This window comes from Gluconobacter sp. P5H9_a (assembly GCF_018812085.1).
Taxonomy (GTDB): Bacteria; Pseudomonadota; Alphaproteobacteria; order Acetobacterales; family Acetobacteraceae; genus Gluconobacter.
In genome coordinates, this window is record NZ_JACRVW010000010.1 from 1 (window position 1) to 94,567 (window position 94,567).

The 94,567-nt window shown below is 56.0% G+C and carries 93 protein-coding genes, 1 tRNA gene and 1 rRNA gene; 33 read left to right on the forward strand and 62 right to left on the reverse strand.

Features of this window, described 5'->3' with window-relative positions; translation table 11 throughout:
• Nucleotides 1-147: 147 nt before the first annotated feature.
• The 5 genes from KP708_RS10445 to hrcA form a co-directional block, all read right to left on the reverse strand.
• Nucleotides 148-813: an energy transducer TonB gene (locus tag KP708_RS10445; protein ID WP_046900242.1), complete on the reverse strand. Its 666-nt coding sequence runs from the start codon at nt 811-813 to the stop codon at nt 148-150.
• A 397-nt stretch (nt 814-1,210) separates the two neighbouring features.
• Nucleotides 1,211-2,342 (reverse strand): peptide chain release factor 2 gene (gene prfB / locus KP708_RS10450; protein ID WP_099213300.1). Its coding sequence is split into 2 segments (ribosomal slippage): nt 1,211-2,272 and nt 2,274-2,342, totalling 1,131 coding nucleotides; the frame shifts between segments, so codons are not numbered across the junction.
• Nucleotides 2,343-2,382: 40 nt separating this feature from the next.
• Complete coding sequence (locus tag KP708_RS10455; RefSeq protein ID WP_215751053.1) at nt 2,383-5,001, reverse strand: penicillin-binding protein 1A; 2,619 nt, start codon at nt 4,999-5,001, stop codon at nt 2,383-2,385.
• A gap of 85 nt (nt 5,002-5,086) precedes the next feature.
• A complete protein-coding gene (locus KP708_RS10460; RefSeq protein ID WP_215751054.1) occupies nt 5,087-5,977 on the reverse strand; it encodes an aldo/keto reductase in 891 nt (296 codons plus the stop codon).
• A 62-nt stretch (nt 5,978-6,039) separates the two neighbouring features.
• Complete coding sequence (gene hrcA / locus KP708_RS10465; protein WP_046900246.1) at nt 6,040-7,110, reverse strand: heat-inducible transcriptional repressor HrcA; 1,071 nt, start codon at nt 7,108-7,110, stop codon at nt 6,040-6,042.
• An 83-nt stretch (nt 7,111-7,193) separates the two neighbouring features.
• Between hrcA and rph the strand changes: the two genes are divergently transcribed.
• Nucleotides 7,194-7,904, forward strand: coding sequence for a ribonuclease PH (gene rph / locus KP708_RS10470; protein WP_086633158.1), 711 nt, complete (start codon nt 7,194-7,196; stop codon nt 7,902-7,904).
• Nucleotides 7,904-8,503 carry an RdgB/HAM1 family non-canonical purine NTP pyrophosphatase gene (rdgB, locus tag KP708_RS10475; protein WP_215751055.1) on the forward strand — a complete coding sequence of 200 codons (600 nt, stop codon included), beginning with the start codon at nt 7,904-7,906 and terminating at the stop codon, nt 8,501-8,503. The genes rph and rdgB overlap by 1 nt, the downstream gene beginning before the upstream one ends.
• Here rdgB and KP708_RS10480 read toward each other — a convergent pair.
• From KP708_RS10480 to KP708_RS10490, 3 genes are all read right to left on the reverse strand, one after another.
• A complete protein-coding gene (locus tag KP708_RS10480) occupies nt 8,481-8,942 on the reverse strand; it encodes a hypothetical protein (RefSeq protein WP_215751056.1) in 462 nt (153 codons plus the stop codon). The genes rdgB and KP708_RS10480 overlap by 23 nt on opposite strands.
• Nucleotides 8,943-9,179: 237 nt before the next feature.
• Nucleotides 9,180-10,565, reverse strand: a complete 1,386-nt coding sequence (locus KP708_RS10485; protein ID WP_215751057.1) for an amidohydrolase family protein — start codon at nt 10,563-10,565, stop codon at nt 9,180-9,182.
• Between the two features lie 100 nt (nt 10,566-10,665).
• Nucleotides 10,666-12,504, reverse strand: coding sequence for an ABC transporter ATP-binding protein (locus tag KP708_RS10490; RefSeq protein WP_215751058.1), 1,839 nt, complete (start codon nt 12,502-12,504; stop codon nt 10,666-10,668).
• A gap of 121 nt (nt 12,505-12,625) precedes the next feature.
• Here KP708_RS10490 and nth point away from each other — a divergent pair, with 121 nt between their 5' ends.
• On the forward strand, nt 12,626-13,306 hold the full coding sequence (nth, locus tag KP708_RS10495; protein ID WP_197463201.1) for an endonuclease III: 681 nt from the start codon (nt 12,626-12,628) through the stop codon (nt 13,304-13,306).
• 7 nt (nt 13,307-13,313) lie between these two features.
• Here nth and KP708_RS10500 read toward each other — a convergent pair whose 3' ends face one another.
• From KP708_RS10500 to KP708_RS10510, 3 genes are all read right to left on the reverse strand, one after another.
• Nucleotides 13,314-15,398 (reverse strand): ComEC/Rec2 family competence protein, encoded by a 2,085-nt coding sequence (locus KP708_RS10500; RefSeq protein ID WP_215751112.1) that lies wholly within the window; start codon nt 15,396-15,398, stop codon nt 13,314-13,316.
• Between the two features lie 163 nt (nt 15,399-15,561).
• Nucleotides 15,562-16,287, reverse strand: coding sequence for an NADPH-dependent F420 reductase (locus KP708_RS10505; RefSeq protein WP_080951422.1), 726 nt, complete (start codon nt 16,285-16,287; stop codon nt 15,562-15,564).
• The gene (locus KP708_RS10510) at nt 16,284-16,871 is read right to left on the reverse strand and encodes a cupin (RefSeq protein ID WP_215751059.1); all 588 of its coding nucleotides are present in this window, start codon (nt 16,869-16,871) and stop codon (nt 16,284-16,286) included. Before KP708_RS10510 ends, KP708_RS10505 begins: the two co-directional genes overlap by 4 nt.
• Before the next feature lie 200 nt (nt 16,872-17,071).
• On the opposite strand from KP708_RS10510, the gene gltX reads away from it, so the two are divergent.
• The 9 genes from gltX to KP708_RS10555 all read left to right on the forward strand — a co-directional run bounded on the left by gltX (nt 17,072) and on the right by KP708_RS10555 (nt 28,778).
• Complete coding sequence (gene gltX, locus KP708_RS10515) at nt 17,072-18,475, forward strand: glutamate--tRNA ligase (RefSeq protein WP_215751060.1); 1,404 nt, start codon at nt 17,072-17,074, stop codon at nt 18,473-18,475.
• Nucleotides 18,468-19,409 (forward strand): aspartate carbamoyltransferase catalytic subunit, encoded by a 942-nt coding sequence (locus KP708_RS10520; protein ID WP_215751061.1) that lies wholly within the window; start codon nt 18,468-18,470, stop codon nt 19,407-19,409. The genes gltX and KP708_RS10520 overlap by 8 nt, the downstream gene beginning before the upstream one ends.
• A complete protein-coding gene (locus tag KP708_RS10525; protein ID WP_215751062.1) occupies nt 19,406-20,680 on the forward strand; it encodes a dihydroorotase family protein in 1,275 nt (424 codons plus the stop codon). The genes KP708_RS10520 and KP708_RS10525 overlap by 4 nt, the downstream gene beginning before the upstream one ends.
• Nucleotides 20,677-21,306, forward strand: a complete 630-nt coding sequence (plsY, locus tag KP708_RS10530) for a glycerol-3-phosphate 1-O-acyltransferase PlsY (RefSeq protein WP_215751063.1) — start codon at nt 20,677-20,679, stop codon at nt 21,304-21,306. The genes KP708_RS10525 and plsY overlap by 4 nt, the downstream gene beginning before the upstream one ends.
• Nucleotides 21,307-21,347: 41 nt before the next feature.
• Nucleotides 21,348-22,535 (forward strand): DNA-processing protein DprA, encoded by a 1,188-nt coding sequence (dprA, locus tag KP708_RS10535; protein WP_215751064.1) that lies wholly within the window; start codon nt 21,348-21,350, stop codon nt 22,533-22,535.
• 20 nt (nt 22,536-22,555) lie between these two features.
• Nucleotides 22,556-25,261 carry a type I DNA topoisomerase gene (topA, locus tag KP708_RS10540; protein WP_215751065.1) on the forward strand — a complete coding sequence of 902 codons (2,706 nt, stop codon included), beginning with the start codon at nt 22,556-22,558 and terminating at the stop codon, nt 25,259-25,261.
• A gap of 169 nt (nt 25,262-25,430) precedes the next feature.
• Nucleotides 25,431-27,119, forward strand: a complete 1,689-nt coding sequence (locus KP708_RS10545) for a S41 family peptidase (RefSeq protein ID WP_371822781.1) — start codon at nt 25,431-25,433, stop codon at nt 27,117-27,119.
• Nucleotides 27,120-27,145: 26 nt separating this feature from the next.
• Nucleotides 27,146-27,487 carry a DUF1491 family protein gene (locus KP708_RS10550; protein ID WP_046900928.1) on the forward strand — a complete coding sequence of 114 codons (342 nt, stop codon included), beginning with the start codon at nt 27,146-27,148 and terminating at the stop codon, nt 27,485-27,487.
• A gap of 142 nt (nt 27,488-27,629) precedes the next feature.
• Nucleotides 27,630-28,778: an OmpA family protein gene (locus KP708_RS10555; RefSeq protein ID WP_099213312.1), complete on the forward strand. Its 1,149-nt coding sequence runs from the start codon at nt 27,630-27,632 to the stop codon at nt 28,776-28,778.
• A 140-nt stretch (nt 28,779-28,918) separates the two neighbouring features.
• On the opposite strand, the gene KP708_RS10560 is transcribed toward KP708_RS10555, so the two are convergent.
• Nucleotides 28,919-29,470 (reverse strand): hypothetical protein, encoded by a 552-nt coding sequence (locus tag KP708_RS10560; RefSeq protein WP_046900929.1) that lies wholly within the window; start codon nt 29,468-29,470, stop codon nt 28,919-28,921.
• A gap of 316 nt (nt 29,471-29,786) precedes the next feature.
• Here KP708_RS10560 and KP708_RS10565 point away from each other — a divergent pair, with 316 nt between their 5' ends.
• The 3 genes from KP708_RS10565 (at nt 29,787) to KP708_RS10575 (ending at nt 33,343) form a co-directional block, all read left to right on the forward strand.
• Nucleotides 29,787-30,347 carry a hypothetical protein gene (locus KP708_RS10565; RefSeq protein ID WP_249203008.1) on the forward strand — a complete coding sequence of 187 codons (561 nt, stop codon included), beginning with the start codon at nt 29,787-29,789 and terminating at the stop codon, nt 30,345-30,347.
• A gap of 81 nt (nt 30,348-30,428) precedes the next feature.
• Nucleotides 30,429-32,444, forward strand: a complete 2,016-nt coding sequence (gene parE, locus KP708_RS10570) for a DNA topoisomerase IV subunit B (RefSeq protein WP_215751067.1) — start codon at nt 30,429-30,431, stop codon at nt 32,442-32,444.
• Between the two features lie 2 nt (nt 32,445-32,446).
• Complete coding sequence (locus KP708_RS10575; protein ID WP_046900260.1) at nt 32,447-33,343, forward strand: DMT family transporter; 897 nt, start codon at nt 32,447-32,449, stop codon at nt 33,341-33,343.
• A gap of 19 nt (nt 33,344-33,362) precedes the next feature.
• Here the strand turns inward: KP708_RS10575 and dld are convergent, their stop codons facing one another.
• Nucleotides 33,363-35,078, reverse strand: coding sequence for a D-lactate dehydrogenase (dld, locus tag KP708_RS10580; protein WP_215751068.1), 1,716 nt, complete (start codon nt 35,076-35,078; stop codon nt 33,363-33,365).
• Here dld and KP708_RS10585 point away from each other — a divergent pair.
• Nucleotides 35,077-35,250, forward strand: a complete 174-nt coding sequence (locus tag KP708_RS10585) for a hypothetical protein (protein ID WP_215751069.1) — start codon at nt 35,077-35,079, stop codon at nt 35,248-35,250. The two genes, dld and KP708_RS10585, sit on opposite strands and share 2 nt — an antisense overlap.
• On the opposite strand, the gene mutL is transcribed toward KP708_RS10585, so the two are convergent.
• Genes mutL through ileS form a run of 4 tightly spaced genes read right to left on the reverse strand, consistent with a single transcriptional unit; the run spans nt 35,243 to nt 41,129 of the window.
• The gene (mutL, locus tag KP708_RS10590; RefSeq protein WP_215757180.1) at nt 35,243-37,105 is read right to left on the reverse strand and encodes a DNA mismatch repair endonuclease MutL; all 1,863 of its coding nucleotides are present in this window, start codon (nt 37,103-37,105) and stop codon (nt 35,243-35,245) included. The genes KP708_RS10585 and mutL overlap by 8 nt on opposite strands.
• A 39-nt stretch (nt 37,106-37,144) precedes the next feature.
• Complete coding sequence (locus KP708_RS10595; protein WP_202208075.1) at nt 37,145-37,720, reverse strand: DUF3035 domain-containing protein; 576 nt, start codon at nt 37,718-37,720, stop codon at nt 37,145-37,147.
• 50 nt (nt 37,721-37,770) lie between these two features.
• Nucleotides 37,771-38,283: a signal peptidase II gene (gene lspA, locus KP708_RS10600; protein WP_080951423.1), complete on the reverse strand. Its 513-nt coding sequence runs from the start codon at nt 38,281-38,283 to the stop codon at nt 37,771-37,773.
• On the reverse strand, nt 38,283-41,129 hold the full coding sequence (gene ileS, locus KP708_RS10605) for an isoleucine--tRNA ligase (protein WP_215751070.1): 2,847 nt from the start codon (nt 41,127-41,129) through the stop codon (nt 38,283-38,285). Before ileS ends, lspA begins: the two co-directional genes overlap by 1 nt.
• 219 nt (nt 41,130-41,348) lie before the next feature.
• On the opposite strand from ileS, the gene KP708_RS10610 reads away from it, so the two are divergent.
• Nucleotides 41,349-42,314 (forward strand): TraB/GumN family protein, encoded by a 966-nt coding sequence (locus KP708_RS10610; protein ID WP_215751071.1) that lies wholly within the window; start codon nt 41,349-41,351, stop codon nt 42,312-42,314.
• A gap of 90 nt (nt 42,315-42,404) precedes the next feature.
• On the forward strand, nt 42,405-43,163 hold the full coding sequence (locus tag KP708_RS10615; RefSeq protein WP_215751114.1) for a tetratricopeptide repeat protein: 759 nt from the start codon (nt 42,405-42,407) through the stop codon (nt 43,161-43,163).
• A gap of 74 nt (nt 43,164-43,237) precedes the next feature.
• Here the strand turns inward: KP708_RS10615 and KP708_RS10620 are convergent, their stop codons facing one another.
• From KP708_RS10620 to KP708_RS10650, 7 genes are all read right to left on the reverse strand, one after another.
• Nucleotides 43,238-44,161, reverse strand: coding sequence for a bifunctional riboflavin kinase/FAD synthetase (locus KP708_RS10620; protein ID WP_215751072.1), 924 nt, complete (start codon nt 44,159-44,161; stop codon nt 43,238-43,240).
• Complete coding sequence (mtnC, locus tag KP708_RS10625) at nt 44,158-44,838, reverse strand: acireductone synthase (protein ID WP_215751073.1); 681 nt, start codon at nt 44,836-44,838, stop codon at nt 44,158-44,160. The genes KP708_RS10620 and mtnC overlap by 4 nt, the downstream gene beginning before the upstream one ends.
• 9 nt (nt 44,839-44,847) lie before the next feature.
• A complete protein-coding gene (locus tag KP708_RS10630) occupies nt 44,848-45,402 on the reverse strand; it encodes an acireductone dioxygenase (protein ID WP_215751074.1) in 555 nt (184 codons plus the stop codon).
• A gap of 3 nt (nt 45,403-45,405) precedes the next feature.
• Nucleotides 45,406-46,032 (reverse strand): methylthioribulose 1-phosphate dehydratase, encoded by a 627-nt coding sequence (locus KP708_RS10635; protein ID WP_215751075.1) that lies wholly within the window; start codon nt 46,030-46,032, stop codon nt 45,406-45,408.
• On the reverse strand, nt 46,032-46,289 hold the full coding sequence (locus KP708_RS10640; protein WP_046900273.1) for a twin-arginine translocase TatA/TatE family subunit: 258 nt from the start codon (nt 46,287-46,289) through the stop codon (nt 46,032-46,034). Before KP708_RS10640 ends, KP708_RS10635 begins: the two co-directional genes overlap by 1 nt.
• Nucleotides 46,290-46,360: 71 nt before the next feature.
• On the reverse strand, nt 46,361-46,831 hold the full coding sequence (locus KP708_RS10645) for a CHAP domain-containing protein (protein WP_215751076.1): 471 nt from the start codon (nt 46,829-46,831) through the stop codon (nt 46,361-46,363).
• Nucleotides 46,828-47,436 (reverse strand): regulatory protein RecX, encoded by a 609-nt coding sequence (locus tag KP708_RS10650; protein ID WP_215751115.1) that lies wholly within the window; start codon nt 47,434-47,436, stop codon nt 46,828-46,830. Before KP708_RS10650 ends, KP708_RS10645 begins: the two co-directional genes overlap by 4 nt.
• A gap of 64 nt (nt 47,437-47,500) precedes the next feature.
• Between KP708_RS10650 and KP708_RS10655 the strand changes: the two genes are divergently transcribed.
• The 9 genes from KP708_RS10655 (at nt 47,501) to KP708_RS10695 (ending at nt 58,163) form a co-directional block, all read left to right on the forward strand.
• Nucleotides 47,501-49,066 carry a D-aminopeptidase gene (locus tag KP708_RS10655; RefSeq protein WP_215751077.1) on the forward strand — a complete coding sequence of 522 codons (1,566 nt, stop codon included), beginning with the start codon at nt 47,501-47,503 and terminating at the stop codon, nt 49,064-49,066.
• Nucleotides 49,067-49,217: 151 nt separating this feature from the next.
• The gene (locus tag KP708_RS10660; RefSeq protein ID WP_215751078.1) at nt 49,218-50,420 is read left to right on the forward strand and encodes an aspartate aminotransferase family protein; all 1,203 of its coding nucleotides are present in this window, start codon (nt 49,218-49,220) and stop codon (nt 50,418-50,420) included.
• A gap of 41 nt (nt 50,421-50,461) precedes the next feature.
• Entirely contained in the window at nt 50,462-51,391 is a 930-nt protein-coding gene (argF, locus tag KP708_RS10665; RefSeq protein ID WP_215751116.1) for an ornithine carbamoyltransferase, read from the forward strand.
• A gap of 47 nt (nt 51,392-51,438) precedes the next feature.
• The gene (locus tag KP708_RS10670; protein WP_099213358.1) at nt 51,439-52,320 is read left to right on the forward strand and encodes an Hsp33 family molecular chaperone HslO; all 882 of its coding nucleotides are present in this window, start codon (nt 51,439-51,441) and stop codon (nt 52,318-52,320) included.
• Nucleotides 52,317-53,366 carry a hypothetical protein gene (locus KP708_RS10675; RefSeq protein ID WP_215751079.1) on the forward strand — a complete coding sequence of 350 codons (1,050 nt, stop codon included), beginning with the start codon at nt 52,317-52,319 and terminating at the stop codon, nt 53,364-53,366. The genes KP708_RS10670 and KP708_RS10675 overlap by 4 nt, the downstream gene beginning before the upstream one ends.
• Before the next feature lie 19 nt (nt 53,367-53,385).
• Entirely contained in the window at nt 53,386-54,213 is an 828-nt protein-coding gene (locus tag KP708_RS10680; protein ID WP_215751080.1) for a hypothetical protein, read from the forward strand.
• A gap of 120 nt (nt 54,214-54,333) precedes the next feature.
• Nucleotides 54,334-55,059 carry a gluconate 2-dehydrogenase subunit 3 family protein gene (locus tag KP708_RS10685; protein WP_215757179.1) on the forward strand — a complete coding sequence of 242 codons (726 nt, stop codon included), beginning with the start codon at nt 54,334-54,336 and terminating at the stop codon, nt 55,057-55,059.
• A gap of 12 nt (nt 55,060-55,071) precedes the next feature.
• The gene (locus KP708_RS10690) at nt 55,072-56,850 is read left to right on the forward strand and encodes a GMC family oxidoreductase (RefSeq protein ID WP_215751082.1); all 1,779 of its coding nucleotides are present in this window, start codon (nt 55,072-55,074) and stop codon (nt 56,848-56,850) included.
• Nucleotides 56,847-58,163 carry a cytochrome c gene (locus KP708_RS10695; RefSeq protein WP_215751083.1) on the forward strand — a complete coding sequence of 439 codons (1,317 nt, stop codon included), beginning with the start codon at nt 56,847-56,849 and terminating at the stop codon, nt 58,161-58,163. The genes KP708_RS10690 and KP708_RS10695 overlap by 4 nt, the downstream gene beginning before the upstream one ends.
• Before the next feature lie 46 nt (nt 58,164-58,209).
• Here the strand turns inward: KP708_RS10695 and KP708_RS10700 are convergent, their stop codons facing one another.
• The 25 genes from KP708_RS10700 to KP708_RS10815 all read right to left on the reverse strand — a co-directional run bounded on the left by KP708_RS10700 (nt 58,210) and on the right by KP708_RS10815 (nt 77,818).
• On the reverse strand, nt 58,210-59,430 hold the full coding sequence (locus KP708_RS10700) for a hypothetical protein (RefSeq protein ID WP_252347535.1): 1,221 nt from the start codon (nt 59,428-59,430) through the stop codon (nt 58,210-58,212).
• 35 nt (nt 59,431-59,465) lie between these two features.
• The gene (locus KP708_RS10705; RefSeq protein WP_202208058.1) at nt 59,466-60,152 is read right to left on the reverse strand and encodes a hypothetical protein; all 687 of its coding nucleotides are present in this window, start codon (nt 60,150-60,152) and stop codon (nt 59,466-59,468) included.
• Nucleotides 60,153-60,155: 3 nt separating this feature from the next.
• A complete protein-coding gene (locus tag KP708_RS10710) occupies nt 60,156-61,394 on the reverse strand; it encodes a hypothetical protein (RefSeq protein ID WP_215751085.1) in 1,239 nt (412 codons plus the stop codon).
• A 44-nt stretch (nt 61,395-61,438) separates the two neighbouring features.
• A complete protein-coding gene (locus KP708_RS10715) occupies nt 61,439-62,578 on the reverse strand; it encodes a baseplate J/gp47 family protein (protein ID WP_215751086.1) in 1,140 nt (379 codons plus the stop codon).
• A 42-nt stretch (nt 62,579-62,620) separates the two neighbouring features.
• Nucleotides 62,621-62,947 (reverse strand): phage tail protein, encoded by a 327-nt coding sequence (locus KP708_RS15805; protein WP_371822782.1) that lies wholly within the window; start codon nt 62,945-62,947, stop codon nt 62,621-62,623.
• Entirely contained in the window at nt 62,934-62,984 is a 51-nt protein-coding gene (locus KP708_RS16040) for a VanZ family protein (RefSeq protein WP_371822783.1), read from the reverse strand. Before KP708_RS16040 ends, KP708_RS15805 begins: the two co-directional genes overlap by 14 nt.
• Nucleotides 62,977-63,600: a phage baseplate assembly protein V gene (locus KP708_RS10725; RefSeq protein WP_215751087.1), complete on the reverse strand. Its 624-nt coding sequence runs from the start codon at nt 63,598-63,600 to the stop codon at nt 62,977-62,979. The genes KP708_RS16040 and KP708_RS10725 overlap by 8 nt, the downstream gene beginning before the upstream one ends.
• Nucleotides 63,597-64,415, reverse strand: coding sequence for a hypothetical protein (locus KP708_RS10730; RefSeq protein WP_252347536.1), 819 nt, complete (start codon nt 64,413-64,415; stop codon nt 63,597-63,599). The genes KP708_RS10725 and KP708_RS10730 overlap by 4 nt, the downstream gene beginning before the upstream one ends.
• 242 nt (nt 64,416-64,657) lie before the next feature.
• Nucleotides 64,658-64,867: a hypothetical protein gene (locus KP708_RS10735; RefSeq protein ID WP_215751089.1), complete on the reverse strand. Its 210-nt coding sequence runs from the start codon at nt 64,865-64,867 to the stop codon at nt 64,658-64,660.
• Between the two features lie 6 nt (nt 64,868-64,873).
• On the reverse strand, nt 64,874-65,791 hold the full coding sequence (locus KP708_RS10740; protein ID WP_215751090.1) for a hypothetical protein: 918 nt from the start codon (nt 65,789-65,791) through the stop codon (nt 64,874-64,876).
• 18 nt (nt 65,792-65,809) lie between these two features.
• Nucleotides 65,810-66,688: a hypothetical protein gene (locus tag KP708_RS10745; RefSeq protein WP_215751091.1), complete on the reverse strand. Its 879-nt coding sequence runs from the start codon at nt 66,686-66,688 to the stop codon at nt 65,810-65,812.
• 166 nt (nt 66,689-66,854) lie between these two features.
• Nucleotides 66,855-67,175, reverse strand: coding sequence for a hypothetical protein (locus KP708_RS10750; RefSeq protein ID WP_215751092.1), 321 nt, complete (start codon nt 67,173-67,175; stop codon nt 66,855-66,857).
• Nucleotides 67,172-67,597 (reverse strand): hypothetical protein, encoded by a 426-nt coding sequence (locus KP708_RS10755; protein WP_046900291.1) that lies wholly within the window; start codon nt 67,595-67,597, stop codon nt 67,172-67,174. Before KP708_RS10755 ends, KP708_RS10750 begins: the two co-directional genes overlap by 4 nt.
• Nucleotides 67,598-67,599: 2 nt before the next feature.
• The gene (locus KP708_RS10760) at nt 67,600-69,084 is read right to left on the reverse strand and encodes a phage tail protein (protein WP_215751093.1); all 1,485 of its coding nucleotides are present in this window, start codon (nt 69,082-69,084) and stop codon (nt 67,600-67,602) included.
• 80 nt (nt 69,085-69,164) lie between these two features.
• On the reverse strand, nt 69,165-70,142 hold the full coding sequence (locus tag KP708_RS10765; protein WP_215751094.1) for a hypothetical protein: 978 nt from the start codon (nt 70,140-70,142) through the stop codon (nt 69,165-69,167).
• Between the two features lie 10 nt (nt 70,143-70,152).
• Nucleotides 70,153-70,557, reverse strand: coding sequence for a hypothetical protein (locus KP708_RS10770; protein ID WP_237390023.1), 405 nt, complete (start codon nt 70,555-70,557; stop codon nt 70,153-70,155).
• Between the two features lie 205 nt (nt 70,558-70,762).
• Nucleotides 70,763-71,164, reverse strand: coding sequence for a hypothetical protein (locus KP708_RS10775; RefSeq protein ID WP_215751095.1), 402 nt, complete (start codon nt 71,162-71,164; stop codon nt 70,763-70,765).
• A 55-nt stretch (nt 71,165-71,219) separates the two neighbouring features.
• Nucleotides 71,220-72,599, reverse strand: a complete 1,380-nt coding sequence (locus KP708_RS10780) for a DUF4043 domain-containing protein (RefSeq protein ID WP_215751096.1) — start codon at nt 72,597-72,599, stop codon at nt 71,220-71,222.
• 76 nt (nt 72,600-72,675) lie between these two features.
• The gene (locus KP708_RS10785; protein WP_233125942.1) at nt 72,676-73,164 is read right to left on the reverse strand and encodes a phage scaffolding protein; all 489 of its coding nucleotides are present in this window, start codon (nt 73,162-73,164) and stop codon (nt 72,676-72,678) included.
• Between the two features lie 23 nt (nt 73,165-73,187).
• Nucleotides 73,188-74,606 carry a phage portal protein gene (locus KP708_RS10790; protein WP_215751097.1) on the reverse strand — a complete coding sequence of 473 codons (1,419 nt, stop codon included), beginning with the start codon at nt 74,604-74,606 and terminating at the stop codon, nt 73,188-73,190.
• Between the two features lie 43 nt (nt 74,607-74,649).
• Nucleotides 74,650-75,966: a phage terminase large subunit gene (locus KP708_RS10795; RefSeq protein WP_215751098.1), complete on the reverse strand. Its 1,317-nt coding sequence runs from the start codon at nt 75,964-75,966 to the stop codon at nt 74,650-74,652.
• Entirely contained in the window at nt 75,947-76,396 is a 450-nt protein-coding gene (locus tag KP708_RS10800; protein WP_215751099.1) for a hypothetical protein, read from the reverse strand. The genes KP708_RS10795 and KP708_RS10800 overlap by 20 nt, the downstream gene beginning before the upstream one ends.
• Before the next feature lie 28 nt (nt 76,397-76,424).
• A complete protein-coding gene (locus tag KP708_RS10805) occupies nt 76,425-76,802 on the reverse strand; it encodes a hypothetical protein (RefSeq protein WP_215751100.1) in 378 nt (125 codons plus the stop codon).
• Nucleotides 76,803-76,997: 195 nt separating this feature from the next.
• Nucleotides 76,998-77,510, reverse strand: coding sequence for a hypothetical protein (locus KP708_RS10810; RefSeq protein WP_215751117.1), 513 nt, complete (start codon nt 77,508-77,510; stop codon nt 76,998-77,000).
• The gene (locus KP708_RS10815; protein WP_202208041.1) at nt 77,510-77,818 is read right to left on the reverse strand and encodes a transcriptional regulator; all 309 of its coding nucleotides are present in this window, start codon (nt 77,816-77,818) and stop codon (nt 77,510-77,512) included. Before KP708_RS10815 ends, KP708_RS10810 begins: the two co-directional genes overlap by 1 nt.
• 106 nt (nt 77,819-77,924) lie before the next feature.
• Here KP708_RS10815 and KP708_RS10820 point away from each other — a divergent pair, with 106 nt between their 5' ends.
• Nucleotides 77,925-78,317, forward strand: a complete 393-nt coding sequence (locus KP708_RS10820) for a helix-turn-helix domain-containing protein (RefSeq protein WP_202208040.1) — start codon at nt 77,925-77,927, stop codon at nt 78,315-78,317.
• Nucleotides 78,318-78,851: 534 nt separating this feature from the next.
• Here the strand turns inward: KP708_RS10820 and KP708_RS10825 are convergent.
• Nucleotides 78,852-80,366: a replicative DNA helicase gene (locus tag KP708_RS10825; RefSeq protein WP_215751101.1), complete on the reverse strand. Its 1,515-nt coding sequence runs from the start codon at nt 80,364-80,366 to the stop codon at nt 78,852-78,854.
• Nucleotides 80,367-80,487: 121 nt separating this feature from the next.
• On the opposite strand from KP708_RS10825, the gene KP708_RS10830 reads away from it, so the two are divergent.
• The gene (locus KP708_RS10830; protein WP_215751102.1) at nt 80,488-80,802 is read left to right on the forward strand and encodes a hypothetical protein; all 315 of its coding nucleotides are present in this window, start codon (nt 80,488-80,490) and stop codon (nt 80,800-80,802) included.
• On the opposite strand, the gene KP708_RS10835 is transcribed toward KP708_RS10830, so the two are convergent.
• Nucleotides 80,778-82,100, reverse strand: coding sequence for a folylpolyglutamate synthase/dihydrofolate synthase family protein (locus tag KP708_RS10835; RefSeq protein WP_215751103.1), 1,323 nt, complete (start codon nt 82,098-82,100; stop codon nt 80,778-80,780). The two genes, KP708_RS10830 and KP708_RS10835, sit on opposite strands and share 25 nt — an antisense overlap.
• A complete protein-coding gene (gene accD / locus KP708_RS10840; RefSeq protein ID WP_046900304.1) occupies nt 82,100-82,969 on the reverse strand; it encodes an acetyl-CoA carboxylase, carboxyltransferase subunit beta in 870 nt (289 codons plus the stop codon). Before accD ends, KP708_RS10835 begins: the two co-directional genes overlap by 1 nt.
• A 272-nt stretch (nt 82,970-83,241) precedes the next feature.
• Between accD and KP708_RS10845 the strand changes: the two genes are divergently transcribed.
• The gene (locus KP708_RS10845) at nt 83,242-83,805 is read left to right on the forward strand and encodes an HdeD family acid-resistance protein (protein WP_215751104.1); all 564 of its coding nucleotides are present in this window, start codon (nt 83,242-83,244) and stop codon (nt 83,803-83,805) included.
• 72 nt (nt 83,806-83,877) lie between these two features.
• On the opposite strand, the gene trpA is transcribed toward KP708_RS10845, so the two are convergent.
• Both trpA and trpB read right to left on the reverse strand, forming a co-directional pair.
• A complete protein-coding gene (trpA, locus tag KP708_RS10850; RefSeq protein ID WP_215751105.1) occupies nt 83,878-84,690 on the reverse strand; it encodes a tryptophan synthase subunit alpha in 813 nt (270 codons plus the stop codon).
• The gene (gene trpB, locus KP708_RS10855) at nt 84,687-85,913 is read right to left on the reverse strand and encodes a tryptophan synthase subunit beta (RefSeq protein WP_086633068.1); all 1,227 of its coding nucleotides are present in this window, start codon (nt 85,911-85,913) and stop codon (nt 84,687-84,689) included. Before trpB ends, trpA begins: the two co-directional genes overlap by 4 nt.
• A gap of 178 nt (nt 85,914-86,091) precedes the next feature.
• Here trpB and KP708_RS10860 point away from each other — a divergent pair, with 178 nt between their 5' ends.
• On the forward strand, nt 86,092-87,141 hold the full coding sequence (locus KP708_RS10860) for a CorA family divalent cation transporter (protein WP_215751106.1): 1,050 nt from the start codon (nt 86,092-86,094) through the stop codon (nt 87,139-87,141).
• On the opposite strand, the gene KP708_RS10865 is transcribed toward KP708_RS10860, so the two are convergent.
• The 5 genes from KP708_RS10865 to alr form a co-directional block, all read right to left on the reverse strand.
• A complete protein-coding gene (locus KP708_RS10865; protein WP_202208034.1) occupies nt 87,138-87,578 on the reverse strand; it encodes a DUF934 domain-containing protein in 441 nt (146 codons plus the stop codon). The genes KP708_RS10860 and KP708_RS10865 overlap by 4 nt on opposite strands.
• On the reverse strand, nt 87,565-89,238 hold the full coding sequence (locus KP708_RS10870; protein ID WP_215751107.1) for a nitrite/sulfite reductase: 1,674 nt from the start codon (nt 89,236-89,238) through the stop codon (nt 87,565-87,567). The genes KP708_RS10865 and KP708_RS10870 overlap by 14 nt, the downstream gene beginning before the upstream one ends.
• The gene (locus tag KP708_RS10875) at nt 89,235-89,552 is read right to left on the reverse strand and encodes a DUF2849 domain-containing protein (protein ID WP_215751108.1); all 318 of its coding nucleotides are present in this window, start codon (nt 89,550-89,552) and stop codon (nt 89,235-89,237) included. Before KP708_RS10875 ends, KP708_RS10870 begins: the two co-directional genes overlap by 4 nt.
• Nucleotides 89,553-89,789: 237 nt before the next feature.
• Complete coding sequence (locus KP708_RS10880; RefSeq protein ID WP_202208031.1) at nt 89,790-90,236, reverse strand: Rrf2 family transcriptional regulator; 447 nt, start codon at nt 90,234-90,236, stop codon at nt 89,790-89,792.
• 126 nt (nt 90,237-90,362) lie between these two features.
• Complete coding sequence (alr, locus tag KP708_RS10885; protein WP_215751109.1) at nt 90,363-91,487, reverse strand: alanine racemase; 1,125 nt, start codon at nt 91,485-91,487, stop codon at nt 90,363-90,365.
• Between the two features lie 111 nt (nt 91,488-91,598).
• On the opposite strand from alr, the gene KP708_RS10890 reads away from it, so the two are divergent.
• A complete protein-coding gene (locus KP708_RS10890; RefSeq protein ID WP_202208029.1) occupies nt 91,599-92,072 on the forward strand; it encodes an Lrp/AsnC family transcriptional regulator in 474 nt (157 codons plus the stop codon).
• An 88-nt stretch (nt 92,073-92,160) separates the two neighbouring features.
• The gene (locus KP708_RS10895) at nt 92,161-92,391 is read left to right on the forward strand and encodes a bacterioferritin-associated ferredoxin (protein WP_215751118.1); all 231 of its coding nucleotides are present in this window, start codon (nt 92,161-92,163) and stop codon (nt 92,389-92,391) included.
• 48 nt (nt 92,392-92,439) lie between these two features.
• On the opposite strand, the gene bfr is transcribed toward KP708_RS10895, so the two are convergent.
• The 3 genes from bfr to rrf form a co-directional block, all read right to left on the reverse strand.
• A complete protein-coding gene (bfr, locus tag KP708_RS10900; protein WP_202208028.1) occupies nt 92,440-92,928 on the reverse strand; it encodes a bacterioferritin in 489 nt (162 codons plus the stop codon).
• A gap of 1,268 nt (nt 92,929-94,196) precedes the next feature.
• Nucleotides 94,197-94,273 (reverse strand) — tRNA-Met (locus KP708_RS10905).
• Between the two features lie 50 nt (nt 94,274-94,323).
• Nucleotides 94,324-94,438: ribosomal RNA gene (gene rrf, locus KP708_RS10910) — 5S ribosomal RNA — on the reverse strand.
• Between the last annotated feature and the right edge of the window lie 129 nt (nt 94,439-94,567).

Below are 94,567 nucleotides of genomic sequence, written 5' to 3' on the forward strand. Positions count from 1 at the left end.
GGTCATGAACTCCATATCCTCGTTAGAGATGCCCGTTTTAGGAGCTGTCTGGGGTGCCGGCCATATGGGGACCGGCCCTTTTCCTGAACCTCTCCGAACCACCTGATCCGAAGAGGCAATCTTATTGGACTACTGGCTGACGGACACTTAGTCGCCCATCGTGAAGTCAACGTGCAGAATGTGGTGATGCTCAGTAACCGGAGCGCCGTTAACGACGGCGGGCTGGTACCGGGCTCGACGAAGGAAGTCGAGCGCACTTTCCACAAACTCGTGACCACCGGTGGAGCTGACAATCGCGCAGTTTGCCGTGTGACCGTTCGGAAGAATGTCGCAGGAAGCCGTAACTTTACCTTCACGGTTCTCTTCCTGGGCTTCCTCCGGATACTCCGGCTTGGCGCCGTTGATCGGAGACGCGCCAGCCGTGTGATCAGGCACTGCCGGAGCTGGCGGACCCTGCGGAGGAGCCGGAACAGGCTCAGGTGCAGGCGTCGGGCTCGGCGGAACCGGATGCGGCGGCTTGGCGTGTGTGACCCGCTGGATCGCCTTGGGTGGCGGCGGAACACTGATCTTCGGCGGCGGAATATACGGCGGCGGCGGCTGTTCCATCTGCGGCGGCGGCGGAGGTGGTGGTGGCGGAGGCGGCTTAGGCTGCTCCTTGATCACTTCCGTCTTGATGGGCGGCTTTTCGTGGACGAGTTTGCCCACAGCACCGCTCATGAGCGCATAGATTACCGCGCCCATAGCCAGCACGGCCACGACGATCGCGACAATATAGTCCGTCGGCTTGCGCTGCTGTGCGGCGTAGCTCTTCATGTCGAAACCTTCTTACCCCTCACTGACACCGACAATGGATCCACACCTGTACGGTGCGAGATCTCGACCTTGTGTTTGCATCGAGTTCCCTCACCTCACGGACGTGTGATTCGTCTCATGTCGTGAGAACATACCCGATATGCTGATTGGGCAGCCTTAGGGCCATGGTGTCAAGCTGATTATTGCCTGTCCCGAAACGAAAAATTCTCATCTTTCGATCGTCTGGCGCCAATATTCGCAGGAGAGCGGGCGAAAAAGTACACTTTTCCGCTTTTTTTCTGCCTTCAGAAAATCAAATTTCCAAAAACTGTAACAGAATTATAACAAGAAGGCCGGGACAGCGTATTAATTACGCCGCCCCGGCCTTCCAGTTTCGTTTTAATGCGCCAGAGTACTCTTACTGAGCAGAGGCGCTGGCTTCCGATCGTGTTGCCCCAACGCGCTGCGCCAGAGAAGCCGACATGAAGTCGTCCAGGGCGCCGTCCAGAACAGCGTCCGGATTTCCCTTTTCCACGCCCGTCCGCAGATCCTTGACCAACTGATAGGGTGCCAGAACGTAGGAGCGGATCTGATGACCCCATCCGATATCCGTCTTGGCAGCTTCAGTCTGGGCAGCAGCAGCTTCGCGCTTTTGCAGTTCCGCCTCGTACATCCGGGCCTTCAGCATTTCCATCGCCTTGGCACGGTTGCGGTGCTGTGAGCGATCCGTCTGACAGGCAACAACGATGCCTGTCGGGATATGAGTAATACGAATGGCCGAATCGGTCTTGTTAACGTGCTGACCGCCTGCGCCTGAAGCACGGAAGGTATCCACACGCAGATCCGAATCGTTGATCTCCACTTCAATGGAATCATCGACCACCGGATACACCCAGACAGACGCGAAGGACGTTTGACGACGGGCAGCGGCATCGAAGGGCGAGATGCGGACGAGACGATGCACGCCAGCTTCCGTTTTCATCCAGCCATAAGCGTTGAGACCACTGATCTGAATGGTGGCAGACTTGATGCCCGCCTGCTCACCTTCACTGCTTTCAATGAAGGTCACCTTGTAGCCGTGCTGTTCTGCCCAGCGGGTGTACATGCGCAGGATCATCTCGGCCCAGTCCTGGGCTTCCGTTCCACCTGCACCGGCATTCACTTCAACGTAGCAGTCATTACTGTCTGCTTCACCGGACAACAGGCTTTCGATTTCGCGCTTGTGCACGTCGGCTGCCAGCCCACGCAACGTCGCGATGGCTTCCTGCACCAGATCCGTGTCGTTCTCCATTTCTGCGAGCTCGACAAGTTCCAGCGTGCCTTCAACGTCCTGTTCGATCTGTTCAACGCCCTCGATCTGATTGGCAAGCATGGTTCGCTCGCGCATCAGCTTCTGGGCAGCGTCAGAATCATTCCAAAGGTCTGGGTCTTCCGCGCGGTGGTTCAGTTCCGCGAGGCGTGTTGTGGCGACATCCCAGTTAAAGATGCCTCCTCAGCAGTGCCACCGACTGCTTGATCTGTTCGGAGAGGGCTTCGGTCTCAGCCGACATTATAAATACTCCACTTATATATAAGGTGGTTTGGCTGCCCTCAGTACAGGCCGCCTACACCAATGTCACCATCCGATGCCGCAGGTTTCTGGGCCTGAGGCTTGGCATTCGAGGAAGACCCAACACTCGGCGCGCTGGTGTCCGTCATATCGCTCTCAGAATCCGAAATAACGGCATCCGCCCCGGTATCTGCCGCTGTCAGGGCTTCCGTACCAGCACCAAAGCCATGCAGAGCCACCGACGCACCCGGAACCTGATCAGCCTTGAAGCCGTCAGTCGCAGTGATACGGCCGGTGTTGTAGGACGCCAGCGTAATATCGGCCGGAACACGGAAATCCAGCTTCGGCCGGTTGGCGAGCGCCACCTTCATGATCTTGTTCCAGATCGGGCCAGCAATGCGGGCACCATCAGCGTTCCGTCCGAGCGTTTGTGGCGTATCGAATCCCACCCAGACGATCGTGACGATATCCGGAGAGAAGCCTGCAAACCAGGCATCATGGAAATCCTGACTGGTTCCAGTCTTGCCCGCGATGGGGCGGTCAATCCCTACCCCTGCCATGCGGCCCGTTCCATGAGCGATGACATCCTTCAGCATGGCCACGATCTGATAGGAACTGGCCTCGCTGGCGAGAACAGGACGACTATCTGCAATGGAAGGAACAGAGATACTTCCGGGAACCGGCGCCGATGGCTGCACTGGCGCCCCAGCAGCTTCGGTCGATGCCGGTGTAATTGTTGGAGATGACGGATCAGCAGTTGGAGGCGCAGGTGGCGCCTGCAAGGTGGTCCCTAATGCCAAGCCAGGTGCACGCCAGACGATATTGCCGAGGCGATCCTGAATGTCATCCATGAGGGTGGGAGAAACAACATGGCCGCCGTTCGCAATCGTTGCATAGGCCGCGGCTTCCTTGAGAACGGTCGTTTCAACGGCACCAAGTGCTGCGGGCAGCACGTGCGGCATATCATCTACAAGACCGGCCTTGATGGCTGTATCTGCGACCGCCTTCATACCCAGATGCGCGGCCACCCGGATCGTCACGAGGTTCCGGCTTTCACGCAGGGCATCATGCAGGGTGGTTGGCCCCCAGTTGTCGTGCTCGTAGTTCTTGGGGTGCCAGTCGCCATATGAGACGGGGGAGTCATCAAACTTCTCGGACGGAGAAATGCCCTGTTCCATGGCCGCCAGATAGACAAACGGCTTGAAGGAAGAGCCCGGCTGACGCAGAGCCTGCGTTGCACGGTTGAACTGACTTTCGTGGAACGACCATCCACCAACCATCGCCAGAACACGGCCTGTATGGACGTCCATCGTCACGACGGCGCCTTCGACCTGCGGAATCTGACGCAGGGCAACAGAGCCGCTTTCCTGCGGCTCAATCATGATGACATCCCCAGCACGAAGCGGGTGCATCCGACGTGCCCACGCGATGTCTGTTGCCAGAAGAGGACCAGTCTTCGCTTGGCCTTCCTCATTCCAGCCTACGTGAGTTCCACCGGGAAGAATGACGCCCAGACGCCACTCTTTTAGCATTCCGGCTGGACCGGAGACCTTATCGAGACTTTCTTCCCAGCCTTCTGCGTCAATGCCATCAAGATGGATGACCGGGCCACGCCAACCTCCGCGGCTCCGATCGTAATCCATCAGACCTTCATGCAGCAGTTTTGTCGCTGATACCTGAAGGGGCTGATCCAGACTGGTATGAACTTCAAGTCCGCCTTGAAGAGCGCGATCCTGACCATACAAACTGATGAGCTGACGCCGGACCTCGGCCCCGAACCATTCTGAATCCGGCAAAGGTCCAAACCGCTGCTTCTTCTGCGGGACCAGTGGCTCCTTCTTGTCTTCCTGAGCCTGCTCGCGGGAAATGACGCCGTTATCGGCCATCAGATCCAGAACAAGATTCCGGCGCATCAAGGCGGCGTCAGGATGAAGGAACGGATTGTAATGTGTCGGGGACTTCGGAAGGGCAGCAAGTGACGCGGCTTCTGCGTCATTCAGCTGGTCGAGAGGCTTGTTGAAATAGGTCTGGGCTGCGGCGGCAACACCGAAAGAGCCGTTCCCCAGATCCGCCCAGTTCAGATAGATTTCAAGAATCTTGTCCTTGGACAGCACCTGCTCCATTTTGACGGCAAGCAGGGCTTCCTTGATTTTACGATCAAGGGTGCGGGCATTGCTGTTAAGCAACATTCCACGCGCAACCTGCTGCGTAATGGTGGACGCACCGACAGCACGGCGCCCATGGCGGGCAAAAACGTCCGTTACGCCTGCACGGGCAATGGCCATCACATCCACACCACCATGGGTGTAGAAATTGTGATCTTCCGTTGCGAGGAAGGCGCGCTTTACCCGATCCGGAATGGCTTCAAGCGGAACGAAAATACGTCGCTCGTTGGCAAGCTGAGCCATCAGGCGATCATCAGACGCATAGATGCGACTGACGGTCGGGGGCTGATAGGCCCTCAGGCTGTCCACACTTGGTAGATCAGCCACGAGTTTGGCGTAGGTGGTCCAACCCAAGATACCCGCACCCGCAACACCGACCAGCCCGACACCGGCGACGATGGCAAGAGACTGACGGAAACGGCGGAAACGGGGCCCGCGGGGCACACTGGCCCTGGGGTCCTGCGGATTACGGGAGCGAATGGAACGGCGCGTCATACAAACTGCATAGCACTGAAACGAGCCGTTCGTCGCCCCCACTGAAAAGGGTCATTTTGTGACAGTTTACGGCGGCTCGTGATCGTTATGATCCGGCGGCGGATTTCTTCCACGCCTCTTCACCCTGCCGATTCAGCGTAACAAACTCTTCATCGTTGAGATTCAGGGATGCTGCCCGAACATTAGAGGCCAGATGGGCTCTGCTTCCGGTTCCCGGAATGGGCAACATGACCGGTGATCTTTTCAGGAGCCACGCCAGAGCAATCTGCCCTGCATCTGCATGATGCCGATGCGCGATCCTGTCCATGTCCGTACCAGGCTTGGCCAGTTCTCCGGCAGCCAGAGGCGCCCAGGGAATGAAACCGATGTTTTCCTTGGTACAGAAATCCAAAACATCTTCGGACTTACGGTCCACAAGATTGAAGCGGTTCTGAACCGTCGAGACCGGGAAGTATTTCTGCGCGAGCTTGATGTCCTTCACGCTCACTTCCGACAGACCCACGTGCCGGATCAGGCCTTCTTCGCGGAACTTCGCAATTGCCTCGAACTGCTTCTCTGCCGGGCAATCTGGTCCAATCCGATGCAGCTGCCACAGATCTATGCGCTCAACGCCCAACCGTCGCATGGACATCAGCACGCACTGCCTCAGATAGTCCGGGTTTCCGACTGGCTTCCAGATGTCTGGACCATGCCGTGTCAGGCCGCCCTTCGTCGCAATGACCATCTTCTTGTAGGGATAAAGCACTTCACGGATCAGATTTTCCGAGACGAACGGACCGTAGGAATCCGCCGTATCAATAAAATCCACTCCGAACTTCGGGAGGCTTTCAAGGGTCTGGACCACTTCTTCGTGGTCTGGAGGTTCATCCCATATGCCCTTGCCGGTAATGCGCATCGCTCCAAACCCAAGGCGGTGGACCTTGAGATCACCACCAATGAGGAACGTACCGGATTTCTTTGCGTCAATCGTAGCCATGGACTCTTTCCTTTCCGATGGACGCAGGATTCAACAGCGCAACGGCGGAAGGGTTGCAGTCACTATCCCAGCAGGCGCCCGACCATCCGGGCCGTGTAATCCACGACGGGTACAATTCGCCCGTAATTCAAGCGCGTTGGCCCGATAACGCCAATGGCGCCCACGATTTTCTGGGCTTCATTACGGGCTGGGGCCACGATCATGGACACGCCGGACATGCCGAACATGCCGCTCTCGCTGCCGATATAGATTCGCACACCTTCCGAAGCGTCTGCCAGTTGCAGGAGCTGAAGCATGGTCTCCTGCGTTTCGAGATGATCGAACAGCATACGGATCGTGGTGAGTCGTTCGATCTCGGTGATATCCGCCAGCAGCTTGCCCTGCCCCCGAACAAACAGCGTTCCGCCATCAGCGTCCCATGTGGCCAGACCACTTTCGATGACGCTGGCCGTCAGAGCATCAAGTTCATGGCGGTTGACGTCCATTTCCTTGCTGACACGCTCTTTCAGAGTGCCAAGCGTCAGATCCCCCAAATGGGCGTTAAGATAGTTCCCAGCCTCGACAAGCGCGGAATGCGGCAATCCTGCCGGGGTTTCGATGATGCGATTTTCCACCTGTCCGTCTGAACTGACGAGGACCACGAGAACACGTCCCGGACCGAGGGCAACAAACTCAATATGTTTGAGCGTCGCGTCAGATTTAGGGGCCAGCACCAGACCTGCTGCAGATGACAGACCCGAGAGCATGGACGATGCTTCCGCCAGCGTCTCCTGATAGGACCGGCCATGAATTTCCAGCCGGCTGTCGATACTGGCTCGATCTTCGTCAGTCAGGGCACCGAATTGAAGAAGACCTTCCACGAAGAGTTTAACGCCCTTCTCGGTCGGCAGACGCCCTGCGGACACATGAGGGCTGAACAACAGCCCGGCCCGGCCAAGATCTGCCATGACGTTGCGGATCGTCGCGGGAGACAGAGACAAATTCAAGCGCTGCGCCAGAGTGCGACTGCCGATTGGCTCCCCTGTTTCAACGTATTCCTCAACGATTTCCCGCAGGATCGCAGCTTCCCGCTCTCCCAATCCGGAAGCAAAGGAGTTCGGCATGCGGAAGAAGGAAGGGTCAGGTCTGATCATGGTAAAACTGTATGTCGGGGCTGGAAGGCTTCTCGTCAAACGCGGTAGAGGCAGGGCTCGGTTCTGAGAGAGGATTTTTTCGCATGACAAAGCGCCCATCCGGACGCGCCTGTGACGAAGGTCGCGCCATTTCCATTGAAACAGGCTTTGCCCGACATGCGGAAGGTTCAGCACTTATCCGGGTGGGTGGAACGGAAGTTCTGTGCACGGCGTCTCTCGAAAATCGTGTCCCGCCATTTTTGCGCAACAAGGGTCAGGGCTGGATTACGGCCGAGTATGGCATGCTTCCGCGCGCAACCCATCAACGTGGCAACCGTGAAGCATCCAAGGGCAAGCAGTCTGGCCGGACGCAGGAAATCCAGCGCCTGATTGCAAGATCTCTGCGGGCCTGTGTGAATCTGAAGAAGCTGGGAGAACGGACTATCACGCTGGACTGTGATGTCCTGAACGCTGATGGCGGGACCCGCTGCGCTTCCATTACCGGCGCCTGGGTTGCTCTCTCCATGGCTCTGAAAAAAGCCAATCTGTCCTCAGTCATGACAGCCCAAATTGCAGCGGTCTCCTGCGGCCTGACCTCTGCTGGCGCCGTGCTGGACCTGGATTACGTTGAGGACAGTGCAGCGCAGGCCGACACGAACTTTGTTCTTACCGCAGAGGGTGGCATCGTCGAAATTCAGGGGACGGCAGAAACGTCCCCCTTTCAGGAAACCGAGTTTTTTGAACTGCTGCGTCTGGCCAAGCTGGGCACAGCCTCCCTCTTTAAAGCTCAGACTTCCGCACTGGAGACTTTGTAATGCGCCGCCTGTCCCGTGGGTCAAAAATTGTTCTGGCGAGTCATAATGCCGGGAAACTGCGTGAATTCTCCAGCCTACTTGCAGAAAGCGGCATCACTGTTGTGTCTGCAGGGGAGCTGAATCTGCCAGAACCGGACGAAACGGCAGACACATTCATTGGCAACGCTGAAATCAAGGCGCTGGCGGCGGCCCGTGCATCGGGCTTACCCGCACTGGCGGATGATTCCGGCTTTTGCGTCTCGGCACTCGGCGGCCAGCCCGGCGTTTATTCAGCGCGATGGGGCGGCCCTTCAAAAGACATGACCGTTGCGATGGAGCGCGTGCATCGCGAAATGGGTGAAACGCCAGACCGCGCAGCATCATTTGTGGCGGCTCTCTGCCTGGCATGGCCCGACGGCGAAACACATTCCGTAGTTGGGGAATGTCATGGACAGATAGTCTGGCCGCCGCGTGGGGAGCATGGTCACGGCTATGACCCAATGTTTGCACCAGAGGGTCATAGCCGAAGCTTCGCAGAAATGAGCGAGCACGAGAAGAACGCGATCAGTCACCGCGGCCGCGCGCTCGCACTTTTCCTTACTGAATGTGTGGAAGGCTGAGCTCGGCTTCAGACATCCGGGAGAGCTGTGAACTCTCGCGTTCCAAATGATAGGGGCCTGTTGAACAGACCTCTATGGACAGCATACCAGTCCCCTTCCGGAGAGCATCTTCAAGTTCCAGATGCGCACGGCCCTCTGTCCAGCGCGCATCATCGCCTTCGCTGGAAGCCCAACCTGTAATTTCGGGAAATGTCAGATGGGACGTGAGGCGATAAGCGCCTCTTACCGCGTAAAAAGTGATATCCCCGATGAGGACGCCACGTTCCTCACAAGGCGAAGACTGGCTATGTCTTCGTGAGAGAAGCCAGAACGACTTTGTGGGGCTGGAGAGTATGAAAAGGGCATGACTTCCCTGCCAGCGGGCTGGATGAATGAGAGATCCATCATCGCAGGCAAGGTGGAGGCCAGGATCATTTGTAAGGTAATTAAAAGAGGACATGCGTTTTTCCTGCCATATGCAGTGATTTTATTGTCCATCGCCGAGCACGCACTTTCCCGACCATGGACAGCTCCATGAAGCAGACTGCAGTCTCTCATCCGAACCACATTCCTGTCTGCTTCATGGAAATATTATGTCGTGATATGGTTAGGGAACAGTACAAAATCAGGCTTCTGACAGGAAAAACGGTTCCGTAGCCGTTCTGTCAGAACGGCAAACTTCAGGTTTGCATCTCGATCAATGCGCCAGATGTCTAACGACCGGTCCGTGACTGACGAGAACACCGCGCTGCCATACCTGATCCACCTGATCGATATCGGCGATGCTTTGGTCTGGAGCACCACGAACGATCAGAAGATCTGCCCGCTTCCCTGTTTTTAGAACACCGCGATCTTCAAGCTCAAGCAGTTCAGCGGCGTTTCCAGTTGCCAGATCAATGGCTTCCAGCGGTGTCAGGCCAGCTTCTACGGTCAAGGCAAGTTCGCGATGTTCCGCAAACCCCGGCAAACGCGTTGGAGCAGCCCCTGAGTCTGTTCCAAAGCCCACTTTCACACCTGCCCGATAGAGCGTCAGAAGGTTCTTCTGATTAATCGCAAGCGCCGTGTGAGAAGCTGCGACAAGCGGCTTGGAAAGTGTCTGTTTGCGCCAGTCTGCATCTGAAAGCTGAGCCATCAGAGCAGGATCGATGGCAGCTGCCACGAAGGGAACATTCAGAAGCTCCGGATGCTCTGCAAAAAGGTAATTCGCCTCGTCCAAACCCAGAGTAGCGATATACCAAACACCATGGGCCTTCACGGCGTCGATCAGAGCCTGATCAACCGGCTGGTCTCGCACACCATGTGCGAGGATATTAGCCCCTGCATCCACGACAGCTTTGGCAATATCCAGATCATGAATATGGACCGCCACGCGCGTATTGTGCTGATGGGCTTCGTCTATGACTGCCCGGTAAATATCTGGGGACATTTTGGGAAGCGTCTTGCCATTCGGCACGCCGTTCCGGAAATCATCCACCCAGAGTTTTACGAGATCCGTGTGCTCTGCGACCATACGGTCTACGTCCTGACGCGCTTCCTGCGGCGTGGTCGGACGATAAACCTGATCCTGCCCTAACGCTTTCACCATCGCAGCGGGCGGCGCTCCTTCCGGAACACCAATGCCCTGATCAACGCCAAACAAATCTGCACCTGGATTTTTACCTGCGTGCTGCTCCCGCCGCAGATCATCGAAGAGAGGCGAACGGTTCAGGCCAAGAGACGTGACGGTGAGAACACCATAATCACTATACTGTTTCAGGGCCGCGAGAATATTGGCTCGGGTATAGTTCTCACTACTGCCAGACGTTCCCTTAATGATACCGACGTGGCTGTGATCGCTGATCAGAGCTGGCAACAGGGTTTTGCCGCTGAGATCGATATGCCCGGCTCCTGAAGGGGCCGGATCGCCTATGGAGACAATTCGTCCGTCATTAATGACGACTGTAACGTTTTCACGGACGGGGTCCCCTGTTCCATCGATCAGGCGGGCATGATCGAACGCAACAGGTTCTGCCTGCGCGGTGCAGGCCATCAACGTCGCCGGCGCGGCCAGCAAAAGCCCCGCGAAAGCAGAACGAAGTGTCATAATGGAATTTCCCCTCAGCAGCATTCAGGCTGAGGAGAAACGTTCTGTCATGCAGAAAAGACCAATACCGTCTCGCGATTGTGAAAAGACACTTGGAACTTTAACCTTCGAGAGACTGAAGCTCGAACAGACGACGGTAGATGCCACCGTCCTGAGCCACCAGGTCGGCATGGGTGCCATCTTCTTTCAACTCGCCTCGACTGAAGACAAGAATTCGATCCAGTTCCATCACCGTGGAAAGGCGGTGGGCCACCACGATGACGGTGCGGTTCTGCATCAGGCGGCGCATCGCCTCCTGCACCAGGGATTCAGATTCTGAATCCAGACTGGATGTTGCTTCATCGAAAATAAGGATGGGGGCATCTGCAAGGAACGCCCGGGCAATCGCGACGCGCTGACGCTCACCGCCCGAGAGCTTGACCCCGCGTTCACCGACCATCGTGTTGTAGCCTTCCGGCAGACGCTCAATGAAGGCTGCTGCGTTGGCCTGACGCGCTGCTTCCTTGATGTCTTCGATGGATGCCGAAGGCCGGGCATAGGCAATGTTCTCAGCCAGTGTGCGGTGAAACAGCACCGGTTCCTGTGGAACAATGGCAATGTGCGACCGCAGGGAATCCTGTGTGACATGCGCGATGTCCTGCCCATCAACCGTGATGCGCCCACTGTTCACATCATACAGGCGTTGCAGAAGCTTCGTGAGGGTCGTCTTTCCAGACCCACTCGGCCCCACGAGGGCCACACGAGATCCCGGCGCGATATCGATTGTGAGGTCCTGATAGAGAGGTTTGTCCTGGCCCGGATACTGGAAGGTCACGTGCTCGAAGTGAACTTCGCCCTTCGTAAACCGTGCAGGCTGGGCGTCTGGTGCATCCTGAATAGCTGAATCCCGGCGGAAGATGGCGATCAGCTCTTCCATCTCATTGACGGAACGCTGCACCTGACTGACCTGCTGGCCTAGGTCTCGAAGATATCCCTGCACAAGAAACATCATTGTCAGAACATATGCGACGTCACCCGGACCGGCCTTGCCCTGCCACCACAGCATGACGGCAAGCCCAATCATGAGCATCCGCATCACAAGAGAGGCCAGCGCCTGAATATTGGCGCTATTGGTGCCACGCAGCCATGTCCTCAGGGTACGTCCGCGCCAGCCTTCGACGATGGTGTCCAGCCGCTGCTCTTCCCGCTTTTCAGAGCCGAAGGCTTTGACAACCGGATTGCAGGTTACGGAATCCGCGATGGCTGCACCCATTTTCGTGTCCCATTCATTGGATGCACGGGCACTGGGCGCAACGTAACGAAGCGTCAGGATAATTGAGAGCCAGGCGAACAGCACCACCGAAACCGCAAGGACCGATCCCATCAGAGGAGAACGGAACATCAGGACGGCCGTAGTGCCACCGAGCACCAGAACCTCTGGCCCGATCATCAGCAGCAGGGTGTCGTCCAGTGTGTCGATAGCCCACATGCCTCGGGTCAGACGGCGAACAGTCGACCCGGCAAAGGTATTGGCGTGCCAGTCCGTTGAAAATCGCTGCACGCGGGCAAAGGCCTGATTGAGGACCTTGTGCATGATTGCCAGCGTCAGATGTGAAATCCCGACAAAAGACGACCGACGACCAAACAGCCCGATCAAACCAAGCGCAATCAATCCTCCCACCATGAGGAACGCATCATTACGCAGGCTCAGAAGCTCATCGGTTTTCGGGATGGTTGGCCCGGCAGCGTGTTTGGAAATATCCGAGACAAGGCGACCAGCCAGAATCGGTGTGACGACGTCTGCCAGTGTGGCGAGCGCCACACCAGAGAGTGTCCAGGCCAGCAGCGCTGGATGCGCCAGCCAGCGGCGGCAGACAAAGGACAGGACTTCTGTAAAGGAAACGTCGATTTTCCGGCCTTCCTGTTTCTGGCCGGTAAGTTGCGTAGAAGTATCGGACACGAAGAGCTCCGCCGTCTTGTCCCTCAAGGACAACGGCCTGATGGCATGAAATTTTCAGATGTTTGGCGTATCTTGCCGGACAGTCCGGATCAGACGCAACAGCCCGCGCGGAGTTTCAGCCATGACAGACGCCCCCAGACCCATGAGCAAGGCCGCGGCCAAGGCTTTCATTACCGCTCTGGCCGAAGCCAACCCGGATGCGGAAAGTGAGCTGATCTTCCGCAATACGTTCGAGCTTCTGGTGAGCGTGGTTCTGTCGGCGCAGGCCACGGATAAGTCTGTCAACAAAGCGACCAAAGGGCTGTTTGAGCACGCGCCCGACCCGAAAAGCATGGCGGAACTTGGGGAAGCCGGGATCGCGCAGTACATCAAGACAATCGGCTTATGGCGCGCCAAGGCGCATAACGTGGCTCTGCTGTGCGAGCAGCTTCTGGAGCGACATGGTGGGGAAGTCCCCGCTGACCGCAAGTCTCTTGAGGCGCTGGCTGGTGTCGGGCGAAAGACCGCCAACGTGGTGATGAATGTTGCGTTTGGAGCAGACACCATGGCTGTCGACACGCATATCTTTCGCATCGGGAACCGGACCGGGCTGGCTCCGGGGAAAACAACCCGGCAGGTTGAGGATGGTCTGGTGGCGCGCATTCCCAAGGATATGCTGCGACCAGCCCATCACTGGCTGATCCTGCATGGGCGTTATGTCTGTAAAGCCCGCGCGCCTGAATGCTGGCGCTGCCCGGCGACACAATGGTGCCTGTATCCGGACAAGCGTCTTACGCCACCACGGACCAAAGAAGCGGCTTGATCCGCGCTTATTCTGCCTGAGCCAGCGGCAAATTAGGCATTCCGTGTGAGCCTATGGCAGGAACCCAGGGACGGCTCCCACGCCAGCTCCGATCCGAAACCAGCTCTGGACCGCCTCGATGGAGAAAGACCGCATAGGCGCCATTTCTCCAGACCGAAAAGCGATCAATAAACGGAACTCCTGGGCAGGCATTACGGGCCGGAGATGCGCTCACGAACAGGCTTATTCCCTGACAGTCCTGCTCAGACGGGAGACGAACGCCATCCAGACTATCTTTAGCCCGCAGCAGCACCGTCTGGCCTTTGATAGAAACACGGCAGAGACCCGTCATGCAGTCAGGTGGCAGGGAACCCATCGGCAGAGCTAGCGCCCGCTCCCAGTCCTGAAGCGCCAGATTTTCGAGACTGCCATGAGGACCAACCATCAGAACGCCGTCGTTCCTCAAGGCAAGCAACCCTGCATCAGCGGAAACCAGAACGTCCGGATGAGGCGCCATCCAGATGGAGAGAATTCCCACACCAATAGGCCCTAATCCAACGAGACGAGGCCACCCCTTCCAGAGGCACAACCAGCACAACCCGAGAAGCAAGGCAGCAAGCCCCCAGCCTGGCATGGCTGGAACAGGTTCGTAAGCAAACGGGAACATCGCAACTGTGTGCGCGATGATCTGAATAATCCGGATGCCCCACCCCATGACGATGAGCGGAAGACCCGAGGCATGAAGTGGCATCAGGAGCAGGGACAAGAGACCTGCGGGCATGATCCAGACGGCGGCCAAAGGAACGGCCAGCATGTTGGCGAGCACAAACCATGGCTGGAAGACGCCAAAATGCGCCATGCTGACCGGCAGGGTCGCTATCCCCGCCAGAAGGCTGGTGAGGGACAAGGCAGCCAGATGGGACAGGATGACGCGCACTGCCCCACCTTCGCCTCGAAGTCGTACAAGCGGTTCACGCAGAACTTCATACCCGGCGATCAGCCCCATCACGGCGGCAAAAGACATCTGGAAAGAAACGTCCAGAACGGAAGCCGGAGAAACCAGCAGGATGACGAGCGCAATCAGGGCAAGTGACCGTATGGACAGTGCGCGCCGCCCTGTAACAAGAGCCAGCGTGACCAGTGTCGCCATACCGAGTGCGCGGACGCTGGGCAGATGAGCACCGGTCAACAGGACATATCCAATACCGGCAAAAAATCCTGAAACTGCTGCGATTTCTCGACAGGGCCAATACAGAGCCAGACGCTCGAAGGCGGTCAGCAACGCGCGAACAGAAACCGTGACGACAGCCATAACCAACCCAAGATGCAGTCCGGCGACAGCCAGAAGATGCGCCAGCCCGGAGGCAGCGAATTCCTGACGGGTGGAAGCATCAATCCCGCCTGCCTCTCCTGCGAGCAGCGTCGCGGCAATGGCGCCGGTCTGACCGGGGAGCACGCTTTCGATGCGCGCTTCTATGGCTTCTCTCAGTCCCTCCAGGCCTGCCGTCGTGTCTGCACTGTCCACGTGCTGGAGTGTGCCCAAAGCATACCCACTCCCTGCTGAGCCAGAGAACCAGGCTTCCTGTTGCAGATCGCGACCGCCCGGCCATGACGGAGCCGAAGGAGATCTCAACATTGCTCTGATCTGAACGATACTGCCCGGTAATGGGGATGCGGAATCATCATCACGAAGTTTCAAACGCAACGTACGTTTGAGAGGCGCCATTCCTGCATCGACGGGCGTATCGAACGTTGCGTGCGCCAGAACAATCCGTCTGCCGCCCTCATCGCTGCCTGGCCTGGGAGGCAGTGTTTCTAGCGCGATAACCTGCCCTGTTACGACAGAGGCTCGCGTTGGCAGAGACGGCATGGGCGGTTGTCGGCGTGTCTGCCATGAGGCGTCCAGAAAGCCGATCAAAAACCCTGAAAGTACCAGGAATAGAAACAGTAAGGTCGGACGCTTTCGCCAGAACCAGACGGCCACCGCTACGCAGCCCGAAATACCGGATGCAGGCCAAAGAGGGGGTTCGGAGCGGAGTGTCAGATACGTGAGGGCCCCCAATGCAACCGCGACAGGGAGCCAGCAAAACAGCCGCCGCCCCTGCTCTGCCAAAATCCTCTCAATCAGCGACGGGCGGAAGCCACCACTGGCTGGCGCGTCCAGAGAGGTGTCAAACTCATCAAGCAACAGAGTATCGGCAGGAGATATCGGACGGGTCACGGGCAGAGCGTAACGGATTTTAGTCCATCACGCTCTGCCGTAATTCCTGTGTCCGTCAGTTATGAAGGTGCAGCGCGCTTCTGAGACCCGCAGCGTCCCGTTCCAGCTCGAAACCCGCGCTTCCTGGCTGGAAGAGCCGAGCGCTGGCGAGCCCTCCCGTCACGACAGGGTCGAAACCGGCGGCCTCAACCAGATCCTTGACCTTGAGCACCGCCGCCGTGTCATCGCCCGCGATTGGTACGGCGAGACGTGGGTCTGGCCGGTGTGCTTCGGCACGCAGGCTGGTCATGTCGATGGAATTGAAAACCCGTACGACATGCGCAGAGGGAAAATATCGCTGTGTGGTGATGCCTGCGCCATCTCTGAGAGCAACATCAGCAATCCATCCGTCGCGACCCACATAGGGATTGGCAGGGTCAATTATGACCTTGTCGGTCAATGTCCGGTTCAGATCGCGCCCGAGAGCAGGTATCGCGCCATAGGGCACGGCAAGCACCACGACTTTGCCGAAAGCAGCAGCCTGAAGCGGTGTGCCAGCAGACGCCAAAGGCCCGAGCGTCTGCGCCAGAGCTTGGGCGTCCGCAATATTACGGGCGGAAAGCATGACACAGTAACCTGCCTGTACCCAGAGGGCTGCCAACGTTCTGCCAACCTGCCCGGAACCAATAATACCGATTCTTGGGAGTTCACGCTTCGAGTCGGCCATTGCTGCGCTGCCAACGGCAGCCAGTCCGGCAACAGCGGCCAGGAAAGGGCGTCTGCGGAGAGGAAAATTCTTCATGAAGGGTGCCATTCTCGGGACAGAGAACCGCCCTTACCCTGGACGGGATCAATCGAAGGGAAAGTCAGCGCATTGATCCGAGCCAGTTGCTCCGCAGATGGCGCGCTCCGCAGAATGTCGAAAGACTGGCTCGGCGGATAAGCCCCGATGACTGTGAAATCGTCTGTGGAACCGACGTTACAGTGACCGGTTCCTGCCGGGAGCAGTGCAACATCGCCACCGCGCACCTCGACTTCCCGCCCTTCAGGGCCACCAAGAATCAATCTGGCGGAACCGTTAGAGAACCCCAGAACCTCATGGCCCAGACTGTGATAGTGATGGAAGGAATAAACCCCGTTCCGCCATCTCGCAGGCCAACCGTTCTGACCGAACAGTTGCTCATAGGCGTCTTCACGGCCCACGCCGCTCTCAAGCACGTTCCGATAGAGAATGACGGGCAGACGCTCGTTGTTGGGCACCCATCCGTTTGAACGGAGCATGAAGGTCTCAACGCGTGCGGAAGACGCAGCGGCCTTCCCGATGCGGCCACTCCCCAGAGTCAGCCCGACCCCCGTCAGCATGGCGTTGAAATCTCGCCTGTCCATGATCACCCCCAGTGGAAATACTGGAGTCAGGATAGGGAACGCGTCCTTGGTGCAGGAAATCACACACGCTTGAAAAACCGGGTTTTTCTTCATGTAACGGCGTTGTGACACTCAAAGGCAACGCCTTGCAAAAGAGTGACACAATCCGAGGTCGAATGATGCGGATGGTCCGTGCCGCACGACCATGATATGAGAGCCGCATGACCATCCGTACGCGCTTTGCACCCTCCCCTACGGGCCTGCTGCATGTTGGTAATGCCAGGGCTGCTCTGTTCAATTTCCTCTTCGCACGCCATCACGGTGGCGAATTCCTGTTGCGGATTGAGGACACTGACAAGGAACGTTCCACCCAACGTGCCGTGGACGTCATCTTTGACGGCCTTGCCTGGATGGGAATCACGGCCGATGCCGAGCCCGTTTTCCAGTCAGCCCGTCAAGACCGCCATACGGAAGTCGCTCTTGAGCTTCTGGCCAAAGGCGAAGCCTACAAGTGCTATTGCACGCCAGAAGAACTGACGGCCATGCGCGAGAAGGCCATGGCCGAGAAGCGTCCGCCCCGTTACGACGGCACCTGGCGTGACCGTGATCCGTCCGAAGCGCCGGAAGGTGCGCCTTATGTGATTCGCCTGAAGGCACCACGTGAAGGCGAGACCGTCATCAAGGATCTGGTACAGGGCGAAGTCCGCGTTGCGAACGTGGAAATGGACGACCTGATCATCCTGCGTTCCGACGGTACGCCGACCTACCTGCACGCCGTGGTCTGTGATGACCATGACATGGAGATCACCCATGTCATGCGCGGTGATGACCATCTGACGAACACCTTCCGTCAGGCCATGATCTACCGCGCAATGGGCTGGGATCTGCCGCACTTCGCTCACCTGCCGCTCATTCATGGCCCGGATGGCGCCAAGCTGTCCAAGCGTCACGGCGCGCAGTCCGTCGTGGACTTCCGCGAGGAAGGCTATCTGCCGGAAGCCCTGTGCAACTACCTGCTCCGTCTGGGCTGGGGCCATGGTGATGCTGAGGTTCTGTCCCGTGAAGAGCAGATCAAGCTGTTCGATCTGGATGGCGTCGGTCGTTCCCCGTCCCGTATGGATTATGTGAAGCTGGCACATCTCAATGGTGTCTGGATGCGTCAGGCTGACGATGAGCGCCTGACCAACGATGTTCTGGAGCGTCTGCAAGGCCGTGAAGGCGTTGTTGCTGATGACCGGACGCGCGGCCGTGTTCTGGCCATGATGTCCGGCCTCAAGGAACGCGCCAAGACGCTGGTCGAGCTGACGGATAACGCTGCCTTCGCAGGTTTCACGCTGCCTCTGACCTTCACGCCCAAGGCTGAGAAGCTGCTGGACGAGAACGGTCGCAAGGTTCTGGAAGGCGTCGGGCATGATCTGGCAGCTCTGCCGGATTTCACAGCGGAAGCCATCGATGGTGTCCTCCGCGCCTATGCCGAGAAGAACGAACTGAAGCTTGGGTCCGTAGCTCAGCCGCTCCGGGCAGCCATGACAGGGTCCACGACATCTCCCGGCATTGACCTGACGCTGGCCGCTCTTGGCCGTGACGAGGTTCTGGCCCGCATTGCGAGTGTTCTCAGTGCCTGAGCGGCCATCCGTCCCCCGGCATCTGCTGGGAATCGAGGGGCTAACAGCGGGGCAAATTGCTCCGTTCCTCGATCTGGCGGAGAGCTATGCACTCCTGAGCCGTTCCCGTTCCGCACCACGTGATGCATTGCGGGGCCGGACAGTCATCAATCTGTTCTTTGAGGACAGCACCCGTACCCGCACCAGTTTTGAGCTGGCAGGCAAACGCCTGGGGGCAGACGTCATCAACATGACGGTCGCGACCAGTTCGGTAAACAAGGGCGAGACGCTGCTGGATACGGCGTCCACGCTGAATGCCATGCGCTGCGATCTTCTGGTCGTGCGTCATGGACAGTCCGGCGCACCGGCCCTGCTGTCACAGAAGGTCGAAGCCAGCGTGGTGAATGCTGGCGATGGCACGCATGAACATCCAACTCAGGCTTTATTGGATGCTCTGACCATTCGGCGCCATTTCGGGCGGCTGGAAGGTCTGATTATTGCGATCTGCGGAGATGTGGGTCACAGCCGGGTAGCGCGATCCAATATCCATCTTCTGACCGCAATGGGAAATACGATCCGCCTGGTTGGACCGCCAACGCTTCTACCGTCCGCCATGGCAGAGCTTGGGAACGTCACGCTGTATTCGGATATGGACGAGGCCCTGAAGGGCGCAGACGTCGTCATGTCCCTGCGGCTTCAGAAAGAGCGAATGGGCGCCGGTCTCGTACCAAGTTCGCGCGAGTATTTCCGCTTTTTCGGTCTGGATAGCCGCCGTCTGGCACTGGCTAACCCGGGTGCGCTGGTCATGCATCCTGGCCCCATGAACCGAGGTGTCGAGATTGCCTCTGATGTAGCAGATTCGGACCAGAGCGTGATTGCTGAACAGGTGGAAATGGGTGTGGCGGTGCGTATGGCCGTTCTTGATCGCCTGTCACGCGCACGGGTGCCCTCATGACGATTACTGTTTTTGAAAATGTCCGTTTGGTCGATCCAGCATCTGACCGAGATGGCATCGGACGCCTGACGGTTGAAGACGGCCACATCGCCGCTATCGACAGCCCCGAGACGCCAGAAGGCGCGCGCGTGATTGATGGTCAGGGTGCAGTTCTGTGCCCTGGGCTTGTGGATATGCGTGTTGCCTTGGGTGAACCGGGCTTCGAATACCGAGAAAGTGTGAAGTCAGGCGCACGGGCTGCCGTAGCGGGTGGGATTACCACCATGGCCGTTCTGCCCAACACCTCTCCAGCGATCGATAATCCGGCTCTGGTGCATCTTCTGAAGGTGCGCGGCGAAGAGACGGGTATGGTCTCCATTCACCCTTATGGCGCGCTGACGCGCGGCTGTGAGGGTGGAGACATGGCTGAGCTGGGCTTGTTGCAGGATGCAGGAGCTGTTGCCTTCACCGATGGCACGCGTGCTATCACAGACGCCAAGCAGATGCGCAATCTGCTGTCCTATTCGCGCTTTCTTGACGCGCTGGTTGTGCAGCACCCGGAAGAACCTTCGCTGGCAAAAGGCGCCTGCGCGACCGCCAGTGCGCTGGCGGTCCGGCTAGGCCTGCCGCAGGTTCCTGCCGCTGCTGAGGCGATCATGATTGCCCGCGATCTTCGTTTGGCCGAGATGACTGGGGCGAGACTGCATTTCGCGCACGTCTCTACGGCCGAAGGGCTGGATCTGATCCGAACAGCTAAAACACGTGGCGTCAAAGTAACATGTGACACAGCGCCCCCTTATTTCGCCATGACGGAAGAAGACATTGGGGACTTCCGTACCTACGCGAAGTTCTCCCCACCGCTCCGTGCGGAATCAGACAGGGCAGCGGTTTGTGCGGCCCTTGCTGATGGTACGATTGACGCCGTGGCATCTGATCACGCCCCGGCAGATGCGGATGACAAACGTCTTCCGTTCGCGCAGGCGCGTGCAGGTGGGACAGGTCTTGTCACGCTCCTGGGTGTTACGCTGGGCGCAGGACTACCTCTGATGGATGCCCTGCGTCTTGTCACCTGTGCTCCTGCCGCTCTTCTGGGCATTTCGGCTGGAACACTGGCAATTGGTCAGGATGCCGATCTCTGCCTGTTCGACCCTGATGCCGTTTGGGAAGTGACGGCTGGCGAACTACCGGGCCGGGCTCAGAATACGCCGTTTGATGGTCAGAAGCTGACAGGACAGGTCCTGCGGACCTTCCGACGAGGCCGTGAGGTCTTCACGGCTGAGGGCTTGGCATGACGCTGTCTCATCCCAACCTGCTGCTGGTTGCTGCAGTCGCGTATGTCTTAGGCAGTATTCCGTTCGGATTGATTTTGACCGCCCTCAGCGGCGGCGGGGACATTCGCCAGATCGGCTCTGGCAATATCGGCGCCACGAACGTTTTACGCACCGGTCGTAAGGGCTTGGCTGCGGCTACCCTTCTTCTGGATGCCCTTAAAGGGGCGCTGGCCGTCTTTCTGGCGCTTCGGTTCGGTGGTGGCCCGCCGTCACTCGCCATGGCCGTAGCGGCAGTCTCGGTGGTGGTCGGACACTGTTTCCCCGTTTGGCTGGGATTCAGGGGCGGCAAGGGTGTTGCCACGGGACTCGGGACAATCTGGGTTTTGTGCTGGCCTGTTGGTGTGGCGTGCTGCGTGGTCTGGCTCGCCGTAGCGCGGATAAGCCGGATTTCGTCAGCTGGAGCGCTTTCAGCATTTCTTGTCGCGCCGATTTTGATGGTTGTCGTGCTGGGCCGGGGTGCTAGTTCTCCCATTCCTGTCGCGACTTTTCTCATCGCCCTCCTGATTTGGGTGCGACACTATAGCAATATAGTCCGTCTGCTGACGGGCAACGAACCTCGAGTGAACGCCAAGACAAAATCATCCTGATTTTAAGCAACCGTTAATGAAATTCGGATAGGAGCGAGAACATGACGACGTTTTCTGCTCCACCGTTCCGGTTGTCTAATCAAGAGCGACTCGACGCGATGCGTCTTGCTCGCACGCCGGGCGTGGGTCCGATCAATTTTTCCAGGCTGCTTTGCCAATATGGCAGCCCGACTGCTGCTCTTTCCGCACTTCCTGAACGGATGCGTCAGGCTGGTCGTCTGGATTTTCCGGTTATTCCATCGGCTAACCAGATGGCCGATGAAGTTGAAACCCTCCGGAAAATGGGCGGAAATGTTTTGATCCGGGGGGACGCCAATTATCCCCTGATGCTGTCCTTCATCAAAGACGCTCCACCTGTGCTCTTTGTTCAGGGAGATCCGGCTAAACTCTCTCTGCGCTCTGTCGGCATTGTGGGAGCACGCAATGCTTCTGCTGCGGGCATTCGCATGGCCGAGAGCCTCTCTGCCGAGCTGACGGACTCGAAAATCTGCGTTGTTTCAGGTCTGGCCCGTGGGATCGATTCGGCGGCTCATGAGGCAGCCCTTTATCCCGGCCTGACGGCGGCGGCTGTCGCTGGAGGGCTGGATCACGTGTATCCGCCAGAAAATGCAAAGTTGCAGGCCAGTATTGCCGAACGCGGGTGCCTGGTGACAGAGGCGCCATTGGGTACCGTTCCCCAGGCACGGCACTTTCCTCGCCGCAATCGGCTAATTGCCGGGATCTCTCTCGGATGCGTTGTTGTGGAAGCCGCACTGCATTCCGGAACGCTGATTACGGCCAGTCTGGCGATCTCATACGACAGAGAAGTCTATGCTGTTCCGGGCTCGCCACTCGATCCCCGGTCTCGCGGCGGCAATGAGCTTTTACGACGCGGAGCGACGCTCACGGAAAATGTGCAGGATATTCTTTCTTGCCTCCCTTCCAAGCTCCCGGCTCCCCTTTCACCTCCATGGGTAAAGCAGCCGCACCAACCTGGTATTTTGCAAGGCTTTTCAGAACCTTACACAGCATGGAATGTGAGTGCGGAGGATCACTGGGAAGACCCCGATCTTGTACTGTCTGAGGTGCTTCCGCTTCTCTCCATGACACCGGTAACAGTTGACGAGGTGATGCGCCGCTGCCAGTTCTCCGTTTCGGCAGTACTGTCGACACTGACTGAGCTTGAGCTTGGGGGTGTCGTGGAGTTCGTGCCCGGCGGGCGCGTGGCGTTACAGCCGAACAGGAAGTGACGCGGAAGACCGGAGTGGCAATGACAGACGTTGTGGTAGTCGAGAGCCCATCAAAGGCCAAGACGATCAACAAGTATCTGGGAAGCGGGTTTACCGTTCTTGCTTCCTTCGGCCATGTGCGGGATCTGCCGCCCAAGGACGGGAGCGTACGCCCGGACGAGAACTTTGCTATGAGTTGGCAAACGGACGACCGGGGCGCCAAACAGATTGCGGCCATTGCCAAGGCTCTCAAGGGAGCAAAGAACCTCTATCTGGCCACTGACCCGGATCGCGAAGGTGAAGCAATCTCGTGGCATGTGCGCAGTGTCCTTGAAGAAAAGAAGCTCCTGAAGGGAATCGACGTTCATCGCGTCACCTTCAACGAAATTACGAAATCTGCCGTCACTGCTGCGATGGCTGGCCCACGTGAGCTGGATCAGCCCCTGATTGACGCTTATCTGGCCCGTCGTGCGCTGGACTATCTGGTGGGCTTTACGCTGTCGCCAGTGCTTTGGCGTAAGCTGCCGGGCAGCAAGAGTGCCGGCCGCGTGCAGTCCGTGGCGCTCCGCCTCATTTGCGAGCGTGAAGCCGAGATCGAGGTTTTCAAGCCGAAGGAATACTGGACCGTTACTGGCGGGTTCAATACTCCGGCGAAAGCCGCTTTTCAGGCGCGCCTCACCCATCTGCGTGGCGACAAACTCGACCAGTTCGATCTCAATAACGAACAGCTGGCCTTTGAGGCTCGTGACATCGTACAGGCAGGTCAGTTCACCGTTCGCTCTGTCGAGCGCAAACGGACAAAGCGCAACCCACCGCCGCCATTCACGACCTCTACGCTTCAGCAGGAAGCCTCCCGCAAGCTTGGCATGAGCGCGCAGACAACGATGCGCACGGCCCAGCAGCTTTATGAGGGCGTAGATCTTGGTGGTGAGACGATCGGTCTGATCACCTACATGCGAACCGATGGCGTCACGATGGCCAAAGAGGCAATCGGCGCGATTCGCGGACATATCAGCAAGGCGTTTGGGGACGAGTACGTGCCGGATTATCCGCGTGCCTATTCGACCAAAGCCAAGAACGCGCAGGAAGCGCATGAAGCCGTGCGCCCTACGGATGTGTTCCGCACACCTCAACAGGTCGCTCATGCGCTGTCTCCTGAACAGCGGCGGCTGTATGAACTGGTCTGGAAGCGCGCCGTTGCGTCACAGATGCAATCTGCCGAGCTTGATCAGGTTGCAGTCACCCTGGCGGATGCCAGCGGACAAACACTGCTCCGGGCAACGGGTTCGACGATTGCCTTCGATGGCTTCCTGAAGCTTTACATCGAAGGCAAGGACGATTCGAAGGCGGAAGACGACGACGGCAAGCTGCTTCCTGCCATGAAGGAAGGGGACCGCGTCGCGACGACGGCTGTTGATGCTGAACAGCACTTCACCCAGCCGCCGCCGCGCTACTCCGAAGCGTCTCTGGTCAAGAAAATGGAAGAGATCGGCATCGGTCGTCCTTCCACATATGCCTCTGTTCTAGGCGTTCTGCGGGACCGTAACTACGTTCGACTGGAAGCAAAGCGCTTCCTGCCGGAAGACCGAGGGCGCCTTGTCACAGCATTCCTAACGTCCTTTTTCGAGCGTTACGTCGATACCGGCTTCACAGCGTCTCTTGAAGAACAGTTGGATGACATTTCCGGTGGGCGGGCTGACTGGCACGATGTCATGGCAGCCTTCTGGCATGACTTCTCGGCAGCCGTAGATCAGACAAAAGATCTGAAAATCTCGGACGTCATTGACGCTCTGGATGAAGATCTGGGCGATCACTTCTTCCCGCCCAAGGACGACGGTACTGATCCTCGGGTCTGCACATCCTGCGGCACAGGCCGTCTGGGGCTGCGTCTTGGCAAGTTTGGCGCCTTCATCGGTTGCTCCAACTATCCGACCTGCCAATTTACGCGACGTCTGGTCGCTGATGACGGTGCGGATGAGGGCCTCAAGGACGGTATCAAGGTTCTGGGCCAGCATCCGGACACCGGTAAGGACATCACCATCCGTCGTGGGCCCTATGGACTGTATGTCCAGCAGGGAGAACCCAACCCGGAAGACAAGAAGGCCAAGCCCAAGCGTACAACCATTCCCACGGGGCTGGACGGCAACACCATGACCATGGAGCAGGCTCTGGGACTTCTGTCCCTACCCCGCCTGGTTGGGATACATCCGGAAACAGGGGAAAAGATCGAAGCTGGCCTTGGACGGTTTGGGCCCTATGTGAAGATGGGTGCGATCTACGGCACGCTGGACAAGGACGATGACGTCCTGACGGTTGGGCTGAACCGGGCAGTCGACAGCCTGGCGAAGAAGCTCGCCTCCATCCGCAACCTGGGAGCACATCCCAAGGACGGTGAGCCGGTCATGATCCGCAAGGGTCGTTTTGGTCCGTATGCGCAGCATGGCCAGTTGATCGCCAATCTCCCCAAAGATCAGGACATGAACGACATCACGCTCGATGCGGCCGTGGCGCTTCTGGCGGAGAAAGGTAAGCCTCTGAAGGGTGGAGCCAAGAAGACGACTGCTAAGAAGGCTCCAGCCAAAACGGCAAAAAGCAAAAAAACTTCAGATGTGGATGCAACTTCTGCCGAAGAAGCTCCGAAGAAAAAGACGACCCGCGCCACAACAAAAACTTCGACGGCGCGGAAAACAGCCGGGTCTGCAACGAAAAAGCGGAAAACGGCGGCAGACCCTTCCTCAGACGCCTGAACCGTTACTCTTGAGGGGGTGTGACTCACTTGCACACCCTCCAACAATGTCATTGGTGTGTCTTTACCGGGGCCGAAGTTTGTGGCGTGGTCAAAAGATGGATGGGGTAACAACTTCCTTCTTTCCGCCTCTCCTCAAGGACCCCTCTTTGCGCCATGCCGCACGTCCCATGATCCTGTTTCTGTCGCATATTCGCGAGACGGCGTGCCGCCCGGTTTTTATCCTCAGCCTTGTCACGCTGGCGCTGGGGGCACCCGTCCGGCCAGTTCTGGCCCAAGGCACGCCGCCAGCAAGCACACCTACTGCTCCTGAGGCTGCACCGGCTTTCTCTGCCGGGGTAACGAGGGATGTTCTCGTGGCAGCTCTCGGGTTTCTGGCCCCTCGGACCCTGGACGCTCACCCCCCCCGCGAATTCTGCATCTGGGGGCTGGACGGTCTGACGGCGATTGATCCTACGATTATCGTGACAACGAACCCTGCCGAGGACCACGATGGTCAGCACACACCTGAAACCGTGACGCTGACGCGCGGTCAGAAGCTGTTCTTCAAGCGCTCCCTTCCCGCCGACAACAACCGCACCGGATGGGCAGATCTTGTAACTGCCGCCATGGACTCTGCCTGGACTCATTCATCCACAATCCGGGAGGCAGGCGATGATGCGCTGCTTCAGGGTTTCTTTGATGAGCTGTTCAACCACATGGACCCCTATTCGCGATATCTGGGACCAACGCCGGCTGTCGCGGACCGGACACGACGCACGGGTCAGAGCGGTACGGTGGGCCTAACACTGGGGCAGCAAGGCCATTCGATCGTCGTGACGGCTGTGAATGCCAACGGGCCCGCCTGGGAGGCTGGGGTGGACATGGGGCAGCGCCTGATCTCGGTGAACGGAAAGTCGACCCACGGTCAGTCTCCGGACACTGTGCAGAGCTGGCTGGAAGGCAACGAACGTACGGCGGTTTCTCTGGCTCTCGCGTCCAAGGGAAAACGTCCGGCAACCTTGAAGATCATGAGAGCGCAGGTTCCGCCTGAAACCGTTTTCGCGGCTACGGTGGATACATACACGCTTCTGAAAATCACTTCCTTTTCGACCCAGACGGCTGAGGAAATCAGCCAGTATCTCGATCAGGTGGTGGAAGATGACACACCTGATGGCTCTGGTGCCACGCAGGCAGCAGGCAAAGCAAAGCGCCCTGCGGGGATTATCATTGATCTGCGCGGGGATCGTGGCGGCGTTCTTCAACAGGCTGTTACGGCTGCCGCCCTGTTCCTTGATCATGGCGTAGCAGTCACGACGCATGGCCGCGATCCTCAGGCCAATCACATCTGGGCCGTTCAAGGCGGCGACATGACAAGTGGAGCGCCGATTGTCATCCTCGTGGATGGTCGCACAGCAAGCGCAGCGGAAATTCTTGCCGCAGCCTTGGCCGATCATCGCCGCGCCGTCGTCATTGGCAGCGAGACCTTGGGCAAGGGTCTGGTTCAGGTGATTGGCCAGATGCCCAATGGCGGCGAACTGTTCGTGACATGGAGCCGCAATCAGGCCCCGCTGGGCTGGCCCATTCAAGGTCTGGGCGTCATGCCTCAGGTTTGCACCTCCCGGGGGAGCGATGACCTGCATGCCCAGCTTGACGCTCTGAAAAACGGGAATGCCCCGCAGGCAGGAGCCGTTCAGATGGCTCGAGCAGCGCGCTACCCCGTTCCTGTTGCCCGAATTCTGGACATTCGACGTCATTGCCCGGCAGCGATTGGGACAGACGCAGACATGGACACGGCAAGATTCATGCTGTCTTCTGCTTCGGCCTACAGGGCAGCGCTTGAAGCTGTCCCTGACGAAAATACCGCACCTCTGCACTAACTTTTCAGGATATGGACGGAACTTTCATGGGTGCACGTTTAAAAACAGGTCTCTGGGTGCGCGCCGTGATGCGACGGATTTCTTCCGACGGCACGTCCGCCATGGTCCTGAAAAAAGGTGATGAGGATGCCGGAGCCGTCCTGATCGTTCTCAGGGACCGCGACGACAATGTCGCCCTCCTCCGTGAAAATGGTTCGGACTGGATTCGGGCAGACGTTGAAGGTGCTGCCGGACTGGAAGACTATCTGGAACGCCAGCGTCGTTATGATCCGGACCTCTGGGTCATTGAACTGGAAGTCCGGAATGTAGCCACGCCGCTGGAACGAACACTTGGTTCGCGTCGCGCAGATCTGGACGTGATGCACTGAACTGTGGGAGGGAGGACACACTGGGCGACGAACATGCCCATTGTGAAACTTTCGCATCACCCATTAAAGGGTTCGGCGCGTTGCCATCGCCTGTAGTTTCGGCAAGAAGACTTTCAAATTGGGTTGGTTGGAGAGAAATGACATGATGCAGCGATCCGTTTTCAGGACCTGGCTTGCCCGGGCCGGGCTCACTGCAGGCGTTTCGATGCTGGTCATGGGGGCCGCAGAGGCGCAGCCGGTCAGGGGACTGTACGTTTCCGGGTCTGGCGGCGCGAGCTTCAACCAGGATCAGACAGTCCGTCTTTCTCCTGTCTTCCCGAGCGGCCGTGACCACTATCAGGCAGGCGTCACGGGACTCGGCAGCGTTGGCTGGGGCCTCGGAAACGGGTTCCGGGTCGAGGTTGAGGGAAATTACCGCAACAATCGTCTCCAGCAGTTCAAGAGCAGCCTGTTCCCGTCTTCTGTCGGTGGTCGCCAGCAGAGCTACGGCGTGATGGCAAATGCCCTATTTGACATGGATATCGGGCAGTCCTGGGTTTATCCGTATTTCGGCGCAGGTGTAGGCTACGGCTGGCAGTCCATGAACACCTATGTTCATGCACCCAGCGGTGCATTCGACCAGCACGTCACCGGTACGGCAGGAAACTTCGCCTATCAGGGCATCTTCGGTCTGTCCTTCCCTGTTCCCTGGGTGGTTGGTCTCTCCGCCACGACAGAATACCGTTTCTACTCCCTGCTTGGGCCTAACGGTCATCACGCTACGGCAACAGGCGTTTACGGCGGCTGGGACCAGAAACAGGCTTATGGCTCTTCCACGGGCAACCGCGATACCCGCACGAACTTCAATCACTCGCTGCTCCTAGGCCTGCGTTACGAGTTCAACCCGGCTCCGCCGCCTGCACCACCGGCTCCAGCAGTGATCGCTGCGCCCGCGCCAGCCCCGACACGCACGTATCTCGTCTTCTTTGACTGGGATTCGGCGGCTCTGAGCGAACGTGCGAAGTCTGTGGTGGCTGAAGCTGCCAAGAACTCCACTTCGACCCAGGTCACGCATATTGAAGTCAGCGGATATACGGACACGTCCGCTGCCCAGCCAGGGGCACGCGGTCAGGCTTACAATCTCGGCCTCTCCAACCGTCGCGCCGAAAGTGTGAAGGCTGAGCTGATCCGTGACGGTGTGGCAGCTGGCCTAATTTCCACGCAGGGCTTTGGCGAGGCTCACCCCCTCGTCCCGACAGGCCCGAATGCTCGTGAGCCTCAGAACCGCCGCGTTGAAATCGATTTCAAGTAAGGTTTAGCCTTACGTTTTAAACGGCCTTGAAAGCCGGCGCCCTTGACTGGGCGCCGGCTTTTTTCATGTCTGATCCGGTAAAAATGATACAAAAAAAGCGGGGATAAACCCCGCCTTTTTCGTCACGAAGCTGAAGAGCTTCAGTGCTTGCGACGTGTCGTCTGACGCGTAGCTGTCTTCTTTTTCGTGGTGGTTGTAGCAGCCTTCGGCGTCGGTGCCGTAACAGCAGGCTTGGCAACAACAACGCCGGTCGCGTCCACAGTGATGTGTACAACGAGGTGTTCGCGCTTCTTGCCACCACCTGGGATCAGCTCCGCCGTGAACGTGTCTGCACCAGCATAAGCCGTTGCAGGGGTATAGTTCACGTAGGTGTGGCCATCGTAGTTGTAGAGGAAAGCCTTGCCATGTGACGGCGCAGGATTCACACCGAAGGAGGAATAGCTGCTGCCGAAGGACTTCTGCACGGAGATCGCGCAGAGGCCATCGTCACTGCGAACGGTCATGTCCACGTTCATCGTGCCATCAGCGGCGGTTGTGACCGGCGAGACGTGGCAGACTGCAGAAACCTTCTGGTAGCCGAAGGGGTTCGGCGTCACAGAGCGTTGAACGATCGCCTGCTGTGCGCAGCCGGAAAGAAGCAGGGAAAAGGCAAAGGCCGATCCCAGGGTAATGACGGAACCTCGCAGGCGCACGGTCAACTCCAACGCTCGTGACAGACTTAATGCCGCGCTTCCCGCGACAAGATAGACGTTCGCATGTAGAACAGGACGAGGCGGGGTGAAAGCCTGTCCGTCTCCCTTATGCGCACTTTCAGGGCTTTTTCTGCGGTCGGCGTGATAAATTACAATTGAGAACGCGAACGCCCATTTTCCGCCACGAAATTATGTTGCAGGTAAAGAGCTTGCCGCACGTTTCTCACATGCGGATTCATCTTTCCGCGGGCCGCAAGCCCGGATTATGCTGTCTGTCTGTTTCCGGCCATCAGTCCCGGCCTTGTGGAGTTTGTCGATGCCTTCGTTTTTCCGTCGTTCCTTCGTCCGTCTGGCTGGTGCTGGCCTGGCGTGCACAACACTGTTCGCCGCTCATGCCACGCCAGCTTTCGCAGCTGAGTGCGGCAACTCCCCAGCTCATGAAGCTTTTGACGTCGCGGGCCTGAAGTCCGAACTGATGGTAACGGCTCTCTCCTGCAAGTCGCAGGATCGCTACAACGCGTTCGTTGCCAAGTTCCGCCCGTCCCTTCTGGACGCGGAAAAGCGCCTTGATGGCTATTTCCGCACCACATACGGCCGCCGCGCTCAGGCAGCTCACGATGATTACATCACGCAGCTGGCTGATGTGCAGTCCCTTGGTGGCCTGAAGTCCGGCACGGTCTTCTGTGAACAGCGCACAGCCATGTTCGATGAGATTGATGCACTGGAAACAGGATCTGATCTGGCTCACTACGCCGAAGCCAAAGATGTCGCCCAGCCTGCGTCCTATGAGAGCTGTGCAGCACCTGCCACGGTTGACCGTCGCCCGCGCCATGGCACAACCAAAAGCACCACGACGCGTCGCACGCACCGCGCCTGATCTGCTGCCGAAAGTCAGTCGTTCTGTTCCATCCGGAAGCGTTCTCTTGACGTTCCGGACTGGGACGGCGACAACGCAGACATGAGCGATCTGTTCGAGTCAGGCAAAGCAGGAAATACCAAGGCGACTGGCGGCCGCAAAGGCGCCGTCAACACGGATTATGGCGCACAGGATATCGAGGTCCTTGAAGGACTGGAGCCTGTTCGTCGTCGCCCTGGAATGTATATCGGTGGCACGGATGATAACGCCTATCATCACCTTGCCTCCGAAATTCTCGATAACGCCATGGATGAAGCCGTAGCCGGCCATGCCAGTAGCATCGAAATGCGACTGGAAGGCCCACGGACACTTATGGTGCGCGATAACGGTCGCGGCATTCCAACGGACCCTCATCCCAAATTCCCGGATAAATCCGCGCTGGAAGTGATCTTCACGACGCTTCATGCGGGCGGAAAATTCTCTGGCAAGGCGTATGATACGTCTGGCGGCCTGCATGGTGTCGGCAGTTCGGTTGTCAACGCGCTCTCCGACAAGCTTGAAGTGGAAGTCGCCCGGGACCGGGTACTTTATCGGCAGGATTTCTCCCGTGGTGTGCCGCTTGGCCCTTTGGCCGAAGTCGGCAAGGCTCCCAATCGCCGAGGCACCACGGTCCGATTTTCGCCTGATCCGGAAATCTTCGGGAATCTTCATTTCTCCGCATCCCGCCTGTACCGGCTCTGCTGCTCCAAGGCCGCTCTGTTCCGTGGCGTCATCATTCAGTGGAAATGTGATCCGGAGCTGATCAAGGCTGACGACGAAACACCAGTCGAAGCCACGATCCAGTTTCCGAACGGTCTGGAAGATGCCCTGACGGCAGAACTCGGTCCCAACCCTGATCTGTTGACGCCCCTTTGGGCCGGAGAAGCCGAGCTTCCTCTGGCAGCCGACGGCCGGACAGGTGGCAAAGTGGAATGGGCTGTCGCGTTTCTGGAAGCTGGCACATCCACACTCACCTCCTACTGCAACACGATTCCCACGCCGCAGGGCGGCACGCATGAAGCGGGCTTCCGGGCCGCTCTGGTCAAGGGTTTCCGTTCCTGGGGGGACCAGCGCAAGGTCAAACGCGCAGCAGCGATTACGGCTGAAGATGTTCTTGGCGCCGTTGCGGCCAAGCTTTCTGTCTTTATTCGTGACCCGCAGTTTCAGGGCCAGACCAAGGACAAACTGACCAATCAGGAAGCCTCGCGTCTTGTAGAAGGCGCCCTGCGTGACCGAATCGACCATTGGCTCGGTGGGAATCCGCAGCAGGCCGATAACCTTCTGGCATTCATGGTGGAGCGCGCTGAAGAGCGTTTGCGCCGTCGTGAAGTCAAGGAAACAGCGCGGAAAAGTGCGACGCGCAAACTGCGTCTTCCCGGCAAGCTGACAGACTGCACCCGCGAGAACGCCTCCGAGACCGAACTGTTTCTGGTCGAGGGCGAATCGGCCGGTGGCTCTGCGCGCCAAGCGCGTGACCGGGAAACGCAGGCGGTTCTGCCACTGCGTGGTAAGATTCTGAACGTCGCCTCCGCCACCGCCGACAAGCTCCGCGGGAATCAGGAACTCCGTGACCTGACGGAAGCTCTTGGCTGCGGTCTGGGGTCGTCTTTCGACATCAGCCGCCTTCGCTACGGCCGCGTCATCATCATGACAGACGCGGACGTCGACGGTGCGCATATTGCCTCCCTTCTGATGACGTTCTTCTATCGCGAAATGCCGGAACTGATCCGTCATGGGCATCTGCATCTGGCTCAGCCGCCGCTATATCGCCTGACGCATGGGGCAAAGACGGTCTATGCGATGAACGATCAGGACCGTGACAAGCGCATCAAGGCGGACTTCAAGTCCAATGCGAAGGTTGAGGTGTCCCGATTCAAGGGTCTGGGCGAGATGCCTGTGAAGGATCTCAAGCAGACGACGATGGACCCTGCACGCCGGACGCTTCTGCGAGTGGTCGCTCTTCCTGAAGATCGCGCGCTGACAAGCGAACGCGTGGAAAGCCTCATGGGACGCAAGCCGGAACTCCGATTCCGCTTCATTCAGGAGCACGCCCGTTCCGTCGAAGATCTTGACGTCTGAACGTGACCACTGGTGTGCAGCCTGTTGAAAAATACGGACAACTTAAGGCGGTAGGGCTACTGATCGGGGGGATATCCTCCTTCCAGATCGGCGCCACTCTGGCGAAGGGGCTTTTTCCGCTCTTTGGTCCAACCGGGATGGTGGGGCTGCGTGTCTGTATGGCCGCACTCATTCTGCTGGCCATCTGGCGCCCGACTCGCATGACCCTGACACCAGCGGCCCTGAAGCTGCTGCTGCCTTATGGCGCGTCTGTTGCGGTCATGAACTTCTGCTTCTATGTGGCGCTGGTTCGCCTGCCACTGGGGATCGTAGTTGCACTTGAATTCACGGGTCCGCTGACGCTCGCACTTGCTGGGTCACGTCGCTGGCTCGACCTGTGCTGGGTACTTTTTGTGATTTCCGGACTGTATCTGCTGCTGCGCCCAGAGACGGCAGCCGTTGCCGGATCTGCCCATGCTCTGGATATATTCGGAGTCTGTGCAGCACTCCTGAGTGGCTGCGGGTGGATCGTGTACATCCTCACAGGCACACGCATGGGGAAGATCCTAGATGCGGGGCAAGCGACAACACTGGGTATGGCAACGGCGGGGATTTTTCTTCTCCCCTGCCTGATTCCCACAATTCCCACCGTCATCACGCATCCGTGGCAAGGTGGAGCGGCCCTCAGCGTGGCCGTTCTTTCCTCGGCCGTGCCTTATATCCTCGACATGATGGCCATGCGTCGACTTCGGCCGAAAGACCTTGGAATTCTGCTGAGCATGGAGCCCATGCTCGGCGCCGTTTCAGGCTGGATCTTTCTGGGCGAAGCGCTGTCGATCACACGATGGGCAGGCGTTTTGTGTATCGTTGTTGCGTCTCTCGGCAACGTTCTTACAGCCCGGAAAGCCACTCTGCACTAACCATCCGGGCAAAGGATAATCAGACGCTTTCAGCGACCCAGTTCCGGCGTTTGGTGGCTTTGCCAATACCCGGGTTAAAGCAGTTACATGGGTCCAGACTGCGATAGTGTTCGATCATCTCTTCCGGCGCATCGTAAAGATGACCGACGTTATGCTCGGCAGGATAACGGGCGCCCCGGGCCTCCAAACCTGGCAGCATGGAGTGCTCCACGGCCATGGCGTTGTAGCCCTTTTTCACCACGTAATCCTGATGCATCACGTGGCAGAAGAAGTGGCCGTAGTAGAGTTTGACGATAATCTTGTCTTCAATCTCTTTCGGCAAAGTTTCAAACCACTCCCGGTCATTGCGCCGCAGCGCCACATCAAGAGCAACAATATCTTCTGCCGTCTTTGAATGAACGGCACGGTAACGGATGGCCGCTCCGGCTGCGGCAAAGCGATGAAGGAAGGCCAGCTTGCCTTCTTCCGGGGTGCAGGCAAAGAAATCGCCAGACGTTTTTGAGTACCAGTCTTCAAGATACGCTTTGACGGGCGCTGCGAGCTCCGCTGACACCTTGAGCATGAGATGATGCTCGAAACGATCCCGGAAATCACACATGCGTGCCGGGAGCTGTTTGGGAATGACCTTACTGAACGCCTGAAGAAGGAGGTCACTCAGGTGGCCTGAAATGCCCGGGATGCGCTGTACGGCAATATCAAACCGGGATTTCAGACCGAAGAACGTGGGCAGGAACCGTGTACCCATGTAGCGAATGATGGCCGTCGTATCCTTGCCGTAGACCTCGGCAATATTGAACGCGTCGCGGTGGATATATTCCCCAGCGATTGGCAACTCATCGAAGCTTGTGAGGATATGGCGACGCAGGTCTTCCAGATCCTGCGTGCTGTTGGTCCCGATGTAGAATACTGCTGGATTCTTATTGGCCTTGAAGGTGTCGAGGCGCACGGCGAACACAACCAGCTTTCCAGCGCATCCGGCGGCTTCATGCCAGCGGTTGGGGTCCGCATTAAAGCGTGCAGGCGTTTCAGCATCCACGTCCCGCACATGCTGGGCATAACCCGCGTCATGGCCGCGGCCTGCGTTCCAGTCGATGGCACTATCAGGAAGCTGCCCAGTCTGAACGGCAGAGAGAATCTGCTCTGGATCACCTTCGAGGCGGATCCCTAGATGGTTGACGAGATGCAGTTTCCCATCTGCCCCCATCTGACCAAACAGGGCCATTTCCGTAAAAGCCGGACCGCGCTGGACCAGCGCGCCGCCGGAATTGTTACTCACACCGCCAAGAACGGAGGCACCGATACAGGATGAGCCAATAACCGAGTGGGGCTCGCGGCCAATCTTGGCGAGCTTTTCTTCCAGATCATGCAGGGTCGAGCCAGGAAGACAAACAACCTGACGCCCCTCACCGATCAGGTGGATGCCATCCAGCCGGTTCGTGCTGATGATGACGATCTCGCGGTCATAATCGTTGCCGTCCGGTGTAGAGCCACCGGTCAAGCCGGTGTTAGCGGCCTGCATGATGATAATCTTGCCGCTTTCAGCACAGAGCTTGGCAGCTTTCCACAGTTCAACAAGGTTTCCCGGCTGCAGAACGGCCAGCACATCGCCGAGCCCAAACCGATATCCTTTACGGAAGCGATAAGTCGCGTTGGGCTTGGTCAGAACATGACGGCGGCCAACGACCGAACGAAGGGCATCAAGGAAAACCGTGTTCCCGCTGGAGCTGGCCGGCATGTCTGTATTCTTCCTTCAACGTTTCTGGCGTTGCTACCTTCAAAGCGCAGCCAGCGGACTCCATGGTTCCAAAATTACGCCTGTTCAGCGACAGGCTTACAGACACACCCGCAAGGGCACGCCGTCCATGCCTCAGATCAAGCAATGGGATCACAATCGGGCGACTATTTAATACGCCCGAAAAGACGCTCGATCTCGCTACGCGTCAATTTTAACCAGGTTGGACGGCCGTGCGAACAGGTATTGGCGCGCGGAGTACGCTCCATTTCCCGCAAAAGAGCATCCATTTCTTCCGGTTTCAGGCGTCGGCCCGCGCGAATGCTTCCATGACAGGCCATCCGGGCCAGAATGGCATCCAGACGATTGGAAAAACTATCCGTATTGCCAGCATCCAGATCCGGATCATTGGCGAGTTCATCCGCCACATCCCGCAGAAGGCCCTGAACGTCCTTTGTGCCGAGAAGGGCGGGGACTGATCGGAGCAGCACGCTCCCTGCACCAAAGGATTCGAGGTCTATCCCCAATCTGGACAGATCTTCAGACCGTGCCAGTAGAGCCTCAGCATCCCGCCGTGGCAGATCCACGACTTCAGGCAGAAGGAGCGCCTGAGACCGTAGAGTCCCGCTGGCATACTGCTCTCTCAGGCGCTCATGAGTCAGACGTTCATGAGCCGCATGCTGATCCACGAGAACCAAATCCCCATCAGGGGCAACGGCAATAATGTATGTATCAAAGACCTGAGCTACCGAAGCGCCGAGCGGAAAAGAGGCGTCAAGATGCTCTGGGACAGGTTGGGGCGCACGCGCAGTTGGCGCAAAACCGGCTTCCTGTTCAGCAAAGCCCGATCGATCGGGAGCGAATGGCGCTGCCTTTGGCACACTTAAGGGCAACGATGCTGCTGGTTCTGCCCGGAACTCATTGAAAGAGGGCAGTTCAACAGGAACGTCTGGCCGCGACGGGTAGGAAATTGAGGGACGCGATGGACGTGACCCAAAGCTGGCGTGGATTCCGCCTCCACCGCTGGACCCATGGCCGAGGGCCCGACCMAAACCGCCAATGACGAGTGCCCGGACTTCAGCTTCATCCGCAAAACGCAGTTCTGTCTTGGCAGGATGTACGTTCACATCCAGTCGCTCCAGAGGCACCTTGAGATGAAGAGCCATCACCGGAAAACGCCCCCGTTCAATGACGGGACGATACGCCACACGGATGGCTGTCCGCAGCATGGGATCTGTAACCGGGCGGTGATTGACCATGATGAACTGGCCCGAACCGGTAGCCTTGGTTTTGGCAGGGCCGCATGCAAAGCCGGAGAGGCGTATATGGCCGCGCTGCTCATCAAGCGGGATCAGCGTGTCTGGCGTTGTCTCCAGAACCGTTGCCGTCCGGGCGATGGGGCTTTGTTCCGGCAGGTCAAACAGGACCTTATCGTCCAATATGACGCGCATGGCGCAATGTGGCGCGCTCAGAGCCAGACGGCGCATGACCGATTCGGCGTGGCTATTTTCCACGCGCGGGCTTTTGAGAAACTTGCGTCGCGCTGGTGTGGCAAAGAACAGATCCGTAACCACAATGCGCGTACCCACCGGACCGGAAGATGGGTGCGGCGGCGTAATGACGCCTCCATCGACACGAATGCACCAGGCCGTGTCAGATTCGGCTGTTCGGGATGTAATGGACAGGCGTGCGCTTGCCCCAATGGATGGCAGGGCTTCTCCACGGAAACCCAGCGTGCGGATCTGAACGAGACGTTCGTCCTGCAATTTGGAAGTGCAATGGCGCTGGACCGCCATGTCCAGCTCTTCCGGCGTCATGCCGCAACCATTGTCCGTGACATCGATACGATCTGTACCGCCAGCGCGAAGGGCGACCACAAGACGCGTGGCGCCAGCATCAATCGCGTTCTCGACAAGCTCTTTCAGAGCCGCAGCCGGCCGTTCAATAACCTCACCCGCCGCGATCAGATCAACAACATGACCTGACAGCCGACGGATGATCGGGCGTACAAGGGAAGGTTTTTCAGACAGGACGGTGACTCACAATCCTGAAGGCCGGGAGAGTGCCGTTTACAGCACGCCCAGAAAGTGGCCGCTCTTTTTCTTGACGGTCGGGGTGGCACCTGTTGCCGGGTTACGACCCAGAGCCGAGTTCTCACGAATACGGCGGTTTTCAGCGTCCCCGTCGACCACGGAGCCAGCCTGGCCGCCCTTCCAGAACATCAGGTTGTCAACGAAGCCTGCATCGGCAGCACCGAGCTCGGCATTGTTGGGAGCACCAGAAGCCTTGTCCACCTGACCAACCAGCGCGGACTGGCCGCTGCTGTTTTCGCCGCCAAAGGGGTGCAGCGCTGCATCCGGAGACAGCGTTTCAAGAGCCTGCATCCGCGGGCTCTCGTCCGGCCGGTGCGCATCGGCAGCGCCGGGAAGCTGCATCTTCTCTGAAGGCGGCATGGACAGCGGGGCACGCGTCGTGACGGTATATTCGTCCGGCATGTAGCGTTCCATGCCGAAGGCCCGCTCCAGATCGCTGCCTGAGCAACCAGACAGCATCAGGCCGAATGAAGCAATTGCACCCATCTGTACGCTGAGACGGGCAACTGGAAGACGGTTACGGCGCATTGAGGGACCCTGGGACGCAATCATGATGGGTATAGTCCTACAGTCCGCACAGCGTGGGGGCAAGCTCCCCTTGCTCACTGCGGCTGGCTGTTACGTTCAGCAAGAAGGGAGTCAATCAGCCAGACCGCCACCCCGCACACAATACCGGCATCGGCAATGTTAAAGACATACCATGACCAACCGAAAGCGTGGGCATGCAGAAAGTCCACAACGGCACCATACCGCAGGCGGTCAATGACGTTACCGATGGCACCACCCGCGATGGCCCCGCAGGCCCCGGCGACCAGTGTCCGGCGCGTTTTTGTCATGGTCCAGACCAGCAGGCAGACAGCCAGCAGCGAGACCGTGCAGAAGACCAGAGGCCCTTTACTGCCCAGACCACCAAACATTCCAAACGTCACAGCATGGTTCCAGACCATGGTGAAGTTCAGGAATGGGAGGATCTGGACAGACCCTTTCTCCGGCAAATTATAGCCGTAAAGAATCCAGTCCTTGCTGGCCTGATCCAGAACGAGGACCAGAACTAGCAGGGCGAGCCCGAGAACCAGCCGCCCCATACGGCTCATACCTTCCTGCCAAAGGGACATCAGGCACTCACCACACTGAGGCAGCGACGGCACAGAGCCGGATGTTCGGCGCTTTCACCAACGTCCGGCCGGACCTTCCAGCAACGGGCGCATTTATGACCCGGCGCACGCTCGACCTGCGGACCGCCATGAGCAGTTTCGCCGGGCAGAAGCTCAATCTCCGCGTGGGACGTGATGAGCAGTTCTGCCCAGTCAATTCTGGTAAGAGACGCTGCTTCTTCCTGTGAGATCGGAAGCGTTACACTGGCTTCCAGAGAGGCGCCAATGACGCCGTCACGACGGGCTGTTTCCAACTCGGTCGTGACAAGACGGCGGTAGGCGCGGATCTCGTCCCAGTTGGCGCCCAGTTCCGGGTTGTTCCACGCGGCCTCAGGCTCAAAGAACTGCTCCAGATGGATGCTGCTCTCTTCGCCAAACCGGGCACTCCAGGCTTCTTCTGCTGTGAAGACCAACACGGGTGCCAGCCAGGTGCAGAGCGCACGGTGCAGAGCATCCAGAACCGTGCGGGAGGCGCGGCGCGTCAGATCAGAAGGAGCGTCGCAGTAGATCGCGTCCTTACGGATATCGAAATAGAACGCGGACAGATCCGTCGTGCAGAAACCATGCAGGGCCGGATAGACACCCACCCACTGATGCGTCTCTACGGCCGTACTGATCAGACCGCGCAGTTCCGAGAGGCGATGCAGAATGTACTGCTCCAGCGGTGGCATTTCAGCGTAAGGAACGGCCTCTTCTTCCGTGAAACCATCGAGCGCACCCAGCAGCCAGCGCAGCGTATTGCGCAGACGACGGTACAGTTCGCCTTGCTGCTTCAGGATCTCGTTGCCGATGCGCAGATCTTCGTTCGTGTCAGAGTTCAGCACCCACAGGCGCAGAATATCGGCGCCTAGTGAGTCCGTGACGTCTGCCGGGGCAATGACGTTCCCAAGCGACTTGGACATCTTGCGGCCCTGCTCGTCCAGCACGAAGCCGTTCGTCACAAGGGCTTTGTAGGGGGCGACGCCACGTGTGCCGACGCTTTCCAGCAAGGATGACTGGAACCAGCCGCGATGCTGATCAGAGCCTTCCAGATAGACGTCTGCCGGGAAATTCAGGCCTTCCTGCCCCAGAACGAACTGATGCGTGGAGCCGGATTCAAACCACACGTCCACAATATCGAAGACCTGTTCGTAATCCGCCGGGTCACGGTTGGGACCCAGGAAAACAGCCGGGTCTGTGTCGTACCAGACGTCCGCACCCTTTTCGTGGAAAGCCTTGACGATCCGGTCCATGACGTCTGCATCACGCAGAACTTCACCGCTTCGCTTCTCAACGAAGACGGCAATCGGCACGCCCCAGGCGCGCTGACGGGAGATGCACCAGTCCGGACGCTGCTCGACCATGGATGTCAGGCGGCGACGGGCAGCCTCAGGCACGAAGGTGACAGGATCAAGCGCCTTGAGAGCCTTCTCACGCAGCTTCGTTTCCCCATCCATCGCGATGAACCATTGAGGTGTGGCGCGGAAGATGATTGGGGCTTTGGAACGCCAGGAATGCGGATAGGAATGACGGATCTTGCTGCGCGCCATAAGACCGGTTGCTGGTGCGTCGTCATGTTCAGCGGACTGACGGGCTTCCGTCAGCAGATCGCAGACCGGGTCAGCCGCTTTGAAAACATGGATGCCTTCGAGATGCGGAACCCATGACGCATATCGACCATCATCCTGCACCAGTTCCGGCACTTCGATGCCGAATTGGCGGCAGACGATAAAGTCATCCTGACCATGAGACGGCGCCATGTGAACAAGGCCCGTACCAGCATCTGTCGTGACGAAATCGCCCGGAAGCATCGGCACGTCATATTCATAACCACGACCACGTAGCGGATGAGCGGCAATAGCGCCTTCCAGCGCGCTGCCGGGCAGCGTGTAAAGAATGTGGTGCGCGCTGATACCGGTTTCAGCGCAGAAGGCCTCAACCCGATCTTCCGCGATCAGCAGGCGCGCGCCCTGGGGGACAACGCTGGCTTCCGTGATCTCGTCAGCACGCAGAACCACGTAGGTGATGTCCGGACCATAAGCGAGCGCACGGTTGGCTGGAATGGTCCACGGCGTGGTGGTCCAGATAACGGCTGAGACGCCATCAAGGGCGTCACCCGGCGTCGGGTCTTTGATGATCGGGAAGGCGACGAAGATCGTGGTGGAATCAACGTCGTGGTATTCGATCTCGGCTTCGGCCAGCGCGGTCTTCTCAACGGGGCTCCACATAACAGGGCGCAGGCCCCGATACAGACCGCCATTCAGCAGGAACTTGCCGATTTCTCCAACGATCTTGGCTTCGGAGCTGTAGTCCATCGTGACGTAACGATTGGCCCACTCGGCCTGAATACCGATGCGTTTAAAGTCTTCCGCCTGCTTGCTCACCCACTCTGCGGCGTACTGGCGACATTCCGCGCGGAACTGAAGCAGGGGAACCTGATCCTTGTCCTTGCCAGCCTTGCGGTACTGTTCCTCGATCCGCCATTCAATCGGCAGACCATGACAGTCCCATCCCGGCTGATAGCGGACTTCGAAACCGGACATGCGATGCGCACGGTTGATGACGTCTTTCATCACCTTGTTCAGCGCATGACCAATATGAATGTGCCCGTTGGCATACGGAGGACCGTCGTGCAGCGTGAAGACCGGGCGTCCCTTCCCTTCCTCACGGATTTTCCCGTCCAGATCCATGGCTGCCCAGCGGGCAAGCGTCTCGGGCTCACGCTTCGGCAGGCCACCCCGCATGGGGAAGCCGGTGCGCGGCAGGAACACAGTATCGCGGTAGCGATCCTGCTGTTCTTTGAAGGTCGTATCGGACTTGTCGGACATGGGACGGGCCAACTTTGGTCATTCACACAAAATAAGGGGGACCATATGGAGATTGGGCGGGGATGTGGTCAAGTCTTCTAAGGGTAAACCGCGTCATGTTCTGCCAAAAACGCTGTTATTCGGGCCTTCAAGACAATTGAATGACAGGTCTGGTCATGGATTGTTTCAGTGGCAGAAGCATGATCTGTTTTGGCAGAAGATCTGTACGGGGGCATTTTCATGAAGACATTCTGGCTGGCTGCGATCCTGGCGATTGCTCCTTCTCTCGCGGTAGCACAGGCCCCTCGTTGTCCGGCGCCGGCAGCTGTTCCGTCCAAATCTGATCTGCCTCATCTTCTGATGACATCCCAGGACCGCGGTTTTCTGTGGAAAGCCACGAAAGATGGTCATACGTCTTGGCTGTACGGCACTGTTCATGCCTCTCGCGAAGAATGGTTGATGCCTGGGCCGCTAATACGGTCCGCTATCCTGCAAAGCCAGGCTGTTGCGCTTGAACTGAATCTGCAGGATCCCCAGACACTGGCAGCCCTTCGCAAACCCGAAGAACCGACCAACCGCGAAAGGCTGATTGCTTCCGGGCGGAAGAAAAAACTCGATGCCCTGGCAGATGAACTCTGTATTCCCACGGCAGGCTTTGCCACTACGGCAATCGGCCTTGAAGCGGCCGGGCTTACCGCATCAGCTGCGCGCGCGGATGGATATTATCCCGATTATGCCGTCGATCTTGTCCTTCAAGGAATGGCTGGCAGCCTGAAAAAAGAAGTTATCGCTCTCGAAGATGTTCAGACACAGCGTAACCTCCTGATCTCCCCCAAGCTGTCCGAAGAAAACGCCTTCATTGATGAAACCATCAAGCAGATTTCGTCGGGGGAAGCGCGGAAAGACGAAGATCAGCTTATTGCGATGTGGGGACACAGCGATCTGACGCGACTGAACCAGTACAAACAATGGTGCAAATGTGAGCGGACACCACAGGAGAAACGCCAGACGTTCCACATGATTGATGAGCGAAATGCAGCGATGGCCCAGAAAATTCTGACCCTTCATGATTCTGGAAAGTCCCTGTTCGTGGCAGTTGGGTCTTTACACATGGCGGGCCCACAAGGACTTCCTGCGCTCCTGAAAAAGGACGGTTTCGACGTTCAGCAGATCGTACCTGCGCCTTCGGCAAAAACGTCGCTGTAAACAGCAGGCGCTTTGCCTGAACGAACTGGGGGCGGTACAGTCCGGCAGCAGTATTTTCTGCATTCGGACAGGGCGGATGGTGATCCCGGCATGAAGCGCGTTTTCAGCAAAATCTTTTCCCGCCTACCCGAACGTGAGGCAGCCCCCCCGTTGCCTTCTCATATCGAAATCATCCGTGAGAAAGCCCTGAAAGGGCACCATCTGGAAATCGTCCAGTGGGGGCAGATCCTGCTGGAGAGCATTTATGTTCCCAAAGACCCTGTCGGGGCATTGGAATGGTTTACCATTGCCGCAAAGGCCGGGTTCGGGCCGGGACATAATATGCGGGGCCGGTGTTTTCAATTCGGCTGGGGATGCGAGGAAGACCTTCAGGAAGCGGCCCGGTGTTATGCAGCAGCGGCTAAAGCTGGAGACGAATGGGGCCGTTATAATCTGGGCATTCTGACCATGCGGGGCATCGGGCAGCCCCAGGATCTGCCAAAGGCGCTTCATCTGTTTCGAACAGCGGCGCACAACGACCATGCCAAATCCATGAACCTGTATGCACGTTTTCTGGAAGAAGGCTGGGTTGTGCCCCAAGATCGCGCGGCAGCCTTGGACTGGTATCGGAAGTCAGCAGAAGGCGGAGATTACCGGGGGCAGCACAACTATGCGACGGCGCTGGTGGATGCTGGCCAGATTGACGAAGCGCTGGGCTGGTGGCGCAAGGCTGCTGTGGATGCCACGTCTGACATTCTTCTGGCGATGAGCAAGAAGCTGGTCCTTTTGGGGAACAAAAGAGATCAGAATCTGGAAGAGCGCGTTCAGGAACGCCTGAAAGAAATTGGCATCTGCTCTCAAGGAGAATAATATACTCCTCGGTGCTGTATTCCCATGTAGCCTGAGCTTGACACACTCTGAAGTTCAGAGCTCAAAAAGACGTCCTAGCGCCCGAGAAGACGACGCGCCTGTTCGGCATCCTGAACAATCTGAGCCTTGAGTTCCTCAAGCCCCGAGAAGCGCTTTTCATCCCGCAGAAGCGCAATCAGAGCAACGCTCAGGGTTTTGCCGTAAAGGTCTTCCGAGAAATCAAAAAGATGGACTTCAAGGCGGCTTTCCTGTCCATCGTTTATGGTCGGACGTCGGCCGATATTCGCTACTCCGGGAATGATCCGTCCATCTGGCAGTGTCACCTGAACGGCATAAACTCCGCGTGCGGGTTCGAGATGCTGACGAAGGGGGATGTTCGCTGTGGGAAAACCGAGAAGACGTCCCCGCTGATCCCCGTGGATGACCGGCCCGACGATCGACCATGGTCGGCCCAGTTCCAGCGCAGCCCGTTCAGGATACCCTTCCTGAAGAAGGCGGCGAATGCGGCTGGATGAGATAGGGCCGCCCTCATCCACTAACTGCGGTACAATCGTCAGCCCGACACCCTTTGGCGTCAGAAGCGCTGCCAGATCGTCAGTGTTGCCGGTTCTGCGATGACCGAAGGCAAAATCTGCGCCACAGGCGACGTGACGGACACCAAGAGCCCCCAAGAGCACATCATGAACAAAGGATTCTGCGCTTAACCGCGAAAAATCCTTGTCGAAGGGAATCTGGAAAACATGGGCCACGCCCTGCTCTTCCAGCGCCTTGGCGCGGACATCCGGAAGCATGAGGCGACACGGTAGATTCTGAGGGCGAAACAACTCTCTCGGATGCGGATCAAACGTCACAACGGAGAGCGGATGGTCAGGACGCGCTGCACGAAGACTATGCAGCAGGTGCACATGTCCCCGATGAACACCGTCGAAGTTCCCTAGAGCGGCAACCGTGCCGCGGGCGTCCTTCGGAATATCTCGCCAATCAGTGTGCAGGGTCATGCGGGGAGACTGAACTTCTGGGTAACGTCATTCAGATCTGCCGCGTGAAGAACACCCGTGTGCGGAACTGTGTGATCCTGTGGGCGCACGAGCTGACAGACCTGAAGACCAGCTTCTATCGCAGCGTCCAGCTCGGCTCCAATGTCGGAAAGGAAAAGGATATCTTCCGGCTTTAAACCGCAAGCTTCTGCAATTTTTGTATAGGATGCCGCATCTTTCTTCCCGCCTGTGGAAAGATCGAAGAAGCCGTCGAACAGGGACGTCAGGTCACCTTGTTTCGTATAGCCATACAAAAGCTTCTGCGATGGAATGGAGCCCGAAGAGTACACTGCGAGACGCAGGCCGCCCTCAGACCAAGCCTTCAGGGCCGGGGGAACATCCTTGTAGAGATCTGCACGGAGCGTGCCATCTTCAAAACCCTGCCGCCAAGTGATGCCCTGAAGTGTTTTGAGGGGCGCCGCTTTCTCGTCCCTGGCCATCCAGTCCTGACAGACCTTCAACGGATCTTCTCCAGGATGGGAGATGACAATATCTGCTCGTGCGGCCACAACCTGCGGGTTTGTGTGGTCTTCGATCAAATCCGGAAGGGCTTTGGCTGCATAAGGGAACATGACGTCCCGAACGAAAGAGATCGGCAGGGTCGTGCCTTCGATATCAAGCAGGACGAGACGGATCATGTCAGACTTTCAGGAGGAAGTGGAGACGTCTGCGGGGAAACGCTCGGCGATATCATCGCCTGTATATTGCGCGATCCATCCAGTTGTGTCGGTGAAAACGCGCAGAGCGACCACATCCGGGGATGGGCCAGCATCAAACCAGTGCGGAATGCCTTCCGGCACAGAAATCAGGTCTCCAGCCGTGCAGAGAACCGAATAGATCCGGCCGTGAATGTGCAGGACGAAAGCGCCCTGACCATGCACAAAGAACCGAACTTCATCTTCGCTGTGCGTGTGCTCCGAGAGGAACTTTTTGCGCAACTCTGGCAGATTGGGCGTGGACGCGTTGATGCGCACCACGTCTGCACTTCCCGCGCCCGTTTCACCCATGAGGGTGTCGAGATAGGGGCGATATGCGTCCAGAATTTCGTCCGTAGTCGCGTCTTTTGCAGGCGTGACAGGCGGCGTCCAGCGTTCGAAACGGATATTATGCGGACGCAGGGTCTCGGCGATTTCCCCGGGGGTGGTAACGTCGAGAAGGATCGTTTCGGGGCTGTCGTCCCGATAAACAGTCAGTCTGCTCATGGTTCAGCGTGCCTTCTGGAGACGGGCGAGATGGCAGGCAAGCAGGAATTCAAGCCCTTCAAGCCGCGCCAATGCTGTGAACATGTCTTTACCCCAGACATAAACGCCATGACCGCGGATCAGGTAACCCAGACGCATGTCCGACAGTTTCGGAGCAACAACTGTCGAGAGACGGGCGATATCCTGATCGTTGTGAAACAGGGGCAAATCCAGGCTGGTGTCGTGCGTTGACTGCCCTTCGAAAACCTTCAGCACTTCATAGCCCGCGAGGGTGATCGCGTCTGTTGGTTCATCCATGGACAGGATAGTGGCCGCAACAGAGTGGCCGTGCAGTACAGCCCCGATCGACGGATCATGCGCATAGAGCTGGGTATGCAGCAGGGTTTCCGCACTGGCACGCTTCGTCGGGTCCAGCGGCACGCCTTCAGGGGTGATCTGGATCACGTCCTGCTCTGTCAGGAAGCCTTTGTGGCCTCCTGACCGCGTGATGGCGATGCGGCCATCTGCCAGACGTACGGACAGGTTGCCAGCTGTAGCTGGAACCCAGCCGCGCTGATCCATCCGCTGGCCTGCCCGGACGATTTGCCCGGCGGCCTCGATCCATGCCGTATCAGACGTCGTGTTCAACATCAGACCTGCGTGCGGTGCGTGTCGCTGTTGGTGGTCGTCTGACTATAACCGGGCGACTGATTGGGGGCCGAGATATGACCCGGCGCCTGATTGGCTTCAGGTGGCGTCATGTTCTCATCTTCGCCCATGTTCTTCTTGAAGGACTTGATGCCCTTCGCAAAGTCTCCCATCAGGCCGCTGATCTTTCCACCGCCGCCAAACACGACGAGCAGGACGACCGCCAGGATCAGCCAGTGAACGGGGCTCATGCTGCCCATAATGTAATACTCCGAAAAGCCAAGGCTACACCTTCATGTGGCAAGGCTTGGGCGTTTGTGCAAGCGTTCGCTCAGGACGCATCATCCCGACCAGAGGCCGAAACGAAGCCATAGGTCGGATAGGCCCGGCGCCCCAGGCCGTGAATGGGTGCCCACCAGACCCGGACCAGAGTCCAGTCATGGCTGGGTGAAACATCCGTGATGGGGACATTGCGATCGATGCGTCCTGGTTCCCAGTTAGCATGATCTACAAGGATCGTGTTTGAAGAAATCTGTCTGCGCACGATCGAAACATGCCCACTCGGCACCCGGGACGTTGCCCGGAAGACAAGAACTGAACCCGGAATGGGGGCATGGCTCCGGGCATAATGCCCTGCTGACTGACGCCACCAGGATGCCGCACTGCCCCGCAACTGAAGACCTGTCCGGGACCGGGCATAGGGTGCGCACTGGAGCGGCCCGTTGAAACTGGCACGACTGTATTCGCGACTACCGCCACAGGCTGTGAGTGACAGCAGCAGGCAGAGTGCCAGTTTTTTCATGGGCGGCTCCGGAAAGCGATGATGCGGTCTTCTGCTTCTTCAGTGTCCATTTCCAAGGCTGTCTGCACGACATCCCTGGAAAAACCATTGCGCGCAAAGATTCCCATGACGCGAACCGGATCCTCTTGCGGACGGTCCGGGCGGCAGAAGGGGCCGACGCGACGTTTGCGCGCCAGAACGAGCGCTGCCGCCAACTCTGCCTCGCGCGCCGTTTCATCCGATCTTTCGCCCAGCGATTCGTTGAGCGCTTCCTGCGTGGTCGTCTGATCAACGCCCTTCGTGGCCAGATGTGCTGCGACAGCCCTACGAGAACGTCCGGTTCGGGTCAGGTTCAGGGCACGGGAGCGGGCGAATCCGGCATCATTGACGGCTCCGAGTTCTGTCATGGCGACAATGACGTCTTCTACGGCTGGTCGAAGAGTTCTGATTGTGGCTTCGGCATCTTCTTCAGACAGCCCGGCGTGCACTGCACGCGTGCCCCATCGCCGAAGACGCCGTTCCAGCGTCTGGCGCAAGCTATGCTCGGTTGTGGCAAAGCGAGCCACGTGCGCCAGTGCCATTTCGCGTAGTGCCTTGAAATCGGGAGCTGTTGGTATGTCCTCCATAGCAGAAGAGTATGCTGCGAAGAGGGCATTTACGGCAAGATCGGATAGGGTCATCATTCAAGCCATGAGCGACTCTCTTTCAGCCCGCCTTGAGGCGGCTGTCTCCGCCCTTCCTGTTCGTTTTCCTGGCCCCGGTGGGGCTGTGGCTGTCGTGAAAGATGGCGAGGTTCTTGTCCGTCACACATGGGGCTACGCCAATGCGGAGCGGCGCCTGCCGTTCACACCGTCTTCCCTGTTCCGCATGTGCTCCATCACGAAGCAGTTCACCTGCGGCGTATTGCTGGATCTTTTCCAGGACCCGGCGGAACTGGATGGAGATGTGGACGACCGGTTGCCGCAACTGGATGAGCCAGCGCCAGGGGCGCTTCATCTTGCACACAACCAGTCAGGCCTGCGTGACTACTGGGCTGTGGCGATGTTGCATGGCGCACCAGTCGAAGGATTTTTCGGGGATCGGGAAGGACGTCGCGTTATTGACGGCACGCGTACGCTCCAGTTCCAGCCCGGTACATCTTACTCCTATGTGAACCAGAACTTCCGGCTGCTATCTGACATTCTGGAAGACAGGACAGGGCGGAGTTTCGCTGAACTTCTTCAGACGTCCATTTTCAATCCCGTGGGTATGGAACGGGCCATTCTGGCAGCCGAAACACGCGCCATGCCGGACGGGACTGTTGGATATGAAGGAACCGTGGAGAGCGGTTTTCGCCCGGCTGTCAATAACATCTGGTGGACCGGGGATGCAGGTCTGGGCGCATCGCTGGATGACATGATTGCCTGGGAGCGTTTCATTGATGCGACGCGCGATGATCCTGACGGGCTTTACAACCGTCTGACAACGCCGGTGACCTTCCGCGATGGTGAAGTCGCACCTTACGGATTTGGGCTGCAACGGACATCACTTTTCGGACGTGATGTGACGATGCATGGTGGCGCGCTTAGGGGTTGGCGGTCCCACAGACTGCACGTCGCGTCTGAGCGCCTGTCTGTCGTTGTGATGTTCAACCATATGTCGCCTGCACAGGTTGCAGCGGGCCAGATCCTGGCAGCAGCACTGGGTGTTCCCTATGAGCCGGATCGGGCGACACAGCCGCCTCATGAATTGTACGGCACCTTCATTGAGCGAGAGACCGGGCTATCCGCGCGAATCGAGCCTGCTCCCGGCGGAGCCAAGCTTCGATATCTGATGGTACCGGAAATGCTGGAAGGTGTTTCCGCCTCGCGGGCTGAAACACCGAGCGTCCAGATCGTTCGTCAGGGAGACGAAATCCGGATGGAGCGGCCGGGTGAAAACCGCATGGGCATTCTCACCGCCTGTGACGAAACCGCTGGTGAAGACATCGAAGCACTTGAAGGCGTTTATCGCTGTGAAGAGCTGGATGAGGCGGAAGTCACCATCGAACTGGCAGGTGGCGTTGTCTATGGCGGTTTCTCAGGCTTTCTGGGCAATGGCCGGATGGAACCGCTTCAGAGACTGGCACGGGACGTCTGGGTTTTGCCGTGCCCTCGGGCGCTCGATCATACGGCGCCGGGCGATTGGACGCTGCTGTTCGAGCGGGATTCTTCAGGCGTCAACACGGTAAAGGTCGGATGCTGGCTGGCGCGGGATCTGGTTTACAGGCGCGCCTGACAACCGTTCTTTGCCCGCAAGGGGTTTGACGGATCGTATTTCTGCCGCACAGTATGTGTCTGCGGAATCTTTGGCCCTGCCCCGGGCGACCGGGGCAGGGTTTTCCGATTCTGCAGCTTTCATTCACCCTGATCCAGGATCGACGATCATCATGATCTCCTCCCTCATGCCCAATTACAAACGTGCCGACCTTGCTTTCGAGCAGGGCGAAGGCGTCTGGCTGACGGCATCCGACGGGCGACGATATCTGGATTTCGGGGCTGGCATTGCCGTCTCTTCGTTGGGCCATGGCCACCCGAAGCTGGTAAAGACCATTGCGGATCAGGCCGCGAAGGTCATGCACGTCTCGAACCTTTACCGTATTCCGCAGGCTGAAAAGCTTGCGGATCTTCTGGTGAAGAACTCATTCGCGGACTCTGTGCTGTTCTGCAACTCGGGCGCTGAAGCGAACGAGGGCATGGTGAAGATGATCCGTCGGGCGCAGTACGAAAACGGCCATCCCGAGCGTACGCGCATTCTTTGCTTTGACGGCGCGTTTCACGGTCGGACATTGGCCATGATTTCTGCGACCGGAAATCCTGCATACCAAAAGGGGTTTGGGCCTGTTGTTGAAGGGTTTGACCATGCGCCGTTCAACAATACCAATACTCTGCGCGCGGCTATTACGCCGGAAACTGCCGGTATTATCGTGGAGCCCATTCAGGGTGAAAGCGGCATCAAGCCAGCGTCCGAAGTCTTCATGAAGGCCTTGCGCGCAGTCTGTGATGAGCACGGCATCTATCTGGGCTTCGATGAAGTCCAGACCGGTGTTGGCCGGACAGGAAAGCTGTTTGCGCATGAATGGTATGGCATCAAGCCGGACGTCATTTCCATTGCCAAGGGCATTGGTGGCGGCTTCCCGCTCGGGGCTGTTCTGGCAACCGAAGAGCTGGCCAAACATCTGACACCTGGCTCGCACGGGACGACATTTGGCGGCAATCCATTAGCTTGTGCGGCAGGAACGACAGTTCTGGAAGAAGTTCTCAGCCCCGGCTTTCTGGAGCATATCTGCAAGGTTGGAGAGGCCTTTGAAGGCATGTTGCGGGATGTCGTGAAGCGTTCACCGGGCGTTTTTGACGATGTCCGCGGCATGGGTCTGATGCGTGGCCTGCACTGCGTGCCGCCCGTTGGAGAAGTGATGCCGCTTGTAACGGCGGCCGGGCTGCTGACCGTTGGTGCGGGCGATAATGTGCTGCGTCTGGTGCCTCCGTTGATTGTGACGGAAGAAGACTGTCAGGTCGCCTGCAAGAAATTGATCGAAGCTGCCGAAGCCTACTCGGCCGCCCATAAGAAAGAACAGGAGAAAGTGTCGTGAGTTTGGCAATTGCCCCCCGGACAGCAGGAACGGAACAGCAGATGCCACGGCATTTTCTTGATATTCGCGACTTCAGCGGCGAAGTCATCCGACAGATCATAGATCTGTCGGCCCGCATCAAAGCGCTGCAGAACAATCGCAAGGCCCCACTGCATCCGCAGCGCCCTCTTGAAGGACGCACCCTGGGACTAATGCTGGCACAGCCCTCCACCCGCACACGTGTTTCATTCGAAGTGGGTATGGGGCAGTTGGGCGGCCAGGTGTCCGTCCTTTCACCAGGAGACATGCAGCTTGGCCGTGGGGAAACTATTGCGGATACGGCCCGCGTTCTGTCGCGCTTTCTGGATGTGATTGTTCTGCGAACCGGTAAGGACGAGAACCTGCGTGAGCTGGCAAAGTGGAGCACGGTTCCGGTCATCAACGGTCTGACGCCGGTCTCTCATCCCATCCAGATTCTGGCAGACGTACTGACATTTGAAGAGCATCGTGGCCCGATTGCGGGAAAGACGCTTGCGTGGATTGGGGACGGCAACAACGTAGCCACTTCCCTGATGGAAGCGGCAGCTCTGCTCAAATTCAATGTTCGTCTGGCAACGCCAGAGGGGTTCGCGCCCAGTGAGCGTGCTGTTGCCTGGGCACGCCAGAATGGTGCCTCCATCGAGGTCTTCCAGAACCCTGCCGAGGCTGTCGTGGGCGCAGATGCTGTTCTGACAGACACGTGGGTCAGCATGGGGGACAAGGATCGCGATCAGCGCCTTGCTGCCTTCCGTCCTTATCAGGTGGATGCGGCCCTTATGGCAAAAGCTGCACCAGATGCCCTGTTCCTTCACTGCCTGCCTGCCCATATCGGGGAGGAAGTGACTGCCGAGGTGTTCGAAAGCCCGGCGTCTGTTGTTTTTGACGAGGCGGAAAACCGCCTTCATACGCAAAAGGGCCTGCTTCTCTGGGCTCTTGGAAGAGAGAACGGGTGATCGATACACCGCCATTTCTTGACAGGGGACGCCCCAACGTCCCGAACATGGTCGTTTCAGGAGGGATTGTGCCATTTCATCTGGCACAGTCTCCCGTCCGTGGACGCCTGATTCGACTCGGAGCGCTGGCAGACGCCATCCTGTCACGGCATGATCTACCGGATGCTGTCCTGACCATGGGTGGGCAGGCTCTTGCACTGGTTGCGGGCATGGCGTCTGCCTTGAAATTCAAGGGATCTTTCTCCCTTCAGATCAAGGGAGACGGCCCTGTCTCCATGCTGCTGGCTGATGCCACAGATACAGGCGATCTGCGTTTTACGGCCCGGCTTGCGGAAGATGCTGACCCTGCAGCGCTACCGACATCCCCCAAAGAGTTGCTTGGTAACGGCTACCTCGCCTTCACGATCGACCAGGGTGCGGATATGGACCGCCATCAGGGTATCGTGGAGCTGACGGGTGAAACCCTCTCTGAGATGGCCGTCCACTATTTTCAGACCAGCGAACAGCATGACTGCTGGATCCGCCTGTTCTGTCTCAAGACGGTTGACGGCTGGAGCGCCAGTGCTCTGGTGCTGGAACGGATCGCAGATGAAGGCGGCATCGAGAATGCCGCTCAGGCAGAGGATGCCTGGGAAACGGCCTGCACGTTTGCCGAAACATTGCGAGACCAGGAAATTTTTGACGAAACACTCGAAAGTGGTGATCTGATCTATCGTCTGTTCGGGACGTTAGACGTTCAGATTGCTACACCACGCGCTCTGGCTTACGGCTGCCGTTGCTCCCGGGCACGACTTGCCTCAGTTCTGGAGCGCTTTGGCGAAGACGATCTGGATCACATGGTGGAAAACGGCGCTATCACGATGAACTGTGAGTTCTGCAACGTCGGCTTCCGTTTCACCCGTGATGAGCTTGGAGAAAAACCTGCATGACGCTTCCACTGCTCGACGGAATCAGGATCGACGGCCTTCCCGTCGAACAGCTTTATCCAGGCTGGGTAGCCTTGGAGCGCCACCCGATTGTTGGCCAGTTCGAGGTCATTCTCTTTCAGGATGAAGACAGCGGACGACAGGCCTGCTGGTGGATTGAGGATGGAGCGTACAAGGGCAGTCATGTCATGGCGCTTCACCCGGATGTGCAAGACCGCCTTCTGACTGGCATGGACCCGGTATTCTGGCCTCTGGCAGAAGGGGTGCTTGGCGGTGACATCCGGGACGATGCTGTCTCTTTCAGGACTGACCTTCCTTCGACAGCTTTTCGGGAGCTGTCGGGTCTCTGGCTGGGACGACATGCCCCCCATGCCATTTTCATTGCTGCAGGCCATGCGGATAGCGGAGAAGCCCTGACCTGTCCCGATGGGAAGCCTGTGGCAGAAGGGCGTATGAAAGCGCTACTCTCGGCCCGAAGAGGCACAGACGTTCTGGTTGTCTCCTCTCCTTTCTCTGCAATGCCTGTCCGGGCGCAGATTGAGATGAAGCTGGGAGGCGCGACAGCCTATCGCTTCCACGACGCACTGGAAAATTCGGTTTTCTATCTTGTGTGGGACGAAGCGGCACCTGAAAATCGTCCGTCGTTCTACTATCCCAGCGGCCCACTCCTGATTAGCGATAATCCGTCAGGGCCTCTGATTCCAGGCTGGATTTTGGAGTGGTTTGCACGACATTCCGAACACGCCGGTCTCATCAGAGCTGCGCGTCCTTTCCTTCCGGAAGATTTTGGTGTCGGCCAGGCGTCGTCGCTACGGACGCCCCGCGTTCCTCAGGCGGCTGCGGCGGCGGTTGTGAAACAGGCTGATTCTGAGCCAGAAAAGACTTCTGATAACTGTCCGGAAGTGACGGAAATTCAGGAATCGGAGCCTGTTCAACGTCGGTCTTTTTTGCCGGAGCTTCCGTTGGAGCCGCCTACGGTATTACAGTCCCCGCACAAGAAGGGACTGTTCGGGCGTTTCAAGAGCCTATTGGGCCGCGACGACCAATAAGATCATGGGGAATAGCGTGATGGGTGTACGGTACTGGTTCGGAGCAGTCGCTCTGGGATTATCACTCGGTCTTGCGGGTTGTGCAGATGATGAGCCAGCGCAGACATTCCCTCCCGCAGACTACAGCTATTTGTCGCAGTTGCACCTGAATGTGGCGACAATCAACATTCAGGATGAAGCTGTTCCGGCCCCAGGTTCCCTGAGTTCGAAAGCCCCTACGCCCCCCGATCAAGCCCTCAAACAAATGGCGAACCAACGACTGGTTGCCAGTGGACAGCAGGGTCAGGCAGCATTCATCATTAAACAGGCCTACATTTCTTCAGAGGGCGAGAATGCGATCTCAGGCGCCTTGGATGTGCAGCTGAATATTGCCGATGCGGGAAATCTGCATACGGGATATATCCATGCACGGATCAGCCGAAAGCTCGACACCGGCACCAAAAGCGCTACATCCCGCGCTTCTCTCTATGCCCTGACCAATCAGATGATGCAGGACATGAATGTTGAGCTTGAGTTTCAGGTCCGTAAAAAACTCATGAGCTGGATGACAGATGCGGTAGGAAACCCTCTGGTTGATGGCGGCGTGAAGCAACAGGCTCTTGATGGATCAGGCAGCCCCACACCTGCGACGCCCGCAAAGCCTGTCCCACAGGACGTTCCGGCCGTAATCACAAGTACGCCAAGCGTTGCCGCCCCCATTCAGCCCAGCGTTCCAGATGCCATTTTCCCCACGGGCGCAGGTGACGACAGTACGGCTCCGGCGACTACGGCACCAAAGCAGAAGTCTCCTCCTGCAGGTGTTCTGCAACTTCCATCCAATATAAAAGCCAGCGACTCAGCAGGGTAAATAGCGCTTATCGCTAAATGATGATCGAAAGTTCTCTGGCGTTATGACCTCCACCCATCCTATGGGGTCTGACATCTTTCATTCCGGATATGTTTGTTTTCCGAATATGACCTTCCCCTTATGCTGGAGAACAGTGTGCCTTCGACGGAACCGACCGTGACCCGCCCTCTTCGCCGCAGTTTCGTCAAAGGCCTGCTTGGGTCCACATCATTCTGGATGGTTGGCGGCCATGCCCACTGGGCCGAGGCTCTGGCCGAAGAATCGAAACAATCCTACCACCCTTCCTTCTTCACACCTGACGAGTACCGTCTCCTAGAATCCGCTACGGAACGGCTTTTTCCGCAGGACCAGCATGGGCCAGGTGCGCGCGCATTGGGCGTTGCAGAGTTCATAGATCGTCAGATGGAAACACCCTACGCACAGGGAGACAACTGGTACATGTCGGCCCCTTTCGTGCAGGGGCCGGCTAATCTCGGCTATCAGCTCCCGTTTGTACCGCGCGATTTGTATCGCAAGGGCCTTCAGGGACKGGAAGCCTATACCCGCCAGCAACATGGAAAAACCTTCCCGGATCTTCCAGTTGCAGAGCAGGAGGCCATCCTGACGGCACTGGAGGGCGGCTCTGTCTCGTTGGGAGATATTCCTGGCCGGGTTTTCTTCGAGCAACTCCGAACCAATACCCTTGAGGGTGTATTTTCTGATCCTCTTTATGGGGGCAACAGAGGGCTGGGCGGGTGGCTGATGCTGGGCTTCCCGGGTGCTCGGGCCGATTTCATGGATTGGGTCAATCAGGACGGCGCAGCCTATCCGTTTGGTCCGGTTTCCATCTCAGGTGAAACGGCCTGAGGGGCTTAAATCATGACAAAAAAACACGTAGATGCTATTGTGGTCGGAGCTGGCTGGGCTGGTGCGATCATGGCGAAAGAACTGACCGAGGCCGGACTATCCGTCATCATGCTGGAACGCGGCTCTGAACGTACGACGCCCGTAGAAGGCGCTTACCCGGAATCCATCGATGAACTGCGGGGGGCAATTCGCAAACGCCTCTTCCAGAACCTTTCCCAGACGACAGTCACGGTCCGCAATACCATTGACCAAACTGCACTGCCCTATCGTCAGTTAGCAGCGTTCCTACCAGGCGAAGGTGTTGGGGGAGCGGGGCTTCACTGGTCAGGCGTCCATTTTCGCGCTTCGCCAGAAGATCTCAGGCTTCGTAGTTCAGTCGTGGAGCGTTACGGCGAGAAGTTCATTCCTGAGGACATGAACCTTCAGGACTACGGCGTGACCTATGCGGAGCTGGAACCTTTTTTCGACAAGGCCGAAAAGGTTTTCGGGACATCTGGTGAAGCCTATCGGGTCAACGGAAAAATTGTCGGAAACGGTAATATCTTCGATGGAGACCGGTCGGATAATTTCCCGCTCCCGGCCATGCAAGACACCTTCACAGCCTCTACCTTTCGGGATGCGGCATCTCAAGTGGGCTATCATCCCTATTCCCTGCCCGCAGCCAATGCATCCCGCCAGTATACGAACCCGTATGGCTGCCAGATGGGGCCTTGCAATTTTTGCGGGTATTGCAGCGGGTACGACTGCTACCTCTACTCAAAAGCATCCCCGAACGTGAACGTTCTGCCTGCTCTCCGGCAGGACCCTCGGTTCACTCTTATTTCCGATGCGCACGTTCTTCGTGTCGACTTGGACAGCACCAAGAGCAAGGCAACCGGTGTCACGTATCTGGAGACGAAAACGCAGAAAGAAGTGTCGCTCTCCGCTGATCTCGTCATTCTGAGTGCGTTTCAGTTTCATAACGTCCATCTGATGCTCCTCTCGGGCATCGGAAAGCCGTATGATCCTGTTCAGAACACAGGTACCGTTGGGCGGAACTTCGTTTACCAGACAATTACTTCGTCGCGCATCTGGCTTCCGCCGTCCAAATATACCAACCAGTTCATTGGTGCAGGTGGCGTTGGTGTCGCATTTGATGACTTCAACAGCATGAATTTTGATCATGGCCCGCTTGGCTTCATCGGAGGGTCTCCGGTGTGGGTCAATCAGGCCGGTACGAAACCCATTGCCGCAGCCATCGGGACAGGCGGCGGGGGCACACCACGATGGGGCTCAGCGTATAAAGGCGCTCTCATCGACAGTTATAAGCACTCTATCGGGGTGGATGCACATGGCAGCAACATGGCCTATCGGGATGTTTATCTAGACCTGGACCCGACGTGGAAAGACGCTTACGGCCTGCCCTTGCTTCGCATGACTTTCACGTGGAAAGATAACGATATCCGCATGAACCAGTACGTTGTCAGCAAGATTGAACCACTGGCAAAAGCCATGGGCGCCACGAAGACCAATCTCGTTCATCTCAACGCTGGCCAACCTTTTGACACGCGTCACTATCAAACCACTCATCTCGGCGGCGGCGCAGTTATGGGAACAGATCCCAAAACAAGCGCGCTCAACCGCTACCTTCAAAGCTGGGATGTTTCGAACGTGTTTGTCATCGGCTCCAATGCTTTTCCTCAAGGGATGGGATATAATCCCACAGGCACAGTCGCGGCCCTGGCATATTGGGCGGCCTACCACATCCGTACAACCTATCTGAAATCTCCTGGTCCATTGGTGAAGGCATGAAATTTTTTCCTTTTCTGGCCTTTACCAGCAGCGTTCTGTTCTTCAGTTACGATGCCTCAGCCAATGATGAAAAATCTGCCCTGATCGAAGAAGGCCGCTATCTTGCCGCCGCCTCTGATTGCGCAGCCTGCCATTCAATCCATGGGAAACCGGAATATTCTGGAGGAGTATCGTTTTCTCTTCCGATCGGTATAGTTCATTCCACGAACATTACCCCCGATATGGAGCACGGGATCGGCAAATATTCAGAGGCCGAATTTGGGAAAGCCCTGCGAGAAGGCATTCGCCGAGATGGTGCAACGCTTTATCCCGCAATGCCCTATCCATCCTATGCCCGCCTGACAGATCATGACGTCCACGCGCTCTACACTTATTTCCACGACGGTGTTGAGGCATCATCCGTAGCAACACCGGACAATGGTATTCGCTGGCCACTTTCCATGCGTTGGCCGCTGACATTCTGGCGCTGGATGTTCTCTCCTGCCCCAGTCAAGGCTCAAGCCAAGACGCTTCAGACATTTACAGATCCACAGATAGCCCGCGGAGCTTACCTGGTGGAAGGTCCAGCCCATTGTGGAGCCTGTCACTCACCACGTGGTCTTGCAATGCAGGAAAAAGCTCTTACAGCGGCCGATAGCGAGGCCTTTCTGTCAGGCGGAGTAGCCGTCGATGGATGGGTCCCCACCTCTCTTCGTCAGGAAAACCGGACTGGCTTAGGTCGATGGAGCGAAGAGGACATCGTCGCGTTTCTCAAAACCGGACGAAACATGCAGGGAGAAAGTTTTGGTGCCATGACGTCTGCCATTGTTCATGGCACGCAACACCTTTCTTCCGCAGACCTTCTTGCCATGGCCAAATATCTGCGCACTCTTCAGCCTTACGACAAGACGCAGAAAAACTGGGTCTATGACCCAGCATCAACCAATGCTCTGCGTAAAGCCGATGTTTCCGCGCGAGGTGCCAAAGTCTATATCGATAATTGTGCAGCCTGTCATAGAACAGACGGCAAAGGATATCCTGCTGTCTTTCCGCCGCTTGCGGGTAACCCTATTGTCATGGGAGAAAATCCGGCGTCACTCGTTCATATCATTCAGAGTGGGGCAACATTACCCAAGACCAAGACAGCCCCTTCTGCCTTTACGATGCCGGATTTCATGCATCGCCTCAGCGATCAACAGATCGCAGATGTCACAACGTTTATCCGTCATGCCTGGGGAAACAACGCCTCTGCTGTCAGCCAAGAGGACGTTGTAAATCTGAAAAAAGACATGCCGCCGCGCAATATGGTGGACGGCGAAATTTCATTGAACTGAGGCTACGTGACGAGGGGATCATCCAATTCATGTCCCCTCATCTGCCTTAAGGCAGGAAACGATACATAACGCATCCGGAATAACCAGAGCCACCCGGTGATTTCGTTCCATCTGCAGATGTAGAGTAGGAGCCACCGCCGCCAGCGCCAAAATGGGTAGCGCTACGGCCTCCCTGGTTTCCACACCGGCCACCGCCACCCCAAGGACCGTTACCGCCGTAGCCTGCGAAAGTGCTGGCATTCGTTTGACCGTCCCCCCCCGAGGTTCCGATCTGATTCCAGACAGTTCCTCCTGACGCTACGCCTCCTTCGCCACCAGCAGAGCCCATCGTACTGTAAAAATAACCGCCCTGACCGCCGCCAGCCTGTAGCAGGGTTTGACCATTATAACTGACAAGAGAGGTACCACCCGTCTGCTCCGGTCCACCACCTGCCCCCACTGTCACGTTCAGCGTGCTACCAGTTGTCAGATTAACGCCATAAATACCCGAAGCATCTCCGCCACTGCCGCCGCCACCGCCAGAAAATGATCCGTTTAGTGTCATTGAATTAGACGATGCGCCGCCGCCGCCGCCGCCTACAACACGCAGTTCCACACGAGACGCCCACACTGGAACAGAAAGCGACGTATTGGTTGTGACAAGCTCCATCGGCTGCATAGCAGCGCGAAGCAACGTCTGTGTTGCCAATTCAGGAATGGTTGGCCAGAAAACCTTCCCTGCCTGAGGCTGCACACCTGCAAGAGACGTGACGCCCTGAGGCACATTCAGAGTATACAGCGCAACGACTGCCCCGCCTTTTGGAGCCGTTGGGGTATCCGTCGAAACGACAAAAGAGAGGCCTGCCCGTCTCCGTGTTGGTAAAGCATTTCCGTCATTATTTACGCCTGCCTGCGTCTGCGCGGGATTTGAGGCATTGAAAAACGGCAGGACGGTCTCGTCGACATCCTGTTCAGCGCAAAGAGCGAAAACAGTATAAGTCGCGCCTGTTCCTGGAACAGGCACCCTCACATCCTCATCAGTTGAATACTGGCATGTTGTAGGCGTTGCATCCGCCTCATAGCCCCCACCAGCGCCGCCCAAAAATGCAGCATCCATGGCACCGGATGTCGTGATGGAGCCTGCCCCGATTGTTACAGACAGATCTGAAAGAGAGGGTTTGCAGATCAAACCCGAAGCAGCTGTCACGTCGCGCCCGTAGAGCATGTCAGACAGGTGACCGAGCGCGGCCTTTCCATACCTTCCTACGCGCAGCAGATCCGTATCCATTGGAATTGATCCTGCGTATACAATTGCCCGATCCATTATTTGCTCACCTTGACCCAGCCTGTCACGCCGCTGGCTGCTGTTTTTTCGATTGCCTGATAAATTACGTGGGCATCAGCCGCATGCCCCAGCGCCGTTTCCACGAAGAACTGTCCGCCCTGTCGGCTACCGTATCGCAACCCTGCGCCCCCATATCCATATCCCCCACCTTCCGCCGGCATCGCGGATGATGCCAATGCATGGCAATCCGCTGCATTCAGGGGTTCAAAAATGGTGGGAGCGACACCTGTAACCGACAATAGAGCGTTGAAAACAGCCTCGCGGGTGTTTTTTTGTGCCACCAGTGATAACACAATGCGGGCGCGATAATCTCTGTCCTGCTCTGATGTGCGGCGCGCTAAACCGTCTGGTCCAAAATAATCAGCAGCCAGCATATCCAGAAAAGGGCCACTCATCGTCATCAGGCGCGTCTGCTGCTGACACTCCTCCAGCAATGTCCATATCCCAGCCAAAACGGCTGAAAATCCTCTCAGAACAGCGACAAGAACTGGGGCAGTTTCGTCCTCCAGATCCTGAGGAACAGCCGGGAACCAGCCAACAGGCAGGAGACTTCTCAATCTTGATGCAAAATCATCGATGGATCCGGGAATAACCCCCGTATCCAAAAGAATTTTTCCATCCGTCGCTCGAAGGACCGCTTTCTGGCTGTCGTACAATCTAGCCATACTTCAACCTCCAGTCTGTTCTGGAGTCATCAGCGGGATACGATAATCCGTTCCATTGACGCTGATATGCAAAAAGCCCCCCCCCACTGTCGCAGGCAGAGTGCCTGCAACATTCGTCACTGGGGAAGAAATTTGCAACTGTCCTCCCTCTTCCGGAAACAAACCAAGGTTTGACGATCCGTTTTCGCCACTTTGCACATACAGACCAGCGGCCTGAGTGCCTGCCCCGGGTTGGACCTGCAAAGTGTTGTTGGGTGCCGCAGCACTTGCGACTGAAAAGAGTGTCTGTCCTTCGATATTGCTGAACAGAATTCCATTATCGACAAAGTCCTGTCGTACGCCCTTCGAACGCTCTGTCACGGTAGAGCGGACAAATGCTCCAACATTCCCTCCCGAAACCCCACTAACGACTTCTGGTGTGTGCCACTCCAGAGCATGATTACGCGCAAGAGACAGGGCGGAGGCATATCCATTATCTGTCCCGTTGGTGCCGCTTAAAGCAGTTGCGCCGAAAACAATACCAACCTGCCAGGCGTTAGGGTTTGAAACAAAAACGACCCCTGCAGCAGCATCGGAAGTACCCGTGGTTTGACCGCCACCAGCACCGAGCTGAATGCCATAAACACCACCACCGACATTGGGGGCATACGGCGTAGACTGACCAATAGCTAACCCACCAAAATTGACCGCTTCAAGTTCCATGACGAACGTCGGTTGATAATTCACACCAGCCAGACGCCACGCCTCTCCATAATAAGCATAGGCTGTGGTCGTCGTGGGTGCAGATGTGTCATCAGCGACGCCCCATGACGCAATGCCGATCGTGCTTGGTTGAAACCCCAAAGTGTCTGGTGCCGTTTTTGCATCGGATGTCCGGGACGCTGCGACAAAGGCACTGTTTCCAAATTGGGCCACCGAGGCGCATTGCGCATCCTGCAACGCCCACGGACCAATCGAGGTGGCGTCCATTGTCTGGGACAACCACTCATTTTTGGATGCTGCCTCCCGATCACTCAGTCCCGGATTAGCTGCAGCATCCCCAATCAGAACGCGATCAGCAAAACGACTGATCCTTGCTCCTTTGTCCTGATAGAATGCCCCACTTGGCTTGGAAACTGCTGGAGCGCCTGCAAGCTGGGAAGCCGTTGCGGTAACGGTTTGATGGCCACTGGAATCTGCCAGCACCAGAACTTCATCGCCCGTCAACGTTTCAAGCCGCGGGTATGTATTGAAAATAGGCATAGCCTTCCTTCTGCCCCGATACCGTTGGCAGGGGGCCTGTCTGGTCAGTTCTGAAGAACGTTGATCTGAATTGTGCCGACTGTCAGAGCCTGCTCGCCATTCGCAGCAATATCGGCTTGTCCACCATTCAGGCGGACATCCAGAACGGAGGTAACCGTCACGCCTGCCCCGACATATGCCAGATACGAAAGGCGGCTATAGGCATAACCTGAACCGACACCCGTGCCTGCGATATCTTCGCTCAGAGCCTTCTCAATCGCACTTGCGGCTTGCTGAACCATCACCGACACCGGCACGACGACTGTCATGGTCACGTCAACCGCGAGCGTCTGGGGCGGTTTGACCGCAAAACCCACACCCAAGGCCCGAACAGCATCCACAGCCTCATAAACCTGGGTCAGAAGCACATCCGAAGGCGAGCCACTTCCGTCATTCACAACAACCGTAAAATACCCGGTCTGCACAGTTCCATCAGCAGCAACGCCATCTCGCAGCGAACTCGATAATCCTGTCTGAACACCAGCAACCGCATTCCCGACGGCTGCTCTAGACGCCGAAGCTTTTGCTGCCAGCCATAGAGGAAAGCGCGCACGAAGCTGCGCGTCTGTTTCCTGATCCGCACCGTTGAGAAAGGCGGCTGGGTTGGTAACGGTATCAATGCCGGAAATAGCTGTGCCCATCAGACAGAGCGCACCAACAGACACATTGCCACTTGACCCCGCAACCTGACATTGCACCGGAACCGATATGCTCTGCATATCCGTCTGCCGAACATACCCACCAGCAACTTCGGACCAGACGGGCAGGTTACTGTCTTTAATCACTGAAAATGAGAGGCCAGAAACAGTGCGAACAATCGCTCCTGGTACAATGACTGCCGATTGCTGGGATGGCGAAAATGACATCATCGTCACCATCCCAGTAGATGCAGTTCCCGGCAAACGCGTCATTCCGAAATCTTCGACAAAACTATCGCAATCCTCAGCGGAGGAAGTTGCCAGACGTGTGCGAAGCAAGGTCTGTAAAACAAGATACTGCAGCCATAACCCTATGCCACCGACGCCTTCCATCAGTGCCCGGACGGGCGACCCAACGGAGACATCCAGAAGCTGCGCACAGGAAGACTGCGCCGTCGCCACGGCGGTAGAAACCGTCGTAGCAAACGAGCGAAGAGAAAGAGACATTACGTCCTCCGGAAGCGCAGAATATAGCTCCACGCTTCTTGTTTAGGCAGAAAAATCCAGTGTTTGCTGTTGTCTTGTGGCAGCATCGACATAGGAAATATGGCACAGACAAAGACCGTCAGCGCCAGCGCTCACAGTCACATCAACGGAATGACCGGGATCAACTCCCGGATCCTTTAAAACTTGCACCCGAATGGCAGCCTGCATGACGGACGGGATAATAACCTCCCCAACCATACTTTGCAGGCCCACCCCATATTCCGGCTGCCAGATATAATCACCAGGATTGGTCAACAAACGCCTTAAGAGCCGCTGACGTGTTTCTTCAGCTCCGGAAATGACGTGTAAGCCGCCTTTACCCAGAAGCAGATCTCCCCCACACAAATGACTGATGGAACTCATCCAACAGGTCTCCCTGTCATCTGGCTGCCCATCAAATGTATGTGCTGCGCCAACGAGTGCTGATCCGTTTGAATATCGCCACCGGAAACCATCAGGCCAGTTGCCGAAAATACAGCCGTTAAGCCGCCTACACTCAGCGAAATACCATTCTCTGCGATATGTAGCCGCGAGTTTCCTGCCCCTAAAATGACCCCGTCACCACCAATCTGACACCAGCCTGCCTGAGAATTTACGTCACCAGTTTGGCTGGTCATTTCTTTTGGCGGAGCACCACATCCTGCCCTGATCAACATGGTTCCAGGTTGAATAGCCTGACCATCCAGGGGAGAAACGGGCGCGGTCACGACCGTATCAAACACAGCCCCAATAGCAATCAGATGCTCACCATCACCTTCAAGTGGTAACAGAGCAACGTGGGTCCCTGGTTCCGATGGACAGGATACACGCAGATTTCCGGCCTGCACGCCCGCCACATCCGGTATCCACCCCGTTTCCACATTATCGGGCTGAATACGAACCTTGATGGCATGGTTCACAGGGTCAACTGCTGACACAATTCCAAGAACAGCATGCGCACTTCTGTTTGCAAAAGCAGCAGCTACCATTCGCGTATCACTCATGCCCCACTTCCCCGGTTACGCAAAACCACATGCTGAATAAACCCATCATTCACGGAAAAACGGGAGACAACCTGATCCACACCCAGCGTCTGCTCCGTTGGTCCCAATGAAATCTTTATAAATTGCCGTGGGCGCAGCCCAATAATACCCGGCATTGAAATCCGGGCAGACATTGCGTGGGCAGAAATACGTTCATACTTCCCACGGGCCAGCCGTCGCAGATCTTCCAGACGACGGCCCGGCACACGAAAGCTATGAAGTGCCATCACCCCCGGTGGTGCATCCTGAAAGAATGTTTTGCCATCATAATAGACATGCGTGCTGCTCCGCTGTCGAGAATCCCACGACGCCATATGCACCACAATGCCCGATAGCAATTGAAGATCTCGTGCAATATCTGTCTCAAATACGGCATTTCGAACATCAATAATTTCAGCCGTTTCAGCATTCACCCTAAACGGCTGACAGACGAGCGTTCTTCCATCAGCATAAAGGTCGCATAATGCGTCCCTCGCAACCGTAAAGGCCAGATCTGCGGCCGTCTGAAAGCGATGCTGGGATAGTAGAGCCCCTCTTTTATGCTCTATTTGCCAAAACTGACCCATCATATGATCAGAGCCATCGTCAGGAAGAGAAATCCGGGTCTCAAGTGCCGCGCTTTCGGCAATATCCTGCAACAGATCAGAGCCCGTATGGTTCAGCCAGGAATCCTGCACCCGAAGGTCTATAAGGGCCGCAAGAGCGTCCCGACACTCCATTTCGACCAGAGAATGCTCGTCAATACTCCGAACATGATCAACACGCCCTTGGAACAAGACAGTCCAGGGTCCTGAAGAAATTTTAAGGTCCCTGATTTCAACAGAAATCCATGGGCTTGAAAGTTCACCTTGTTCGAACCAGAACAATACCTGTCTGACCGACTGTCTTTTTTTTGCGAACGTCAAAACTGCCGTATCGCAAGACTCATATCTGTTGGAGTCCAGTTCAAAACTTTTGAGCGCAAGATCCGGATTTTCTATCCCATCCCATAAAATTCGAACTTCAATCTGCCGTGCCGTCATCCTCCGGCCTCATCAGGAAGCCCGGATGAAAAAGTGAGGTCTTCCACCGGAATTTTCAGAGGCTGAACTGTTTCAATTCTGCTTAAATCTGGATCTGAAAGCCCATTACTCTGAGCAATTCTCCACCACTGGCAAGCATCACCCAGTTCACGCGCCGCAACATGAAACAGCGAAATATCAGCAGCCGTTACAACAATATCTTTCATAATTCCTCACGCCTGTACCACCGGCAACTGCGTAGAAGCGCCTTGAGAGTCACTGATATAAGCCAGAGAACGATTCACCAGACCGCCAGTATCCGATGCCGCACTGTGCAAACCCGCGTTCCCAGCAACCACTCCCAGAGAAGACGTGTCCGCGATCGCTATACTTTCCAGATTTCTTCCCGTGCTATCCATGATGGACATCAATCCACTCCCTGCGGCCGTAAGCTGCTGGGATATGGCCGCCACGCTGGACCGAGTGGCCGCAAGATTCACACCACTCTGGCTCAGAACATTTGTCGTACCCAGTGCATCAACGACTCTGGCCGCGCTTCCACCCGTTCCCACTAAAGTGGCCAATGGCATAAGCTGCCCAACGATGGAATTAACTTGCCCAGTCCCAGTAAAAATACCTTCCGAAATCTGCGAAACCATATCTGAAATAATGTTTATCCCACTCCCGGTATCATTTCCGAGAATGCCTGAGAGTGACGTTTGATCTGTCGCTGAACCCCTGGCTTCTGCAGGCCTTTCCAATGTAAGTTCGTATGAACAGACGGCCCCCTTCGCTTCATATGAATAAACAAAGCGAGCAATCCAAACATCACTTGCTATGCCTGCCGCGGAGAATGCTACAGGCTGGCCTGCAATGCGCATCCGCTCCACAGCCTGTGCCCGAGCCTGTGCATTCGGCCCTAAAAATCGTCCCCGTAATTCCAGTCGGCCAGGATCGTTTCCAAGCGTATCAACAACACGCCCACCTCCCGGCAGCCTGTGCACGACCATCATCTGATGGCCGCCAACCTCAAGTCGATCAGGAACTTCAATGCCGCTCAGAACAAGTGAACCAAGCGTAACTGGAGCAGATGCGCCTAAACGCCCAATGGAACCAATGGCGTTTTCAATTGCAGAGAGCGTTACACCCATTGCAGCCCTCCTCTAAAATCATCCAATTCCAATGCTGCGTCCAGGATATTGGGGAAATTGAATTTCATCGACGCCTCCCATTGCGCGGCGCGCGGCAAGACGCGCCATTTTTCCAGAATCGCAGGCTTCTCTGCGCTTTCCCTTATCGAACGGCGGCATTTCTAGCCTGGAAAAATGAGACGGCTGGGTTGGGTCATTTTCTTCAAATTCAGGCTGCCGTACCCGACCCATTTTCTCGAACGATATTGGCCGGAATTGGGGTGGGACTGCTGAACAATTTTCCAGCCCTGGCATGCTTATCTTTACGGCTGGAGCAGACCTGGTATCAATTGCTCGGTGCCGTATTTCAGGACGAAATATACGTCCAGAAACTGACATATCTCGAGGAAAAACATGAAGTGTAGAGTTACTATGCGATACGCGCATGTTTTCGGAAAAAGAACCTGCCGCCACCGAATTTTCGCGCGCTTTTCTAAGCTTAACGGAAGGTTTTTTGACGCCAACTGCCTGCATATTTTTACGGTTTTTCTGCAAGACAGACCCGCCAGACTTCTGCGATTTAGTCTGCAAAAAATGTATGAAATTTTCTCGCCGTGCCCGTATTTCAAAAAACTGGTTTTGATTTCGTCCAAATCTGAAAGCACTTTCCGATTTATTCTCGAAATGCGTTCCGGGACTGCCTTCCGGAAAGATATGGCTCTTAACTGACGCCCGTCGTGGCATCGAATAAGGCTCCGAATTTTGTTTAAAAGCGATACTTCTTTTTTGGTAGTTCTTCACAAACCTGATCGCGGGAATAACAGACTTTCCTGCCCCTCCGGAAGACTGACGCAAGACATTCCGAGACAACAACCTTCCAGATGAAAGAATATCTCTCCACAATTTATTCGTATGCATGCCTATTCCCGGTACTGTCTCTGGTCCCAGTCAAAGACATGACCTTCCCGCTCTGCCGTCACAACACACGCAGCCATCCGCCTTGCACGAGACCACGACTTCAATAAATCCCAGGGCACCCCATGATCCAGCAGATACAACATCTCCTGAAACGCAGAGTGCCCACTTAGTTTTTTGCTATAGAGACCACCATGTTTTCATCATTTTCCTGATGAAAGCAGGGATAAAGCGCTGCAATACCAATCTTCCCGATACGTCGCGCCAGATCACGAATTTCTTCTTTAGTGCCTGGCATCTGCACCGGAACACTGTCGATAGCCGTGACTGAACAGATCATTTCCGCATATCCCAGCCATGCAGCAGCCGAAGCACCAGTCACAGCAGAGCCTGCTGCCTCGATCAGATCCAGCATATCTGCAGGATCGATTTCTTTTAGAGAAAGACAACGGCCATCAGCAAGATGGACTTCTTTCGGAAGCATACTCATGAAATCTTTGCCCTCGTCGACGCAAAGAACTGCACCGTCTGATGAACCATTTGATCCGACTGCCAGGCATCATTTTTCAGTTTGATGGATACATTTGTGTATTCCCACGTACTTGTCGTGCCATCCGGTTCTGTCACGTACTGGTAAATTGTACCGCTCCCAACCGTTCCAGCATTCCAGTAAGCCGCTTCAATAGCAGCGACCAGATTGTCCAGCGCCGCGCTCGCACGCGCGATCTGAAATGAACCACGCCAGCCATTCGGAACATTGAACTCGACCGGCATTCCATTAAGCGGACTCGCTCGCAGAGCATGCGTCTCCTGTGATGCCCCGAAAGACGTGACATCACGCAGATCAACCCGCTGGCCGTTCCAGAGAACTGTAATCCGGCAGTCACGACCAATACTGTAAGGATTTGCCATGCTCAGACGCTCCCGCCCGCAGTCGTCACCGTCACGGAGGTGCCGCCCTGCAAATTCACCACAAATTTTTCATTGATGCCCTGGTACCGCACAGCCACGTCAGCCTGCACATATCCCAACGCAGTCCGCGACTGAGGATTATTCGAACTGTCACACACCACGCGGTAGGGCAGTTCAGCATTCTGAACGCCTAGAATGCCCTGAGACAACAGAGATGACAGGAAGCCCAGCAGGGTCGAACGAATGTCGGAAAAGAGCGTATCATTCACCACCTTTCCGACATACGCTCCCATGCCACCAGCAAGGGATGACGCAATATAATTGGTCAGACGGGTATAATTGTCTCCATTTACCGTCGCTTTACTTGACGTATTGTGCCCACACCGTAGTGCCCAGTAAGTCCCGCCCGGCGCCGGATTGCAGATAACATCGATCCCGGCCGTAAATAGTGTGGACAATTCGGCCATGGAATAGGTTGCACTGCTCCCCCCTAATCCCGCCTTTTGGCTTCCGACAATACCCGAAAGTGCTTTGTTCAGGCTCGACTGTTCAGGTGAAAGTGCAGAAAGAATGCCTGCAGCAAATGCCTGAGGGCTGACAAGCATCATGCCATTGACGTCATCGTTCCACCAGATCCAGTCACCAAACATCAACTTTACGGCTGAAGAGTCCAGACCACTGGCAGCTTTGACGGACACTGCATTGCTTACACTGTCATATGCGGGGCTTGCCGCCACCATATAGACCCCTTCACCGAGGCCAAACGCCGCCTGCGAAGAATAGGACGCGCTATCTGTTACACCATGAAGGGTGGCAACGGCACATCCCTGACCCCTCAGAGCATACATACCCGTCCGAACAATATCGTCTTTCCCAAGAAAAGCTGCCGTATCGGGCGCCCCACCATCCAGTCCGCCAGACAACGTAACGCTTCCAGAAACTGGATCAGGAACTGCATCTGGCAAATGGATCGTCACCAGAGCTGACAGATCCTGCGCGACAGCGGCTTCCAGGATGTTCCATGTCGCACCTGAATAACTTGCCGCTCCAAGAACCGGATGCGAAACTGCCAGCCCATAACCCGCCCCCGTTGCGGTCAGGGTCACAACGATAGCATTACCAGCAGTTCCGGTATGAACAGCACTGAGTATAACGCCCCCCAAAGAGGCCGTTGCGTTTGCATCCGTTCCATCTGTTACACGCACGACAACAAACGATGACGCCCCTTGCAGAGCCGCAATATTCACAGCCAGCCCTGCATCCGTCGCTTTGTTCTGCTTACTCCCAAACGCAGAGAGATAATCACTCATGCCACCCACTGGCACCGGAAGCCCTACCGGGCCCCATCCTGCCGTTCCAACGATACCCAGTTTCGATGACGAGGCACCCGTCAGTCCCAGCGACTGTGGCTGCGCAATCTGTACATAAAGGTTAGGAACCGTAAGCGCAGTCGTATTCAGCGTACCCGCCTGATAAACCAGAGACATCCGGCGATATTTCCTTCCAGAGAAAAGTATATTATTCCGAATAAGGAACAAATTACTTTTTTTATTGAATTGATTTTATTTTAATTGGGCTGACAGACGACAGTACCAAACTGGTTGACCATCATCCCTGGATATGAATTCTGAGCTGCCTGAGAAGTTTGTACAGCCTGCATGGCCTCAAGAGCATGCAGAACCACACCATTATCAAAAGCAGGCTCGATTACGCCGAAACTGCTAGTTTGATCACCAGCAGAAACAGCACCGGCCCCAAACATCATGTCAGACGACCACTGAACCTGAAGGGTGTCAAAAACCAGATCGTACAAATAATCCCGTCGATACAATGCCTGATTTTGCATCGTATCAACGTCCTCAACACTTACGAACCTAAGCTGCGCCTGCCGACCATCCAACGTGGAAATCCAGCTCTTCTCAGCCAGTTCCGTATCCAGAAACTGTCCAAGCGTATCACGAACACCAGAATCAGCCGTCCAGAGCGAAACCCTATATCGCTGATTCTGTCGGCGGTTCACCCTTACGGACTGGCCATACCCAACAACGCTTCCGACTAAGTTATGCCCCGGAACCTGAACAGAATTTCCGTCTGCAAGACCTTTTGGGAGTTGTCCGGCTAAAGCCAAAGCCACAGTTTCAGGAGTGTCCTGCTCAGTCACGGCATAGGCGGCTGAAATCTGAGTTTTCCCCGCCTCGTACCAAACACCGACAACACCTGAAGGCGCCCCATCAGACGGAAAAGCAATGCAAACAGCTTGCGCACTCTGCTTCACCGACACCGTGGGCAGAACACGCGCCTGAACCTGCCAGGGGCGCCCCAAAGGCTCAGGCACAACAATACCTTTCTGAGGTGCCAGTGTGACCGTCAGGAAATCCGTATTATTCCGAATATTTTGAGCTGCAAATATATCACTCGGCAAAAGCCACCCGCGACGAACGATCGTCTGCCGCCCCGTTACAGACGGCTTTTCGAGGCCTTCTGGATATAAAATTCCCGCACACACATAAGCCAGAGCCAATCCGACCTGAGAAGCATCCGCCATTTTTCTCTCCTCAGACCTGTTGCAGAGACATGGTGCAACGCAAACCCCAGTCCGACATCTCGGCAGCGTTAATCGTGTACGTCGTATCCAGGTCCGTCGTGACCGTCATATAGGGTTGCAACACGGTGCCGGGCAGCCGCGGCAAATACATGACGAATTGCCCGGGCTTGGCTGAACCCGGAATGCCACTCCCAGACCCCTCTCCTTTGGAGCGCAAAATAATCGCAGCAGGACATTCCTCAACGACGTTCCCTTGCGTCCCAGAAACGCCACTGATCTCTACAGTCCGATTACATGCCACACATAGCGGAGGTCGAAGGTCATCCACGGCCGCAACAAAAAACGTATTTCCCCCGCAAGTCAGAATATCTCCGACCACAGTATCTTCACGGCAATCCGTAAGCACATATTCCATAACCCCACCCCAATTGGGGGATCTTGAGAATGTAAAGTCAGCACTCGAATCAAAAGCGAGCATCGGGTGTGCATAAATATTTTGCATGGGAGACAACGGATTATCCGGCCGGTATTGCTCTCCGGAGTGACCTAAAATCCCTGCTGCTTTTGCATACCCTCGACAAAGTCTGGACGCGATCTGTTCCGCCCGCATCATGCCCCCTTCAGATGATGACCAATCGACCATCCTGCAATTCCAAACCGCCTGTCACCCCAAGAAACGCGCATAAACGCCGACGCCATAACGTCAGAAGCATCACGCGATCACGCACTTCATGACCGTTGTGGTACCAACTCGCAGCCTGTGCCGTGTCCAGATTTTCAGACGCCCCCAAAAGAGCCGTTTCCAACGGGTAAAGCTGTGAAAGGTACAAGCGCACCTGCTGCAGTTCTGCGCCGGACAAGCTGTTAATCCGCCATTCCAACGCTCCCTCAACCTGAAAGAAGCGCCAGGATTCCTGCCCTGTCTCCCGCGATCCAACTGCCGGATACCCGCAAAATCGCCGAACATCGACCTTTTCCCCGTCCGTCAATGGGCCCGAGGAAAGGCTTGCAGTCCCAGACATATAATCCTCCTCCACCAGAAGAACCCCCATGGAATCATGGAGGTTCGAAATCAGCTTAGAAGGTCATGCCAAGTGCATCCGTGCCCAGGCTCTCAATGATAACACCACGCTTGAGATAGCTATTCGTCGCCGTGGGAATAACGTTTGTATCTGCCGTCACATCCGTCGGCAGCGCAAAACCCCCAATCCAGTACCAGGACTGAGCGATAATCTGACGCAGTCGATCCAGTGGCTCACGCGTCACCATTGCAACCCCATCCACCATCTCAATCAGTGCGCGATCAGCGTCTGGGATGTCCGAATGGCCGGTCAGCGCACAGTCACCCTCGATCAGAGCCCCCTGACCCAACAGCAGAGCACGATGAATAGGACCAGCACCAAGAGAAAGCTGCTGAGGGGCCTCTGTCGTCGGAATAAACCGAACACCCAGCAGCTCAATCACCTGTCCGGAACGATACTCTTCCGAACCGTATGCCCCCCGATAAAGATGCTTGAAATCATCGTCACGGAACAGCGATAGAAGCTGAATATCATCCAGATAACAATGATATGCCCCATTGATCATAGGAACGTTGTTACGGCGAAGCGTCGCAACACCAGCCAGAACCTGCTGAATACCCAGCGTATCCGCGAGACCGTTTGCACTCGCCGTCTGTAGAGCTGCCGTCGTCAGACGGCCATTCGGACGGATCACCTTCGGTGCCGTTGCCGCAACTACCGGCTGCCCAACGGCACCATCCGCGACAGATACGCTGCCGGAAAACGTCATCTGCCCGGAAATTCCGCCGGGCGCCGTAGAAACATTGGTCGCGTCAGCTACCACGCGAACAAGCGTGTACACATCCGAACCAACAGTCACAGTCATGCCATTGCTGGATCCAATCAGCGTAACCTGACCATTAACAATGACGGACTGAAATCCCCGAATGTCATCAACCTGAATGGTGTCGCCTTCAGCATCAAGCGCAACACTAACGCGCGTATTTCCACCCAGATAACCACCTACTCCATTCTGAGCTCCACCAAACAGCGTATTGCGTGCAAGCCGGTCCAGAGACTGCATGGCCTGCACACCATTCGTGTTGGCATTTGCAAGAAACTGCGATGCAATCCCCACACCACTCGTCACCATATTCAGATCAATCGTGTCGCCATACTGATTGATCGAAAGAGTGTATTGCTCAACAGACCAGCCAGAAGGGCTCATTCCGTTATCGAAGTTGGTATTGCCCGTTGGATTCAGCGGTGTCGTAACAGGAGCCTTCAGACTCTTACGCGTCTTGGTAAGAGTTTCACCAATAGCGTTAGGGAAAATCTCGCGGTCAGCAACCTGTCGAAATCCCAGTCGAGATTTGAGACCGTTTTCAAACTCCCGTGCCAGAAAACCCTGCTGAATCGCGGCCTGAAGCTGAACTGGAAAATTTTCGATGCTCATGAATGTCATTCCGTAAATATTTATGAAAAATTCCGGCATATTTGGCCGGTCAAATATTTAATTCACTGTCGCGCTATCAGGCCCGGGCCAGAAACTGCCACTTGCGCGCTTCGTAATCAGCTTCAGTAGCTGCGCGCGCATCAAAAGGTTCAATGCCGCCAGGCTTCGGTGCCGGGTACCCAACTGTTGTTCCACTCGAATATCCGGGCCGCACAATTTCTCCGAACAGATATGCACGCTCCTGCCGTGCCTGTTCCAAAGCCTCAATCACTCCCACAACCGCGCCATCCTCAGTGCGGGTAACACCGCCCATATCAATCAGACGAACAACATCTTCAGGATTATACGCGCCCAAACGAACAGCCTCTGACCGCAGAGCCGCAACCATGATTTCACGATCACTTTCCTGCTTCACACGAGACACAATTTCCTCATGCGACCTCTGCAGATCTTCCTGCCGGGCAACAGCATCCGCCATTTCCCGACGAACGGATTTGACCTCATCCTGCGCTTGAGCAAGCGCCTGACGCAGAGCCTCCACACCCTCAATAGTTTCTTCAGACACGGATATTTTCCCTCCGTTCAACGTCACGCCTCATCCGGCGCAACCCACTGTTCAAGCACACGCCATTCTGCCCCGGGGTCAGAATTTCCAGATGCCGTCGCATACATTCTAACAGCCGTCTCTCGGCTTAGAATCCCGTTGGAAACAGCCGTTACCAGCCCCTGCGATAGCGACAAAAGCTCCGGATCCGTTGCCGGAAACCAGGCTGGCCATCTTAGCGCCATACGGCAGTAAGGGAGGTCTTTCACCAAAGCCCCACCCAACCGCAGCCCGTTTTCCAGCACACAGGAAAAGCGGCAGGCCATTCGGTAAACAGCCAAAAGCCCATTCTCGCCATAAGAATGCCGCAGCCGATCCACCAGCCAGATCAGAGGCTGGCACATCATTTCCATGGCCTTGCCAGACTGCACGCCTGAAATCCGATCGCCATGCGCCCGGTTTCCATGCAGTTGCTCCAAAGCAATTTGCCGCAGTTCCCGATAGTGCTCGAGCACGGCCCCTGCGGCATTGCCGTTAATTTCCAGAAGCTTGGCATCCCCTTCAGGAGGCAACGTCAGAGCCGATGACGCTCCGCCTTGGTGAGCCACACCATCCGAAAAACCTCCAGTTTTCAAAACCAGCGTCGGATCAGAGCCATATTTCAGACCCCGCCCAGCCTGAGACAGAAGGTAGTCCGCCTCAATGACCGTATCGATCGCCCGTTCAAAAGTGCACTCCCCTTCCGGGTCGCGCCCATGTAAACCACCCAGATTGCGGATCCAGATAATCGGTACAAAACCCAGCCCATGGCGCACGGACCGGCTTTCATCCCGAACCCCACCGTCCATCCCGACGAGCCAAGGTACGGAAACTGCGCAATCCATTGGTGTCCAAATCCGCTGCCACCAGAATTGCGCACCCAATAGATCCTCGCCAATTGGATAACCCTGCGCAGCGAGATCCCGCCCTCGAACAAGAAACCGCTCCTCAACACGCAAAAGCTCGCCACTGGCATCATCCCAGATCGGCGTCAGATAAGCCGTATCGAGAACCGAAAGCTTCGGCACGCCGGCCGAGACCTCAAAAAGAATCACTACCGAGCCAATAGAACCGGACGTTGCAGCTTCCATCATCAGCGACGCCAAACGCGTCTGTGCTACAAAAACACTCATGGCCTCCGCAACGCGCACATCATCCGTAATCAGGCTAGGCCAGTGCGTATCACCAAAAAGTAACGACACGGATTCATCGACAACCGTTCGGCACAGATTGCTCCGGACAGATGGTCGTCTATTCGAAAGCGGAATGTATTCCCCCGCCCCTGACCGTTCCAGCGAGAACGGATGAGGCAAGGCATCATATTGCGTACCGTCCAGAACGCGCCTTAACGCCAGCAGGCGTGCTGTGCGCGCAGACGCACCCGCCGGCACGGCATACCGCCGTTGCAGGGACAACCAGTCCATGAATTCTCCAATGCTAAAGCCCGCCTGCAGCCCAAAGGCTTGGTCAGCGCGCCAACGAAAATCCCGACGGACTCCAGCCCGCCATACTGCTGCTGCCAGACAGCATCAGTTCACTCAGTCCCCAAACCATCGCATCCGCCCGATCCGGAGACCGGGGACCGCGATACCCACTGACTGAGAAATGACAGAGTTGGTCCTCAAGTGCTTCAAAACGCCCATGATGAACCACCTTGCCAATCTCATAGAGCGCCGCCACAGGCTCAGCCCGCGCAGCCTTGCCTCTGGCAGCCGTCACCAACCGAACCGGCGCAGTCGCGCGCACACTTCGAATGGTATTTTCTACCAGAGCACCGCCAAAATTCCTCTCGGCGACAATCCGCTCAGCCCGCCAGTCATCCAACGCATGCAACGCCCGTGCCGCCCACCCTGCCGGACTGTCTCTGGCAGAGAGATCTTCCAGAACATGTCCGACACCATCAGCATCCACGCCACAGACAACAATTCCGATTTCATCAGATCGATAATCTTCCGGACCAGATGCTCCCGAAGGATCAACCGACACCAGAATACGCCGCATGCGTGACGCAATATCCGTCCGCGTCTGAGCCGCAACCGCCGCTTCACGCCGAAACGATTCAATCCGCCAAAGAGCCCCTTCAACCGCGACCTGATACTCACCATGAAGAAATCGCCGCCGCTCCCGCTCCGGCAATGCTTCCAACGCCGCAAGATAATCATCTCCCAGATTATCCCGATTGGAATGCGGATTCAGAATCATCGTGCCGTACAAGGAACGATCCGAGATTGGTTGTCCCGACTTTGGCTCTATTCCCAATTCAAACAGCGCGTACAGCCAATGCCCCACACTAGGCGGATTGGCATCAATGTATTCGCGGTTCACCAGGTCACATTTCTGAGCCAGACGCGTCAGCAACATATTCCGTGCGCCATAACTGATCTGACTGGCTTCGTTCAGATAGACCGTCGCGAATTCGAGACCCAGAATTTTCTCAGTGCGCTGTTCATCGTCCAAGCCTCCGAACAGAATTGTAGATCCATTGGGAAACGTCACGACACAGTCCTGCCGATCCAGCTTCCACCGGACCTGCGGAAAACAGAACCGCATAACCTTCGGGAATGTGTCCCGCAAAACAGATGCCTTAAGGGCCGTTAATCTATGACGAAAAATACCGTGCCTACTGTTCGAAACCTTCAACGCCCTGATAACAACAGCTCGAATCAGCACAAACGTTTTGCCAGAGCGTGAGCCGCCCCTCAGTAAAATATGCCGGGCAGACCCTCCCAACAAACGAACAGCCTCACTCTGTGCATCATTCAGTCTAAAGGGCTCTGTCGTCATGGCTAATGCAAATGGAAATAGCGCCAGCCTGGTCGTCAATATGTCCAGCTTTGAAACGAGAGGGTCGATGTGCCTTCAGAAGAAAGGCCATCAAACCATCACTATATTTTTTCCTGACGAGCGGACTTCCCGTTTCCGGATCACAAACAACCCTTCCGCCATACGTAATGGGCTCGTCATATCCTTCAACAGCGCGACGCCGAGCCTCAGCCTCCAAGGCGTCTGCGGCTTCCTCCAAAGCATCATCCCAAAGAGATGCAAACTGGGGATCCGTTTCTTTCCAGTGATACAGAGTGCTTCTCTGAACATTTGCAAAGCGGCCAGCCGCAGAAATATTTCCGTTGGCGGCAAGATGCTTCAGAAACTGCTCCTTGCGCTGACGAGATCGCCCGTAGCTTGTCCGTTGCTTCGCACTATGTGCCTCGCTCATCTGTCCATTCCCTTTTTGACCCTGAGCGTCAATCGAGCCGCAGCCCTGCTTCACGTCGGCTTTTCATTGACCATTCACCCAGCCAAGCCTCGTGTTTTTTCCCAACATGCCTGGGCTTTCTTTTTGGCAAATGTGTTTTGGGAACTTCCTGTAATCGCAACCGCTGCTCTCGCCGTGCCAAGACTTCCAACCGACTTCTGGTCGCCTCGCCTACGCACCCAATAGCCCTTAAAGAGAGCGTCTTGCGTCGGCAGGGAATGGCACGACAACGCACATCAAGCCGTGTGAGTCCCGCCTCCACCAATTCATGCCATTCAAGAGAGCAATCTGCCCGATGAATCGCTTCCTCAGCATTCACAACCGGACATGCAATGACATCCAAACCATCGGTAAGAATAACAATCATGACTTGTCGACCGGAAAGAACAACTGATCCCGGAGAAATCTTAAATCGTTCCAACACCAGAAAATCTTCCAAATAAAAAAGGCCAAACCCAATAAGAGTTTGACCTTTTGAAATAAAATATCTTCAATGTATCTTTCTTATGCAATAATTGCGTTCGATGTTCAACAATTTTTCTGAAAAATTTTAATATTATTATTAGTTTTTATTTTTCATGCTTTCATACGCATGCGAGAGCTGCTCAAGCAATAGCGCACATTGCGCCGAAACTTTCATACGCGCCCGCCCTTCAGAAAGACCTGGATAAAGATGGCGCGCCATCGCAGAAAAAGACATCTCTCGGGCCAGCATCATTTCAAGACGCACATGTCCGCACAATCCCAGCCTCTCACGAATTTCCGCAATCCGAACCGAACACTTGCCGCGTCCAATCATCCACGTATGCACATCGCCTTTCTCACGAAAACGACCATCTGACGGCTTTTCTTCAACAATACCAATGGTTGCGAAAAGATACTCCCGATACCAGCGATCTGCAGCCGAAACCTCATCGTCGCCAATATCACCCGCCTCATACATGGAGTGCACTGTGTTAACGACGCGATGAACCCCATTTCGCTCCACGATCTCATGATGCTGGAGCCGTTCCGGAGTAGGCTTCATATGCCCAGCAGCAACCACCGGCGAAACTTCCTGAATTAACGCTTGCATCAATGAATACTTTCCCAAATCGCGGAAGCTCCCATTGGGGGCAAGGCAGGAAACTGCGGAACACGATCAGCACCCCACAAAGCGTTCCAACTCACAGGATGCCCTGGCGGTAAAGCTTCAGCGCTTTCACGATCTACAACCTGCCGCTTTGCAGTGCCGCCAGATACTTTTGCAATCTTTTTGGCCTTGCGGATCGAACGATGACGCGCCTCTTTGTAAGCAGGTTTCCAGCTATCAGCCGCCAACATGGCTGCAATGGCATTGGCAGATACCCGGCGAGGAGTCTGGATTTCACTCATCTGCCTCATTCTTACTTCCTTCACGATGCAAACTTGATTTGTGGCAAAATGCCATAGGTAATAAGAAAAAAAACTTCTTCTGGATTTGGCATAAAGCCATTGCTAAAAAGGCCACATGGCCAAACACAAGCGCTCGGACTCCCTGACTATCCTCCAGCGAGCTATCGGAACACGTATCGCCTGGGCCAGGGAACTCGTTATTCCCAACCAGAGCGAGTGTGCCAGACTGCTGGGAGTAGATGCCTCCACCCTCAACAAGATTGAGCGTGGCGATCGCGCACCCAGCGTCTTCCTCATCGCCGCTCTCTCGAACCGGCTCCGCGTTTCGACAGATTTTCTTCTGAAAGGCGTCCTGAACGGTCGTACCGACGAAGAACTGGCCCTGCGGCTGGCTGCCCTGCACCCAGAGTTGGTGCTCCAGCGGCAAGACATGGCTCTCGACATGGACAAAAACACGACTTCCGGCATACCTGATCAGCCCATGAGACCAGACGAGGATCTGCACTGATAGTATCTTCGCTGACTTCCATGCGCATTCGAACGCTCCCCCATTCGTCGTAGTGCAGCAAACCTGCCTCGGCGATGGAATGAACAAATCAGAAACGTTTCCAGCTATCAGCGAAACACTACGCATTCAACCGGGCCCCTTCCTTCCTCAGCAGCCATCCCCACGACAACCGCCGATTAACGATAAATTAATGGCAATATGCCACTGGGTCAAGAAGCAAATATGGCTCATTGCCATTGCTCGGTTTGATAGGAGCTCATTCCATGGTCGACATTGTTTCCAATGTCCCCCTGGATGAGTTCCCTCTGGAGCGATGAAAACTGCTGATTTCCGTAACTTACTCTCTTGGCAGAGGTAAAAATTTTTCCAATTTTTCTTGGTGTTAAAAAACAAAACACAACAAAATATTTCTTGTTTTTCATCCGTTTCGTGAATCCGGGAAATCGGTTTTCCTCTAAAATGGACTGTCGCTTAAGATCGAATCTGACTACCCAAAAGCCATAAAAAAAGCGGTCCGAAGACCGCTTTCAATTCTTATTCGTGGATCGTATCCAGATCTCCAAACCGGGTATACTCTCCCTCAAAGTACAACTGGACCATCCCCGTCGGACCATGTCGCTGCTTCTCGAGAATCAGTTCTGCCTTGTTATGCACAAGCGCCATTTTCCGCTGCCATTCCTCAGTTGCCGCCTGAAACTTCTCATTACTGTCGTAAGCACTATCTTTCGGCATCCGCTGCTGCAGATAATACTCATCGCGATAAACAAACATCACAGCATCGGCGTCCTGCTCAATAGAGCCAGACTCACGAAGATCCGATAGCATCGGTCGTTTGTCTTCACGGGATTCGACCTGACGTGACAACTGAGACAATGCGATAACCGGCACTGAAAGCTCTTTCGCAATTGCTTTCAGACCCTGTGTAATCATCGAAATTTCCAACACGCGACTATCCGGCTTGGTCCCGATCGCCGGACGCATCAATTGCAGGTAATCCACAACTACCAGACTTAATCCCTGCGTTCGCGCCAACCGGCGACACCGCGTTCTCATCGCAGAAAGGGAGATAGCCGGCGTATCGTCAATGTAGAGTGGCAATTTCTGCAACTCACGGGACACACGGACAAAACGATCGAACTCTTTCTGCCCAATGTCACCACGACGAATTTTTTCACCCGAGACTTCTGCTTCGCCCGACAGAATACGTGTCGCCAGCTGCTCGGATGACATTTCAAGAGAGAAGATAGCGACCGAGCCGTGAGGCTTTTCTCCACGTTCTTCAGCGTCTCTCATGATCGAACGCGCCGCCGAGAACGCAATTTTTGTTGCCAGCGCCGTCTTTCCCATGGCCGGACGCCCAGCGAGAATCAAAAGATCAGACGGATGCAACCCACCCGTCCTTTTATCCAGATCTCGCAGTCCGGACGTCAGGCCAACAACATCGCCCGTCCGCAAAAACGCCTTCTCAGCAACATCAATAGCCCCTGTAAGAGCCTTGCCAAACGAGACAAACCCACCCTCCTGACCACGTTCAGTCGCAAGTTTGAACAACGCCTCTTCAGAAGCCGCAATCTGATCACTACCATCCAGATCAGGCCGCGCACCAAAAGCATTGTTTACAACTGTCTCTCCGATATCGATGAGCTGACGGCGAACCCATGCATCGTGAACAACACGACCATAATCCCCGGCATTGACGATCCCCACCATGGCGGTCAGAAGTTTGGCGAGATACGCAGGTCCGCCGGCAGCATCCAGCACACCCGTGTGCTCGAATTCGGCCTTCATCGTAACGGGATCAGCGAGCTGACCACGCTCAATGCGACGGGCCACAGCCTCATAAATCCGACCATTCACCGAGTCGGCAAAATGCTCGGGCTCCAGAAAATCCGAGACCCGCTCATAGGCCTTGTTATTGGTCAGGATAGCTCCGAGAAGCGCCTGCTCTGCCGCGATATTCGCTGGCGGAGAACGACGCAGGAGCGCGCCTAGCCCCCCATCATCAGAGGACGCGTCAGACGCAACTGGAGAGGGAAAGGATTCGATCATAGTCACGACAGTCTTTTACCATCAGCGTCCTCCAGAAGCAGCGCCTCAATGTGCATCTCCTGCCGAGACAAAACGTTTTCAGTCCTGTCAGCCTCTCAATCGCTACATCAGGACGCGGGACATGATCTCAAAAGAGCAGTTCTACGACAGCCTTAAGAACACCAGTCCGCCTAGCGGCCTGTCTCTTTCTCAAACAGCACTTTGGTGGATTGGAAAACAGAACTGGGCCAAAGCACACGAACTGGTGCAATCAGCCGAAGGCATACGACCAAACGACCGTATTCACGCGCTTCTTCACCGACAGGAAGGAGATCTGGCCAACGCCCGCTACTGGTATTCCAGAGCCGATGCCAGAATGCCGGACCAGACCATTATGCAGGAATGGGATGACCTGGTCCGACAGAACTTCGCTCAGACAGAAACCCAACCATCCTGAGCAAGAGCAACGCCCGCAAGATAAAGACTACCGCAAATCAGCACGCGTGCGGGCTCTTGCCCACTTTCGGCCAAACGCTCCAAAGCTTTGACAATCGTCGGCCCAGCAATTGCGATACCACCAGACGCAGCAACAAGCTCCTCCACAGGCGTGGCAAGATGCTGGTCAACTTCCGCAACCGCCTGAACACTTGCTGCACGCGCCAAGAGGGGCTTGAGAAATCCAATCACGTCCTTGCTTTGCTTGACCCCGGCAATGATGTGAACAGGCCGGTCTTTCCAACCATCAAGCACTTCCCCCAGAACCTCACCAGCACCCGGGTTATGACCACCGTCCAGATAAAGCTCCCACCCATCTGGCAGCATAGCAGCAAGCGTTCCGCTCAATCGCTGTAACCGGGCAGGCCAATCAGTTCTGGCGATGCCCTCATAGGCGCCGAACGGAATATTCAACCCAGACACCCGCAGCGCAGCAATCGCAAGAGCAGCATTCGTCGCCTGATGCGGCCCCTTCAACCCCGGTAAGGGCAATTCAAGGCTACCTTCGGGGTCAGAATAATGCAGCGTCAGACCATCCACCCGAACGTGTACATCCTGCCCCAAAACCCACATCGGCGCCTTCAAAGCCTCTGCACGCTGCCGAATGGCATTCAACGCCTCTGGAGCCTGCGGAGAGACAACGACAGGCACACCAGACTTGATGATCCCAGCTTTTTCTCCAGCAATGGCTTCCAGGGTCTCTCCCAGAAAGGCCTGATGATCCAGACTGATTGTCGTGATGGCACACGCAGCAGGCTTAGGAACCACATTTGTGGCATCCAGCCGTCCACCGAGACCCACTTCAAGAATGACAAGGTCAGCAGGGATGCGGGAGAAAAGAAGAAAACCTGCGGCCGTCAAAACCTCGAAGACGGTAATGGGCGCACCTGCATTAACGCGTTCAACCTCTTCAAAAGCATCCACCAGCGTATCTTCGTCAACCAGCTTCCCTGCCAGACGAAACCGCTCAGTAATGCTCACAAGATGCGGGCTGGTCATCACATGCACGCTGAGACCTGCTGCCTCGGCAATCGCCCGCAGATTGGCGCATGTGCTCCCCTTGCCGTTCGTACCAGCAACATGAATGACTGGCGGCAAGTGCAATTCGGGATGACCCAGCTTAGCCAGAAGAACTTCCAGCCGCCCAAGAGAAAGATCAATCAGCTTGGGATATAACTGGTGCAACCGGGCAAGAACCTCGCCCGGCCGTCCTTGATATTCACCAGCCAGACGGACCGGCTCCCCCTTCTGGGCACCCATCAGGCAGCGACGTCCGGAGCCGCCTTTTGGCGTGTCAGCATACCAAGAACACGTCCCAGAAGCTCAGGCAGCTCGGAGCGCTTTGCAACAATATCAACCATCCCGTGCTCACGCAGGTACTCGGACCTCTGGAAACCTTCCGGCAGTTTCTCGCGCACGGTGTCCTGAATCACACGAGGACCAGCAAAAGCTATGAGCGCGTTCGGCTCAGCAATGTGAATATCACCCAGCATTGCGAAAGACGCTGACACGCCCCCGGTCGTCGGGTTCGTAAAGACCACGATATAGGGCAGACCAGCTTCCTGAAGCATCTGCACGCCAATCGTCGTACGCGGCATCTGCATGAGGCTGACAGCGCCTTCCTGCATACGCGCGCCGCCGGAAGCCGTGTAAATCACCAGCGGGGCCTTCTGAAGAACAGCCAGACGACAGGCCGCCACAAAAGCCTCACCCAGACCTGCTCCCATCGTTCCCAACAGGAACTCAGGCGCCATGACGGCCACCACAGCCTTCTGCCCCTGAATTCGGCCATGTGCGACCACAAGCCCCTCATCAAGATGAGACTTGTTTCGCGCGTCCTTCAGACGATCGGTGTAACGTTTGGAATCCTTGAACCCCAGCGGATCAACCGGCATCTTCGGCAGCTCGATGGTCGTATATTCGCCACCATCGAAAGTCCAGGCCAGACGCTCCTTTGCCGTCGCACGCATATGATGCCCACAATGCGGGCATACCTTCTGAGAGCGCTCCATTTCCTTGACGAGCATCATCTGCCCGCAGGACTCGCAGTTTGTCCAAAGATTATCCGGCACGTCCCGCTGAAGCAGGCCACGCAGCTTGGGTCGGACGTAATCGGTCAGCCAGCTCATGTCGTCTCGTTACTTTCTGCCTGCCTTCGGGACGAAGGCCAGAATGGGGAAAGGCTCTTGTACAGGCCATTCATAATCGGCGCGTTTTAGCGTTGCCAGCATATTTATGCCAGCCTTGCCATACAGAACTGTGCCCACCCTCGCAAAAATATGGCACCATCTCCCTTAAGGAACACGCACCGCGATCACCTGCAACCAATGAGCGTCCCCGCGGTTTAATCAGGCAAAATCAGTGAACAGACGGGCTATTGTTCCCGTCCGGAGAAACCCCAATGTCCGACAGTTTCAATACCGTGCAGTTCTCCCCTCAGTCAGGCCTGAAACCCGGATGGTTCATCGGCGTGGGAGCCTTCCTGGTCGTCCTGGGGCTTCTGGCGGCCTTTGATGCGGTTGCTACAACGCTTGCTAGCATGGTGCTTCTGGGCATTCTGCTCATTATCGGAGGAATCGCCCAAATCATGCAGAGCTTCGCGCATCGCGGGCTCCCCCTGCCCAACCAATGGCTTTCCGGCCTGATTGGCGGACTTTACATCCTTGGCGGCCTTCTTCTCATCGAAGAGCCCGCTACCGGATCGGTCTTCATTACAGCCATCCTTGCAGGCTGTCTGATCTTCGCAGGCCTTAGCCGTGCCTTCTGGGCCGCCGGGCACCGCACAACAGGTGGTTGGGGCCTCCTCGCCGTCAGTGGCATCTTCACGCTCCTGATCGGCATCCTTCTTTACATGACACTGCCGTGGTCAGGCTTTTGGCTAATCGGAACCCTGATTGCCATCGAGCTTCTGATGGCTGGGGCATCTGCCATTCTTTTTGGTATGTCACTGCGCAATCGCACTTGATCAGACTGCAAATAAAAAAAGCGCATCAGAGAGTCCCCTGATGCGCTCCAAAATCACCACCTGAAACAGGTTTCAACCCCGAACAGCCGCAGACAACTCAATAAGCTGCTTCAATACGGATGGAACCGTCTTTTCCGTCGCTTGCCCCTCAGACAACGTTCCCGCCATCGTCTTGATCAAAGCAGACGCCACAACAGCCGCATCCCCAATCCGGGATGCCGTCCGCGCCTGTTCAGGCGTCGAAATCCCAAACCCGATCGCAACCGGCAGATCCGTCGCTTCCCGAATCTTTGGAAGAGCTTCCTCAAGTTGCGCCTGACTGGCACTGCCCGTCCCCGTGATCCCCGTGATGCTCACATAATAAACGAAGCCTGAGGCATCTTTCAGCACATGGAACAGGCGCGTCCGAGACGTCGTCGGCGCCACGAGAGAAATAATATCCAGCCCGGCTGCCCGCGCGTGAGCATCCAGAAGATCCGCCTCTTCCGTCGGCATATCCACAACAATGATACCATCCACACCCGCCTGAACCGCATCAAAGCAGAATTCCGCTGGCCCGTAGCTATCAATCGGGTTCAGATACCCCATCAGAATAATCGGCGTCTCAGCATCGGTCTCCCGGAAAGACCGAACCATCCCCAGAACGCCACCCAACGTCGCCCCAGCCTTCAGCCCCCGCAGTGCCGCAGCCTGAATCGTCGGACCGTCCGCTGAAGGATCGGAGAACGGTACACCAATCTCGATCAGATCCGCCCCCGCAGCTGGCATCGCCTTAAGCAGCTCCAGCGAGGTCTCATAATCCGGATCAAACGCCTGAAGATACGGAATCAGTGCACCCCGTCCCTCCGTCTTGAGGGCTTCAAAACGGGCTTTGATACGGCTCACAGGTTCACTCCCAGATGGCTCGCCACAGTGAAGATATCCTTGTCTCCACGGCCGGAGACGTTCAGCACGATGATCTTGTCCTTCGGCATCTCCGGCGCAATCTTCATGACATGCGCCAGTCCATGGGCGCATTCGAGAGCCGGAATAATGCCTTCCGTCCGCGTCAGAAGCTGGAACGCATCCAACGCTTCCTGATCCGTCACACCAACATACTCGGCACGGCCAATATCATTCAGCCAGGAGTGCTCCGGCCCAATCCCCGGATAATCCAGCCCCGCACTGATCGAATGCGCCTCTTCGATCTGACCATGCTTGTCCTGAAGCAGATACGTCCGATTGCCATGCAACACACCCGAACGCCCACGAGAGATGGATGCCGCCGTCTTGCCAGAATCCAGTCCCAGCCCAGCAGCCTCCACACCAATCAGACGCACATCCGCATCATCAAGGAACGGATGGAAAATCCCCATTGCGTTTGAGCCGCCGCCAATGGCCGCAACAATAACATCCGGCAGACGCCCCTCAGCCCGGACAATCTGCTCCTTTACTTCCGTACCAATGATGGACTGGAAATCACGAACCATCTCAGGATAAGGATGCGGCCCCGCAACCGTGCCCACCAGAAAATATGTATCCGCCACGTTCGCAACCCAGTCGCGCATGGCTTCATTCATGGCATCCTTGAGTGTCCCGGCCCCAGCCGTCACCGGCTTCACCTCAGCCCCAAGCAGATGCATGCGGAATACATTGGGCTTCTGGCGCTCAACATCCGTTGCGCCCATGTAAATGACGCATTTCAACCCAAAGAGCGCACAAACCGTCGCCGTCGCCACACCATGCTGGCCAGCGCCCGTCTCAGCCACAATCCGCGTCTTGCCCATCCGCCGGGCCAGAAGGATCTGCCCCATGACGTTGTTGAGCTTATGCGAACCCGTGTGGTTCAGCTCCTCACGCTTGAGATAAACCTTCGCACCACCCAGCTCTTCCGTCAGGCGCTTCGCAAACCACAACGGGCTCGGACGGCCAACATAGTCCCGGTAATAGTAGTCCAGCTCCTCACGAAACGCTGGGTCAGCCTGCGTCGCGCGATACGCCTCCTCCAGTTCAAGAACCAGAGGCATCAGCGTTTCCGCAACAAAGCGTCCACCAAAGACGCCAAACCGGCCGCGCTCGTCCGGTCCGGAACGCAGGGAATTAGACAAGGAAGATGAAGGGGTCGTCATACCGGGCTCTGTTCCGCTTAAAGGGCTAACCAGCGATACCAAGGCCAGACGGGAACGTCCATCCACACCCTTTTCAAGAAACCACCTTGGCCGAATTCTTTAGAGCCCCCTTGCACAGAGCGCATCCTCAAGACATGAGTCAGAACACCTCCTGCCTCCGACCAAGGATCTTTCTCTAATGCTTCTCGCCCGGCCTGCCGGCACACCGGCCCGCGAGATCGGCCCGGACGTCGATATCAATGCCACGAACTGGATTGACCTCATCAATCCAACACATGATGAAATCACAAAAGCTGAGACACTCCTTGGGGTTCACATTCCTAAACTGGAAGAACTGGAAGAGATCGAAAGCTCATCCCGCCATTATGAACGAGACAACTGCCTCTATCTCTCCACCCCCTTGGTACGCCGCGCGGATGACATCTCCTTCTCCAAACCCGTCGGCTTCATCCTGACGGAAAAGAGAATCATCACGGTCCGCTATACGGACTATTTCGCGTTTGATCTCGTTGGCGGAAAACTGGCCGAATACCCGGCAGGCAAGGTCTCGCCGTCTTCAACAGAACTGCTGGTTGAGCTTCTCGAAGAAATCATCAACCGCTTGGCTGACATCCTCGAAGGCCTGGGGCGCACGCTCGACACCATTTCCCGTCGCGTTTTCAATGCAGAGCAGCCCCGAGACCGTATGCGCGTCGGCGCAATGCTCCGGGAAACCCTGCGGCGCCTTGGCTATGCGGGCGACCTAGCCTCGACAGTCCGGGACAGCCTTCTCGGGATCGACCGTGTTCGTATCTATCTGGAAGATTATATCAGTCAGAGCCTGCAAAAGGCCAAGGATCAGGGCACTTCTCCCCTTCCAGCCAGAGACACCGCTGGAAAATCACCAACCCCGGCTGACACATTCAAATCACGCCTCAAAGTCGCAGGCCGCGACATTGCCTCCCTGAGCGACTTCGATGCCCAGATCGTCAGCAAGGTCCAATTCCTTTTGGATGCGACTTTAGGCTTCATCAGCATCGAACAAAACGACGGCATGAAGGTTCTTACCGTCGCCAGCTCAATTGGGATTATGCCAACCCTGATCGCAGGTATCTACGGCATGAACTTCAAGGACATGCCGGAGCTTACCTGGAAATATGGCTACCCTTACGGGCTCACCCTGATGGTTCTATCCACCATCCTGCCACTCTTCTGGTTCTGGCGCCGTGGATGGTTCGGAACCCGTTAGGAGTCTTCTTCAACCCGCAAACCACCCTCAACGGGTCGGAAAGGCAGAACAGAGCGCTGATATGCCACCGGGAAACGATGGAGCTGTTTTTCCCACAGTTCCACATCACTTCCTTCCGGCAAAACGACGTTGTCTACGCCACACCGCTTGAGGAAGGCCGCCTGATCTGGAAGAACATGCCCTTCCGCACGAATTTCTCCCGAAAAGCGGAGGTACTCCCGCAACTCCCGCGCTTGCGTAAACACACGCCCATCACGGAAGATCGGAAAGCGCAAAACAACCAGCTCAAGTCGATTGAGATACGGTTTCAGGGCCGTCGCATCATCAGCAATATCCAGAAGAACAGCGCGTGCGTCTGTGTTCTCTGCCAACTCTGAAAGCGTTACCAACACCTCATGAAACTTGGCAGGACGCTCATTCAGCTCAAACAGTTTCATAAGCCGCCTCCTTGAAAGGAACGTCCCCGAGTCGATCTAACGTATCGAGGAACGTCTCCCCTTTCTGCCTTACACCAAGGTAGCAATCCACCAACCGGGCAATCGCATCAACCGTATCGTCTTCCGGAAGCGCCGGGCCCAAGATTGTTCCAATGGATGCGCCGTTCTCTGCCCGGCCGCCCAGAGTAATCTGGAAGAACTCTTCCCCACGCTTGTCCACACCAAGCAAGCCAATATGACCTGCATGGTGATGGCCGCATGCATTGATGCAACCCGAGATATTAATCCGCAGCGCTCCGATTTCCGCCTGCAAAGAGGCATCCCCAAACCGAGCACCCAGCTTCTGGGCAATCGGAATGGAACGCGCGTTTGCCAGTGCGCAGTAATCCAGTCCAGGACAGGCCACGATGTCACCGATCAGACCAATATTGGCCGATGCCAGATCCACTTCTTTCAGGGCCTGCCACAGATCATACAGTCGATCCTGTCGAACATGCCCCAGAACAATGTTCTGAAGATGCGTAATCCGCAGTTCGCCAAAGGAATATTCGTCAGCCAAGTCGGCCAAACGGTCCATCTGGGCAGACGTCGCATCTCCCGGAATTCCCCCGGCAGGCTTCAGAGAAACAACCGCAATAATATGACCGGCATCACGATGAGGATGCGTATTGCTTCGAACCCAGAGGTCAAACTCCGGATTGGCCCCACGTCTGGCAGATAGCTCCTGAGACGCATTATCCGGGGCTGATAGTTCCGGCACAGCAAAGCGCGCGCGGATTGCATCCACCATTTCAGGCGTCAGACGGTAATGCTCCAAATCCATCTGTTGCAGCTCAGCTTCGACGGCCTCACGATAAGCCTCAATGCCCAGAGCCTGAACCAAGATCTTGATCCGTGCCTTGTAGATATTATCGCGACGGCCATGCGCATTATAGACGCGAACAATTGCTTCGAGCGTTGCAAGCAGTCGCTCTTCAGGCACCGCATCAAAAATTTCCTGCCCGATAATAGGCGTACGGCCTAAGCCTCCCCCTACAAAGATCCGGAAGACAGGACGGCCATCCGCCCCCGCTCGGGCCAGAATCCCAATATCATGGAAACGGGCTGCCACCCGGTCATTCGGACTGCCAGAAATAGCAATCTTGAATTTCCGCGGCAGGAACGTGAATTCGGGATGAAGTGTGGACCACTGGCGGAGAATTTCCGCATGGATACGCGGATCTACGACTTCATCCGCAGCTGCCCCTGCAAATTCGTCAGACGTCACATTCCGGATGCAGTTGCCGCTGGTCTGAATGGCATGCATATCCACTTTTGCCAGATCGCGCAGAATGTCCGGAGTTTCTTCCAGCTTTATCCAGTTGAACTGAATGTTCTGACGCGTGGTAAAGTGCCCATAATCACGATCGTACCGACGTGCGATATGCGCAAACATCCGCATCTGCTGACTGTCGATCGTGCCATACGGAATAGCGACCCGCAGCATGTAAGCGTGAAGCTGAAGATACAGACCATTCATCAGCCGCAGCGGCTTGAACTCGTCTTCACTCAAACTTCCATCGATACGACGCGTCACCTGCTCGGAAAATTCGTCGATGCGCGCGGCCAGAAAATCGCGGTCAATCTGGTCGTACTGATAATGGCCAACTGGAGCGTTCATTGCCCGGCCTCCACTGAAAATTCCGGATGTACAGTCGGACCATGCGCCCGAATTCGCTCACGCACCGTCACAGGTTCTGGAGGATCAACATCGCGTACAGCCACTTCATAAACACCTACGACGCCATCGTGCTGAGCACGCGCCTGAACACTCTCAAGAACATCGTTCACAGCGTCAGCATCCAGTTTTTCCGCCGCAGCAACTTTGGCCGTCCAATGTCCATCATGGCTGCGCCAGACGATTCTTCCGTCCAGAAGGCGATTAGCCGTCAGAACAAGTTTCTCACCCGCTCCAACACGAACTGGTCGTTTCATGATGCCCTCCGCAGGAACGAAACTGACATAGGATAAACCATCAACTCGCAGGTTTCCCCTTGCATGACCTCGAAAGAAGCTCCGAAGATCTTCCCAACGTGATGCTGCGAATGAAAAAGGACTGACCGTAGCAACGAAAAATTCACCATAACGAATCAAATAATGATCCATTATGGTGAATTATCCAACCTCAATAAACAAAATTTAGTGATAATTTTTTATAACTAATTATTATAGTTATATCGAGAATGATATCGGAGCCCGATTAGGTCTCTGCATTCCCGCTTCCTCGGCCTGACGCAGCAACCCTTCCAAGGTCACAGCATCCATCTTTTTGGCCAGTTCAACATTCATTGACGCCCAAAAAGGTTCAAGAACCTTTTCTATCAACGGGTTGGCGGCTTCACCATCCGGGGTATGCTCTTCTGTAACGGCCTGAACAATTTCATGCACGGTAATCGTCCGCGGCGGACGGCCCAACCGATAACCGCCTTTGGGGCCTCGCACACTATCCAGAAGTTTTTCTCTTGAAAGAGCCTGAAGAACAGGCTCAATCCCGCGACGCAGCATATTACCCCGCTTGGCAATATCCGCGCCACTCACCACACCGGAACGCCCCGCGTGAAAAGCAACATCCAACATGATTGAAACAGCTGTCAGGGCACGATCGCGGCGAAGATACATGAATTTTCCGAATTCAACGCAAAAGAAAGGGCACTTGAACAACTTGCGATGCTCATTCGTGTATTTGGGTCTTTCAAACAGCCCTGTCAATCATTGAAACGGGATTACAGCTCCAATCGGATGACTCTACTCCACATATTCGCGATAATATCGCCCACCTAGAGAGGTCAAAATTTCATATCCGATAGTTCCCGCAGATGCGGCCACATCATCAACGCTTCTGCGTGGCCCAATCAGATCCACATACATATCCGCATGTAGCTGAGACTCCGGAACAGCAGACACATCCAGCGCCAAAGAATCCATGGAGATGCGCCCGACGATGGGCAACGCAATATCTCCCAACCATGCACAACCCGTACCGCTATTATGCCGGGAAAAACCATCCGCATATCCCACAGCCACAGTCGCAATACGGCGTGGTTCACCAGGGCGGTAGGTCAAACCATACCCAACAGCATCGCCCACTCCCACATCACGTAACTGAAGGACACGTGCGCGAAGCGAAACAACCTGCTGCAGAGGATTAGGAGCTTCAGCATTAGGAGCGATTCCATAAAGAGCCGCACCAGGCCGGACCAAATCCATATGGTAATCCCTATCAAGGAATATTCCCGAGGAAGCCGAGAGACTTAAAGGAGCCGCAGGCATTAATGCAGCCATGTCTCGAAATCTTTGGCACTGCATTTGGTTCGCCTCGCTGAATGGATCGTCGGCACAAGCCAGATGACTCATCACCAGTCCAAGACGGATCCCCTCTAGAAGACTTTTGTCCTCGGAGAGCCTCTGGACGTCCCCCCAGGAAAGACCGAAACGGGACATACCACTATCAACCTGGATAACGGCCTCCAGAACGGCCCCTTCACGCACAGCCTCGCGCTTCCAGAGATCTATTTGTTCAAGACTGTTCAGAACCGGCCGGAGCCCGAAATAGGCACACTCAGCTGCCGCTCCCGGCCGCGGCCCATGCAGAACCGTAATCCGAGTCTCTGATGAGACGATCTGACGCAGAGCAATTCCCTCATCAACATGTGCGACAAAAAACTCTTTTGCGCCTTCCCGTTCGAGAACAGGCGCGACTTGCTCAGCACCCAGCCCGTAGGCATCCGCTTTCACAACAGCAGCACAAATTGCCGTTCCCACCTTATCCCTCAAAAAGCGATAGTTTCTGGCGATAGCCTTGAGATCGACCACAAGAGTGGCACCCGCCCGGGAGGCAGGCCAAAGGTGGGGAGCTGATAAGATCGTCATACGTCACCCTATCGCAAATCGAAATGAAATTTCCTGCATAAATTCAGCATATTCTTCAGTCTCAAACGTTATATATGCAGCATACAACCAAGGAAGACGGAAAATTGTGACATGATCTTCGATCGCACCACCGAATCCATTCTTCGCCTTCTGCAACATGACGGCCGTATGAGCAATGCAGACCTCGCGGAACGCGTTGGTCTTTCACCCTCAGCATGCCTGCGACGTGTCAAAATGCTTGAAGAGAAAGGCATCATCCGAGGTTACCATGCCGTCATCGACGATCGGTCCGTACATAACCTGACAACAGTCATTGTACAGATAACTTTGGAACGCCTGACGGACGAAGCTCTAAGACGCTTTGAAGCACGCATTAAGGAATGCGCCGACATTCGTGAGTGCTACCTGATGACTGGTGAAGCAGACTATCTTCTGCATGTGGCAGCCCGGGACTTGGCAGACTACGAACGAATCCACAAAGAGGAACTCTCTCGCCTCCCGGGTGTGATCCGTATTCACAGCAATTTTGCCATCAGGCCCGTTGTGCAGCGTTGGAGCACTCAAAACATTAGCCAAACAAAATAAGCAAATTTTAATCGAACTGCATTTGCGAACTAATCTCATTTAAGGTATGGGAAATTATTGCCTCATGATAGGACGCTACGAGCAGCTCATGATCATCTGTTCATGTAACGCACTTTCCCACAAAGACGTCGAGTCGGCCATTGATGCTGGAGCCTCCCGACCTTCTGAAATTTACACCGCCAAGAAGTGCCGTGCTCAGTGTGGGAACTGCGTTCCAGAAATGGTCTGCCTTTTGAAACAGGCCATTCAGGAGCGACGAAATCTCGGTCTAGCCAATACGAAAATTGCACAGCCACCGACACAAACTGCATACTGTTAATTTAGAGAACTAAAAAATGCCCGGGATTACCGAGCATTTTCGAAGCATTCAGTCTTGATCAGGAGCTGCTGCGGAATTGGTCTGAATGTACCGCTCGATTCCAACCTGCTTAATCAGATCGAACTGACGATCGATAAAGTCTTCATGCTCTTCTTCATTCACGAGAATCTTAAGAAGAAGATCACGAGAAACATAATCCCGTACGCTCTCACAATACGCGATGCCTTCACGCAGATCTTCGAGAGCTTTTTTCTCAAGCTTTAAATCGCATTCCAGAATCTCTTCAACGCTCTGTCCAATCAAAATTTGATTTAGGCGCTGAACATTAGGCAACCCGCCCAAGAAGAGAATGCGCTCGATTAGCCAGTCAGCATGACGCATTTCTTCAATGGATTCTTCGTATTCTTTTTTACCCAGCAGCGTCACGCCCCAATGACGCAACGTCCGTGCATGCAAGAAATACTGGTTGATGGCCGTTAACTCGTTGGTCAACTGCGTGTTCAGATGCTCGATGATTTTAGGGTCTTTAATCGCCACAGGAAGATCCTCTTCGTTATCTTGATCATCCGTTCATACACCACAATCAAGTAAATAACAAAAATAATTAAGTTATACACTTGATAAAATTAATATACATTCTCATTTAGAATTTTTATTTAAAAAATGTCTTCAAAATTTCCATAGAAACATAATTTAGAAATTATAATTTCAAGTATTAACAAACCATAGAGTTTTTACAAACATAATTAACCCTAAAGAAGGCGCCAATTGCAGAAAAATCGATAGTCGAACATCTATCCCAGTATATGGTAAAAGGCCATAAAATCTTCAAACGATCGATTAGGATATGAAAACGTCTGGCATGTTTGATGGATTCCTACTTTATCTCCGACCTGTAATAGAGAGGCTAACCTTTTTTCCTCTAAAGTCGGGTCGAAGAAGTCAACATCAAACCCAGTCCGCCATCATATCGTTTAGCGCCTCCTGTCGGCGCGGACCATTGAGATCAACAGCGTGAGGCGATGCAGGACGATAATTCGCATCTTGGCGTGGATCCCCACAGCGATCCATCTGTTTGTCCACTAATCGATATAGATCGTTCCATCCTTCATTTTCCATTATAGAGCCTGGATCAGATTTTCCGTTTCCTTCAGTAAATTTAGCGATCATGACGCCGACCAGTCGCATCTACTGCGTTGGAAAGGACATATAGGTTGATGATTAAACTCTTACGATATCCCACGCGAATTTCTTACGCTGATATAATTCTTTCTCGACGCGTAGATAGTTAAATAAATTACAGCATTTCGCCGTCATTATTTCAGACGAAGACAAACCACTATCCATTTAGCGGCAGGATTTGATGATATAATATTTTCGCGTGAGCAACAGGAAGCATCGAAATAAATATGCACCGACACTGCTTTCAGCGCGAAGCTCAGAGTTCGGAATCAATCGAAATAGTGGATACAAAGTGACGCAAGCGTCAGCCAAAAAAAGCTGGTCTCTCTAGTCATATTCGAAGCGGACGAAGTATTGATTGTGACCTTTTAGAGAACCTTTTAGTGTCGCTGAACAATTGCCTTTATGTACACGCCCACTGCAACATCCTACATTTGACATGCTTGTCGCTGCATTAAGGCCTTCCCCTCAAGAGCCATTAGTTGCGAGTTTAGCGATCCCATTTGAACTTGCTAAACGAAGCCTTTGATTCTCCTGATGTTTATTTTTCATCCCGCCTTCTCGCAACACGAAAACCCCCGCTGTCTCGGTGAGAGAGCGGGGGTTTTAGAACTGTATTGGTGTGGTTGCGGGGGCAGGATTTGAACCTGCGGCCTTCAGGTTATGAGCCTGACGAGCTACCGGGCTGCTCCACCCCGCGGTGGTGTATGTGATGTTGGTGTGTGGGAGTTTTTATGAGTGGGCTAGGGGACCTGGCGGCGACCGACTTTTCCGCACCTTGAGGTGCAGTATCATAGGCGCTGAGGGATTTCACGGCCGAGTTCGGGAAGGGATCGGGTGTAGGGCCCTCGCAATGGCCACCAGGTCTTCTAGCCCACCCAGTCTTTTTGAGAGTGGGTGGAGGTTGGTGTTTTATGAGTGTGGCTGATTTCTGTGCATGTGTTTGATGTGAGAAGTATGAGCGATTAGGACCGGTTAGCTGCATGCATTACTG

Excerpts from the sequence above, each read along its gene's own strand:
- KP708_RS10445 (WP_046900242.1), bottom strand. The coding sequence starts at position 813 with ATGAAGAGCTACGCCGCACAGCAGCGCAAGCCGACGGACTATATTGTC.
- KP708_RS10455 (WP_215751053.1), bottom strand. The coding sequence starts at position 5,001 with ATGACGCGCCGTTCCATTCGCTCCCGTAATCCGCAGGACCCCAGGGCC.
- KP708_RS10460 (WP_215751054.1), bottom strand. The coding sequence starts at position 5,977 with ATGGCTACGATTGACGCAAAGAAATCCGGTACGTTCCTCATTGGTGGT.
- hrcA (WP_046900246.1), bottom strand. The coding sequence starts at position 7,110 with ATGATCAGACCTGACCCTTCCTTCTTCCGCATGCCGAACTCCTTTGCT.
- rph (WP_086633158.1), top strand. The coding sequence starts at position 7,194 with ATGACAAAGCGCCCATCCGGACGCGCCTGTGACGAAGGTCGCGCCATT.
- rdgB (WP_215751055.1), top strand. The coding sequence starts at position 7,904 with ATGCGCCGCCTGTCCCGTGGGTCAAAAATTGTTCTGGCGAGTCATAAT.
- KP708_RS10480 (WP_215751056.1), bottom strand. The coding sequence starts at position 8,942 with ATGTCCTCTTTTAATTACCTTACAAATGATCCTGGCCTCCACCTTGCC.
- KP708_RS10485 (WP_215751057.1), bottom strand. The coding sequence starts at position 10,565 with ATGACACTTCGTTCTGCTTTCGCGGGGCTTTTGCTGGCCGCGCCGGCG.
- nth (WP_197463201.1), top strand. The coding sequence starts at position 12,626 with ATGACAGACGCCCCCAGACCCATGAGCAAGGCCGCGGCCAAGGCTTTC.
- KP708_RS10505 (WP_080951422.1), bottom strand. The coding sequence starts at position 16,287 with ATGAAGAATTTTCCTCTCCGCAGACGCCCTTTCCTGGCCGCTGTTGCC.
- KP708_RS10510 (WP_215751059.1), bottom strand. The coding sequence starts at position 16,871 with ATGGACAGGCGAGATTTCAACGCCATGCTGACGGGGGTCGGGCTGACT.
- gltX (WP_215751060.1), top strand. The coding sequence starts at position 17,072 with ATGACCATCCGTACGCGCTTTGCACCCTCCCCTACGGGCCTGCTGCAT.
- KP708_RS10525 (WP_215751062.1), top strand. The coding sequence starts at position 19,406 with ATGACGATTACTGTTTTTGAAAATGTCCGTTTGGTCGATCCAGCATCT.
- plsY (WP_215751063.1), top strand. The coding sequence starts at position 20,677 with ATGACGCTGTCTCATCCCAACCTGCTGCTGGTTGCTGCAGTCGCGTAT.
- dprA (WP_215751064.1), top strand. The coding sequence starts at position 21,348 with ATGACGACGTTTTCTGCTCCACCGTTCCGGTTGTCTAATCAAGAGCGA.
- topA (WP_215751065.1), top strand. The coding sequence starts at position 22,556 with ATGACAGACGTTGTGGTAGTCGAGAGCCCATCAAAGGCCAAGACGATC.
- KP708_RS10545 (WP_371822781.1), top strand. The coding sequence starts at position 25,431 with ATGATCCTGTTTCTGTCGCATATTCGCGAGACGGCGTGCCGCCCGGTT.
- KP708_RS10550 (WP_046900928.1), top strand. The coding sequence starts at position 27,146 with ATGGGTGCACGTTTAAAAACAGGTCTCTGGGTGCGCGCCGTGATGCGA.
- KP708_RS10555 (WP_099213312.1), top strand. The coding sequence starts at position 27,630 with ATGATGCAGCGATCCGTTTTCAGGACCTGGCTTGCCCGGGCCGGGCTC.
- KP708_RS10565 (WP_249203008.1), top strand. The coding sequence starts at position 29,787 with ATGCCTTCGTTTTTCCGTCGTTCCTTCGTCCGTCTGGCTGGTGCTGGC.
- parE (WP_215751067.1), top strand. The coding sequence starts at position 30,429 with ATGAGCGATCTGTTCGAGTCAGGCAAAGCAGGAAATACCAAGGCGACT.
- KP708_RS10585 (WP_215751069.1), top strand. The coding sequence starts at position 35,077 with ATGTCTGTATTCTTCCTTCAACGTTTCTGGCGTTGCTACCTTCAAAGC.
- dld (WP_215751068.1), bottom strand. The coding sequence starts at position 35,078 with ATGCCGGCCAGCTCCAGCGGGAACACGGTTTTCCTTGATGCCCTTCGT.
- KP708_RS10595 (WP_202208075.1), bottom strand. The coding sequence starts at position 37,720 with ATGATTGCGTCCCAGGGTCCCTCAATGCGCCGTAACCGTCTTCCAGTT.
- lspA (WP_080951423.1), bottom strand. The coding sequence starts at position 38,283 with ATGTCCCTTTGGCAGGAAGGTATGAGCCGTATGGGGCGGCTGGTTCTC.
- ileS (WP_215751070.1), bottom strand. The coding sequence starts at position 41,129 with ATGTCCGACAAGTCCGATACGACCTTCAAAGAACAGCAGGATCGCTAC.
- KP708_RS10610 (WP_215751071.1), top strand. The coding sequence starts at position 41,349 with ATGAAGACATTCTGGCTGGCTGCGATCCTGGCGATTGCTCCTTCTCTC.
- KP708_RS10615 (WP_215751114.1), top strand. The coding sequence starts at position 42,405 with ATGAAGCGCGTTTTCAGCAAAATCTTTTCCCGCCTACCCGAACGTGAG.
- KP708_RS10620 (WP_215751072.1), bottom strand. The coding sequence starts at position 44,161 with ATGACCCTGCACACTGATTGGCGAGATATTCCGAAGGACGCCCGCGGC.
- mtnC (WP_215751073.1), bottom strand. The coding sequence starts at position 44,838 with ATGATCCGTCTCGTCCTGCTTGATATCGAAGGCACGACCCTGCCGATC.
- KP708_RS10630 (WP_215751074.1), bottom strand. The coding sequence starts at position 45,402 with ATGAGCAGACTGACTGTTTATCGGGACGACAGCCCCGAAACGATCCTT.
- KP708_RS10635 (WP_215751075.1), bottom strand. The coding sequence starts at position 46,032 with ATGTTGAACACGACGTCTGATACGGCATGGATCGAGGCCGCCGGGCAA.
- KP708_RS10640 (WP_046900273.1), bottom strand. The coding sequence starts at position 46,289 with ATGGGCAGCATGAGCCCCGTTCACTGGCTGATCCTGGCGGTCGTCCTG.
- KP708_RS10645 (WP_215751076.1), bottom strand. The coding sequence starts at position 46,831 with ATGAAAAAACTGGCACTCTGCCTGCTGCTGTCACTCACAGCCTGTGGC.
- KP708_RS10650 (WP_215751115.1), bottom strand. The coding sequence starts at position 47,436 with ATGGAGGACATACCAACAGCTCCCGATTTCAAGGCACTACGCGAAATG.
- KP708_RS10655 (WP_215751077.1), top strand. The coding sequence starts at position 47,501 with ATGAGCGACTCTCTTTCAGCCCGCCTTGAGGCGGCTGTCTCCGCCCTT.
- KP708_RS10660 (WP_215751078.1), top strand. The coding sequence starts at position 49,218 with ATGATCTCCTCCCTCATGCCCAATTACAAACGTGCCGACCTTGCTTTC.
- argF (WP_215751116.1), top strand. The coding sequence starts at position 50,462 with ATGCCACGGCATTTTCTTGATATTCGCGACTTCAGCGGCGAAGTCATC.
- KP708_RS10670 (WP_099213358.1), top strand. The coding sequence starts at position 51,439 with ATGGTCGTTTCAGGAGGGATTGTGCCATTTCATCTGGCACAGTCTCCC.
- KP708_RS10675 (WP_215751079.1), top strand. The coding sequence starts at position 52,317 with ATGACGCTTCCACTGCTCGACGGAATCAGGATCGACGGCCTTCCCGTC.
- KP708_RS10680 (WP_215751080.1), top strand. The coding sequence starts at position 53,386 with ATGGGTGTACGGTACTGGTTCGGAGCAGTCGCTCTGGGATTATCACTC.
- KP708_RS10690 (WP_215751082.1), top strand. The coding sequence starts at position 55,072 with ATGACAAAAAAACACGTAGATGCTATTGTGGTCGGAGCTGGCTGGGCT.
- KP708_RS10695 (WP_215751083.1), top strand. The coding sequence starts at position 56,847 with ATGAAATTTTTTCCTTTTCTGGCCTTTACCAGCAGCGTTCTGTTCTTC.
- KP708_RS10700 (WP_252347535.1), bottom strand. The coding sequence starts at position 59,430 with ATGGATACGGATCTGCTGCGCGTAGGAAGGTATGGAAAGGCCGCGCTC.
- KP708_RS10705 (WP_202208058.1), bottom strand. The coding sequence starts at position 60,152 with ATGGCTAGATTGTACGACAGCCAGAAAGCGGTCCTTCGAGCGACGGAT.
- KP708_RS10710 (WP_215751085.1), bottom strand. The coding sequence starts at position 61,394 with ATGCCTATTTTCAATACATACCCGCGGCTTGAAACGTTGACGGGCGAT.
- KP708_RS10715 (WP_215751086.1), bottom strand. The coding sequence starts at position 62,578 with ATGTCTCTTTCTCTTCGCTCGTTTGCTACGACGGTTTCTACCGCCGTG.
- KP708_RS10725 (WP_215751087.1), bottom strand. The coding sequence starts at position 63,600 with ATGAGTGATACGCGAATGGTAGCTGCTGCTTTTGCAAACAGAAGTGCG.
- KP708_RS10735 (WP_215751089.1), bottom strand. The coding sequence starts at position 64,867 with ATGAAAGATATTGTTGTAACGGCTGCTGATATTTCGCTGTTTCATGTT.
- KP708_RS10740 (WP_215751090.1), bottom strand. The coding sequence starts at position 65,791 with ATGGGTGTAACGCTCTCTGCAATTGAAAACGCCATTGGTTCCATTGGG.
- KP708_RS10745 (WP_215751091.1), bottom strand. The coding sequence starts at position 66,688 with ATGCATACGAATAAATTGTGGAGAGATATTCTTTCATCTGGAAGGTTG.
- KP708_RS10750 (WP_215751092.1), bottom strand. The coding sequence starts at position 67,175 with ATGAGTATGCTTCCGAAAGAAGTCCATCTTGCTGATGGCCGTTGTCTT.
- KP708_RS10755 (WP_046900291.1), bottom strand. The coding sequence starts at position 67,597 with ATGGCAAATCCTTACAGTATTGGTCGTGACTGCCGGATTACAGTTCTC.
- KP708_RS10760 (WP_215751093.1), bottom strand. The coding sequence starts at position 69,084 with ATGTCTCTGGTTTATCAGGCGGGTACGCTGAATACGACTGCGCTTACG.
- KP708_RS10765 (WP_215751094.1), bottom strand. The coding sequence starts at position 70,142 with ATGGCGGATGCTTCTCAGGTCGGATTGGCTCTGGCTTATGTGTGTGCG.
- KP708_RS10770 (WP_237390023.1), bottom strand. The coding sequence starts at position 70,557 with ATGGAATATGTGCTTACGGATTGCCGTGAAGATACTGTGGTCGGAGAT.
- KP708_RS10775 (WP_215751095.1), bottom strand. The coding sequence starts at position 71,164 with ATGTCTGGGACTGCAAGCCTTTCCTCGGGCCCATTGACGGACGGGGAA.
- KP708_RS10780 (WP_215751096.1), bottom strand. The coding sequence starts at position 72,599 with ATGAGCATCGAAAATTTTCCAGTTCAGCTTCAGGCCGCGATTCAGCAG.
- KP708_RS10790 (WP_215751097.1), bottom strand. The coding sequence starts at position 74,606 with ATGGACTGGTTGTCCCTGCAACGGCGGTATGCCGTGCCGGCGGGTGCG.
- KP708_RS10795 (WP_215751098.1), bottom strand. The coding sequence starts at position 75,966 with ATGACGACAGAGCCCTTTAGACTGAATGATGCACAGAGTGAGGCTGTT.
- KP708_RS10800 (WP_215751099.1), bottom strand. The coding sequence starts at position 76,396 with ATGAGCGAGGCACATAGTGCGAAGCAACGGACAAGCTACGGGCGATCT.
- KP708_RS10805 (WP_215751100.1), bottom strand. The coding sequence starts at position 76,802 with ATGATTGTTATTCTTACCGATGGTTTGGATGTCATTGCATGTCCGGTT.
- KP708_RS10810 (WP_215751117.1), bottom strand. The coding sequence starts at position 77,510 with ATGCAAGCGTTAATTCAGGAAGTTTCGCCGGTGGTTGCTGCTGGGCAT.
- KP708_RS10815 (WP_202208041.1), bottom strand. The coding sequence starts at position 77,818 with ATGAGGCAGATGAGTGAAATCCAGACTCCTCGCCGGGTATCTGCCAAT.
- KP708_RS10820 (WP_202208040.1), top strand. The coding sequence starts at position 77,925 with ATGGCCAAACACAAGCGCTCGGACTCCCTGACTATCCTCCAGCGAGCT.
- KP708_RS10825 (WP_215751101.1), bottom strand. The coding sequence starts at position 80,366 with ATGATCGAATCCTTTCCCTCTCCAGTTGCGTCTGACGCGTCCTCTGAT.
- KP708_RS10830 (WP_215751102.1), top strand. The coding sequence starts at position 80,488 with ATGATCTCAAAAGAGCAGTTCTACGACAGCCTTAAGAACACCAGTCCG.
- KP708_RS10835 (WP_215751103.1), bottom strand. The coding sequence starts at position 82,100 with ATGGGTGCCCAGAAGGGGGAGCCGGTCCGTCTGGCTGGTGAATATCAA.
- accD (WP_046900304.1), bottom strand. The coding sequence starts at position 82,969 with ATGAGCTGGCTGACCGATTACGTCCGACCCAAGCTGCGTGGCCTGCTT.
- KP708_RS10845 (WP_215751104.1), top strand. The coding sequence starts at position 83,242 with ATGTCCGACAGTTTCAATACCGTGCAGTTCTCCCCTCAGTCAGGCCTG.
- trpB (WP_086633068.1), bottom strand. The coding sequence starts at position 85,913 with ATGACGACCCCTTCATCTTCCTTGTCTAATTCCCTGCGTTCCGGACCG.
- KP708_RS10860 (WP_215751106.1), top strand. The coding sequence starts at position 86,092 with ATGCTTCTCGCCCGGCCTGCCGGCACACCGGCCCGCGAGATCGGCCCG.
- KP708_RS10865 (WP_202208034.1), bottom strand. The coding sequence starts at position 87,578 with ATGAAACTGTTTGAGCTGAATGAGCGTCCTGCCAAGTTTCATGAGGTG.
- KP708_RS10870 (WP_215751107.1), bottom strand. The coding sequence starts at position 89,238 with ATGAACGCTCCAGTTGGCCATTATCAGTACGACCAGATTGACCGCGAT.
- KP708_RS10875 (WP_215751108.1), bottom strand. The coding sequence starts at position 89,552 with ATGAAACGACCAGTTCGTGTTGGAGCGGGTGAGAAACTTGTTCTGACG.
- KP708_RS10880 (WP_202208031.1), bottom strand. The coding sequence starts at position 90,236 with ATGTATCTTCGCCGCGATCGTGCCCTGACAGCTGTTTCAATCATGTTG.
- alr (WP_215751109.1), bottom strand. The coding sequence starts at position 91,487 with ATGACGATCTTATCAGCTCCCCACCTTTGGCCTGCCTCCCGGGCGGGT.
- KP708_RS10890 (WP_202208029.1), top strand. The coding sequence starts at position 91,599 with ATGATCTTCGATCGCACCACCGAATCCATTCTTCGCCTTCTGCAACAT.
- KP708_RS10895 (WP_215751118.1), top strand. The coding sequence starts at position 92,161 with ATGATCATCTGTTCATGTAACGCACTTTCCCACAAAGACGTCGAGTCG.